A 115343-nucleotide genomic window follows, 5' to 3' on the forward strand; every position below is an offset into this window, starting at 1 on the left:
GTGAGGCCTCGTCGCGTGTGCGCGACCTGCTGCGTGAGCAGTGGTAGGCAAAACGTAGCGGGTGCCACCCGCCGAACGAACTCAGCACTCGACAACAACAATCACGAGGAGGCTGTAGATGCATGACATGACACGCCCCCATGACCTGCTCTGGGGCATGACCCCAGCGCAGTTGCCCGCAGATGCGCCCGATTGGGCGCGTCAGGTGGTCGATGCCGGCCAGCCGGTCGTGGTCCGCCGGGCCGTGGTGGCAAGCGGTCAGATCGCGGTGGGCCTACGCGGCAGCCGCCGTGAAGAGCGCTACGCCTCGGTGATGGTGGCGAGCGCGGTGCTGAGGCGCGTGCGTCCGGAGCAGCTTGTCGAGCGGCTGCCCATTGCCGAACTACCGGCGCTGTGTGCGCTGGCTGAGCTGAAGCCAGCGCTGGATGTGCTCGGTCTGTGCTGGGGTGTCACGGGTTCGGTCGGTTACCAACTGGCGACCGGGCTGCCGACGGCCCATGCCGACAGCGATCTCGATCTCTTGCTGCGCACGCCCCTGGCGCTCTCGCGCCCCAGAGCGCGGGGACTCCAGCGCTTGTTAGACGAGGCGCCTTGCCGCGTCGATATGCAGCTGGAAACCCCCGCCGGTGCGATTGCCTTGCGCGAATGGGCCGGCCACTCGCCCCGAGTGTTGGTCAAGTGCGCTACCGGCGCGCGGCTTGTCCGCGATCCGTGGGCCCCTGAGGAGCTGGCCGCATGAGCAGCCTGTTCGTCTTTCCCGGCCAGGGTGCGCAGAAGCCTGGCATGTTGCATCGCCTACCGCAGGAGCCGGAGGTACTGGACTGTCTGCAGCAGGCCAGCGATGTGATTGGCGAAGATGCGCTGACGCTGGACAGCGAAGCGGCTCTGGCTTCGACCCGTTCCGTGCAGCTGTGCCTGCTGATCGCCGGTGTTGCCGGTGCTCGATTATTGATGCGGGGCGGCCAGGCGCCCGACTACGTCGCAGGTCTGTCGATCGGCGCCTACGCCGCGGCCGTGGTAGCCGGCTCGCTGGACTATCGGGACGCCGTTCGGCTGGTCGCCCTGCGCGGTGAGCTGATGCAGCAGGCCTACCCGCAAGGCTACGGCATGACGGCCATCCTCGGCCTGTCACTGACTGCAGTTGAAGGCCTGCTGGCCGAGGCCGAGGAACCTGCGTACCTAGCCAATATCAATGCCGACAACCAGCTCGTGATTGCCGGCAGCGATGCGGCCATGGCCGGGTTGGCCGTGCGCGCAAAGGCTCTCGGTGCTTCCTGCGCGCGGCGCCTGGCGATGAGCGTGCCCTCGCATTGCGCGCTCCTGGCAGAGCCGGCGCGGCAGCTTGCCGAAGCCTTTGCTGCGGTCGAGCTGCGTGCCCCGCAGATTCGCTATCTGAGCGGCTCGTCAGCACGCCCGGTGTTCGATGCTGAGCGTCTGCGTGACGACCTGGCCTTCAACATGTGCCGCGTTGTCGACTGGCACGGCACCCTGCGCACCGCCTACGAACGCGGCGTGCGTTTGCATATCGAATTGCCCCCCGGCTCGGTACTGACCGGCCTGGCGCGGCGGGTTTTTGAACAAGGTACGCTGATCGCCTTTGACGGCGCCCGGTTGGACACACTGGACGCCTTGCTGCGTCAGGAGGGCAGCCAGAGCCGATAGATCGCGTGCATTTCAGAGCGAGCGAGCCGTACTCGCCACTGTTCGATGGATAAAAACAACGACCTCGACAACACACGCGCATCGGAGCCGGTAGCACCGGGCCTGAGCGCAACCCAAAAGGACAATAACAATGATTATCTTCGGTGTGGCCTTCCTGGCCTTGTGCACCCTGACAGGCATCTTCGTCGGTGAACTGTTGGGCAAACTGATTGGCGTCCCGGCCAACGTCGGCGGCGTCGGTATCGCCATGGTGCTACTGATTCTGCTTGGCAGCTATCTCAAGTCGCGTGGCCTGTTCACGATGGATTCGGAGCAGGGCGTCAAGTTCTGGAGCGCCGTCTACATCCCGATCGTGGTCGCCATGTCGGCGCAGCAGAACGTGTATGGCGCCCTCAGCGGTGGCCCGATGGCCATCCTCGCCGGCGTCGCCGCGGTGGCCATCGCCTTTGCCCTGGTACCGGTGCTCGACCGGATCGGCCGAAAAAAGCTTGAAGCCGATGAAGCCAAACCACTGACCAACGAGGGCTAAGCCATGTACGAATCTCTACTCAAGGTCGTCTCCGGCTACGGTCTGATCAGCGGCTTCGCCATCATCGGCGCCACCATGTGGTTCTCCTACTGGCTGTCGGACAAACTCACCAAGGGTCGTCTGCACGGCTCGGCGGTGGCCATCCTCATCGGTCTATTGCTGTCCTATATCGGCGGCGTGATGACCGGGGGGCAGAAAGGCCTGGTTGATATCGCGCTGTTCTCCGGCATTGGCTTGCTGGGCGGCTCGATGCTGCGGGACTTCGCCATTGTCGCCACTGGCTTCGGTGTCAGCGTCGAGGAACTCAAGCGCGCCGGGATGGTGGGCGTGCTGGCATTGTTCGTCGGCGTGTTCTCGTCGTTTATTGCAGGCGTCTCGGTGGCCATGGCGTTCGGTTACACCGATGCGGTCAGTCTGACCACCATCGGCACCGGCGCAGTGACGTACATCGTCGGCCCGGTAACCGGCGCAGCGATCGGCGCCAGCTCGGAGGTGATGGCGCTGTCCATCGCGGCGGGCCTGGTCAAGGCGATTCTGGTGATGATCGCGACGCCGTTCTTCGCACCGATGATCGGCTTGAACAACCCGCGCGCGGCGGTGATCTTCGGCGGCCTGATCGGCACGTCCAGTGGCGTTGCCGGTGGTCTGGCGGCGACCGACGCCAAGCTGGTGCCCTACGGTTGCCTCACCGCAGCGTTCTATACCGCACTCGGTTGCCTGCTTGGCCCGTCGCTGCTGTTCTTTATCATGCGCGGACTGCTCGGTTGATTTGCGTCGAGGTGGACAAGGCGTTGCCATTGTCCACCCTGCGGTGCGTCAACTCGGATTCTTAAGGCTGTACATGCGGCATTCGGCCAGGAGCGCGAGCAGGTTGGGATCGCGCTCCTTGGCTTTCAGAAACACCACGCCGATGTGCTGTTGCAGGTGATACCGCGCCTGCAACGGCACCAGCTTGACCCGCGCCTCGTAGACCATCCCCACCCGACCGGGCAGTAAGGCATAGCCCACCCCCGAATTGACCATGCTCATCAAGGTGAAGATGTCATTAACCTGCATCGCCACCTTCGGCTCGAAGCCTGCCTGCTGGAATACCCGATTGCCGTCCTGATGGGTGGCGAAGCCTTGTGAAAGCGTAATAAAGGTGGCGTCGCGCAGATCGCTTAAGTCGACTTCCGCCTGTTGCGCGAACGGCGAATCAGCCGGCGCGGCGAGGAAGATGTCGTCGGCAAACAGCGGCAGCTGTGCACAGTCCGGGTCGTGGCTGACGCTGTCGTTGAGCGACACAAGGATCGCGTCCAGCTCCATGTTCTTCAGTTTGTAGAAAAGGTCCACGTTGGAGCCGAGGATCAGGTCGATGTTGAGCTCGCTACGGCGCAGCTTCAGCCCCATGATCAGCTGCGGCACGGTTTTCACCGTCAGCGAATACAGTGCCCCGAGCTTGAACCGCTCGGCCGAGAACCCTGCGGCCTCGCGCGTTTGGCGAACGGTCTCAAGCACATCCTGCACCAGCTTCTGCGCTTTCTCTTCCAGTACGTAAGCGCTTTCCAGCGGAATCAGGTTGCGCCCCTCGTGCTTGAACAGTGGGCAGCGCAGGGCGCTCTCCAATGAGTGGATGGCGCGATGCACGCTGACATTGCTGGTGTTCAGCTCGGCGGCCGCTTTGCTCAGATTGCCGCTGCGCATGAAGGCCAGAAACACCTCCAGCTTTTTCAGCGTGAGTTCTTCATCGATCTGCATGGCGTGTGCTCAAGGGCGGGCTACCAATTATGCCGAAAGGCCGGACCTGGTCGTGTACCGCTGGCGAAGACACGGGCCGTGGTCTGGTCATTATCCTGACTCCATTTTGTGATCTGCAGCACAGACGGGCAGACATGCACATCGCAAGGGTACAGATTGCAAATCGTGCATCTTGCAACAGTTGCTGGAACTCACTGGTTCCGTAAGTAATTGATATGAAAGCGTAAATTCGCTTTCCAATGTTGGCACGCAGGATGCTGCAGTTGCGTGTCGCCAACAGGCGTAGCAAAACAATTCGAACGCACGGCTGAGTGGGCGCGCAGCCTAGGATATGGAAAGCATGGATAACAGACTGAACGGCAAAACCGAAATATGGGCCGATGGCTATTCATTCATGGAAATGAGCGAGACATTGCTGGTCGCGTTAGGTATTCGCTCTGAAGAACCTAAGCCTTCGGATTTATCTTCCCGCCCTGCCGAGGCCGTCTCTTCGACGGCTGAAAAAGCCTGCCCTGATGTGGAGGTCGACCGGTAACGACACCGGTTCATTGCGGCAGCCAAACCTAATTACTCGCTACCTATGCTAGCGAGCCAGGGTGGTGTGGGTCCGTCGTTGCCGGACGACGCGCAACGACTTGAGCCCCTGCAGTTGCGGCACTGTGCTGTACGCTGCCGCTCAGTCAGAGCAGATGTTTGGATATGTGCTTCGATATCTCGACGATCGAGGTCTTGCCGGTGAACTCGAACTTCACCTTCCCAAGCGATGAGAAATAGACCTCCAGCTCCGAGTCCAGATCGAAAGTCCCGGACGTCTCCACCGAATAAGCAACGATGTTGTTGTAGGGCAGGGAAGTGAAATCCTTCTTGCTGCCGGTGATGCCCTGCACGTTGACCGCGATGATCCGCTTGTTGGTAAACACCACGCCGTCACGCATGGACTTGTAAGAGTCGATCACCTGCTCGTCTTCCAGCAGCAGCGACCTGACCCGCTCTGCGTATTCATCGTTCTGTTTCAGCTTGAAAAAACCTTTGTTGTCGAAATCGATCATCGCTGCGTTCCTCGTCATGAGCCGTTGACACCGCATGCTGCCCTAGCTGTACCCAGCTTTCCAGAAGGGCGTGCGGCCTTGACAGGTAGAGACAGCTTCCGATCAAATGTTACGGTATAACATTTAATCGGAAGCAGGCATGAACAGCAGTTGGGTTGCAGCAAGGGTATGGGGCATTGCCGCCATGGCAGGCTTAGGCAGCCTGTCGGCGTTGGCACAGGAATCGGACAGCGCTGTTCTCGAGGAAGTGGTTGTCACGGCTGATCGTGAGCAGGCCGAGGTCAAGGGCTATCAGGCCCGCCGTTCGGCGAGCGCGACCAAGACCGACACCCCGCTGGAGGAGGTTCCCCAGGCAGTCAGCGCCATTCCGGCCACCGTGCTAGAGGACCTGGACAGCCCGCGTATCGAAAAGGCCCTGGATTATGCCGGAGGCGTGGCCCGACAGAACGACTTCGGCGGCCTGACCATGTACGAATACAGTATCCGTGGCCTAACCACCTCGGAGTTCTACAAGGACGGCTTCAGCGTCAACCGCGGCTATATGAACCCGCAGGACCCTTCCAACGTCGAGCGTATCGACGTGCTCAAAGGGCCGGCCTCCAGCCTGTATGGTCGCGGCGACCCGGGCGGCACCATCAATATCGTCAGCAAGCGTCCGCAGAATGATCAGTTCGCGCGCCTGGACCTGAGCGCCGGCCGTTGGGATCGCTACCGCAGCAGCCTGGACGTCAACACGCCCCTGGATGACGAAGGCAAAATGCTCTACCGCATGAACCTCGCGGTGGAGGACAGCAACAGCTTCCGTGAATACCGCTCCGGCGAACGGCAGTTCTTCGCGCCGGCGTTCAGCTGGGAGCTGACACCGCAGACGCGGCTGCTGGTGCAGGCCGAGGTCATCCGGAACAGCCAGGTGTTTGACCGTGGTGTGGTGGCGCCGAATGATCATCTTGGAAGCGTCTCGCGTTCGGACTTTTTCGGTGAGCCCGGCGACGGCGATATCAAGAACAACAACGAGAGCCTGCAGGCCGAGATCGAGCATGATCTCAATGCCAGCTGGACGGTCAAATTGGCCAGCCACTACAAGCAGGGGCGCCTGAGCGGCGGCGCAACCGAGGCGAGCTTTCTGGCCGACGATGCGCGCACGCTCAACCGGGAATACCGCTATCGCGACTTCGACTGGCAGGACAGCATCACTCAGCTGGAACTTCGTGGCGTGGTCTACACCGGCGCTATCGAGCACAACCTGCTGATCGGCACCGAATACGAGCGCTATGCCAAGAACGAGCGATTGATGCGCACCAGTCCGATCTCGCAGATCGACATCTACGAGCCGGTGTACGGGCAACCGCGTCCTCCATTCAGCGTTGGCCTTGGCGGGCGCAGCACTCATCGTCACGAGCTGGTCCACTCCCGCTCGCTGAATCTGCAGGACCAGCTTCGCTTCACCGAAAAGCTGTTCGGCGTCATCGGTGCGCGTTACGACCATTACGAACATCGCCTGGACAACGAAGTAGCCGGCACGCGCGTGGAGCAGACCCATGAAAAGGTCACGCCGCGCATCGGGGCGCTGTATCAGCTGACGCCTGAGGTCGGCGTGTTCGCCAATGCCTCGCAGTCGTTCAAGCCCAATAGCGGCGCTGATGTGTCAGGCACGGCATTCGATCCGGAGGAAGGCGTCGGCTACGAAGCCGGCTTCAAGTTCGATCTGCTCGACAGCCGTCTGGGCATGACCATCGCTGCGTTTCACCTGACCAAGGAAAACGTGCTCACCGCGGACTCCGCGGATTCGGCCTATCAGATCGCCGCTGGCGAGGTGCGCAGCCGCGGTATCGATCTGCAGCTGACCGGACAGTTGACCGACGAAATCCGTGTGATCGGCGCCTACGCCTATGTCGATGCCGAAGTGACCGAGGACAACACCCTGGCGCGCGGCAGCCGCCTGCTCAACGTGCCCGAGCACAGCGGTAGCCTGCTGGGCGTGTATGAGTTCCTCGATGGCGGTCTGCAAGGCCTGGAGCTCGGCGGTGGCGTCAATTATGTCGGCGATCGTTCCGGCAACGTCGCGGACAGCGGTTTCGAACTGCCGGGGTACACGACCGTGGATCTGCTGGCGCGCTACAAGGCGACGCAGGACCTGACCCTCGGTGTGAACCTCAACAACGCCTTCGACCGCACCTACTACGAACGCTCCTACAGCAATGTTTGGGTCATGCCAGGCGAACCGCGCAACCTGAGCGTGAGCCTGTCGCTAGATCTGTAACGCAGCACCCGCTCAACCCGAGCCGGCCCGCCACTCGATGTATCCATAAGGAAAGAACATGAACAAGCACCACACGAAATACGCCATGGCTTTGATCGCTGCACTAATGGCAGGGCAGGCCTGTGCCCACGGCATGTGGACGGAAGAGCGTCGCGGCAACATCGAGGTGATCTACGGTCATGGCGCCGAGGACAATGCCTATAACCCGAAGAAGATTTCCGGAGCCTGGGCAAGCGATCAGCGGGGCGGCCGTATCCCGGTTACCGTCGAGCAGCTCGAGGATCATGCGCGACTAAAGCCGCTTGAATCGGCCGCGGTGCTCAGCGTCGCGCTGGACAACGGCTACTGGACGCAGTCGCCGGACAAGAAATGGCTCAATGTCGGCGAAACAAAGGTACCCGGCGCGCTGGATTCCGGGCGCTACTACAAGTACAGCCTGGCGGTGCTGCATGAGGGTGCGGAACTGCCGGCGCTGGACAAGCTGAAACTGGCCATCGTCCCGCAACGTGATCCCTTGTCGGTTGACGTAGGAGAGGAGCTGGAGGTTCAGGTCCTGGTCGACGGCAAACCGGCTTCCAACGTCGAGCTGATCGCCGATTACGTGAACACCCCGGATGAAGTGGCAGCAACCACCGACAAGCAGGGCAAGGCAAAAATCATCGTGCGCAACCACGGGCTCAACGTCATCGCCGCGTCCACCACCGTCCCGAGCGAAGACCCGGACGCACGCGTGCGCGGCATGTTCTCTTCGCTGAGTTTCGTCAGCGCCAAGCACGAGCACTGATATACCCATCGCAGGTGACGGGCCCAAATCCTCTTCGTTGCATCGCTTCAACGCCTGTGAGACCGGCAAGCGTCGTCTCTTTCACAGGCGTTTCCCTAGGGTGCGAAGCACAGGTGCCTTGCCGGTCTAGGTGGGCTCGGCACCGTGCTGACACAGCAGCTTCAAGATCTCAGCATGGTGCAGTCTAAAATCTAGATATTGACATTTATCGATATGGTGACCAGCATAGCCAGTTCAGTGGTCGCCACTGCCCACGTTTGAAGCTCGACGCTGGGGTGGAGACGGCGCACTTCTCGGTAAGGCAGCCCATGTCTTTTAATATCTATAAATCACGATATCTAAATCTAACGTTATGAATCACAAATCACTCTTCACCCAGACTTCGCTTGGCCCCTTCGTTTTGCGCAACCGCATTGTCCTGCCTCCTCTCACGCGCTCACGGAGTTCGCAACCGGGCAATGTCCCTAACTCACTGATGGCGACCTATTACCGGCAACGAGCCGGTGCAGGTTTCATGGTGACCGAAGGCACCCAGATCGAGGCACGAGGCCAGGGCTACGCCTGGACCCCCGGCATCCATAGCCAGGAACAGGTCGAAGGCTGGAAGGCCATCACTCAAGCGGTGCATGCCGAAGGCGGCGTGATTTTCGCGCAGTTGTGGCATGTCGGGCGCGTGTCCCACACATCGCTCCAGCCTGACGGGGCTGATCCGGTGGGGCCCTCTGCAATCCCCGCACGCAACGTCAAGGTCTTCATCGAGACCGGGCCCGGCGAAGGGATGCTGGCTGATCCGTCGACCCCAAGAGCGCTATCAACCGGGGAGGTCAAAGAACTGGTGCAACTCTATGTCCAGGCTGCGCGAAACGCTTTGGAGGCAGGGTTCGACGGCATCGAGGTGCACTGCGCCAATGGCTATCTAGTGAATCAGTTCATCTCGGCTCACACCAACACCCGAACCGACGAATACGGTGGTTCGCTGCAGAACCGCCTGCGCTTTTTGCGCGAGATCGCGCAGGCAATTTCCGATGCGATAGGTGCGGATCGGGTCGGGATACGCTTTGCGCCGCTCTTTGCTAGCACCGATGAGGCGCGCGTCTACCTGGGGCTGGTCGAGGACGATCCCCACGAGACGTACGTAGAAGCCGTGAAAATTCTGGAAGAGATCGGCGTAGCGTATGTGTCACTGGCTGAAGCCGATTGGGACAGCGCGCCGGAACTGCCCAACAGCTTCAGGCAGGCTGTACGTAAGGCGTTCAGCGGCAAAATCATCTACGCGGGTAAATACACGCCAGAGCGAGCTGCCGCGGCAATCGAAGCCGGCTGGGCCGACCTTGTCGCATTCGGACGCGCGTTCATTGCCAATCCTGATCTGCCGTCTCGGATTGCCCATGGGTCGCCCATGAACACGCTTGATCCGAGCAGCATGTATGGCGGAACGGAGCAGGGCTATACCGACTATCCGGCCCACTCGGAATAAGCCGCCGCTGCGTGTCCTCCGTCGCAGGGCACTCAGCGATTCGAGACGAAGTATCGTAAGATCGCGAAAACCCACTACCCGACGCAGATATGAGCATAGACGTCAGTGAAGCGCTGAAGGCGTTGGACAACCCGACCCGCCTGGCCATCCTTACCCTGCTGAAGGACCCGAAGACGAACTTCCCCGAGCAGGAAGCCGATCCCGAGCAGCTGGGTGTATGCGTCAGCATCATCCAGGAGCGCGTCGGGCTGTCCCAATCGACCGTCTCGAACTACCTCGCCGCGCTCCAGCGCGCGCAGCTGGTGACCTCGCAACGCATCGGCCCCTGGACCTACTACAAGCGAAACGAACAGAAGATCGCCATGCTGCTCGAAGCGCTCGGAAAAGCCATTTGAGACAATGGTGGGCTAGGCAGAGCCCAGCCGACCCCCGATGGGTCGTTGATGAAGTATCGCTGCTACCCGTGCGAGAGAGATGGCAGAACCTATTCGGTCCGCCAGACGCGGCGGATCACCTACGCATTTGCTAAGCCCAACCGAATCACAACGAACACGGTCGTTTAGTTGCGCCCGGCGGTCACACCGCCATCGACCGGCAGTATGGCGCCAGTAATCCAGGAGGCCTCGGTCGAAGCCAGAAACAGGATGGCCGCAGCTACGTCACCGGGTTGTCCGTTACGCCCCAACGGGTGGAACGCATTGAAGGTCGGAAGCACTTCCTTGACCTGCTCAGCATCCATGAAGGTGTTGTATACCGGCGTCTCGACCACTGCTGGTGCCACGGTGTTGATGCGGATGTTTAACCCAGCCAGCTCGATTGCCAAGTTACGCGTCAAGGCATGCACGCCGGCATTCGCTGCGGAGTAGGCAGCGGAAGGCGTCGCGCCGATTGCCTGAATAGCCCACAGCGAGCCGGTTTGTACGATAACGCCGCCGCCGCGCTGGAGCATCGCTTTAGCAGCAGCCTGGGCCATGAAGAACTTGCCCTTGAGGATGGTATCGAGGAACCAGTCGTACTCATCAGGATTGACCTCAAGGAACGGCTTCGGATTAAAGACACCCGCGTTGTTGATCAGAACGTCCACTCCGCCGAACTCGCGCACCGCTAAGTCAGCCAATGCCTGAGCAGTGGCGGGTTGGGCGATATCGCCAGCGAGTGAACGTACCTGACGACCACTGGCATCTATATCCTGGGCTGCCCGGGTCAGCTTGTCCGCATCGCGACCGCCAATAACCACCGAGGCGCCAGCTTCGACCAGACGCTTGGCGACTTCCTTACCAATTCCTGAACTACCGCCGGTAACGATGGCTACCTTGTTAGAAAAACTATGCATGTTTTGATCTCCGCAGTGTTGCTGAGCGTAAGGTTGTTGATCGCCAACAACCTTCAGGTGGCGCAGAGGTTCCCCATCTGCGGGACATTTACTGTCGTCCTGATGCAATTGTTGTTTCGCTCAGGCACTGCCAACAACGCATAAAATCTTGCCTACCGAGATAGGAAATCTATCGATGACTGCCCCTGCCAACCTCAACGCCTTGCGCGCATTCGAAGCCGCAGCGCGGCACCGTAGTTTTTCTGCAGCCGCAACTGAGTTGAACGTCACGCCGGCGGCCGTAGGGCATCAGGTCCGCAACCTGGAGTCGTGGCTTGGAATCGCTTTATTTACCCGCGCCACAAGTGGTTCGGCACGCCTTGAATTGACGGACGCGGCGCGCTCGGCACTGCCTGACATTCGCGAAGGCTTCGAAAAATTGCGGTTGGGCTTGTCACGGCTTAGGGACGCGGGCGCGAATGCCGAGCTCACCGTTACTGTGAGCCCGGCCTTTGCTGCGAAATGGTTGCTGCTGCGCATCGAGCGATTTCAGCAGGCTTATCCGGATCTGGATGTGCTGCTGGACACCAGTTCGCGTTCGGCGGATTTTCAGGCTGAGCGTATCGATGTCGGTGTCCGCTACGGTTCCGGCAGCTGGCCTGGTCTAACCGCCGTTCGGCTGATGGACGAGGTTATATTTCCAGTCTGCTCGCCAAGCTATCCGCTATTGGAGCGCGGGCGGCTGCCAACAGAACGCTTGCCGCGCGCTACGTTGATCCACGACCTGTCGATGGCGACCGATGCGGACTACCCAACCTGGCGAATGTGGTTGGACGCCTCGGGTTTCAATCAAATAAACACCAGTCACGGCCTGCGTATTAACAACTCGGCCGCTGTACTGCAGGCAGCGATGAACGGGCAGGGGATCGCACTGGCGCGCAGTGTGATGGTGAAGGACGACCTGGATGCCGGTCGGCTGATCCGTCCCCTGGCCGACAGCGGCTTGGATTGCCCGCTAACCCAGGCGTACTACGTGGTTTATCGGGCCGAAAGCGGCGACCTGCCCAAGGTGCAAGCCTTTCGCGATTGGTTGCTGGCCGAGGCTGGCAAGGCTGCGTCTGAAGTTTAGGGGTGGCGCGGCATGGCACAGAACTGGCAAAGCCCAAAGCAAAAAAAGGCCCCACGTTTTCACGTGAGGCCTTTTCTGTATGGCGCACCAGGCGGGATTCGAACCCACGACCCCTGCCTTCGGAGGGCAGTACTCTATCCAGCTGAGCTACTGGTGCGTTGCGGGTCGCAATCATACGCATGTCGTCCGCGGTCGTCCATGGCGCTTCGGCGGCTGCGTGGCTGACGGGTAAGGGCTTGGCGCGACGATTCGGTTGGTCATCAGGCTCAGCTATGGTGCGTTAATTTTTCCGAACATGATGTTGTCTGTTCAGTGGCGTAGGCCTAGGATCCGTTCGAGATTTCAAACGCTCTGCCATGCAGCAGGAACCTCGAGGCCACACCTCGTTCTGACCTAGGTCGGGCGGTTCCACTGCCAACTGCCCCGTACGGCCTCAAGGCCTTGATTCATTGTCCGGCGCCGCGCCGGCTCGTAGGAGACTGCCATGCAACTCAAAGACACATCGCTGTTCCGCCAGCAGGCTTATATAGACGGGGCCTGGCAGGATGCGGATGGCGGCCAGACCATCAAGGTCAACAACCCGGCCAGCAACGAGATTCTCGGCACCGTGCCGAAAATGGGCGCTGCCGAGACGCGTCGGGCCATCGAGGCTGCCGAGCGCGCGTTGCCGGCCTGGCGTGATCTGACTGCCAAGGAGCGTTCGCAGAAGTTGCGCCGCTGGTTCGAGCTGATGATGGAAAACCAGGACGATCTGGGTCGCCTGATGACGCTGGAGCAGGGCAAGCCGCTGGCCGAGTCGAAGGGCGAAATCGCCTATGCCGCCTCCTTTATCGAGTGGTTCGCCGAGGAAGCCAAGCGCATCTATGGCGATACCATTCCTGGGCATCAGAAAGACAAGCGCATCATCGTCATCAAGCAGCCGATTGGCGTGACCGCGGCCATCACACCGTGGAATTTCCCGGCAGCGATGATCACCCGCAAGGCGGGCCCGGCGCTCGCGGCGGGCTGCACCATGGTGCTCAAACCCGCCAGCCAGACGCCATTCTCCGCGCTGGCCCTGGCTGAGCTGGCTGAACGTGCCGGCATTCCAAAGGGCGTGTTCAGCGTCGTCACCGGTTCGGCCGGCGATATCGGTGACGAGCTGACCGCCAACCCGACCGTGCGCAAACTTAGCTTCACCGGTTCCACCGAAGTCGGCGCCAAGCTGATGGCCCAGTGCGCGCCGGGCATCAAGAAGCTGTCGCTGGAGCTGGGTGGCAACGCGCCGTTCCTGGTGTTCGATGACGCCGACCTCGACGAGGCGGTAAAAGGCGCCATGCAGTCCAAGTATCGCAACGCGGGCCAAACCTGTGTGTGCGTCAACCGCATCTATGTGCAGAACGGCGTGTACGACGAGTTCGCCAAGAAATTCCAGGCCGCGGTAGAGAAACTGAAGGTTGGCAACGGCCTGGACGAGGGCGTCGACATCGGGCCTTTGATCGATGACCGTGCCGCGACCAAGGTGCGTGAACACATCGAGGATGCCGTCGCTAATGGCGCCCAGGTGCTCACCGGCGGTAAGGCGCATCAGATGGGTGGCAGCTATTTCGAGCCGACGCTGATGGTCAATGTGCCGCATAACGCCAAGGTGGCCAAGGAAGAAACCTTCGGCCCGCTGGCGCCGCTGTTCCGCTTCGAGGACGAGGCCGAGGGTATCGCCCTAGCGAATGACACCGAGTTCGGTCTGGCCGCGTACTTCTATGCGCGTGATTTGGGCCGCGTGTTCCGCGTCGCCGAGGCCATCGAGTCGGGAATGATCGGCATCAATACCGGCATGATCTCCACCGAGGTGGCGCCGTTCGGTGGCGTGAAGTCCTCCGGCTTGGGTCGCGAAGGTTCGAAGTACGGAATCGAGGATTACCTCGAGATCAAATACCTCTGCCTCGGGCTGTAAATGCGCTGAACTACGAGGAGCCGGTTCCCCTGGGGGCCGGCTCCTTTTTTTTGCCTGGTGTTTTGGTCATTCGATAAGTGACCAGTCGGTACGCCCATGCCGGGTCCGCTGCCAGCCACCAAGGCGCTGCAGAGGGTCGATATAGCCCAGTCTCAGTTATGCCAGCAACGCTACATGACTTATGGCGCTTGCTAGGTTCATCGATTGTTGCCAGTCTCTCGACATGCGGAAATGACTCGACTATTCTGCTGTGCGAAACATGATTCCGTGAAATAACAACTCTAATCATCATTTCACAAGCGGAGGCCTGCCATGACGGATGCCGTAAGGCTCGAAATTCAGGGCGCGATCGCTCTGATCACGGTCAACAATCCACCGGTCAACGCCCTTGGCCAGGCGGTACGTGAGGGTCTATTGAAGGCCTTTCAGGGTGCCGAAGCGGACCAGCAGGTCCGCGCCGTCGCGCTGGTGTGCGAGGGCAACACCTTTATCGCCGGCGCTGACATCAAGGAGTTCGGCAAGCCCCCGCAAGCGCCGAGCCTGCCAGAGGTTATCGAATTCATCGAAAGCTGCAGCAAGCCGAGCGTTGCAGTGATCCACGGCACCGCGTTGGGCGGCGGACTTGAAGTGGCGCTGGGCTGCCATTACCGCATCGCCCGGAAAGACGCCAAGGTCGGTCTGCCGGAAGTGAAGCTGGGCTTGCTGCCCGGCGCAGGCGGCACCCAGCGGCTGCCGCGGCTTGCCGGTGTCGCCAAGGCATTGGACATGATTGTCAGCGGCACGCCGATCAGTGCTGCTGAGGCGGTCGAGCACAATATCGTCGACGAGCTCTTTGATGGTGATCTGGTGGACGCCGGCCTCGCTTACGCCCGGCGTATGGTCGATGAAGGCCGCGCACCGCGGCGCACTGGCGAGCAAACCCAAGGTCTTGAGGGCGTCGACAACGAGGCCCTGATCCGTGCCAAGCACGCTGAAGTGGCTAAGCGCATGCCCGGGCTGTTCTCGCCGCTGCGTTGCATCGCTGCAGTCGAGGCGGCCACTCAATTGCCTTTGGCCGAAGGCCTCAAGCGGGAGCGTGAGCTGTTTGCCGAATGCCTGAACTCGCCACAGCGTGGTGCGTTGGTCCACTCGTTCTTTGCCGAGCGCCAGGCCGGCAAGATCAACGATCTGCCATCCGATGTGAAGCCGCGGCCGATCAAGACCGCAGCGGTGATCGGCGGCGGCACCATGGGTGTCGGTATCGCCCTGAGCTTCGCCAATGCCGGGGTGCCGGTGAAGCTGTTGGAAATCAGCGAAGACGCTCTGCAGCGTGGCTTGCAGCGCGCCCGCGACACCTACGCGGCGAGCGTCAAGCGCGGCAGCCTGACCGAGGAGGCAATGGAAAAGCGCCTCGCGCTGGTCGAAGGCGTTACCGAGTACGCTGCGCTGGCCGATGCCGATGTGGTTGTTGAAGCAGTATTCGAGGAAATGAGCGTCAAGCAGCAGGTGTTCGAGCAGCTGGATGCGGTATGCAAGCCCGGCGCGATTCTCGCCTCCAACACCTCGTCACTCGATTTGAATGCCATCGCGGCCTTTACTAAGCGCCCTGAAGACGTAGTCGGGCTGCATTTCTTCAGCCCGGCCAATGTCATGCGCCTGCTGGAAGTCGTCCGTGGCGAGAAGACCAGCAATGAAGTGCTCGCCACGGCCATGGCCATCGGCAAGCAGCTGAAGAAGGTCTCGGTGGTGGTCGGCGTCTGCGACGGCTTCGTTGGTAACCGCATGGTCTTCCAGTACGGCCGCGAGGCGGAATTCCTCTTGGAGGAGGGCGCCACGCCAGGACAGGTCGACGGTGCGCTGCGAAACTTCGGCATGGCCATGGGGCCGTTCGCCATGCGTGATCTGTCCGGTCTCGATATTGGCCAGGCGATCCGCAAGCGACAGCGCGCGACGTTGCCGGCGCATCTGGATTTCCCCACCGTGTCCGACAAGCTCTGCGCCGCCGGCATGCTGGGCCAGAAGACCGGCGCCGGCTACTACCGCTACGAGCCGGGTAACCGTACGCCGCTGGAGAACCCTGAACTCACGCCTATGCTGGAAGCTGCATCACAGGAGAAAGGCATCGAGCGAAAGGCGCTGGACGAGCAGTACATTGTCGAGCGCTGCATCTTTGCGCTGGTCAACGAGGGCGCCAAGATTCTCGAAGAGGGTATCGCCCAGCGCTCCAGTGATATCGACGTTATCTACCTCAATGGCTATGGCTTCCCGGCCTTCCGCGGCGGGCCGATGTTCTATGCCGACAGCGTTGGGCTGGACACCGTGCTGGCGCGGGTCAAGGAACTGCACGCACGTTGCGGCGACTGGTGGAAACCGGCGCCACTGCTGGAAAAACTGGCCGCCGAAGGCCGCACCTTCACCGAATGGCAGGCCGGGCAATGAGCACCGCCCGCCTGCACTCTGCCGATCGGATATCGAGGATTCATCCATGAACGTCAACTACACGGCCGAAGAGCTCGCCTTCCGCGATGAAGTGCGCGCCTTCCTGACAAACGAGCTGCCTGCGGACATCGCCGCCAAGGTCAAGCTCGGCAAGCACATGTCCAAACAGGACCACGAGCGCTGGCAGCAGATTCTGGTCAAGCGCGGCTGGTACGCGCCGGGCTGGCCGGTGGAGATGGGCGGCACCACCTGGGGCCCGGTGGAAAAGCACATCTTCGACGAAGAATGCGCCCAGTTCGGCGCACCGCGTACCGTGCCCTTCGGCGTCAACATGGTCGCCCCGGTAATCATCAAGTTCGGCAGCCAGCAGCAGAAGGACCATTACCTGCCGCGCATCCTCTCCGGCGAAGACTGGTGGTGCCAGGGCTATTCGGAGCCGGGTGCCGGTTCCGACCTGGCCAGTCTCAAGACCCGCGCCGTGCGCGATGGCGACCATTACGTGGTCAACGGCCAGAAGACCTGGACCACCCTCGGCCAGCACGCCAACATGATCTTCTGCCTGGTGCGCACAGACCCGGAAGCCCAGCAGCAGCGCGGCATCAGCTTCCTGTTGATAGACATGAAAAGCACCGGCATCAGCGTGCGGCCAATCATCACCCTGGACGGCGACCATGAGGTCAACGAAGTCTTCTTCGACAACGTCCGCGTGCCGGTGGAAAACCTCGTCGGCGAGGAAAACCAGGGCTGGACCTGCGCCAAGTACCTGCTGACTCACGAGCGCACGGGCCTCGCCGGCATCGGCGCCTCCAAGGCCGCGCTGGCGCATCTGAAGCGCATCGCCTTGAAGGAAGTCTGCGACGGCAAGCCGATGCTCGAAGACCCGCTGTTCCGCGCTCAGGTGGCGGAAGTTGAGATGCAGCTGATGGCCATCGAAATGAGCACCCTGCGCATCCTTGCGGCGGCTAAGGAGGGCGGCGTGCCGGGCGCGGAGTCCTCGATCCTCAAGGTCAAGGGCACCGAGATCCGCCAGGCCATCACCAGCCTGCTGCGCAAGGTCATCGGCCCTTATGCGTTGCCATTCCTTGAAGAGGAAATGCAGCTGGATTACGACGGCGATCTCTTGCACGCCGACTACAGCGCGTCGCTGGCCGGTGATTACTTCAACATGCGCAAGCTGTCGATCTTCGGCGGCTCCAACGAAATCCAGAAGAACATCGTCTCGAAGATGATTCTCGAGCTGTAAGGGGGCACCGCAATGGACTTCAAACTGACTGAAGAGCAGCAAATGCTGCAAGACACCGCTGCACGTCTGGTGCGCGACGCCTACCCGTTCGAACAGCGCGAGAAATTCAGCGAGTCGGAATTGGGCTTTTCCTCCGAGTTCTGGGGTCAGCTGGGTGATCTGGGCCTGACCGCCGTACCCTTTGCCGAAGAGATCGGCGGCTTTGGCGGTGGTGGTGTGGAAACCATGCTGGTGATGACCGAGCTGGGCCGGGGCCTGACACTGGAGCCCTACCTGCAATCGGTGATCTTCGGCGGCGGCCTGCTCAACCAGCTGGGCAGCGACGCGCAGAAAGAAGATCTGCTCCCGCAGGTCGCAGCCGGTTCGCTGCAACTGGCGGTGGCCTTCGACGAGCCGCAGAGCCACTACAACCTGCACGATGTACAGACCAAAGCTGAAGCGGTCGACGGCGGTTATCGCCTGTCCGGACGAAAGGCTGTGGTGATCGGTGGGCACAGCGCCGGACAGATCATCGTGTCCGCGCGCAGCTCAGGCGACAGCCGTGACGAAAGCGGCATCAGCCTGTTCCTTGTCGATCCGAACGGCCAAGGCGTCAGCCGCCGCGTCTACCCAACCATCGACGGACGCAAGGGCTGCGAACTGTTCTTGGACAACGTGCAGGTGGGTTCCGATGCCGTGCTCGGCGAAATCGGCAACGCGCTCCCGGCGATGCGTTACCAGCAGGGCCGCGCCATTGCCGCGCAGTGCGCCGATGCGCTGGGCAGCATGGATGAAGCCTGCAAACTGACCCTCGACTACCTGAAGACGCGCAAGCAGTTCGGCGTGCCGATCGGCAAGTTTCAGGTGCTGCAGCACCGCATGGTGGACATGCAGACCGAGCTGGAACAGGCCACCAGCATGGCAATCCTCGCCGCGACCTTTGCCGATGGCGAAGACAACGACGACCGCCGCCGCATCATCGCCGCCGCCAAATACATCTGCGCCCGCGCTGCACGCAAGGTCGCCGAAGAAGCGATCCAGCTGCACGGCGGCATCGGCATGACCTGGGAATACAACCTCGCCCACCATGCCAAGCGCCTAGTGATGATCGCCCACCAGTTCGGCGACGATGACCATCACCTGAAGGCTTATGCGCAGCTGATGCAGGTGGCGTAACGCGCCAATCGCAACAACACGACCGGGCCTTATGGCCCGGTTTTGCTTTAGCAGGCGTGCTTTAGCAGGCTGACCGGGCGGCGCTTCGCTTCAGCCCACCACCCTCGTGGCGCGGGTGGTGGGCTGAAGCCCACCCTACGGCTCTTTACTCAGCTCGGTAGGGTGGATGTCGCCTTTTACATCCACGCGGGTGGCTTGGCGCCGCATTGTGGTGGGTCGGTGAAGCGTGATCCAGCCTACGATCGCAGGCGTATATTGCGGCTCACCTAGATGATGTCGTCGGTGGCGATGAGGCTACGTCGCCGTTGCCAGCGCACTAGTCTGGCCCTGGTGGCTCTGTTCCAATTCCGGCAACAAATAATCCGTCCAGAGCGTAGGCGCGAAGGCTCGACGGAAGAAGCCGAAGTGGCCGATGCGATCGGCACCGACTTCGCCCGGGGCGATGCGGCGCATCTGTTTCGGTGCGGCGGTGTAGAAGCCGTGCAAGGACTCGGTATTGCGCGCCGACATCATCTCGTCGTCGGTAAATGACAGGGACGTCAGCGGCGTCTGCACCTCGGCGAACGCGCGCCGCATGGGGTCGCCCTCGATGCCAACCAAGTACTCGGGATGCAGGCACCAGCGACGCCACTGGCGGATCACGCCGGCCGGCAGATCACCGACTGCCCCGATACGCCCACCGGGAAAGTAGCCGAACAACGGCGTAAGCAGCGGCGCCAATCCATGCCAAAGCAACCATGCCTGGCGGCGAATCTGTGGGCTGTTCTCGCGCCAGTAACCGCTGCCTGCAGCGATGGTCACGATGCGGGTGAGCCGCTCATGGCCTTGCACCAGCGGCAGGATTTGCGCGCCGACACTGTGGCCGATCCAATAGATCGGTAGCTCCCCGGCCGCTTCCACAACGTTGGCCAACACGGCACTGCAGTCGTGACGGGCCCAGTCGAGAATATCCACCTCAAGCTGGCGTAAAGGGACATGGCAGGACTGGCCCATGCCGAGGTAGTCGAAGGTCACCGCCAGAAATCCCTGATTTGCGAGCCAACTGGCGAAATGGGCATAGAAGTCTTGTTTCACCGCCATTGCTGGAGCGATCAGCACGGCGCCGCGTGGTATGCCCTCAGGGTGGTACCAGCAGCTCGCCAATTGATGGCCGTTACCGTTGTCGATCGAGCGTGCTTCCGCCTGTATCGTCGCCATGCCTGTTCTCCGGTCTTTTTGTAATGCCTGGATCGGTGCAGTATAGGAGCAGTAGAAATTAATTCTAGAACATTATTCTAGTCGGAGATCGGATGGCCCGAAGTAGTCGCAAGCAAGAAATTCTTCAGGCCGCGCTCGCCTGCTTTACCGAGTTCGGGGTGGAGGCGACCACCATCGAAATGATCCGAGACCGTTCCGGCGCCAGCATCGGCAGCCTTTACCACCATTTCGGTAACCGCGAGCGGATCATCGCTGTGCTTTATCTGGAGGGCATCGGTGAATACGCCGCGCGATTGGAGGCCGGACTGATCGATACGCTGGATGCCGAGGCGTGCGTCAAATTGTTCGTCACCAGCTACATCGATTGGGTCGTGGAAAACCCGGACTGGGCACGCTTCGTTCTGCACAACCGTGGGCGGGTAGAGGCCGGTGAGATGGGGGAACGACTGCGCGAGGTCAATCAGGCCCATGGCGAGCGGGTGAGCGCAATCTTGCGTCGGCACCGTGATAGCGGTGCCTTTCGCCGGATGCCGGGCGATTGCTTTCTCGCTGTAGTGATCGGGCCCTGCCACGACCTGGCCCGTAACTGGCTGGCCGGACGCGCGCGTACCGCGTTGGCGGATTGCCGCGAACTGCTCGCAGACATCGCCTGGGCCAGCGTCCGGTCGCAGTGACGGCGGACTGATCGCCATCTTGCGGAGTCGATGAGCGAAAGGTCGGTGAAGCCTACGCTTCCCGCTTGACTGGGTGTCGCTTAGCCAATGATCAGACGCCCAGACTTTCGATATCGCGTGCGAGCATTTCCAGCTGGTGTGCCAGCGAGCCGCGTAGGGTTTCTTCGCTGAGCTGGAACGAGGGCGCGCCGCAGGTAAGCGCCATGATGCTGCCGTCGGCTAGATGCAGCGGTACGCCAGCGGCCATCACGTTGCGGTCCCAGTCGCCGAGCGACAAGCAGAAGCCGTGCTGGCGGAACTCGGCAAAGGAGCCGTCCAGCGATTGCTTCATGGCTGCCCAGCCGTCTCCGTACTTGGTTTCCAGCGCGGACATCAGATGCTCTCGCTCCTTGTCCGGGGTTGCGGCGAGGAAGGCGCGGCCTGCCGCGGTGGTGGCCAGCGGCAGGCGTACACCCGCGTCCATGCGTAGCGTCGAAACCTCGGCCGGACGGCAGTTCTCGATGTAGATCATCGACAGCCGGTCACGGCAGGTCAGCCCCACTGATGTGTTGGTACGGCGGGAAAACTCATCCATGTATGGTTTGGCCAGCTGGCGCACGCGCAGGTTGGACACGTAGGCATAACCCAGCGCCAGCACGCCGGAATCGAGCTGGTACTTTTCCAGCTGCGGCGAGTAGCTGAGGTAACCGAGCTTGGTCAGGGTGTAGGTCATGCGCGACACCGTCGGTTTGGGCAATCCGGTGATACGCGCAATGTCCTGGTTGCCCATCACCACCGAACCGTGGGTGAAGGCACGCAGTACATCCAGCCCGCGCGATAGCGCTTCGACGAATTTGCGGTCCTTGGGAGTATCGGTGTCTTCGATGTCGCTCATGTGGTGTCGGTCTGTCTAGTGGTGGGGCGGCGGGGCCGCACGATAGCAGATCGCCCCTTCGCTCGGCAGGGCGGCCTTTACAGAATGCTCGGGCCTTGCCGCGACGGCCGGCCATGGGCAGGTTGCTTGTCCAATTCAAGCATAATAGCTGAAAATATCGGTTTTGCATTCCGCAGAGTAAAACGTCAGTTCGCTGGCGCTGCTGATCACATGGTCGGATCTGATGAGTGCTGTATCGTTACGTGCGGTTGGATCGCATCGATATGAAGCAAGCCAATGCGCCCGTTAGGCCGGTTCGTTGCCGCGAGCGGTTCGGTCCATATATAAAGAGGAGAAGACCAAGGCGACGAACGGCATATTCCGGCAGACCGTGCCGGGCGCGGCCTAGGGAGGGATTGCGGCGATAGACGCCGATGCTTAAAAGTTACACCGCGCTTGTTGCCAGGGGGGCTTTCTGATATAAAGCAGCGCTCTTTTCTAGGGGCCCGGTTTCATCGCTTGCCGCGTAGCCGGTAAGACCCCAACGAAACGTGGCGCTGAGCGCCAAAAAGACATTTGAATTCAAGCGGCCAACCCATGCCGGGTTGGGCATGTGGTTTTAGAGGGCTGAGGCATGTCGAGAGTCTGTCAAGTTACCGGTAAGGGTCCGGTAACCGGGAACAACATTTCCCACGCGAACAACAAAACCCGTCGTCGTTTTCTGCCGAACCTGCAGCATCACCGCTTCTGGGTCGAGTCCGAGAACCGCTTCGTACGTCTGCGCCTGACTGCTAAAGGCATGCGCGTTATCGACAAGCGCGGCATCGACGCCGTTCTGGCTGAACTCCGCGCTCGCGGCGAAAAGGTTTAAGGAGAACTATCATGCGTGACCTGATCCGTTTGGTGTCCAGCGCCGGTACCGGCCACTTCTACACCACCGACAAGAACAAGCGCACCACTCCCGACAAGATCGAAATCAAGAAGTACGATCCTGTCGTGCGTAAGCACGTGATGTACAAGGAAGCCAAGATCAAGTAATTGATCGGCCCTTGAAGAAAAACCCGCCAATCGGCGGGGNAGCTTTGGCAGCGGTGTTCCAGTAGGGCGCCTGCGCTGCCCGATGCGGACCCGGTGGGCAGCGCGTGGCGGCAAATCGCTCGTCCGGCTTTGGGCGGTTCACCGACGTGGTCGCCCCTGCAGCCACCGCTCTGTCAGGCTGCCTTGCGGATGGCGTCGGCCAGGCGCTCGATCATCGCGTCGATATGCTCACGCTCGACGATCAGCGCTGGTGACAAGGCAATGGTGTCGCCGCTGGCGCGCGCCAGCAGACCGTCCTCGAAGCACTGACGGAACACCTCGTAGCCACGCTTGCCGACGCCGTCCGCATGGGCCGCGAACTGGATGCCGGCCACCAGCCCAACCGTTCGGATATCGGTCACGTTCGGCAGCCCCTGGAGGTTGAACAGGGCATCCTGCCAGTAATCTTCGATCTCGATGGCTTTCTGGAAGAGGTTCTCTCGCTGGTAGATTTCCTGGGTCGCGAGGGCAGCTGCGCAGGCCACGGGGTGGCCGGAGTAGGTGTAGCCGTGGAAGAACTCGATGGTGCTTTCCGGACCTTGCATGAAAGCGTCGTGAATCTGCTCGTCGACCAGCACCGCGCCCATGGGGATTGCACCGTTGGTCAAACCCTTGGCACAGGTGAGAATGTCCGGCGTGACGCCCCAGCGCTGGGCGGCGAAGGCCTCGCCGACCCGACCGAAGCCGGTAATCACTTCATCGAATATCAGCAAGATGCCGTGCTTGCGGGTGATCTCGCGCAAGCGCTGCAGATAACCCTTCGGCGGCAGGATCACCCCAGCGGAGCCGGACATTGGCTCGACGATCACGGCGGCAATGTTTTCCGCCCCATGCAAGGTAACCAGTCGTTCCAGCTCGTCGGCTCTCTCCACGCCGTGCTCCGGCAGGCCGCGGCTGAACGCGTTGCGTTGCAAGTCGAGCGTGTGCGGCAGGTGGTCGACCCCTGGTAATAGCGCGCCAAAGGCCTTGCGGTTGTTGGCCATGCCGCCGACCGAAATGCCGCCAAAGCCGACGCCGTGATAGGCCAGTTCGCGGCCGATCAGGCGGGTGCGACTGCCTTGGCCGATCGCGCGCTGATAGGCCAGGGCGATCTTCAATGCGGTGTCGGCCGACTCCGAACCCGAGTTGGTGAAGAACACTCGGTTCAGCCCGGCCGGGCTGATCTGTGCCAGCCGCTCGGCCAGCTCGAAGGGCAGCGGGTGCCCCATCTGGAAGGTCGGTGCGAAATCCAGCTGGGCGATCTGTCGGCTCACCGCCTCGGTGATCTCGCGGCGGCCGTGGCCGGCGTTACAGCACCAGAGCCCGGCGGTGCCATCAATCACCTGACGGCCATCGGTGTCTGTGTAATACATGCCCTCGGCGCGCTCCAGCAGGCGCGGGCTGCCCTTGAACTGACGGTTGGCGGTGAAGGGCATCCAGAAATGTTCGGCAGATGTGGCGCGATCATGGGCCATGACTAGCTCCGGCAGGGCGACGGGTTCGACGGCTATGCTGTAGCGCGACATCACCCGAGCGCCCAGCGGTTTTGGCGAGTCTATGTTTAATAAAACGAACATAACAAGGCAGAAAATGGCTGCTGCGTAAAAAATATTGATAGGCCTGGTGCCGCTGGTTTAGGGTGCCTTTCTGATTATTCGACAGACTACCGAGGACGCCCCATGACCACCCTGACTCTTGCCGATTGGCAACAGCGTGCCCGCGACCTGCGCATCGAAGGCCGCGCCTTCATCCAGGGCGAATACACCGAGCCCACCGGCGGCGCCCGCTTCGACTGCATCAGCCCGGTCGATGGGCGGGTGTTGGCGGAGGTGGCGAGCTGTGACGAGGCCGATGCGGATCGCGCCGTAATCAGTGCCCGTATGGCTTTCGAATCTGGCGTCTGGTCCCGCCTGGCGCCAGCCAAGCGCAAGGCGACCATGATTCGCTTCGCCAACCTCATCCAGGCCAACGCCGAAGAGTTGGCCTTGTTGGAAACCTTGGACATGGGCAAGCCGATCAGCGATTCGTTGAATGTCGACATGCCCGGCTCAGCCAATGCGCTGCGCTGGTCGGGCGAGGCGATCGACAAGATTTACGACGAAGTGGCCGCGACGCCGCACGATCAGCTGGGCCTAGTGACCCGCGAGCCGGTAGGTGTGGTAGCGGCCATCGTGCCTTGGAATTTCCCCCTGATGATGGCCTGCTGGAAGCTTGGCCCAGCGCTGGCCACAGGTAACTCGGTGGTCCTCAAGCCGTCTGAGAAATCCCCGCTCACCGCCATCCGCGTGGCGCAACTGGCGATTGAGGCGGGCATTCCACCGGGCGTGCTCAATGTGCTGCCGGGCTACGGCCACACCGTGGGCAAGGCGCTGGCTTTGCACATGGACGTCGACACGCTGGTATTCACCGGCTCCACACGGGTTGCCAAGCAGCTGATGATCTACGCTGGCGAGTCGAACATGAAGCGCGTCTGGCTGGAAGCGGGCGGCAAGAGCCCGAACATCGTCTTTGCTGACGCCCCGGACCTGGAGTCCGCAGCGAAGTCTGCGGCGGGCGCCATCGCCTTCAACCAGGGCGAGGTTTGCACCGCTGGCTCGCGGCTGTTGGTCGAAAGCTCGATCAAGGAGCGCTTCCTGCCGATGGTGGTCGAGGCGCTCAAGGGCTGGAAGCCCGGTAACCCCTTGGATCCGGCCACCAATGTCGGCGCGCTGGTCGATACCCAGCAGCTCGACACCGTGCTCGGCTACATCGAAGCCGGTCGCAACGACGGTGCGAAGGTGCTGATCGGCGGCCAACGGACGATGCAGGACACTGGCGGGCTGTACGTCGAGCCGACTATTTTCGACGGCGTCAGCAATGCCATGAAGATCGCCCGCGAAGAAATCTTCGGACCGGTGCTGTCGGTGATCACCTTCGACACCGCCGCCGAGGCGGTGAGCATCGCCAACGACACGCCGTACGGCCTCGCCGCCGCCGTGTGGACGGCTGATCTGTCCAAGGCGCACCTGACCGCCAAGGCGTTACGGGCTGGCAGTGTCTGGGTCAACCAGTACGACGGCGGTGACATGACTGCGCCGTTCGGCGGCTTCAAGCAGTCCGGCAACGGTCGCGACAAGTCACTGCATGCCTTCGACAAGTACACCGAGCTGAAGGCCACCTGGATCAAGCTCTAACGACATCCGTGGGGTGGATGTCGCTTTTCCATCCACCTGGTTGCACAGCCATGGTGGATTGATGAAGCGTGATCCACCCTACGGTTTCTCAGCGTTCAGCTAACTTTGCCCCCACCGCCCACTGCGGCGCATCGCACCCCAGTGATGCTTGCGACGCGAGAACCACTGCCACAGTCCGCGGCAGCGCCAGAGCGTGTTCAGCTGGCGATAGCCGAAGTTCTCCAGCACGGCCATGAGAAACAGCCGCAGCATGTCGCGGCGACGTTCGTAGACGCGAAACGACATGGTTTCCAGCAGCAGGCCGTTGACCGACAGCAGGATCCCCATGCCGATGGCGACCAGCAGGAAGGCCGCTAGCGCCGCATACGACACTACGCCCATCACGAATCCGCCAATCATGAAGCCGTAGCCGACCAGCTCGATTAGCGGTCCGATCCATTCGAACAACGCCATGAACGGCCAGGCCAGCCAGCCCGGTGTGCCGCCGCGCAGGCTGAAGGCGAGGCGTGCGTGGCGGCTCAGGCTCTCTGCCAGCCCGCGTTGCCAGCGGCTGCGCTGGCGGCCGAGGGTGCCGAGATCTTCCGGGCATTCGGTCCAGCAGATCGGGTCGGGCAGGTAGCGGATGCGGTAGGGAATGCGCTTTTCCCGGTGATAGCGATGCAGCCGCACCACCAGTTCCATGTCCTCGCCCACCGTGTCGGTGCGGTAGCCGCCGACGGCCATGACCCGCTCCTTGTCGAATAGCCCGAAGGCACCGGAGATGATCAGCACGGCGTTCATCGGTGACCAGCCGAGGCGGCCGAACAGAAAGGCTCGCAGGTATTCAACGATCTGAAAGCGTGCCAGCCAGTTGCTCGGCAGTCCGGCACGGATCAGAAAACCACCGCGCACCTCCGAGCCGTTGGCGATACGGACCGTGCCGCCAGCGGCGACCGTGCGTTCGTCTTCGAGGAAAGGTTGGACAACCCGCAGCAGACTGTCGCGCTGGAGGATCGAGTCGGCATCTACTCCGCAGAACAAACCGTGTCGCGCGGCATTGATACCGGCATTCAGTGCGTCAGCCTTGCCGCCGTTGGCTTTGTCGATGACCCGCAGATTGGCGTAGCGTCGTGAGCGGTAGATCGCCTGCACCGGCTGATGGGCAACGGCCTGGCGCAGCGGCTCGGGATGCGGCACCAGTTCAAACTCCTCGATCAGCACGGCGAGGGTGCTGTCCTTCGAACCGTCGTTGATCACCACCACTTCGAACTCGGGGTACTGCAGTTGCAGCATCGAGCGCACCGAGGTGCGAATCGTCGCTTCTTCGTTGAATGCCGGCATCAGCACCGAAACCGGAGGCTCGACGCCGAGATAGGGGGCGATCTCACCAATTTCGGCGCGCTGTCGGATATAACTCGTCAGGCTGGCCATCGACAGCACGTTGAGCAACAGGTACATGCCGTTGAGCAGCAGAAAATAGAGGATGAAACCCAGCTGCAGCCACCTGAGCCAATCGAAGGTCACCGTTTGATCTCCGCCATGGCGCGGCGCAGAGCGTCTTGTCCGTAACGATCGTGCACTTGCCGGAACAGCGTCTGTAGCCCTTCTGGGGTGGCGCCCGGCAGCGTTGCCAAGCTATCGGCGGCGGCTTGGCGGACCCACCAGCTGGGATCGCCAAGCAACGGCATGAACAGCGCGCTGTCGTCGCTGCGTGCCTGTTTATGCAGGGCTTGCAGCGCGGCCAGACGCACATCGGCATGGCTGTGTTGCAGGGCACGCAGCAGACGGCCGCGGTCACGCGGGTCGCCCAATTCGCAGAGGCAACGCAGCGCGACCTGCAACTGCTCCGGCGCAGCGTTCTCTTCGAGCCGCGCGCGCGCCCATGGCGCCGCGTGACGGGGGTCGCCATGCACCAACAGGGGCACCAGTCGCTCGCGGCGCGGGTCTTCGGAGCCGCTGAGGGCAATCAGCAATGGCAAGGTCACAGCCTGTTCGCCGGCTTGCTGACAGAGGCTCGCCAGGCGTGGCAACGCCCAGTCCGGACGGCTCACGGCGGCCGGCAGGATCAGCTGCATGGCACGGGTCGCATCCATGGCAATCAACGTCTGCGCTGAGGCCAGTGAGACGGTCACGTTGCGATTCACGAGCAGCGGTTGCACGTCATTCCAATACGCGGGGTCCGCAAGGTGGCGTAGGCAGGTCAGCCCGATCAGCTTGCTGCGGACCCGACCGCGTAGCAGCACCAGAGCTTGTTGATCCATGCCCAGCGCGACCAAGGCGCGATTCATCCGCTCACGGGCTGCCCCACGCAGTTGCAGCTGGGTGCGGTTCCATTGCAGGAGAAACCACAGCTGCTGTCCGCGTGGCAGGGTCGGCGCTGGCGCCGGCAGCTCATCGCCAAGGCTGCACAAGGCAAAGAACGGCCGCCACTGCTCGTTGAACTGCTGGCGGCGACTGGCGCGCCGGCGGGCGAGCTCGCCGAGCAACATGACCTGCAACATCACCAGCAGAGTCAGGGCGCCAAGCCCCAGCGCGCAGTACAGCGCGAGCTGCAGCATGGCGTCTTCTGGCCAGATCGACAGCCAGACCTGGCGTGGCGTCTCGCACAGCCAGGCTGGACAGGCGGGCAGCCGTTCAGAAAGCATGCCGCAGGCCGAGCTGCAGCCAGCGGCGCGTGTAGTAATCGCCCTGGCGGTGATGACCGACTTCCCAGGTCAGCGCCCAGCGGCTGTCCAGCCAATGGCGACCCTGCAGGCTGAGCGCGCGTACGTCGCTGGTGATCAGCTGTTGTTCTTCGACGGCTTCTTCTTCACCGACGGTCAGGCGCAGACCGGCATAGCTGAGGCCGGCGTAGTAGTAGTCCAGCGCCAGGTCATGGCCGACCGGCGTGCCGGCATTGGCCACATCGGTGATGTTCAGGGTGTAGCCCGAACGCCAGGAGTCCCAATAGCGTTCGGCGCTGAGGGCTAACCGCTCGACGCGGGTGGTTTCGTATTCGGTGCGGCGAATGCTGGCAGCGCCGAGGAAGCCCGCCGGCAGTCGGCGCTGCAGGCGTAGGTCGGCGTGCCATTCGGGCAGAAAGTAAGGTGACGGCTGATAGCCAACTTCGGGTTGCAGCGTCCAGTTTTCATCCAATGCGATCACCGCCCCCGCCTCGGCGCCCTGATCCCATTCGCCAAAGCGCTGCTCGCGCAGCAGTGCACCGTACCAGCCGAGCCCTTCCGGTTGCGTCGAAGCGTAGTCGAGGCGCTGACTGCGCCAGTTGTCGAAGCCGCTGTCCAGCCAGTCTTGGCGGGCCGACAATTCGAGCTCGTGGCGGCGCTGCGCCGGCGCTGTGGCGACCGCTGTGGTGGCAGTCACCGGGGAGGTCATCGCGGCGCGCGCCTGCTGAATCACCTGCTGGATATCGGCATAGTCCGGGGCGATCTGCGCAGCCCGTTCGAGCGAGTCCAGCGCGGCCTGCGGGCGACCGGCCCAGAGCAGCGCCTGGCCCTGCCCGAGCAGGTAGTCGGCGTTGTTCGGTTCGCGTTGCAGCAGCTGATCGTAGAGGGGCAGGGCCTGCTCGGGTTGGCCACGCCAGGCGCGCACGCGAGCCAGCAGGAATCGAGCTTCGCTGTCGTTGGGCTGGCGTGTCAGATGCTCCAGCAGGGTCGCCTCGGCAGCATCGAGTTGCTGCGCTTCGATCTGTCGTTGGGCGCTGGCGACATCAGCCAGCGCCAGCGCTGGCAATAGTGCAATCGGAAGCGCCAGCGCCATGCCTAGAACCAGGCGAGTCATCGCGGCCTCCGCAACAGGCGGCGAATGCGCGCCAACAGTTCCTCCGGCTGGAAGGGCTTGGTCACGTAGTCGTCGGCGCCCAGCTCAAGCGCCCGGACAATATCCACCTCACGTGCCTTGGCGGTCAGCATCAGCACCGGCACGCTTTCCCAGCCAGGTTGTGCGCGCAGCCGCTCGATCAGCTCCAACCCGTCGTGGTAGGGCAGCATGATGTCCATCAGGGTCAGATCAGGTGGGCCCGATGAGGTGATCTTTTCGATGGCCTGACGGCCGTCTGCCGCGTGATCCACGGTAAATCCGTGCCGTTCGAGCATGAAGCGAATGAGGAACGCGATGTCCTCCTCGTCCTCAACCATCAAAATGCGCTGGCTAGTGGAGTCGCTCATGGGTTGACCTCTTCGGAAACCGGGGTATGGCCGGGCGGCCATTGCTGGAGCAGCTGCTGGATCAGCGCAGCGAGTTCGTCGCCGTCATGGCGCGACTTGACCAACTGGCGCAGGGCCAGGCGGCTGTCGTGCACCGGTGAATCCAGCGCGGAGAATATGATTACGGGAGGGGGCGGCGTGCTTTGGGCCAACTGGTCGAACAGCTCGCTGCCGTCCCCGTCGGGCAGCATCAAGTCGATGATCGCCAGGTCAAAGCGGTGCTCGTCGATCAGTTGACGCGCCTCGCTCAGGGTGGGCGCACCAAGGAGATCGATCTCCAATGGCTCGACCAGCCTGGCGAGCAGGGTGCGCAGATCCTCATCGTCTTCAACGTGAAGGATGCGCGGGCGGACTCCGTTGTTCCTGAGGCATGCGCGCACCACATCCATGACCCGCGACGGGTCAACCGGCTTGTGCAACCAGTCGATTACGCCGACCGCGCCGCCGCGCAGGGCCCCGTCGTCATTGTCGCGGCGTTGTGGCTGGAGGCTGACGATCAGCACCGGCAGATGACGGTAAGCGGTCTGGCTGCGCAGGTTCTGTAGAAACGCAATGCTGTCCTCGTCGCTCAGCGCAGGGCTCAGAGTGAGCGCCTGAATGCTGAACTCGGCCAGCATCTCGCGCGCTTTGGCTGCCGTTTCGGCAATCAGCGTGGCGTAGCCGTGTTGCTGCAGCGCGGCGGCGAGCTGTTCTGCGGCAGGCGCGTCGGGCTCGAGTACGAGAATGCGCTCCGCCGGCCGACTGGTGCCCGCTGTCGGCAGCGCTTGCGCGGCGGTTGGTGGATTGATGGGCTGTGTAGATGCGACCGGCAGGCGCAGCCAGAAGCGCGTGCCCTGGCCTTCCTGAGAGTCGAAACCGATCCGCCCGTGCATCTGCTGGACCAACGAACGGGTGATCGCCAGCCCCAGTCCAGTGCCGCCACGCTTACGCGCATCGGATGAGTCAGCCTGGGCGAAGCGTTCGAATATCCGTGAGCGAAAGTCCGCCGGAATACCCTGGCCCTGGTCCTGAACGCCGATCTCCAGGCTGCCGCCGTGGAGGCGCAGGTCGACGCTGACCACGCCACCAGCCGGCGAATGTTTGATCGCGTTGGACAGCAGATTGGCCATCACCTGGGTAAACCGATCCGGGTCGAGATTGCCCTCGGCCTGGAGGGGGCCGTCGGGCAGCGTAAGCGTCAGGCGGACGCCGTATTCATCGCCGTATGGCTTGAGGTCGGCCAATGCCTGTTCGGTCAGCGCCTGGACATCGCAGCGGCTGAAGTGAAACGGCAAGCGCCCGGCTTCGAGCTTCTCGATGTCGAGGATGTCGTTGATCAGGCGCACCAGCCGCTCGCTGTTCTTGTGCGCGATATCCAGAAGTGGTCGGGCACCCTCGTCGATGTGGCCTGCGACGCCCCCGACCAGCATGCCCAGCGCGCCACGGATGGCGGTCAGCGGGGTTCGCAGTTCATGGCTGACGGTGGAGATGAACTCGGTCTTCATCTGCTCCATGCGTCGTCTGAGCGACATATCGACCGCAACGGTCACGACATAACAGGCGCCGCTGGGCATGGTCATGGGGCGCTTGACCACCTGCAGCCAGCGCTCCTGACCGTATGTATCGGTAAGACCGATCTCGGTAATGCGCAGTTCGCCACTGCCACACAGGAGGTCGCCTTCGCCCTGCAACAAAGGCAATAGCCGTTCCGCCCCGGCGATTTCCTCGGCCCGACGGCCTTCGATGGCTTCGGGCCGAGCGTCGAGCAGTGCGGTGAAGGCACTGTTGCACAACAGAAAGCGGCCCAGCTCGTCGCGCACGAAGATCAGGTTCTCATCGGTATCGACGACCCGCCGCAGAAAGACTTTCTGGTCCTCGAGCGTGTCCCGGCTCCGTTGCAGCTCGGTCACGTCACGGGCAATCGCCAAGTGATCACCGAGGCCGGTAGGCACCAGACGAACCTCGAAGGTCCGCTGCCGGCTCACCTCGCACCAGGTGGTCTGGCGCAGTTGTAACGAGTTATCGGCATGGGGAAGCAGCCCCAGCAGCAGCGGCTCGATGGCTTCGGGCGCCGGAGCCTGAACCGCGCTTCCTTGGGACAGCGCGGTGATCCGACGCTGGCCATCAATGGCGTACAGGTTGTCGGGAATCGCCTGCAGCAGGGCGCCCAGACGAGCTTCGCCAGCTTGCGCCTTGATCGCCAGGGCCTGGCGAATCTGCAGGTTGCGGCGGATGGCCCAAAACGCGGCTAAAGACAACGCTGCCACCAGCAGGCTTCCGATCAGTGCCAGTCTGCGGCTTTGCGCAATGGTGTCGGCCACGGCCTGATTGGCTGCCGCGAGCTGCTTGCGCTCCTGTCGCTCGACCGCATCCAGCAAGGCCCGCAGCCGATCCATGATCAGCTTGCCGCCGGCCTGGTGCAGGCGTTCGGCTGCCGCTTGCAAGCCGACAACTCGGCGTGCCTGGATGTTGTCGGCGGCAATCATCAGGCGCTCGGCAATATTGCGGTCGAGCTGCTCGAACCAACCCTGGTCGGGAAACGCCCGGTCCTCCAGCAGCCGTTGCAGCCCGCGACGGTGCGCTTCGATTTGTCGTAGGCCGAGTTCGTAGGATTCGAGGTAGCTGGGATCACCGGTCAAAACGAAACCGCGGGCACCGGTTTCGATATCTTGCAGTGAAGTCAGCATGTATTGGCTGGCGGTGATGATTTCCAGGCTATGGCTGACCGACAGGACCTGTTGCTGGGTTTGCTTGCCTTGCCAGCCCAGTGCGACTAGCAGGATGAAGGCGATCAGGAATGCGAGCCAATGCCAGCTGATCAGGGTTCTTGCGGGCAAACCGGAACTCCTTTCGCCGGTTGAACGAATAGGGACGGCCCCGAACGCTGGAGCCAGCCCAGGCGTGCCGCCGCATGCCAGCGCCTACGAACCGGTCGCGACTGCTATGCAGTGTAGTTGGAGTCCTCAATTGCGTGACGGTTCGCTTGTTTTTCCGCGAGCCGGGCTGTCCGTCAGGCGGTCTGCACCTGGTTGCGACCGTTATGCTTGGCGGCATAAAGCGCCTGGTCGGCCAGTTCGAGCATGGCGCCCGCGCCGAAGTGGCCGTTGGTTTCGCTGATCCCGGCGCTGAGCGACACGCTGAAGGTGCGCGCGCCGGCGTGGAAGCTCAAGGCGGCGAAACGCAGGCGGATCTCGTCGAAAATCCGCTTGGCCTGTTCCGCCGGGCAGTCCGGCAGTACCGCGACAAACTCCTCGCCACCGTAGCGGCCGATGCTGTCGATGCGGCGCAGCCGTTGGCGCATCAGGTTGGCCAGTGAGCGGATGACGTTGTCCCCTGCAGCATGCCCATACTGGTCGTTGACCTGCTTGAAGTGATCGAGGTCGAGCATCACCACGCTGGTGGGTTTGCCGCTGCGTTGCGCGCGTTCCACTTCCAGCGCGACCTGTTCCTTGATATCGGCGTGCTTGAGTAGACCGGTGAGGCTGTCACGCGACAATGCCATGCTCAGCGCGCGCGCACGCTGCACGCGGGAGAACACGGCGGCGGTCAGCGCGTTGTCACTGATGGGTTTGGTGATGAAATCATCGCCGGCCTTGAGCAGGGCGGCCATCTGCCGGTTGATATCGGTTTCAGCCGACAGGTAGATGATGGGCACCCGCAGCCACTCGTCATTCAGGCGAATCATCTGCGCTAGCTCGATTCCGGTGAAGTCCGGCATGTTCATGTCGAGCAGGACCATTTCCGGATCGAATTCGCGCATCACCTCGAACAGCTGACTGGGGTCGCTCAAGGTCCGCACAAGCATCTGCGAGTTACGCAGCACCAAGCTGTAACGCGCTGAGAGGTCGTCATCGTCATCGATAATCAGCACCCGATATGGCTCGTTCAGCTGCAGGTTGAGGATATTTTCCAGGCTGTTCTCCAGCTGGGTGATATCCACTGGCCGGACGAAAAAGCCTTTAGCCCCGGCTCGCACAGCCGCCAGCTGACTGCCGAAATCAGCTCGGTGACCAATGACCTGCAGCGGCAACGGCACCTCCAGGCTCTGCTGCAGTGCACTGACGGCAGCCAGTTCGCCATCGTGCTGGCTAACGATCAGGGCGTCGGGCAGCTGGCCCTGGACAGCGCTTTGCAACAGCGAGATTTCAGGAAACAGCAGCACTTCGTAACCGAAGTTACCCAGGGTCTGGCACATGTTCTGGCCGGCCTCGAAGTCGCTTTCGAGGAGATAGATCCGGCACCCGGCTGGTAGCGCGTCTGACGTGCTGCTATGCAGCTCGGGATGCGGGCCGGCCCCCCCGGCGCGCCCGGTGGCGGCCATTTGCTGGACCGCTCGGACAAATGCAGAAAGCGCCTGCCCGCTGGGCTTGGCGGCCTCCAGCCAGCGCTCTGCGCGCCGTTCGAGCAACCGCGACTGCTCGCCCAGCGTGGTGAAACCAAAGGTGCCCGCTGTACCTGCCAGACGGTGCAGCCTTTCAAGCAAGGCGAGCATCAGCTGGCGCCGCTGTTCTTGCTCGCGAACGGACTGCAGCTGCTCGGCGTATTGCTCGAGCGCTTCCAGTTCCTCGCTCAAGCGTTCAGCAAACTTTTCGTTGAGTGCCTGCAGTTGGCGTTGCAGCGCTTCGTTAGCGCCCTCATTCATGCTCGGCATTCCATATTTCGTTCAGTCGTGTTGCCAGTTGAAGTGGGTCGAAGGGTTTATGCAGCACTTTACGCACGCCCAGACGCTGGAGTTCTTCGGGGTCCGCCGGGTCGTCCGGCTGGCCGGTCAGGAGCACCACGGGGGTTTGCTGCAGGTCGATCAGTGACGCGAGTTGCCGCAACAACTCGATGCCGCTGATCTGCGGCAGCATCACGTCGAGCAAGATCATGTCCGGCTTGAATACGGGCGCCTGCTGCAGCGCTTCCTGTGCGGAGGCGCAGCTGAGCACTTCGAAACCACCCAGTTTCTCCAGCGCGATGCGGGTCACCACTTGAATGGAGGGGACGTCCTCGACATGCAAAATACGCAGCAAGGGCTTCAAGGGGCGGCCCCTTTCAGCGTATGGCAGGGCAACTCGAACCAAAAGCAGGCCCCGGCGCCGGGCGTCGAGTCGAAGCCGATCTCACCATCCATGTGCTCGATCAGGTCCTTGCTGATAGCCAGGCCCAGTCCGGTACCGCCTTGCTGCCGCGTATCGGACGAATCGGCCTGGGCGAATTTGTTGAAAATTCGTTCACGAAAGGCTTCGGTGATGCCGGGCCCCTTGTCGCAGATGCTCACTCGGACCCGTCGCGGGGCGATCAGGCTGGCGCTCATGGCGACGGTTTCACCGGACGGGGAATACTTCGCGGCGTTGGACAGCAGGTTGCTCAGCACCTGTTCTAGGCGCATCGCATCGACAGTGATCGACACGGCAGGGCAATCACCCAGCGCGATGCTCACCGCATGGCTTTCTGCATAACCCTGATTGCTGCGCAATGCCTGCTCAAGCAAGGGTTGCAAGGGCTGCGTCCGTAACTCGAAACGCATCTTGCCGGCATACAGCTTGTCGATGTCCAACAGGTCATCGATCAGTGTGCTCAACCGTTTGCTGTTCTGGTGAGCGATGTCCAGAAGCTCCTGCAAATGTTCGGGCACCGCGCCCATGACCTGGCCACAAATCAGTCCTAGCGAGGCCGTAATGGAGGTCAGCGGTGTGCGCAACTCATGGCTGACGGTCGAGACGAAGTCCCGCTGCAGGATCTCGATCTGCTTGCGCTCGGTGATGTCGTGCAGCACGACCACCGCACCGTTCTGCTGACCGTTAGAGGCGTACATCGGATCGGCGTTGGCCAGCACGTAGCGGGGGATGCCCTCCAGCACGATGGTCATCTCTAAGTTGCGGATATGCTCGCCGCGTAAGGCGCGCATCAGCGGAACTTCCTCAGGCTTCATTTGCGTGACGCCGTCGGCATGATAGAGGTGATAGACGTCCGGCCATTGTTCCGGCGCCATTTGCTGAGCATCGAGCCCGTGCCAGCGGCGGGCAGTGTGGTTGAACAAGGTGAGGTTGCAGTCCGCATCGCAGGCCACCACTGCTTCGGATAATGCCTCGAGCAGACGCCGATTCATTTCCTGTTGCTTGTCCAGCTCCAGCTGCTCGGCCTTGCGCTCGGTGATATCCGTCACCAGCCCGTGCCAAAGCACCGAACCGTCCGGTTGACGCATGGGCGTGGCGCGGGCTTCCACCCAGATCAGGCCCTTGCGAGGGTGGTCGATCCGGTGTTCGAAGTGCCACGGCGTGAGGGTCGAGGCGGCATGTCGGATGCTCGCCAGCACATGCTCGCGGTCGTCAGGGTGCACGCGGGCATAGACCGGTCCGATACTGGGCTCCATCTCGGCAGCGCTCAGGCCGTAGATGTCCTCGACGCCCTCACTGAGGTAGGGGAACGAACTGTTGCCGTCGGGTCGCCAGCAGAACTGGAACAGCATGCCGGGCACTTGCGCCGCGATCTGCTGCAGGCGCAGCTGCAGGTGCTCCTGGTGGGCCAGGTCATAGGCGCTGACGATGTAGCCGCGCAACAGCTCGCGCTCATCGTGGATCGCCGAGACATTCAAGAGCACCGGAACGCCGCTGCCGTTGCGATGCTGCAGACGCCACTCGCGCATTTCGCGTCGGCCTTCGAGCAGCGGTGCAGTGAGCACGGCGAATCCCGGCTCGATGGGTTCGCCAAGCTCATTGCCGAGAATGGCTGCGCGGCGCTGCAGCGCTTCCTGCGGAAACAGTGCTGAAGTCAGCGGATGTCCGATCAGCATCTGCTCGGAATAGCCGAACAGACGCTCGGCGGTGGGGTTGACACCCGATATGCGTCCGTCGGCTGTCGTCACCAGCATCGCGCTTGCGGCGCTATTGAGCAAAGCCTGCTGCAGCGCGGCTTGCTCGGCATAGCGGTGAGCCTGAAGGCGCTCTTCGAACAGTCGCATGATCTGCCGACTGAGCCTTACCAGTGCGCCGCGTTGCGCTTCGTCAAGCTGTCGCGGCTGCCGGTCGATGACGCAGAGAGTGCCGAGGTTGTAGCCGTCCGGCGAGGTCAGCGGCGCCCCGGCATAGAAGCGGATGTTCGGGTTGCCGGTGACCAGCGGGTTATCACAAAAACGCGTGTCTCGCTGTGCATCCTCGACTTCGAAGAGGCCCTGGCCTTCGATGGTATAGGTGCAGAACGACAGCTCTCGCGGGGTTTCGCTGACATCGAGGCCGAGGCGGCTCTTGAACCACTGGCGATGGTCGTCGACCAGCGAGATCAACGCGATGGGGGTGCCGCAGATATAGGCAGCCAGTTGGGTAATATCGTCGAAGGCAGACTCGTCAGGCGTGTCGAGAATCTCGTAGCGCAGCAACGCGGCGAGTCTGGACAGCTCGCGGGGCGGGGAGGGTGCCGGTATCGATTTCGATGACTCCATCTGGCTGAGCTCTCTCGGATTCAGGGGCAACGGCTTATTTGCCGCTGGCATCCCAGATCGCCTGGATCTGGCTGGCCAGGCGCATCGGATCGAAAGGTTTGACGATGACATCGCGCGCGCCGAGCTTGCGCAGGTGCTCAATCTCGCTTGGCTGGACCTTGGCAGTCATGAACACCACCGGAACCTGAGCCAGATCGATCCGCTCGCTAAGCCTGGTGAGGGTCTCGGGGCCACCCATCCCAGGCATCATCACATCCAAGAGGACGAACTGCGGGGCGAAGGCTTCCACCTCTTCGAGCGCCTGGTGGCCGGACGAGCAGGACTGCACCTGATAGCCGCCGATCGCCTCCAACGAGACCTTGACGACAGCCTGGATGGACGGATCGTCCTCGACATGCAGAATCCGTTTCAGCTCGCTCATGCGGGATCTCCAACAAAGCGTGCCTGGCGCGCTCGGAAATGAACAGTTTGCCAGCTTGCTCGTCGGCTGACTCGGCACACTAGAAAAATAGTCGGCTAACCGGGTTCTTGCACAGGCAGTTCGAACCAGAAGCACGCCCCCTGTTCCAGCTCCGAATCGAAACCGATGCAACCATTCATGCGCTCGATCAACTCTTTGCTGATGGCCAGGCCGAGGCCGGTACCGCCTTTCTGGCGTGTATCGGAAGAGTCCGCCTGGGAAAACTTCTGGAAAATCCGCTGCCGAAAGCCCAGTGGAACGCCGGGGCCGACGTCGTCAACGCTTACGCGGATGTTATCGCCGCGCCGCTGGCTGCTTAAGGTTACGACTGCACCAGCTGGGGAGAATTTCGCCGCATTGGAGAGCAGGTTCGCCAGGACCTGCTGCAGACGGTGCGCGTCCACTGTCACGGTTGCCACGGCTTGCTCGCCCAGCTCGATACGGACGCCGAGCTGTTCGGCATAGGCCTGGTTCGAGCGCAGTGCGTCTTCCAACAGGGGAGCCAGAGGCTGCGGCTGCAGTTGGAAAGTCATGTGCCCAGCTATCAGCTTCTCCATATCCAACAGGTCGCCGATGAGTAATCCGAGACGCTGGCTGTTCTGTTGGGCGATGTCGAGCATCTGTCTCATGGCCGGCGGAACCTCGCCAACTGCGCCACCGAGTAGCAGGCCCAGTGCGCCGGAAATCGAAGTCAGCGGTGTGCGCAGTTCATGGCTGACAATAGAGACGAACTCGCTCTTCATCCGATCGACTCGCTTGCGTTCTGTGATGTCGCGCACCAGACCGATGAACTTGCGTTCCCCGCGGTGACTGATTTCCGAAACACGCAGTTCGATGGTGAACAGTTCGCCATTGCGGCGCACCGCCTGCAATTCGCGATTCTGCTCCAGGCTGCGGCCTTCCCCGCGTCTTTCGTAGTCCTGTAGATAACCATCATGGGCGGCGCGATGGGGCTCGGGCATGAGAACCGACAGGTTGCGCCCGAGCACTTCCTCCTCGCTGTAGCCGAAGGTGCGTTCGGCGGCGTGGTTGAAGGTCTCGATCAAGCCGCGCTGGTTGATGATGATGATCGCGTCGATGACGTTGGCGATCAGCAGGCGCACGTAGCTCTCGCGCTCATGGGCTTCGCGCTCGGCCAATGCGCGGGCGGTAACGTCGCCGATGAAGCCGTCGTACCACTGCAACCGTCCTTCATCGTCGTGCAGCGAACGGCGGTTCTCTTGAACCCAGAGTGTTTCGCCGCGGGCGTTGATCAGTCGGTAGGTGCGCTCGAACGGGTCCGCGCCGTCGTCCTCAAGGCCCGCGCGGTCATCGGGGTGGATCAGGCTGCTGTACTGGCGTGTGCCTGGCGCCAGGAAGTCGCTCGCGGGGTAGCCTGTCAGACGCTCGATGCCGTCACTCAGATAGCTGAACGTGCGTTCGGTATCGACGCCGCGGCGGTAGACCACGCCCGGCAGATTACTGACCATGCTGCGGAAGCGGCTTTCACTCTCACGCAGCGCGAGGGTCGCACTCATCAGCGGGGTGATGTCGGCAATGAAGCCGTGCCAGAGGACGGACCCGTCACGCAGGCGCTCGGCGTTTGCGCGCACTTCGACCCAGATCAGTCCTTTGTTCGGGTTGTTGATGCGATAGCGGGTAGCACCGCTGCCTAAAGTGGCTACCGAGCGTTCAATCGCGGCTCTAAGATTGGGGCGGTCAGGGTCGTGCACGGCGGCAAAGGCAATGTCTGCGTTATCAACCAGCTGTTCCGGGCTGATCCCGTACAGCTCGCGGGAACCTTCACTGGCATAGAGAAAACTGTAGCTCCCGTCCTCGGAGCGCTTCAGCTGGTAAACCATACCCGGCAGCAGACTGGTGATTTTCTGGCCACGTTCGAGCAGGCGCCGGCGGGCACGTTCCTGCTGTGTCGAACGAATCTGATGAAGACGTTGCACGATGCCGCGCCGGTGCAGCATAAAAACCAGCATGAGCAGCAAGGCCTCGGCAATAAGCCACGCCAGGCCCCATTTCAATAGCAGACGGCGTTCGGCCTGCTGCTGCTCACGAAGCGCCAGAGTGACGTCGCGCCAGACGAGCGCAACCGCCATGGGCAGGCGACCGGGACTGTATTCAGCCCTGACGTCATGCAGCGGTATCTGATTGAGCAAAAAGCTGCGGCCGTTCGACTCAAGCATGCGCAGGGCTTGTCCCGCTTCGGGTGCCGGGAGTGATTGCTGTTGGGCCCATTGCAGGATCTGCGGCGCCGAATAGGTATCCAGCAACCAACCACCGAGCCCCTTGAGCTGGATACCGACCGGGCGTGTCCAGAGCACTGCCTCCAGCTCGGCGCGGTTGACCAGCAGACCCAGCCCGGCATTCAGCTGATCGCCGAGTTCGGTTAGATCCGGAAGAATCTCGAACCCCACCTCCAGGGCGCCGATTACTTCGCTTTCGAGGCTGCTGCTGGCGCGTATCGGTACGATCGCGCGGTTGCCGGCGCTGTGTTGGCCAATGTCCAGGCCAGAGACGGTCTGGCCCTGGGAAAGCGCTTTGTAGAGCAACGGCCTGCGGTCGGCCACCGCGTCACCAAAGGCGTCCAGATCCTGCATGCGCAACAGGGCGATCCCGGCGTCGCCCCAGAAGATCTGTAACTGACGGGCACCGTGGCCCTGCATCGCCGTCCAGGTTGGCATCAACGACTGGGTCAGTTGCTGGCGTATGCGCGTCATGCGCGGGCCATGCCACTGAGCTCCTGCTTTGATGGCCCGGTCCGCTTGGCGTACCAGGCGCAAGGTTTCGGGGCTGGCGCTGAGCGTCCGGGCTATCAACCGGGCCTGTTTTTCCAGACCCTGCCGGGCGCTGCGCAAGGCCATGGCCTGCAGCTCGCCCTGTTGCTCGGTCTGCAACGACCAGACGGTATCCCTAGCCTGAAAGCCGTTGAAGGCCAGGCCGCCGAACAGCAAGGCCAGCAGCAGGCTGCCGACGCCGAGTAACCATCGAGGACTGGTGGGATGGGGAAGGGGGCTCATGGCTCTGTTCGGGGCAATCATCGGCACCGCCTCGCGCGGCTCTGCGTAGGGCAGAACGTCCGAGGCGGACGAAAGAAAAGTGATAGCTATATGCTATCTCGAAAGCGCCGTCCTTTGCTCCCCTGTATATCGGCCGTGAAGGCTGTTCTGTTAGACCCTGAAACGAAAAAGACGCGCCGAACGACAGGCGGCGGCTCAGCCAGCCAGGCAGGGTGGATAATGCAATCAGGTCCGCGGCTGCGGATCGGCTTTTTACACCGCGAGGCAGCGACACTATGTGGTACACCGGTTTTCTTGATCTTTCCGCCTGGCAGGTGGTTGCAGCCATCTTGCTGCTGACCCATGTCACCATCGTTGCGGTCACCGTCTATCTACACCGTTATTCCGCGCACCGCTCGCTCGAGCTGAACGTTGTGCTCAAGCATTTCTTCCGCTTCTGGCTGTGGCTGACCACGGCAATGAATACCCGTGAATGGACTGCCATCCATCGCAAGCACCACGCCAAGTGCGAAACGCCCGATGATCCGCACAGCCCCGTGCAAAAGGGTCTGAGCACCGTGTTGCGCCGTGGTGCCGAGCTGTACAAGGAAGAATCCAAGAACGAAGAAACCTTGCGCATCTATGGCAAGAACTGCCCGGACGACTGGATCGAGCGCAACCTGTATTCACGCTTTCCCAACCTCGGCATCATCTTGATGCTCGGCATCGATCTGGCGCTGTTCGGTGTGATCGGCCTGACCGTCTGGGCGGTGCAGATGATCTGGATACCGGTGTGGGCCGCCGGCGTGGTCAACGGACTGGGCCATGCGGTGGGTTACCGCAACTTCGAATGCCGGGATGCCGCCACCAACCTGGTGCCCTGGGGCATCCTCATCGGCGGCGAGGAGCTACATAACAATCATCACACCTACCCGAACTCGGCCAAACTCTCGGTGCGCAAGTGGGAGTTCGACATGGGCTGGGCCTGGATCAAGCTGTTCAGCCTGTTTGGCCTGGCCAAGGTGAACCGCACCGCGCCCATCGCCCACCGCGTCAACGCCAAGCAACAGCTGGACATGGACAGCGCCATGGCCATTCTCAACAACCGTTTCCAGATCATGGCGCAGTACCGCAAGCTGGTGATCAAGCCGCTGGTCCAGCTGGAACTGCAGTGCGCCGATGCCTCTGTGCGCCATCAATTCCGCCGCGCCAAGCGGTTGCTGTCGCGCGAGCCGAGCCTGCTGCAGCACGATCAGCAGGCGCAAATCGAGGTGATCCTGGAGCAGAGCCAGTCGTTGCAGGTGGTCTACGAACAGCGCCTGGCGCTGCAGCAGATATGGACCCGCACCAGTGCCAACGGGCACGACATGCTGGCCGCGATGAAGCAGTGGGTGCAGGAAGCAGAGGCCAGCGGGATTCAGTCATTGCGTGAGTTTGCCGAGCACTTGCGAACCTATTCGCTGAGACCGGCTGTCGCCCATGCCTGACCTCTGATCGGCGCGACCTGCGGCACGCCCGGCGCCCGGAACTTTGCTTGCTCGCCACTCTCTGAACTGCATTCTGGTGCTCTTGCGACAGTTATCCAGCGGGTCTCCGTCGGTGCCTGACGCCATGTTTTGGAAGCAGGTATGAATCTGGTGAAGCAGCGAAGCGAAACGGGTGTCGGGATTCTTCCGCCGACCGAGGCGCAAACCCTTTTGGCATTGATGCATGCGCGTGCCGAAGTCGAGCGCCTGAGTGAGCGCGAGCATTTGTTCAGCACGCTGATGGGGGCTGTCAATGCGGTGCTTTGGGCATTCGATTGGCAGGCCCAGCAGATGATCTACGTCAGCCCGGCCTACGAGCAGATTTTTGGCCGCTCCGCCGCCTTGCTGCTGTCCGACTTTGGCGAATGGCGCAACAGCATCTACCCGGACGATCTGGAATACGCCCAGCAGAGCATGCTCGATGTGCTCGAGAAAGGCGCAGTCGAAGAACGTGAGTACCGCATCATTCGTACCGATGGGCAGCTGCGCTGGCTCAGCGACAAATGCTTCATCGCGCGCAGTGCGGACAGTTTGCACGGGCCGATCATCGTCGGGATCGCAGAAGACATCACCGAAAAGAAGCAGCTTGAGGGTGAGCTGCAGCGTCTGGCCACGATCGATGTCCTGACCCAGAGCAGCAACCGGCGGTACTTTTTCGAATGTGCCCAGCGCGAGTTCGATCTCGCCCGGCAATACGCCACGCCGATGGCCTTCCAGCTGCTGGACATCGATGACTTCAAGCGCATCAACGACACCCACGGGCACCAGATGGGCGATCAAGTGCTGCAGCGCGTGGCTCAGTGCGGATCGTCGGTACTGCGTCGTGGTGATCTGTTCGGCCGAATCGGCGGCGAAGAATTCGCCTTGCTACTGCCGGGGTGCCAGCCCGATCTCGCTGAGCAGATTGCCGAGCGCTTGCAGCGCGAGATCCAGCGGCTGGTGTTCACCAGCCCGGACGGGCAGCGCTTTGGCGTCACCATCAGCCTGGGCGTGACCTATCTGACAGCCAGCGATCCGGACCTCAGCGCCATGTTCGCCCGTGCCGATGCCGCCATGTATACCGCCAAGCGTCTGGGCAAGAATCAGGTGATCGTCGCCTGAGGCCAGTCGTGACACAAAAAACCGCTGCTAGCCCTAGGCTACGCAGCGGTTTTTTTGTTGCCCCCGGACCTCAGCCTTTATGCGTCAACGTCGCGATCGGCTGTTGCTGGGTAATGCAGTGGATATTTCCGCCGCCCAACAGAATTTCCCGGCCGGGCACCATGACCACCTGATGCTGCGGGAACAGTCGGGTCAGGATCGCTTCGGCCTCGGCGTCCAGCGGATCGTCAAAGGAGGGCGCGATGATTCCGCCGTTGACGATCAGGAAGTTCACGTAGCTGCCGGCCAGGCGAATCGATGGATCGCGCGGCTGGCTGCCAACCAGCGGGACCACGCCTGCACACTCCTCCTCGGTGGCATGCAGGGGCCCCGGTATTGGCATCTTGTGCACGATCAGCTGACGGTCCCAGGCGTCCGTCGCCGCCTCCAGCACCTGCATCGCGGCTTGGCAGCGTTCGTAGTTGGGGTTGTTGCGGTCGTCCGTCCAGGCCAGTAGCACCTCGCCTGGGCGGACGAAGCAGCAGAAGTTATCCACGTGTCCGTCGGTTTCATCGTTGAACAGGCCGTGCGGCAGCCAGATGACCTTGTCGATCGCCAGATAGTCGGCAAGCACCGCTGCGATGTCTTCGCGTGATAGGTGCGGGTTGCGGTTGCGATTGAGCAGGCACTCTTCGGTGGTGATTAGCGTGCCTTCGCCATCGACATGGATCGAGCCCCCTTCCAACACAAAACCTTCGGTGCGGTAGCGATCGCAGCGTTCGATTTCGAGGATCTTCTGCGCCACCTCATCGTCGCGCTGCCATTCGCTGTACAGCCCGCCGTCGAAGCCGCCCCAGGCGTTGAAGGTCCAGTCGACGCCGCGTAGTCCACCTTTGCCATTGATCAGAAAGGTCGGCCCGGTGTCGCGCACCCAGGCGTCGTCCGTGCTCATCTCCACCACCCGGATGCGCGGGTCGTCCAGCTGCGCACGGGCGGTGAGGAAATGTTCGGCTGTGACGCAGACGGTGACTGGCTCGAAGCGGGCGATGGCTTTGGCGACTGCTTTGAATGCTGCCTGAGCCGGCGTGGCCTGGCTGCGCCAATTGTCCGGGCGCTGCGGCCAAACCATCCAAGTCTGGCTGTGCGGCGCCCACTCGGCAGGCATGTGGAAATCGTCGGCACGCGGTGTGGTGGTCAGGGTGGTCATCGTTTTACCTGTGAAAGGACAACAATCTGCGATGCGTTCGGCTTTTATCAGTTAGCGGACATCTGACCACGTGAAGCACGATTCAGCCGCAACAAAAGGAGTGCGGCTGAGCCGATTGCCGATAAAAGGCGGTCAGGACTCCAGCGAACCGTCCAGCGTCTTGATCGGGCTGTACAGGTTCGGCCGGCGATCACGGAACACGCCCCAGGCGCTGCGAATGTGTTCAAGCTGATCGAGGTCGAACTCATGCACCAGCACGCCTTCGCTGGTCTCGTCCATTTCTTCGACCTTCGCGCCGAACTGATCGGCAATGAACGAGGAGCCATAGAAGGTGATGTCGTAGCCGTCCTGCTCTTCGCGGCCGATGCGGTTGCTGGCAATCAGGGGCATCAGGTTGGCACCGGCGTGGCCCTGTTGTACGCGCTGCCAGTGGTCGCGCGAGGTGATGTTCGAATCGTGCGGCTCGCTGCCGATGGCTGTTGGGTAGAACAGCAGTTCGGCACCCATCAGCGCCATGCTGCGCGCGGTTTCGGGAAACCACTGGTCCCAGCAGATGGCCACGCCGATCTTGGCGTAGCGGGTGTTCCAAACTTTGAAACCGGTATCGCCCGGGTTGAAGTAGTACTTCTCGTGGTAGCCGGGGCCGTCCGGGATATGACTCTTGCGGTAGACGCCGAGCACCTTGCCGTCAGCATCGATGATGGCGATCGAGTTGAAGCGCGCCCGTCCGGACAGCTCGAAGAAGCTCACCGGCAGCACCACCTGCAATTCAGCGGCTACTTTCTGGAAATGCTGTACGGCTGGGTTGTCTTCCACCGAAGTGGCCAGTTGCAGATACTCGGGGTTCGGCTTCTGGCAGAAATACGGAGTCTCGAAGAGCTCCTGAATCAGGATGACTTGTGCGCCCTTGGCGGCTGCCTCACGGACCAGCTTCTCGGCGTTGGCGATGTTCGCCTGGCGATCCCAGGAACAGGCCATCTGGGTGGCGGCGACGGAAACGATACGGGACATGGAAAACCTCGCGGATGCTGGCGTAAGGGCGGCCCTGTGGGGCGCTGCGAAATCTATTCGATAATTATCTGGATTGAAAGCGCATTCTGTCAGCTTCTGCCCTAGAGGCTTGAATAAAAACCGATATCTATCGGCTAGATCTGGGCGCGCTTTGGCAAATAGGGCGGCAGATAGAGTGCCAGGTAGGCATCGAATACGCGCATACCTTCTTCTGCCATGCGCGGCGTGATGCTGCCGTGCAAATGCACCGATCGCGCGTAGACCCGGTCTCCCAGCTCCAGTGCCAAGGCAAACACATCGACATCTCGGGGCAATATCGGGAGTTCGAAATGCCTTTCAAAAAGGACCTGCATCAACCCAGCGAGTTCGATGTCGTGCTGGTGGTCGGCTTGGGTCACTTCGCTTAGCCCGTGCTGCGCCAGAATCAGCTGCCGGGCGGCTGCGTCGTGCTGATAGATGGCCAGCATGCGCTGTTCGACAAGCCGGGACAGGTCGCGCCAACAGCCCAGGCGGTCGTGATCCACCGGCTCGGCGAGGCTTGCCCGGAAGGCGGCATGCACATCAGCGGTCAAGGCATTGAGCAGCGCCGGCACGCTGGCGAAAAAGTGATAGACGGAGGAAGGCGGGATTCTGGCGTGTTCCGCCACGCTGTAGATGGAAAGGCCGGCCACGCCCTGTCCGGCCAGCAGTTCGCGTGCGGCGGCGAGAATCTGGGCGATGCGCGCCTGGCTGCTGGCGCGTGGTCGCCGTCCGGAGACAGGCTTTTGATCATCGGGCTTGGTCATGGACGGCATTGGAAGCCATGACGCGGTATGAAGCAATCGTCAGTTTCGCTTCGTCGTCTGGCCCGATGCGGGGGCTGTTCCTTCAATGAGCTAGCCTCGAGCGATCTCGGTCCGACGGCCTGTTGCTACGTCGGGCGGTTTTTTTGAGCGAATGCCGCCGATGCATGTCTCAGCTTTCTGAACGGGTCTCTGTTGGGCCTGGCCCTCAGCAGCTGCAGGAGAAGTTTCGCATTGACGACCCAGTTCCATCTGTCCGTCGCCCCGGTTGATTGTGCCCAGGAGCCCATCCACATTCCCGGGACCATACAACCACACGGCCTGCTACTAGGCTGCACCCTGCCGGATTGGACCATCGCGCACGTTTCGGCGAACACCTCGAGCTTTTTAGCCGACGTCGACCCGCAGTCGCTGTTGGGCCGGCCGCTTGATTCCGTCTTTCCGATCGAAACGGTCCACTCCGTACGCAATCAATTGCAGACGGCGATGCTGTCTGGCTCTGCCGAGCGGCTGGACTGCCTCGCGCTTGATGACAGCGCGCATCGCTACGACATGACGGTGCATATGGTCGACGGCCTGGCCGTGATCGAAGCGGCGCCGAGCGTGATGGGGGCAGGCGCAAACGGCGTGACGCTATTGCGAGGGCTGGCCGGTCGGTTGCGTCGGGCGCCCACTGTGCAGCGTCTGTTGACGCTCGCGGCGCAGCAAGTGCGCGCCGTTACCGGTTACGACCGGGTGATGATCTATCGTTTTCTGCCAGACGAGTCGGGTGAGGTGGTGGCCGAGGCGGTGCGGTACGGCAGCGATTCCTATCTGGGACTTCGCTATCCGGCGACCGATATTCCTGCACAGGCGCGCGAACTGTATCGGCGTCAGCCACTCAGGCTGATCCCGGACGTCAACTATCAACCGGTGCCGGTTCTGCCGGGCCGCAGTCCGGAAGGACTACCCTTGGACCTGGGATTGGCGGCGCTGCGCAGCGTGTCGCCTGTGCATGTTCAGTACCTGCGCAATATGAATGTGCGCGCCACGCTCACGGTCAGCCTGATGCGCGGTGACCAACTGTGGGGGCTGATCGCCTGCCATCACAGTGAGCCGCACTACCTGAGCGGGGCGCTCTGCTCGGCAGCCGAGCTGTTCGGCCAGATGCTTTCGCTGCAGATCGATGTGCGCGAGCAACAGCAGGAACAGCAGCGGGTGACCGACGCGCAGCATGCGCACGATCAGCTATTGGAGGCGATGTCCCCTCGCGATACCGTATTCGAAGACCTGAACCGCTACGCGGGCATGCTGCACAGCATGATTGCGTGCGATGGCGTGGCGGTCTGGTCTAACGGTCGCCTCAACGGCGAGGGCGTGCTGCCACCGGACGAAGCGGTAGGGGAACTGATCGCCTTTCTCGGGCAGAAACCTGTGGATCGCATCTACGCAACCTCATCGCTCGCGGAGCACTTCGCGCCCGCCGCCCGCTTCGCTGATCTCGCCAGTGGTGTGCTCGCCATCCCCATTTCGCGGGTCGCGCAGGATTATCTGTTGTTCTTCCGCCGCGAAGTTATCCAGACCGTCACCTGGGGCGGCAACCCTGACAAAGCCGTGCAGCGGGATCCTGTTCGCGGAACGCTCAATCCGCGCAGCAGCTTCGAGGCCTGGCGAGAGACCGTGCGTGGCCATGCGCGTCCTTGGACCGCCAGTGAGCTGCGAGTCGCCGAAACGCTTCGGGTGGCCTTGCTGGAAGTCATTCTTCGTCGCACTGAATTGATCGCTTCGGAACGTCAACAGGCGCAAGACAGCCAGTCTCTGCTGATTGCCGAACTCAATCATCGGGTCAAGAACGTCCTCAGCCTGGTGCTCGCTACCACGCGTCAGAGTGCGCAACAGGCGACCTCGGTGGAGGAGTTCACCCAGGAGGTAGAGCGACGCATCCAGGCACTCGCCAGCGCGCACGATCAGATCAACGCACCTGCTGGCGCCTCGACGCAACTGCGTGCGTTGCTCGAATCCGAAGCCCGAGCTTGGAACGGCCGCGACGAACTGGACGAGCGCATCCACTTCGCCGGTCGCGCGGTAACGCTGGATGTGCGGGGCTATCAAACCCTGGCACTGGTGCTTCACGAGCTGATGACCAACGCCGCAAAATACGGCGCGCTGAGCGTGCCCGAGGGCCAGCTGACTGTAAGTTGGCAGCTTGTGGAGGGCCGGGGGCTGGAGCTGGAGTGGAATGAAAGCGGCGGGCCAGAGGTGAAGCCACCGACTCGACGCGGCTTCGGAAGCATCGTCACCGAGCGCACCGTTCCTTTCGAACTGCAAGGGGACGCGCGGGTGGAGTTCCGACCGGAAGGGCTGTTCGCCAGATTCCGCATTCCACCTCAGCATGTATCGCTGGGCACCGAGCAACCTCAGACGGACCTGGTCAAGGCACGCCCGGCAAGCCCCATCGCCGGTCTCAGGTTGTTGCTGGTCGAAGACAGCATGATGATTGCTCTCGACGCGCAGACCATGCTCGAAGACGCAGGCGTCAAGGTGGAGATCGCCGGCTCGCTGGTCGATGCGCGGCGCGCTTTGCGGCTCGATCCGTTCGATCTGGTAGTCCTGGACGTCAATCTGGCCGGGGAAACCAGCCTTGGTATTGCCGCCGAGCTTGAAGCCGAGCAGCACCCTTTCCTGTTCGCCACCGGTTATGGCGCCCGTACCGCAATCCCGGAGCGCTTCGATCAGATTCCGGTCGTGACCAAACCCTACAACCTCAGCGCCTTAGGCTACGCCATCGGGCAACTGCCAGGACTCGGGCGCCCCCGTGAGCGATCTCCGTTGACCGAACATCGTGGCGCGTGACCTTGCGTTAGGTTGAGCCGGTTAGGTTTTCTATTGATGGCGGTGCAGATGGCAGCGAGGTTTTCCGATCACCGCAGCGCTTCCATGAGCGGCTGAGAGCCCCGCACGCGGTGATGCGGGGCGTGGTATTCAGACGGTGTGCAGATACCAGTTGTATTCGAGGTCGGAGATCGAGTGTTCGAATTCTTCCAGCTCGCTTTCCTTGCACGCGACAAAAATGTCGATGTACGTGGAGTCGATGTACCGCGCCATGATCTCGCTGTCATCGAGCTCGCGCAGGGCATCACGCAGGTTAGAGGGCAGGCTCGGCTCGACCTGCTCGTAGGAATTGCCCTCGATCGGCTCGTCCGGCGCGATCTTGTTGGTCAGACCGTGGTGAATGCCTGCTAGCACGCTGGCCAGCAGCAGATAGGGGTTGGCGTCTGCGCCGGCAACCCGGTGCTCGATGCGCACGGCATCGGGGCTGTCGGTTGGCACGCGCAGCGCCACGGTGCGGTTGTCCAGGCCCCAGCAGGGTGCGTTCGGTACATAGAACTGGGCACCGAAGCGGCGATAGGAGTTCACGTTGGGGCAGAGGAAAGCCATCGAGGCGGCCATGGTCTGCTGAATGCCGCCGATGGCGTGGCGCAGCGTTTCGCTTTCCAGCGGATTGCTGGTGGCGAAAATATTGTTGCCGTTCTTGTCCAGCAGCGAGATATGCACGTGTAGCCCGTTGCCGGCCTGGCCCGGGTAGGGCTTGGCCATGAAGGTCGTATCCATTTCATGGTCGTAAGCGATGTTCTTGATCAACCGCTTGAGCAACACGGCGTAGTCGCAAGCCTTGATCGGGTCGGCGACGTGATGAAGGTTGACCTCGAACTGCGCCGGTGCGCTTTCCTTGACGATGGCATCGGCGGGTATGCCCTGTTCCTTGGCGCCTTCGAGCACGTCCTGCAGACAGTCGACGTACTCGTCCAGATCGTCGATCAGGTAGACCTGGGTGGAGTGGGGGCGTTTGCCAGAGATAGGCGAGCGCGGCGGTTGCGGACGACCGTTCACGTTTTCCTGGTCTATCAGGTAGAACTCCAGCTCGAACGCGGCGCAGATGGTCAGGCCCAGTTCATCGAACTTGCTCACTACCTGACGCAGCACTTCTCGTGGATCGGCGAAGAATGGCGAGCCGTCACGCTCGTGCATGGTCATCAACAGCTGGGCGGTGGGGCGTTTCTGCCAAGGCTCGTTGCTGAGCGTGTTGGGAATGGGGAAACAGGTCCTGTCGGAGTCACCAATGTCCATTCCGAGGCCGGAGCTCTCCACGGTGATGCCATTGATGTCGAGGGCGAACAGCGAGGCCGGCAGGTTGATGCCTTTTTCATACACTTTGTGCAGGCTGGCGCGCTCGATGCGCTTGCCCCGGACGACACCGTTCATGTCTGCGATCAGCAGGTCGACGTACTGGACCTCCGGGTGTTCCTTTAGAAATGCGTTCGCTTCGTTGAGCTGAACGGCACGCGGCGGCGGAAGCATGATGAAGCACCTTAATTGTTAAAAATTTCAATCATCAAACAGCTTGTCTTGGAGTCAATCGAAAAGCCCTGCTGCTGTCAATAGTGCCCCGAAATGACTCTTCGAGGCCCACAGTGGGCGTTTTCGGGGCAGTCCGGAGAACGATCCCTAAACGCTGACATGGCTTTGCGAAGCGGTAACCCTCGGCTATTGTCTATAAAAACGAACAAGACTACTCTCCGAAGAGCCCCATCTGGAAAGACGAGTATCCCATGCCTCGCGTGCCATTGATCGGCGTTTCCGCCTGTACCAGGCAGATCGGCCACCACAGTTTCCATATCGCCGGCGACAAGTACCTGCGCGCGGCGGCTGTAGCCGGCATGCCGCTGGTCATCCCGGCACTCGGCGATCTGATCGACCCAGCTGCATTACTGGATAGCGTAGACGGCCTGCTCTTTACCGGCTCACCGTCCAACGTCGAACCGCACCATTATGGCGGCCCGGCCAGCACCGAGGGCACCGCCCATGACCCATCACGTGATCAACTGACGCTGCCGCTTATTCGCGCGGCGGTGGATGCGGGTGTTCCAGTATTCGGCGTCTGCCGCGGGTTTCAGGAAATGAACGTCGCTTTTGGCGGCAGCCTGCATCAGAAGGTTCACGAGGCCGGGCCTTATGCCGATCACCGTGAGCGCGCCGAGGATCCAGTCGAGGTGCAGTACGGTCTAAGTCATCCGTTGCACGTCCAACCGGGCGGATTGCTACAGCGCCTCGGGTTACCCGCGCAGATTGATGTCAATTCGGTGCATGGACAGGGCGTCGAGCGGCTCGGCAAGGGCTTGCGCATCGAGGCGCTGGCACCCGATGGGCTGATCGAGGCGTTTTCCGTCGAGGGTGCGCGAAGCTTTGCCCTCGGCGTGCAGTGGCATCCGGAATGGAAGGTGCATGAGCATCCTTATTACCTGGCGTTGTTCGAGGGCTTTGCCCGCGCCTGCCGGGAACGCGCAGGACGGCGCTGAGCGCGGGCCGGCCCGGCACTCGTTTCATTAATTTCTGAGGTCGATATGTCCAGCAAGCTCGACCAGCTCACCGGCTGGCTGAAAGAACGCAAGATCACCGAGGTGGAGTGCCTGATCAGCGACCTGACGGGCATCGCCCGCGGCAAGATCTCACCCACCAACAAGTTCCTCGACGAAAAAGGCATGCGCCTGCCGGAAAGCGTACTGCTGCAGACCGTGACTGGCGATTATGTTGAGGACGATATCTATTACGAGCTGCTCGATCCCGCCGATATCGACATGTTCTGCCGGCCCGATCCGGACGCGGTGTTCTTGGTGCCTTGGGCCATCGAGCCCACCGCCCAGGTGATCCACGACACCTACGACAAGATGGGCAATCCCATCGAAATCTCGCCGCGCAATATCTTGAAGCGTGTGCTGAAGATGTACGCCGATAAAGGCTGGCAGCCCATCGTCGCACCGGAGATGGAGTTCTACCTGACCAAGCGCTGCGAAGACCCGGACCTGCCGTTCCAGCCGCCGATCGGCCGCTCGGGTCGGCAGGAGACGGGCCGGCAGTCGTTCTCCATCGATGCGGCCAACGAGTTCGACCCGCTGTTCGAGGACATGTACGACTGGTGCGAGGCCCAGGGGCTGGATCTGGATACCCTGATCCACGAGGAAGGCACCGCACAGATGGAAATCAACTTCCGTCATGGCGAGGCGCTGCACCTGGCCGATCAGATTCTGGTGTTCAAACGCACCATGCGCGAGGCCGCGCTCAAGCACAACGTCGCCGCCACCTTTATGGCCAAGCCCATGACGGGCGAGCCGGGCAGTGCCATGCACCTGCACCAGAGCGTCGTGGACCTCGAAACCGGGCGCAACATCTTCTCCAACAGCGACGGCACCATGAGCCAGCTGTTCCTGTACCACGTCGGTGGCCTGCAGAAATACATTCCCGAACTGCTGCCGCTGTTCGCGCCGAACGTCAATTCGTTCCGCCGCTTCCTGCCCGACACCTCGGCACCGGTCAACGTCGAATGGGGCGAGGAGAACCGTACCGTCGGCCTGCGAGTGCCGGATTCCGATCCGCAGAACCGTCGCGTCGAGAACCGCCTGCCGGGTGCCGATGCCAACCCTTATCTGGCCATCGCCGCCAGCCTGCTGTGCGGTTACATCGGCATGGTCGAGGAGCTGCCGCCAAGCCAGCCCGTCAAGGGTCGCGGCTATGAGCGCCGCAATCTGCGTCTGCCGCTGACGCTGGAAGCGGCACTGGAACGAATGGAGAACTGCCGACCGCTGGAGAAGTACCTGAGCCCCAAGTTCATCACCGGCTACATCGCGGTCAAGCGCGCCGAGCAGGAAAACTACCACCGCGTCATCAGTTCCTGGGAGCGGGAATTCCTGATGCTGTCGGTGTAACGAACAGCCGTAGGGTGGATGACGCTCTGTTCATCCACCGGACCAAGCAACCATTATCAAGAGGTGATTGATGAGCGATTCGCAAACCCTGCAATGGCAAGCCCTGAGCCGCGACCATCACCTGCCGCCGTTCACCGACTTCAAAGCGCTCAATGCCAAGGGCACGCGCATCATTACGCGGGGGGAGGGCGTCTACCTTTGGGACAGCGAAGGCCACAAGATCCTTGATGCCATGGCCGGGCTCTGGTGCGTCAACCTCGGCTACGGCCGCGAAGAACTGGTCGAAGCGGCCACTCGGCAGATGCGTGAGCTGCCGTACTACAACCTCTTTTTCCAGACTGCCCACCCGCCGGCGCTGGCCTTGGCCAAAGCCATCTCCGAGATCGCGCCGGAAGGCATGAACCATGTGTTCTTCACCGGCTCCGGCTCGGAAGCCAACGACACCGTGCTGCGCATGGTGCGCCACTATTGGGCGATCAAGGGGCAGCCGCAGAAGAAAGTGGTGATCGGCCGCTGGAACGGCTACCACGGCTCAACCATTGCCGGCGCCAGCCTCGGCGGCATGAAGGCCATGCACGAGCAGGGCGATGGTCCGATCCCTGGCATCGAGCATATCGACCAGCCCTACTGGTATGGCGAAGGCGGCGACCTCGATCCGGAAGAATTCGGCGTTCGCATGGCTGAGCAACTGGAACAGAAGATCCTCGAAGTTGGCGAAGACAAGGTGGCCGCCTTTATCGCCGAACCGATCCAGGGCGCCGGCGGGGTGATCATTCCGCCGGACAGCTACTGGCCGAAAATCCGCGAGATCCTCGCCCGCTACGAGATTCTGTTCATTGCCGACGAAGTCATCTGCGGCTTCGGGCGAACCGGCGAGTGGTTCGGCAGCGACTACTACGGCAATGCGCCGGACCTGATGCCAATCGCCAAGGGCCTGACATCCGGCTATCTGCCCATGGGTGGCGTGGTGGTACGCGACGAAGTGGTGCACACCCTCAACGAAGGGGGCGAGTTCTATCACGGCTTCACCTATTCGGGACACCCGGTAGCGGCTGCGGTAGCGCTGGAGAACATCCGTATTCTGCGCGAGGAGAAGATCGTCGAGCGGGTCAAGAACAAGACGGCACCTTATTTGCAGTCTCGCTGGCATGAGTTGGTCGAGCACCCGTTGGTTGGTGAGGCCCGTGGTGTCGGCATGCTTGGCGCGCTGGAGCTGGTGAAAAACAAGAAGACCCGTGAGCGCTTCGCTGACCCTGGCGTGGGCATGCTCTGTCGGGAGCATTGCTTCCGCAACGGTCTGGTGATGCGCGCAGTCGGTGACACCATGATCATTTCGCCACCGCTGGTGATCAACGAAGAGCAGATTGACGAGCTGATCGGCAAAGTTCGGCTGTGCCTGGACGCAACGCTGAAAGATGCGCGGGGTTGAGTGTGCAGGGCGCCGGCAGGATGCTACCGGCACCAAGGATCGACTGGAAAAGTATGCAAGCGAAGCGCACGCAAGCGGTTGAAAAACAGCCATTGACCTTGCCAGACTGCGCGCGTGCTTTGGCCTGACTTACCGAGGGTGTGTCGATGCCGGCACAGCCATTAGCTGCACCAGGCACAACGGGGTAGGCGTCGCCGCCGCCCTGTGTGACCTGTCCACAGCCCAACATATGACTACAACAGGAGCTGCACGGATGAAACCCTTTGCCAAGACCCTACTTGCGATGACGCTGGCTGGCGCGGTTGCCGGCGCTGCGCAGGCCGAAGACAAGGTGCTGCACGTCTATAACTGGTCCGACTATATCGCCGAAGACACCTTGGAGAACTTCACCAAGGAAACCGGGATCAAGGTCGTCTACGACGTGTTCGACAGCAACGAAGTCCTGGAGGCCAAGCTGCTGGCGGGCAGCTCCGGCTATGACGTAGTCGTACCGTCCAACCCCTTCCTGGCCAAGCAGATCAAGGCGGGCGTGTTCCAGAAGCTCGACAAGAGCAAGCTGCCGAACTGGGAAAACCTCGACAAGGACCTGCTCAAGGCGTTGCAGCCGAGCGATCCAGGCAACCAGTACGCAGTGCCGTACATGTGGGGCACCATCGGCATCGGCTACAACCCGGAGAAGGTCAAGGCCGCGTTAGGTGAAGACGCACCGGTTGATTCCTGGGATCTGGTGTTCAAGCCGGAAAACATGGAAAAGCTGAAATCCTGCGGCGTCTCGTTTCTCGATTCACCCACCGAAATCCTCCCTGCAGCACTGCATTACCTGGGCTACAAGCCAGACACCACCAAATCTGACGAGCTGAAGAAGGCTGAAGAGCTGTTCATGCAGATCCGTCCGGACGTGGCCTATTTCCATTCCTCGAAGTACATCTCGGACTTGGCCAACGGCAACGTCTGCGTCGCCATCGGCTATTCCGGCGACATCTACCAGGCCAAAGCGCGTGCCGAAGAAGCCGGCAATACGGTCAAGGTCAACTACAACATTCCCAAGGAAGGCGCAGGCACTTTCTTCGACATGCTCGCGATCCCGGCTGATGCGAACAACGTCGACAACGCCCATGTCTTCCTCAATTATCTGATGAAGCCTGAGGTGATGGCCTCCATCACCAACTATGTGCAGTTCCCCAACGGCAACGCGGCGGCCACCCCGCTGGTGGATGAAGCAATTCGTACCGACCCGGGCGTTTACCCGAGCCAGGCCGTGCTGCAAAAGCTCTACACCTTCCCGGACCTTGATCCGAAGACCCAGCGCACCATGACCCGCAGCTGGACCAAGATCAAATCCGGTCGTTGATCCAGCCGCCTCGCCAGGTCTGCTTGCGGGCCTGCGCGAGGCACTCATCAGTGCCTCGAAAGGGGCAGTTCAGATTTGTAATTCTGGCTTGCGGTCTGGCTGTAGCGCACCCTTTGAGCCTGATCGTCTCGCCATTACAACGCGCCAGTTGATTTTTAGAGGTTTTTCCAATAAATAGCCCGCCTTTCGCCCACTGATCGCGCGGTCTGCACTAAGAGGACACTCTCATGCGCTCGACATTGAAGTCGCTTCTTATAGCCGCTGCGGTCAGCGGTGCTGCATCCGCTCAGGCTGCCACGGTGCATATCTACAACTGGTCCGATTACATCGGCGAAACAACGCTGGAAGAATTCGAAGAGAAGACCGGTATCAAGCCGGTCTATGACGTCTTCGATTCAAACGAAACCCTCGAAGGCAAACTGCTCGCTGGTCGTACCGGCTATGACGTGGTGGTGCCTTCCAACCATTTCCTCGGCAAACAGATTCGCGCTGGCGCTTTCCAGAAACTGGACAAGAGCAAGCTGCCCAACTGGGAACAGCTGGATCCCGCACTGCTTAAGCAGCTCGAGAAGAACGATCCGGGCAATGCCTACGCCGCGCCCTATCTCTGGGGCACCAATGGCATCGGTTACAACGTTGAACAGGTCACCGCTGCGCTAGGCATCGAGAAGGTAGATTCCTGGGCCGTTCTGTTCGAGCCGGAGAACGCCAAGAAGCTTGCCGGCTGCGGCATTGCCCTTCTCGACTCGCCTGATGAAATGATCCCGGCGATGCTCAACTACCTGGGCCTGGATCCCAACAGCACCGATCCGGACGACTACGCCAAAGCTGAGGCGAAGTTGCTCGAAATTCGCCCGTACGTCCGTTATTTCCATTCATCCAAGTACATATCGGACTTGGCCAACGGCAACATCTGCATCGCCGCCGGCTTTTCCGGGGACATTTTCCAGGCGTCGGCGCGCGCCGACGAAGCCGGTAAAGGCATCGACATTGCCTACGCCATCCCCAAAGAAGGCGGCAATCTCTGGTTCGACATGCTGGCCATTCCCTCCGACGCACAGAATGTCGACGAAGCCCATGCCTTCATCAATTACCTGCTCGACCCTCAGGTGATCGCGTCGGTCAGTGATTATGTTGGCTATGCCAACCCCAACATCAAGGCAGGGGAACTGATGGACCAGGAGGTCCGTAACGATCCGTCGGTCTATCCGCCGCAAGCTGTGCTGGATCGCCTGTACGTCTCCGCAGAGCTGCCGCAGAAGATCAACCGCCTGATGACCCGCACCTGGACCAAGGTGAAGTCCGGCCAATAGCAACACCGGGCAAGGCGGGAGCCATTGCTGGTCTTCCGTCTTGCCTTACAGCGTGTCATTTCCCGGCGCCGTCCGGGTCCATTATTCCAATCGGGAGTTTGCGCATGGCCGTTGCCTCCAGCGCCTACAAAAAGGCCCTCACCGGTGAGAGCCAGAACAAGCAGGTGCTGCTGAAGATCGACCGCGTCACCAAGAAGTTCGACGAAACGGTGGCGGTCGATGATGTCTCATTGAGCATTCACCAAGGCGAAATCTTTGCCCTGCTTGGAGGATCGGGCTCGGGCAAGTCCACTTTGCTGCGCATGCTGGCAGGCTTCGAGCGGCCCACTGAAGGACGGATCTTCCTCGACGGCCAGGACATCACCGATATGCCGCCCTACGAGCGGCCCATCAACATGATGTTCCAGTCCTACGCATTGTTCCCGCACATGAGTGTCGAGCAGAACATCGCCTTCGGCCTGAAGCAGGATGGCCTGTCGAAAGATGAGGTAAAGACGCGCGTCGATGAAATGCTCAGTCTGGTGCAGATGAGCCAGTACGCCAAGCGCAAGCCGCATCAGCTCTCTGGCGGCCAGCGCCAGCGTGTTGCCTTGGCCCGATCCCTGGCCAAGCGACCCAAGCTGTTGCTGCTGGATGAACCGATGGGCGCGCTGGACAAGAAACTGCGCTCGCAGATGCAGCTGGAGCTGGTGCAGATCATCGAGCGCGTCGGCGTAACCTGCGTGATGGTCACCCACGACCAGGAAGAGGCCATGACCATGGCCGAGCGCATCGCCATCATGCACCTCGGCTGGATCGCTCAGGTCGGCAGCCCGATGGACATCTACGAGACCCCGGCGAGCCGCTTGGTCTGCGAGTTCATCGGCAACGTCAACCTCTTCGACGGCGAGTTGGTCGAGGACATGGAAGACCATGCCGTTATCGCCTGCCCTGGCCTGGAAAACCCGATCTACGTCGGTCACGGCATCAGCACTCGCGCCCAGGACAAGCAGATCACCTATGCAATTCGCCCCGAAAAGCTGCTGATCGGCACCGAACTCCCTGAGCTGCAACGGCCTGGCTATAACTGGTCCAAGGGTGTGGTCTATGACATCGCCTACCTGGGCGGTCATTCGGTCTATTACATCCAGATGCCATCCGGCGGCATCCTGCAGGCATTCATGGCCAACGCCGAACGACACGTGAAGCTGCCGACCTGGGAGGAGGAAGTGTTTGTCTACTGGTGGGACGACAGCGGCGTGGTGTTGCAGGCATGAGCCGCTCGCGTCTGAACCCGGGGCGTCGACTGGTCATCGGCGTACCCTTCGTATGGCTGGTGCTGTTCTTCCTTCTGCCGTTCGTGATCGTACTGAAGATCAGCTTCGCCGAAGCCGATGTGGCGATTCCTCCCTATACCGAGGTTTTCGCCTACGCCGAACAGCAGCTGCAGGTCATCATCAACCTGAGCAACTACATCTTCCTCAGTGAAGACGACCTCTATTGGGCTGCTTACGCCGGCTCGTTGAAGATTGCCTTTTTCAGCACGCTGATCTGCCTGCTGGTCGGCTATCCCATGGCCTACGCCATCGCCCGGGCGCGCAAGGATCTACAGACCGTACTGCTGCTGCTAATCATGATGCCGACTTGGACTGCGATCCTGATTCGCGTCTACGCCTGGATGGGCATTCTCAGCAGCAACGGCATTCTCAATGGCCTGCTGCAGGGACTGGGCCTGATCGACGAGCCGCTGCGCATCTTGAACACCGATCTCGCCGTCTATATCGGCGTGGTGTATTCCTACCTGCCATTCATGATCCTGCCGCTCTACGCCAACCTGGTGAAGCATGACCTCAGCTTGCTGGAGGCTGCCTCTGACCTCGGTGCGCGCAATCTGACCAGCTTCTGGAAGATCACCGTGCCGCTGTCCAAGAACGGCATCATCGCCGGCTGCATGCTGGTATTCATTCCGGTGGTGGGCGAATTCGTGATTCCCGAACTGCTCGGCGGGCCGGAGACGCTGATGATCGGCAAGGTGCTGTGGCAGGAGTTCTTCAATAACCGCGACTGGCCGGTAGCGTCTGCATTGGCGGTGGTGATGTTGGCGATCCTTTTGGTACCGATCATTCTGTTCAACCGCAACCAAACCAAGGAACTGGAGGGCAAGCTATGAAGCGTTACAGCTTTTCCAACCTGATCCTGGTCCTCGGATTGTTGTTCATCTACCTGCCCATGGTGTTGCTGGTCATCTACTCCTTCAATGCCTCGCGGCTGGTAACGGTGTGGGGCGGCTGGTCGCTGAAGTGGTACGCGGGTTTGCTGGACAATAGCCAGTTGATGGGCGCGGTCATGCGGTCGCTGGAGATCGCTTTCTACACCGCCATTGCCGCGGTTGCGCTGGGCACCATGGCCGCCTTCGTGCTGACGCGGATACCCAACTTTCGTGGGCGCGCCGTGTTTGGCGGTCTGGTCACGGCGCCGCTGGTGATGCCGGAAGTAATCACCGGTCTGTCGTTGCTGCTCTTGTTCGTGGCCATGGCGCAGCTGATCGGCTGGCCCGCCCAGCGCGGCATCGTCACCATCTGGATCGCCCATACCACCTTCTGCTCGGCTTATGTCGCCGTAGTCGTAATGGCGAGGTTGCGTGAACTTGACCAGTCCATCGAGGAAGCAGCAATGGACCTCGGGGCACGGCCCTGGAAGGTGTTTTTCCTGATCACCATGCCGATGATCGCGCCGTCACTGGCGGCCGGTGGCATGCTCTCGTTCGCCCTGTCGCTGGATGATCTGGTCCTGGCCAGCTTCGTCTCCGGTCCAGGCGCAACGACGCTGCCAATGGAGATTTTCTCGGCGGTGCGCCTCGGTGTGAAGCCTGAGATCAACGCAGTTGCCAGCTTGATCCTGCTGGTGGTGTCGCTGGCGACCTTCATTGCTTGGTACATCGGCCGTCGCGCCGAGAAGCGCCGTGTACGTGCGATGCGCCAGGCAATGGATGACACCAACGCCAACCCGACCTGGCGTCAGGTGATCGACAGTCGCAAGGTAACGACGCCACCCTCGGCGCACAGCTGACCGGCGCTGCTGGCGGTCAGCGGCTATCCGCTGACCGCTGGTTCGCTGAGGACTCAGCGACCGGCGGAGGTGCCCAGTCACAGAAACAACCCACCGCGAGCGAGTGCGTCGCCTTGACCGGACGGCCAGCCAGCACCGCCTCGAGGATGGGCTCGATAAAGCTGTTGTCGGAGCTGCACACGGCCCCTTCGCTATAGGGCCCGATGTACACCAGTCGTCCATCGGTATCCCATATCCCAACCGCCGGACTGGCAGGCAGGCTGCTTGCCCCCGGCAGATCAGCGAGCGGCTGCAGACCGGCCAGCTGTTCCGGCAAGCGGCCCTGGCTGCCCGGCTTTTGCAGCGCATAAAAGCTGACGCCCCGCCCACCGAAGCGTTGCATTAGTTCGGCCAGGTGCTGCTGGTTGCCTGCATTGCAGGGGCAGGCCGGATCCCAGAAGTGCACCACACGAACCGGCCCGGCGCCGCTCAGCGACTCGGGCAATGCCAGCTGATCGCCGGAGAACAGCTCGGCCCGCTCGTTCTCGAACGGTCGCAGGTAGCGCGCCTCGAACCACCAGAAGGCAGCCAGCATGGCGCCACCCCAGAGTAGGGCAACGAGCGCTGCGATCAGATACTTGTTGCGTACGGACATGATGGGACTCTTGGATGGATGCGCCAGCTTGCCACGTCGCGCTGCAGAGCTGAATATCTCGCTTACTCCTAGCAAGAAAACCGCTCATGCCTTCGCGAATCGATCCCGACGCACTCCGCGCGCAATTAAGCCCACTTCGCCACGCGGCTGAGCTTACCGCCGATGCACGCTTCTATCAGGCCTACTATGGGTTGGATCTGCCTCACCACGGCGGTATCCAGCGGCGCCTTGGCCGGTTTCAGGTACACGGTTATGAGGTGGTGGCACAAGCGTGGTGCCCCGATCAGCCGGTCGCGACACTGCTGGTCCTGCACGGCTACTACGACCATATGGGCCTGTACCGGCACGTAGTGGATTGGGGGTTGCGCATGGGCTTCGCCGTGCTCGCCTGCGACCTGCCGGGGCATGGACTTTCCAGCGGGCCTCGCGCCAGCATCAATGAATTCGATGAATACCAGGCCGTGCTGCAGGGCTTGCTGCAAGAAGCCGCTGCGATGAATCTGCCGCATCCTTGGCATTTGCTGGGGCAGAGCACTGGCGCCGCCATCGTGCTGGATTACCTGCTCTGCCAGCCGGTGCACCCAGCGCTGGGGCAGAGCATTCTGCTGGCGCCCTTGGTGCGGCCACGGGCCTGGGGATGGTCACGCTTCAGTTATGAAGTGATGCGACGCTTCGTCCAGCAGATTCCCCGGCGCTTCAGTGAAAACTCAGGCGATCCGGCGTTTCTCCAGTTCATCCAGAGTCACGATCCGCTGCAGCCCGATATCCTACCGACCGCCTGGGTGGGCGCGCTGTCGCGCTGGATCCAGCGTATCGAAGGCGCGCCTGCCAGCCTGTACAGCCCGCTGATTGTTCAGGGAGAGGCCGACATGACGGTCGACTGGCAACACAACCTGCCGGTCCTGCAAGACAAGTTCGCTGCCCCTGAGATTCTTCGGCTACCCGCAGCGAGGCATCACCTGGTCAATGAGCAGGAAGCCCTCCGCCGTGAATATTTCGAGTTTCTCAGCGAGCGCTTGAAGTAGCTCAGCGCGTTGGCTGAGAGCTCGCTTACGCCTGAGTCTCGTTGCCGCTCAATCCGACCGCAAGCCCGGCACGAAGGGCTTGCAGCGCTGCGCTGTAATAGCGCTGACCGGCCTCCGACTGGGCGAACTGGACAAATTCCTCCAGTTCGGCATCGGAGAGGTCGCGATAGATATACAGCAGCGTGTTGTCCAGGTCGCTCTCGACCTGTTGCTGCAAACGCTCGCGTTGGCTGTCGAGCAGGCCCTGCGCCTGGCCGCCGCCGAGCAAGCCCGGAATCATCTGGCTGAGGCTGTCGGCTGCGACACCGGCCAACGCCAGGCTGACCTCAGCACCGGCTTCGGCAGCCGGCAGCGCCTGGGCCAGATGACGGATCAACAGCTGCCGGTTGCTGCCGGCCTCCATTCGCGGAATGCCGTTTTCGTATCTGGCCAGCTGCTCGCGGCGTCCGGCCAACGTCTCGGCCGCGACCACCTTGTGGCCGAGCGGAGATTGGAAAAACTCCAGCGCTGGTTGCGGATTGGCGAGGCTCTCCCGCAGCGCCTGCTTGGCCCGCTGATCGATGGCGTTAACCGCGAAACGGCGATTGCTGTTGGTAACCAGCGCCTGGTAAACGGCGGGTGGCAGGGTGTTCTTGTAGCGCTGTTGAGCGGCGGTCAGGGCATCGCTGAAATTGGCGCGTTGTTCGGTCCAGCCAGCGGTCTCGTACAGCTCGTCGTAGGTATCGGCGAGGGTGTTCAAGCTGAAGGCAAGTAATACACAAGCGATTAAAGCGCGCATGGAAGCTCCTGTCTGGCGGGCAGTTTATTTTCAGCGCCCTGACGGCTGCTGTCGAGGCGCGAAAGCGCTGCTGCTAGACTCCACGCAGTCCTTTCGGAGTCTCTTCCTTGCAGTTCGATCCCATCATTGACGACCTCGCCGAGCATGGCTGGTCGCTACGTCATTCGTTCCTGTCAGATGATCTGACCCTCGGTTTGGCAGCGGAGTGCCGCAAGCGTGAGGCACAAGGTGCCCTGGCCCCGGCCGGTATCGGCCGCGGCGATGCGCTGACCATTCGCGAAGGAATACGTGGCGATCAGATTCAATGGCTCGAACCAGGCCAGTCTCCGTTGTGTGACTGCTATCTGGAGCTGATGGATGGGCTTCGATTACGCATGAACCAGACGCTGTTCCTCGGTCTGGAAGAGTTCGAATGCCATTTCGCCCTGTACCCGCCGGGTGCTTTCTATCAGACGCATCTGGATCGCTTCCGTGACGATGACAGCCGCTGCGTCACCGCGGTGGTCTACCTCAACCCGGGCTGGCAACCCGCTGATGGAGGAGAGTTGCGCATGCATTTCGCTGACGGCTCGCAGCGCGACATTCCCCCGCTTGCGGGTGATCTCCTGGTTTTCCTGTCTGGCGAGTTCCCTCACGAAGTGCTGGTCACCCATACCGACCGCCTCTCCCTGACGGGCTGGTTTCGCCGGCGTCCTGCAGATGTGCTTGCGCTGTAGCGCGGGCAAAAAAAGCCCGGCATAAGCCGGGCCAATAGGGAAGCGGTGCTACAAACGGCGTTACATGCCTAACAGATTCGGCAGCGCCAGCGAGATCGACGGCACGTAGGTGATGAGGACGAGGAAGGCCAGCATCATCGCCAGCCACGGCATGACCGCACGGATTACCTGAGTGACCGGCATGCCGGTCACGGCCGAGGCGACGAACAGGTTCAGGCCCACCGGAGGCGTGATCAGGCCGATTTCCATGTTCACCACCATGATGATGCCCAAGTGGATCGGGTCGATGCCCAGTTCCATCGCAATCGGGAACAGGATCGGTGCCAGGATCAGGATGATGGCCGACGGTTCCATGAATGCACCGGCGACCAGCAGGACGATGTTCACGACCAGCAGGAACATCCAGGGCTGCAGACCGGCCTCGAGCACCATGGCAGTGATCTGCTGCGGGATCTGTTCAGTCGTCAGCACATGCGCGAAGAGCATGGCGTTGGCGATGATGAACATCAGCATGATCGACAGCTTGCCCGACTCCAGCAGTACCGTCGGGCAATCACGTATCGTGATGTCCTTGTAGACGAACAGCGCGATGAAAGCTGAGTACACAGCCGCCACTGCAGCCGCTTCCGTGGGGGTGAACATGCCGGAGTAGATACCGCCGAGGATGATCACCATCAGCAGCAGACCCCAGACCGCCTTGCGTGCGGCAGAGAGCCACTCGCGGAAGGTGGCTCGCGGCAGCGCCGGCAGGTTCTTTTTCACCGCGATGATGTAGATGGCGGCCATCAGCGCGATACCCAGCAGCAGGCCCGGCACGACGCCGGCCATGAACAGCTTACCGACCGAGGTTTCAGTCGCGGCGGCGTAGACCACCATGACGATCGACGGTGGGATCAGGATGCCCAGCGTGCCGGCGTTACAGACGATGCCGGCGCCGAAAGCCTGGGGGTAGCCGGAACGAACCATACCGGCGATGGCGATTGAGCCGACCGCCGCTACCGTTGCTGGCGACGACCCGGACAGCGCGGCGAACAGCATGCAAGCCAGTACCGCCGCGATGGCCAGGCCACCGCGGATGTGGCCAACGCTGGCGTTGGCGAAATCGATGAGTCGCTTGGCGACGCCACCGGTGGTCATGAATGCGCCAGCCAGCAAGAAGAACGGGATGGCCAGCAGCGTGTAGTGTTCGGACGTCTCGAACAGCTTGATCGCCAGCGAGGTGACCGAATCCGGGCTGAACAGCAGGATGGTCAGCGAACCGGCCAGACCGAGGGAAACGGCCACCGGCACGCCGATAAACATCAGCGCGAAGAGCGCGACAAAGAGGAACAGGATGGTCATTTACTTCGGCTCCTCTGCGCCCAGTTTCGCGGCTTCGGCGGCTTCGTCTGCCAGGCCCAGGCCGGTTTGCTCGTTACGCAGGATGCGTACGAAGATTTCGGCGAAACGGAGGAAGACCATGGCGAAGCCAATCGGCACGATCATGCCGATGTGCCACTGCTTGATCCCGAAATGACCGAGGTCTTCCGCGCCGATGTCGGCGGTGAACAGCGCCGAAATCCAATTGAAGCTGGCGAAGGCCAGCATGCCTGCATAACCGAGGCAGAACAGGCAGGCAACGAAGCCGATGTAGCGCTGGATGTGGCGCGGCGCGAGTTTGACCAGTGCGTCGATGCCGATATGGCCGGCGGTGCGCACACCGTATGCCAGGCCGGAAAAGATCAGCCAGGCGAATAGTGCCTTGGTCAGTGCCGTGCTCCAGGTCATCTCTTGCGCCAGGCCGATGGTGAAGTCACCCATGGCGAAGAACAGATCGCTGGCACCCTCGTAGCGATCGCCGAGGCTGTAGAACACGGTGTAGAGGTTGTTCAAGACCACGTATACGAAGGTCACCAAGGTCATGGCGGCCAGAAGGAAGGCGATAAACGCTTCTTCGAAGTGGTCCCAGACGCGCCAGAGGGCGTTCATGGATGACATCTCCTGATGGATTGCATTGTTTCGGTGGGCGTACAGAACGTGCGCCATGGGCCGGTGGGGTAACCGGGTGACAGAGCAATGAAAAACTCTTGTTGTACAGGCAGCTGGCTCGGGATCACCGCGCCGTAGGTGCTGCCTGGCTGGGTTGTCTTTTCACTGGTCTGTCGATGTCGCTGGTATTGCTCTAGTCGGAACGCGGAGGGCAGCTTGTGGCTGCCCTCCGGCAAGGCCTTACTGGGCCTTGTTGGCTTCTTCGGCGGCCTTGATCAGGTCGGCACCGATGTCATTCTCGAACTTGCTCCAAACGGGCTTCATGGCTTCGCGCCACTTGGCACGCTCTTCCGGAGTCAGGACGAGGATTTCGGTGGTGCCAGCAGCCAGGATGTCCTGCTTGGCTTTCTGGTTCAGGTCATCGGCCTGCTTGTTCACCTCAACGGTGACTTCGTCGATGATCTGGTCCAGCTCGGTGCGAACGTCTTCCGGCAGACCGTCCCAGAACTTGGTGTTGGTGATCAGCATGTAGTCGAGCAGACCGTGGTCGGACTCGGTGATGTGCTTCTGCACTTCATGCATCTTCTGGGAGTAGATGTTCGAGTAAGGGTTCTCGGCACCGTTGACCACGCCAGTCTGCAGGCCCTGATAGACCTCGGCGAAGCTCATCTTGCGCGGATTGGCGCGCAGGGCCTTGAACTGCTCATCCAGCACGGCGGAGGCCTGTACGCGGAACTTCAGACCACGGGCGTCTTTCGGCTCACGCAGTTCCTTGTTGGCGGACAGCTGCTTCATGCCGTTGTGCCAGTAGGCCAGGCCGGTGATGTTCTTGTCTTCCATCGAGCTCAGCAGCTTCTGGCCGGCATCGCTCTGCTGGAAGCGGTCAACCGCCTGGATGTCGTCGAACAGGAACGGCAGGTCGAACACCTGAACGCCCTTAGAGTAATGCTCGAACTTGGCCAGCGACGGAGCGATCAGCTGTACGTCGCCCAGCAGCAGCGCTTCCATTTCCTTGCCGTCGCCGAACAGGGAAGAGTTCGGGTAAACCTGGACTTCCACCTTGCCGGGCAGACGCTCTTCAACGAGCTTCTTGAACATGACGGCACCCTGGCCTTTCGGGGTGTTTTCGGCAACTACGTGGGAGAACTTGATCAGGATCGGGTCGGCGGCCTGGGCCAGGCTTGCGATACCGAGGGACAGAGCACAGGCGAGCGCTGTGGCAGTCAGTTTGAACATTGTTGTGTTTCCTCTTGTTGTGGATGAGCCGCTGCAATCAGGCAGGAGCTCGGCTGTAACCAGCAAGACAAGTCTAGGCGCCATTGAATAAATCGCCGCGCCGGATTGCGGCTGGACTTGCCGGTTCATGGAGTTTGCGGGAGCAAGTGCTGTGCCAGATGCGTGCAACTGGCGCCCGTGAGGCGGCAGTTTACTCGCATGATGGCTAAATACTGACGAATGTTTCTCAGCCTAATGCGTCTAGCTCGCAGGTTTCGTCAGGTTGCAATACCAGGGCAAGACGCCGCCATTCAGCCAGATAAAAATGTCCAAACTATGTCGGCTTGGCCATGGAAGCTATGATTTGATTGCAGTGAACGAAGCCTTGGCGGAAATCCGCCAGCTATTCGTTATCCTCGGGCGGGGTTCCGCCAGCATCATTGAACACCAGGCCGTGCTTGCGCAGTTTGTCGTGTAGCGTCTTGCGCGGCAGACCCAGGGCCTCAGCAACGCTGCGCAGCGAGCCATGGGGCCGCGCGAGTTCGGCTGCGATCAGGGCGCGCTCGAACGCGTCTACCTGCTCGCCAAGCCCGTGGGCTGAGTCGGTACCGCTGGCTTCAGCAGCACGAGTGGGATCATCGAGACCCAGTTCAAGCCCCAACGCGAAGCGTTCGGCGGTGTTCTGCAATTCACGCACATTGCCCGGCCAGGCATGCCGAAGCAGCTGTGCACGCTGCTCCGGACGCAGCTCACGGATCGGCAGGGCGTGGCGGTTGGCGGCGGTCTCGGCAAAATGCTGGAACAGGAACAGCAGGTCCTCGCTGCGTTCGCGCAGCGGCGGGATGCGCAGGGGGGCGACATTCAGGCGGTAATAGAGATCGGCGCGGAAGCGGCCCTGGTCGGCGGCGTGGCGCAGATCCTCCTTGGTCGCGGCGATCACCCGGATGTCCAGCGGGATCGACTGGTTACCGCCGAGTCGCTCGACGACCCGCTCCTGCAGCATGCGCAGCAGCTTTACCTGGACATCCAGGCTCATGCTCTCGATCTCGTCTAGGAACAGGGTGCCACCGTTGGCGAACTCGAACTTGCCGATACGGCGTTTTTGCGCGCCGGTAAAGGCTCCGGCTTCGTGCCCGAACAGCTCGCTTTCGACCACCGACTCGGCCAGCGCCCCGGCATTGATCGCCACGAACGGCCCGTTGCGGCGACTTGAAAGGTCGTGCAGCGCACGGGCTACCACCTCTTTTCCCGCGCCGGTTTCGCCAAGGATGAGTACGTCGGCCTGGGTCCCGGCAAGCGCGCCGATCTGCTCACGAAGGCGCTGCATGGCAGGTGATTGGCCTAGAAGCCGGGTCGACAACTGCTGACGGTCGGCCAGGGCCAGGCGTAGGCTGCGGTTGTCGAGCACCAACTGGCGTAGGGCGAGGGCGCGACGGACGCTGTCGAGCAGTGCCTCGCTGGGGAAGGGTTTCTCAAGAAAGTCATAGGCACCGGCGCGCATGGCTTGAACCGCCAGCTGGATATCACCATGGCCGGTAATCAGCAGCACCGGTAGCTCGCGGTCGATCGCATGTAGTTGTTGCTGCAGCTCCAGGCCGTCTATGCCGGGCATGCGGATGTCGCTGACCACTACGCCGCCCCACTCCACTGGCAGCATGCCTGGAAGGCCGCGTGCATCGCTCAGGCTCAGCACCTTTAGCCCGGCGAGGTCGAGGGTCTGGCTCAGTGCCTTACGCAGATGGGGATCGTCATCGACCAGGATGACCTGAGTCTGCGGGTCGATCGGGTGGGTCATGCTAGTCCTCGCTTGGAAAGGCGACACCGGGGTCGGCGCAATGCAGGTAAAGACTGATCTGCGCGCCGCCCTCTGGATGGTTGGCCAGGATCAGTTCACCGTCCAGGGCTCGGGCCAGGGTATCGCAGATGGCCAGCCCCAGCCCCAACCCCTGAGCGCTGGTCTTGGTGGTGAAGAAGGGCTCGCGGGCCCGTTGCATCGCCTCGTCGGAAAAGCCCGGTCCGTTATCGCGCAAGGTCAGCAGCACACCCTCGCCCTGCCGCTCGGCGCGCAGCCAGATGCGACGCACCGGCGGGCGCTCGACCAGCGCGTCCAAGGCGTTGCTCAACAGGTTGGAGATAATCTGCCGTAGCCGCGTCTCGCCGGCCTGAACCCAGAGTGTGGCGTCCGGTAGGTCACGAATCAGTTCTACGCCCATGGCCTGACGCCGCTTGGCCAGTAACGCCAGCGCATCGTCCAGCGCCGGCTGCAGCGCAACCCGCTCCGGGGCATGGCGGTCGCGGCGGGCGAAGGCCCGCAGATGAGCGATGATCGAAGCCATGCGCGCGGTCAGTTCGCTGATCAACCGAAGGTTGTCGCGCGCCTCGTCGTTTCGCTGCTGGTCGAGCAGGACGCCGGCGTTGTCGGCGTAGCTGCGAATCGCTCCAAGCGGCTGGTTGAGTTCATGGCTGATGCTCGCCGACATGGTGCCGAGCGCCGATAGCTTGCCGGCCTGCAGCAACTCGTCCTGAGCGCGGACCAGCTCCTGCTGAGCTTGCTCGCGTTCCAGCACCTCTTCCTTGAGTCGGCTGTTCAGGGCTTCCAGGTCGTAGGTCCGTTCTTGCACGCGGCGCTCGAGTTGTTGCCGCGCTTTGGCATCGAGGGCGATACGCTCGAGGTAATGGCGACGCCGCTGCATCAGCAGGCCAAGCAACAGCAAGAGCGCTGCGAGGGTGGCCGCGCCGATCGCGACGACCGTCTGCACGGGTCGTTCGACCAGGCTGATCGGCGCCAGGATGCGCACCGTCCAACCGGTTTCCTTGAGTTCACGGCTCTGAATCAGCCAGGTATCGATATCGAGCGTCAGGTCACGGGGTTCGAGCGTTGGATAGGGACGTTCAGAGGCGATCTGCTCGCGCTCCTCGATATCCAGTGCACGGCTGGCGCGAAACCGCCATTCCGGTTTCGAGGTGAGGATCACCACGCCGAAACTGTCGGTCACCATCAGTTGCTCGGGCGTGCTGCCCCATAGCGTCTCGGTATGGTCCAGGTCCACCTTGACCACCAGCACGCCTAGGATCTCGTCGCCGTCGCGGACAGCGGCGCCGAAGTAGTAGCCGCGTTTGCCCGAGGTGGTGCCGAGGCCGAAGAAGCGGCCCAGTTGGCCGGCCATGGCTTCGCGGAAGTAGGGCCTGAAGGCGAAGTTCCGACTGATGAAGCTGTCTTCCTCGTTCCAGTTCGATGCGGCCAGCGTGTCGCCGTCCGGCGCCATCAGATAGATCACATCGGCGCCGGTTTCCTTGCGCAGCTGATCCAACAGGCGGTTGGCCTGATCCTTGGCGGCTGGGTTGTCGGGCTGACGCAGCGCCGTGCGCAGGGTCGGCAGATCACCGAGGATGCGCGGCAGCACTTCGTAGCGGCGCAGCGAGCCGAGCAGGTTGGCGACGTAGAGATCGAGCGTCTGGCGGTTCTGCTCGATCAGCTCGTTGCTGTAATAACGGTTGGCCAGTTGCTGCAGCGGCCACAGCAGCGGCGCCAACAACAATGCAACCACGGCCAGGTTGCGCCAGCGAGGGCGGCGGGGAGAATCGGGTGAAGTCATGCAGATGCGCCTGTGGTTCGGGCGCCATTATGCACGTCCGACCCGCTTTGGTGCTTGCGGCTGGGTGAGCGGCACAGTCGCCCGGGGCGGCGTCGGTACTATCAGACGCTTTGTGCAGTCAGACGCTTTGTGCAGTCGGTGCGCTGTGATCCGCTTGAGCATGGGGCATAGTGCCAAGGCACTGCTGCAGGGCGGTTTCCCAGTCTGGCAAGGTGATCTGCCAATCGCGCTGCAGGCGCGCGCAGCTGAGGCGGGAATTGAGCGGCCGCTGAGCCGCCGTGGGGTAGTTGGCAGACAGGATCGGCTCGATCCTTGCGCGCAGCAGGCCCTGGCTCTGCAGGTGTTGAGCGATGTGGCAGGCGAAGCCGTACCAAGACGTCTCCCCTCTGGCGGTCAGATGATAGAGCCCGCTGGGCCCACCTACACCGCTGCGCCGTTTGCGTACCATCTCGGCGGTGACCGCTGCGATGGTGCCGGCCCAGGTTGGCGCGCCGATCTCATCGTCGACCACCGACAGCGAGTCGCGTTCCTGGAGCAGGCGTCGCATGGTCAGCAGAAAGTTGCGCCCGTGCAACGAGTAGACCCAGCTGGTGCGCAGGATCAGATGGTCGCCGCCGACGGCCTGAATTGCTTGTTCACCGGCCAGTTTGCTCGCTCCGTATACGCTCAGCGGGGCCGGCACATCTTCTTCACTGTAGGGCCCGTTCTTGCGGCCGTCGAAGACGTAGTCGGTGGAATAGTGGATCAGCGGTACACCCAGGGCTGCCGCTTCCTCTGCGAGCACACCAGGGCCGATAGCGTTCACTGCAAAGGCTCGCTCACGGTCGTCTTGCGCGGGGTCAACCGCGGTGTAGGCGGCCGCGTTGATGATCAGGTCGGGACGCAAAAGGCGAACCTGTCGACGAATCTGCGCCGGCTCGGCCAGGTCCAGCAGCTTGTGACCCAGCGCGAGCACTTTTCCTTCACCGGCAAGCGCCAGTTGCAGCTCCCGAGACAGTTGCCCCGAACTACCGGTGACGAGGATTTTCATGCAAACAGCTCCGCTTCGCTGAGTACTTTGCCGTCGATATCTTTCTTCGAAAGCTGGGGTGGCTCGGTGAAGGGCCAGTCGATGCCGATTTGCGGGTCATTCCAGAGCAACGAGCGCTCATGGGCTGGCGCGTAGTAGTCGGTGGTCTTGTAGAGGAATTCGGCGCTCTCGCTGAGCACCACAAAACCATGAGCAAAGCCTTCCGGGACCCACAGCTGGCGCTGGTTATCGGCACTCAGGCGGGTGCCGACCCAGCGACCGAACGTCGGCGAGCTGCGGCGCAGGTCCACCGCGACATCGAATACTTCGCCGGCTACGACCCGCACCAATTTTCCCTGGGGCTGCTGAATTTGATAGTGCAGGCCCCGCAGCACGCCGCGCTGGGACTTGGAATGATTGTCCTGGACGAACTGGCGCTTGAGCCCCGTGGCCGCTTCGAAAGCGGCCGCGTTGAAGCTCTCGTAGAAGAAACCGCGTTCGTCGCCGAAGACCTTGGGCTCGATAATCAGCACATCGGGAATGTCGGTTTCGATGACCTTCATGCGTCTTCACCCGCCAGCTTGAACAGATACTGGCCGTAGCCGGTCTTGCCCAGGGCATCGGCGCGCTGCAACAGCTGTTCGCGGTCGATCCACTTGTGCTGATAGGCGATCTCTTCCAGGCACGCGACCTTCAGACCTTGACGGTGCTCGATGGTCTGCACGTACTGCGAGGCTTCCAGCAGGCTGTCGTGGGTGCCGGTGTCGAGCCAGGCGAAGCCGCGGCCGAAGCGCTCGACATTCAGGTCGCCGCGCTTGAGATAGGCATTGTTGACGTCAGTGATTTCCAGCTCCCCGCGCGGCGAGGGCTTGATCGACTTGGCGATCTCGATCACATCGTTGTCGTAGAAATACAGACCGGTCACGGCATAGCTGGACTTCGGCTTCGCCGGCTTTTCTTCGATGGACAGGGCTTTGCCGGTTTCGTCGAAATCGATCACGCCGAAGCGCTCCGGATCCTTGACCCAATAGCCGAATACCGTGGCGCCTTTCTTCTGTGCCGAAGCACGCTGCAGCTTCTCGGTGAAGTGCTGACCATGGAAGATATTGTCGCCGAGGATCAGGCACACCGAGTCGTCGCCAATGAACTCTTCGCCGATCAAGAAGGCCTGGGCCAGACCGTCCGGCGACGGCTGCTCGGCGTAGCTGATGTTCACGCCGAACTGGCTGCCATCACTCAGCAGGTTCTTGTACTGCGGCAGGTCCTGCGGCGTTGAAATCAGCAGGATGTCGCGAATCCCGGCGAGCATCAGCACCGATATTGGGTAATAGGCCATCGGCTTGTCGTAGATCGGCAGTAGCTGCTTGGATACGCCCAGGGTGATGGGGTGCAGACGGGTGCCGGAGCCTCCGGCGAGGATGATTCCTTTCATGCGCTTTGCTCCAAGGCGCCGAGGCGCTCACGTTGATAGCTGCCGTCCTGGACGCGACGGCACCATTCGAGGTTGTTCAAATACCACTGCACGGTCTTGCGCAGGCCGGTCTCGAAAGTCTCTTGCGGGACCCAACCGAGCTCGCGCTCGATCTTGCTGGCGTCAATGGCGTAGCGCAGGTCGTGACCGGGGCGGTCCTTGACGAAGGTGATCAGATCCTCGAAACGCTCAAGGCCTTCGGGCTTCTGCGGCGCCAGCTCTTCGAGCAAGGCGCAGATGCCGCGCACCACGTCGATGTTCTTTTGCTCGTTGTGACCGCCGATGTTGTAGGTCTCGCCGACCTGGCCTTCGCTGACCACCTTGAACAGGGCGCGGGCATGATCCTCGACGAACAACCAGTCACGTACCTGGGTGCCGTTGCCGTAGACCGGCAGCGGCTTGCCATCCAGCGCGTTCAAGATCACCAGCGGGATCAGCTTCTCGGGGAAGTGATACGGCCCGTAGTTGTTCGAGCAATTGGTGATCAGTACCGGCAGCCCATAGGTGCGCTGCCAGGCCCGGACCAGATGATCCGACGAGGCCTTGCTGGCCGAATAGGGCGAGCTGGGCGCGTAGGGTGTGGTTTCGGTGAACAGGTCATCGACGCCATGCAGGTCGCCGTACACCTCGTCGGTGGAGATGTGGTGGAAGCGGAAGGCTTCGCGGCGCTCGGCTGGCAGCGACTGCCAATAGGCACGTGTTGCCTCGAGCAGCTGATACGTGCCAACGATGTTGGTCTGGATGAACTCTGCCGGGCCGTCAATTGAGCGATCAACGTGGGATTCGGCGGCCAGGTGCATGATGGCGTCCGGCTGGAATTCCAGCAGCGCTTCACTGACGCGCTCGCGATCGGCAATGTCGGCTTGAAGGAATTGGTAGCGGTCGCTGCTGTGGACTTCGGCCAGCGACTCGAGATTGCCGGCGTAGGTCAGCTTGTCTAGGTTAAGGACGCTGTGCCCGGTGTCTTTGATCAGATGGCGGATCAGAGCAGAGCCGATGAATCCGGCTCCGCCGGTTACGAGAATGCGCATGATTGAGTGGCTTCCTTGGCGCGCTACAGAGCTACAGGCTCTTGGCATGTCGGCAGGATAGACCCGCCGAAAATACAAAAATTCCCGCCCATGGCGCTGAGCTTCGAACGGGTATGAAGGTGACTGACTGCATTGTTCCGGCAAACCGCTGGCCAGAGCCCTGCCAAGCCTGGTAGGTCGATTCGCCTGTTTTGCTCATGAGTTGCCGTGCATGATGCGAACGCGTCTGGGCTCAACCCTGACGTTAGGGTTATTCAACCAAAGCGGCGATGCAGGCAAGTGGCGAAAATGCAGTAACATCATGCTGATATCAACTCTTAGGTGGCAATGGAATGCACACTTGTAACGAGCAACTCGCCGAGTTTCTGAGCATGACAGCGCGCAGCCTGTCGCAACTGAGCGAGGCCGTGACCACCTTCTCGTTCGAGATGATGGCCAGCGAAGACCCTGCCGTGCGCATTGCTAGCCGCCGCATGGTGTCGCGGGTCTCGCAGATCCAGTCGACCTTTGAGCACCAGCTACGGCTCGTCGGTGCGCTGTCCGGCGTCGAGCACGCGGCGTGCGGTTCAGTATTTGAGGTCGAACTGCAGCCGTCGCCCGAGGTTGACCCGTCTACCGGCTACGACCGCTAACGCAACGACTGCCGCAGCCGCGACAACGCGCCAAGGAAGAAAACCGCGCCGATCGCCAGCAGCGCCAGCAGTTGTGGCCAGATCACCGAGACGCCAGCGCCGCGGAAGAGAATGGCCTGCGCCAGTTCGACGAAATGGGTGGTCGGTGCCGCCAGCATGATGTGCTGGATCAGCGCAGGCATGCTCTCGCGCGGGGTCACGCCACCGGAGAGGATCTGCAGTGGGATCAACGTGAGGATTACCAGCAGACCCAGTTGCGGCATCGAGCGCGCCACCGTGCCGAAGAAGATGCCCATGGACGTCGCGGCAAACAGGTGCAGCGCGGCGCCACTGGCAAACAGCAGCAGCGAGCCCTGAATCGGAATGTCGAGCCAACCCTCGACCACGAAGCGCAGCGCGAACGCCGCGGCGGCCAACACCACCAATCCCATCGCCCAGACCTTACCGACCATGATCTCGAACGGCGTCACCGGCATCACCAGCAGATGCTCGATGGTGCCGTGTTCGCGCTCGCGGATCAGGGCGGCGCCGGTGAGGATGATCGCCAGCATGGTGATCTGGTTAATCACCTCGTTCACGGCGCCGAACCAGGCCCGATTCAGGTTGGGGTTGAAGGCCGTGCGCACGACGGCCTCGACCGGCAGGGCATCAACGCTGCGGTAGCGGCGGACGAAGTCGGCCGTCTCGCTGGCGATGATCTGCTGGATCTGGCCGGCCCCGGTGAACGCCTGGCTGACCTGGGTGGCGTCGACATTGAGCTGGATTGTCGGCTGGCGACCGGCCAGTAAATCTGCCTGGAAGTTCGGCGGAATGTTCAGGGTGAAGGTGTAGAGGCCGGCATCCATGCCGCTGTCCATCTGCTGCAGGGTGATGGCCTTGGGCTCAATGAAGTAGGGCAACTGGAAGGCGTTGACGATGCGCAGCGAGGCCTGCGAACGATCCTCGTCGACCACGGCGATGCTGGCGCGGTGCGGCGCCTCGGGCACGGCGGTGGCGCCTTCGTAGATGGCCAGGGTGAACGAATAGATGATCAGCACCAACATTGCCGGATCGCGGTAGAGGCTGCGCAGCTCTTTGAGGCCGAGCTGGATGATGTTGCTGAGCTTGCGCCGGACGTTGGCCATGCTATTTCTCCTGCTTGCGCAGGCCGGCGACGCTGAGCAGGGTCAGCAGCGGAATCGCCAGGAGCATCGGGATGAAATACGGGTACAGGTCGGCCAGGCCCAGCGCCTTGGAAAACACTCCGCGGCTGATGATCAGAAAATGGCTGGTGGGGTAGAGTTTGCCGATAAAGGCGCCGAACCCTTCCATTGCCGAGGTCGGGTGGATCAGCCCGGAAAATTGGATCGCCGGCAGCAGGGTGACGATGGTGGTGCCGAAAATGGCCGCGATCTGGCTGTTGAGGATCGACGACATCAACAGGCCCAGCCCGGTGGCGCAGGTCACGTAGAGCAGGGCGCCAAGGCAGAGGGTCAGGATGCTGCCCTTGATCGGAATGCCAAAGACAAACACCGCCAGCAACGCCAGGGTGGCGAAGTTGAACATGCCCAGGGCGATGTAGGGCAGCTGCTTGCCGAGCAGGAACTCCAGGCGGGTGGTCGGGGTGACGTAGAAATTGGTGATCGAGCCCAACTCCTTCTCGCGCACGACACCCAAGGCGGTGAGCATCGCCGGAATCATCATCAAGAGCAGCGGAATCATCGCAGGTGCCATGGCTGGAAGGCTCTGCACGTCTGGGTTGTAGCGGTAGCGGATGGCGACGTCGGCCGGCGCCAGCTGCCCGTCCACGCCGGCTTCGCGGGCCAGCTGCTGCAGGTAGGTCAGATGGATGCCCTGCACGTAGCCTTTGATGGTGTCGGCCCGCATAGGCATGGCGCCATCGATCCAGAACGCGACCTGAGGCACGGCCCCGCGTTTGAGATCGCGGCCGAAGTTGGGTGGGATTTCCACCGCCAGGCTGATGTCGCCGCTGCGCAGGCGTGCGTCCAGTTCGGCATGGCTGGCCAGCGCCGGCTTTTCCAAGAAGTAGCGCGAGCCGGCGATGTTCTGCAGGTAATGCTGGCTGGTGGTGGTCTGGTCCCCGTCGAGCACGGCATAGGTCAGGTTTTCCACATCGAAACTGACCCCGTAACCCATGATGAACATCAGCAGCACGCTGCCGAGCATCGCCAGCGTTGCGCGGATCGGGTCGCGGCGCAGTTCCATGGCCTCGCGGCGGGTGTAGCTGAGCAGCCGCCGCAGGCTGAAACGAGCCTGGCGGCCACTGTTGCTGGTCGCTTCGATCGGGCCGTGCGTAACGGTTGAGGTGGCTGCCGGCTGTTCGCCGGCATGCGCCGCGGCGGCTTCCTCCAAGTAGGCGATGAAGGTCGCTTCGAGCGTCGGCAGCCCGCGCTTGGTCATCAGCGCCTGCGGCGTGTCGCTGTCGAGTACCCGGCCGGCGTGCATCAACGAAATGCGGTCGCAGCGCAGTGCCTCGTTCATGAAATGGGTCGAGATGAAAATGGTCACGCCGTCTTCACGTGACAGCTGCACCAGCAGTTCCCAAAATCCGTCGCGGGCGACCGGATCGACGCCGGAAGTGGGCTCGTCGAGAATCAGGATTTCCGGATTGTGGATCACTGCCACCGCCAGCGACAGGCGCTGACGCACGCCTAGAGGCAAGCGACTGGGCAGGCTGTCGGCGTCGCCGGTGAGATCGAAGCGCGTGAGCATCTCCTGCACGCGCGGCCCGCGCCGTTCGGCCGGCAGGTGGAACAGCCGGGCGTGCAGGTCGAGGTTCTGCCGCACGGTCAGCTCGCTGTACAGCGAGAACGCCTGGGACATGTAGCCGACGCGTTGGCGGGTCTGCATGTCGTGCGGGTCCACCGGCTTGCCGAACAGCAGCGCCTCGCCCTCGCTGGCCGGCAGCAGGCCGGTGAGCATTTTCATGGTGGTGGTCTTGCCGCAGCCGTTGGAGCCGAGGAAACCGAAGATTTCGCCACGGGCGATGCGGAAATTGACCTGATCCACCGCGACGAAATCGCCGAAGCGCATGGTCAGACCGTGGGCCTCGATCGCAATGCTGTCGCTATGCGGCTGCGGCGGGATGACCAGTTCTCGATGCTGATTGCGTTTGGCGTCCGGCAGCAGGCGGATGAAGGCCTGCTCCAGCGAGTCGCTGGCGGTGCGCGCCAGCAACTCGGCTGGCGTGCCGGTGGCCAGCACGCGACCGGCGTCCATCGCCACCAGATGGTCGAAGCGCTGCGCCTCATCCATATAGGCGGTGGCCACCAGTACGCTCATCTGTGGGCGCTCGCGGCGGATGCGCTCGATCAGCTCCCAGAACTGTGCACGTGACAGCGGATCGACGCCGGTAGTGGGCTCGTCGAGGATCAACAGATCGGGGTCGTGGATCAGCGCGCAGCAGAGGCCGAGCTTCTGTTTCATGCCGCCGGAGAGTTTGCCCGCCGGCCGTTCGAGAAAGGACGCGAGGCCCGTGCTGCGGGTCAGTTCAGCAATGCGCCAGTGGCGCTCCTCGCCCGCCTGGCCGAACAAGCGGCCGAAGAATTCGAGATTCTCGAAAACGGTGAGTGTTGGATACAGATTCTTGCCCAGCCCCTGAGGCATGTAGGCGATACGCGGGCAGACCCTGCGTCGGTGGCCGGGATCGGCGATGTCGCCGTCGAGTACGCCTATCGTGCCCTGCTGCAGCTTTCGCGCCCCGGAGATCAACGCCAGCAGGCTGGACTTGCCCACCCCATCGGGGCCGATCAGACCGACCATGCATCGCGCGGGCAAGGTCAGCGTCAGCTCATCCAGAGCACGCGTCTTGCCGTATTGCAGGCTGACCCCGGCAACCTGCACCACCGAATCGAGCGGCTCGCTCATGGCGTTACATTGATCTGCAGATCGGCGGGCCACTCGCTTTCAGCGTCGAGCTTCAGATAGGCCATGCCCGGCAGGCCGGTCTTGACCTGCTCCATGTGGCGCTTGAGCAGTTCCGGATCGATGCGTGCCTTGACCCGGAACATCAGCTTTTCGCGCTCGCTTTCGGTTTCCACGGTCTTGGGTGTGAATTGCGCCACGCTGGCCACATAACTGACCTTGGCCGGAATCACGTACTGCGGGGCGGCGTCGATCACCAGCCGTACCTCGGCACCGATCGCCACGCGTCCGGCCTGACGTTCGGGCAGGAAGAAGGTCATGTAGACGTCGGCCAGATCGACCAGATTGAGCAGCTTGCCCCCCGCGCCGAGGACTTCGCCGGGCTGCGCCACGCGGTATTGCACGCGAGCCACCCGGTCGCTCTTCAGTTCGCTGTCGCGAATGTCCGCTTGCAGTCGCTCAACGCCGGCTTGTGCCGCCTCGACAGCCGAGCGCGCCTCGATCACCTGGGATTTCGCTGCGGCAATGCCGGCGTCGGCAGACACCACTTGTGAGCGTGCGGCCGCGAGCGCCGCCTGGGCGCTTTGCATCGCGGCCAGGTCATCGTCGAGCTGCTGTCGCGCCATGGCATTGCGCGCCACCAGGGTTTCGGTCCGTTGGTGGCGCTTCTGGGCGGCGGTCAGTTCGGCTCGGCGCTGGGTGACGACGGCTTCGGCGGTGGCGCGCTCGCTTTCCCGCTGAGCGACCATGGCCTCTGCGGTGAGGATGGCATTCTCGCCCTGGCGGACCTGCGCACGCGCCTGGTTCAATTGCGCCTGGAGCACATCGGTATCCATACGCGCCAGTACCTGGCCCGGCTGGACGAAATCACCCTCGTCGACAAGAATTTCAATCACCCGGCCCGGGCTCTTGGTGGCGACATCAATCTCGGTCGCTTCGATGCGACCATTACCGCTGGCGAACCCTTCGCCGAGACCGCTGGGGCGCAATTCGCTCCACAGCAGCGCACCGATGACGGCAATCACGGCGGCGGCTGCGAGAACCTTGAGTGCGGCTCGGGTGCGTGGCTGACTCATGACTCTGCTCCGGCTATTAAACGTCCGGAGTCATCTTAGGCGCTCTAATACGCTACTTGTGTGTATCTGGATCAATTCCGAGGCGATTAACGCCTACCGTACGGCAGTTGCTCAGGGCAGTTGTCGGGCATGGCTCAGCGTCCATTCGAGAATATCGGCACTGAGCCTGTCGCTGGCCTGGCCGAAGGCGTCGACCACACGTTCCACGCTGGGGTCGGCGCTTGGCTGACGGACCTCGAAGCGGCGGTTGGCCAGGGTGCGCTGGTCGTTGCGATTGACCAGCCGCGCATCAAGGGTGATCACCACCACCGGCTTGCCGTCGATGTAGACGGTCTGGAAGGCGCGCAGATCGCTGTGCAGGCTGAGGTCTGCATAGAGATTGACGTCTTCGTTGCTTACTGAAGGCATGCGTCCGTCGCGCTGGAAGGCTTCGATCAAGCGGTCGCGCAGCAGCACCGGCGCAGCGTCGCTCCAGCGTGCGCCGCCGTAGGCGCTGATTTCGTTGCCCTGCGGCACGACGGCGATGCGCTGGCCGGAGAGAATGCGGCTGGCCTGCGGTGTGTTGATGCGCAGCGCTTGCTGGATGGTCGGCTCGCTGGCTTGCTGCGGCGTCGGTGTGGTCGGCAGCAAAAAGATCCGCAGGGTCTCGGACTCCGGCAGCACCGAACAGGCGGCGAGGGCCGAGAGCAGCCCGAGCAGCGCAAAGCGGGACAGGGATTGGCGAAGGCTCATGGGTTGAACTCCTGCAGTTTGTCGCGGCCGAGGAGGAAACCACTCGGGTTGTCTTCCAGGCGCTGGGTGACCCGGCGCAGCGCACCGAGGGTGCTGCGCAGTTCGTTGATCGCCGGGCCGAGTTCGTTGAAGCCCTGCATGCCATTGTTCAGCGCGCCCTGATTTTCTTCGAGCAAGGTATCCAGACGCGAGGTGGTGCGGTCCAGCGCGCTCATCGATTGCGCTGCGCTGTTCAATACGCTGCGGCCCTGATCATCGAGCAGGTCGTTGGCGTTGCGTGTCAGGCTCGACAGCTCACCCATCACGGTATTGGCCTGTTGGCTCAGTTGGTTGAATTGCTGGAGTGTCTGGGACAGATCGCCGCGTTGCTCCGAGAGCACGCTGGTGGCCTGTTCCAGGTGTTCCAGCGTGCGGCTCAGGCGCGTGGTGTTCTCCTCGGAGAAGATCTGGTTGGCGCTGAGCAGCAGGTTGTTGATGTTGCTCATCAGGTCTTCGCCGTTTTCCAGCAGTGCGCTGAGTGAGGACGGGTCGGCGATGATCAGCGGTGGGTCTTCGCGGTCGCCTTCGAGCCGCGGGGCATCCGGGGTGCCGCCGTGCAGCTGGATGACCATGCTGCCAGTGATATTGGCCAGCGCCAGGCGCGCCTGGGTATCGGTTTTGATGGGCGTGCCGGCGTAGACGCGGATCCGCGCTCGAACCTTGCGCGGGTCGTCTGGCTGCAGCCACAGCTCGGTGACATCGCCGACTTTGATGCCGCTGTATTCCACCGAGCTGCCACTCGACAGCCCGCTGACGGCCTGGCTGAAGCCGATAACGTAATAGCTGTACTCCCGGTCCATGCTGGATTTGCCCAGCCACAGGGCGAAGAGCAGGGCGCAGCCGACGGCTGCCACGGTAAACAGTCCGATCAATACATGATGGGCGCGAGTTTCCATTATGGTTTCTCCAACCGTTGCGCGGCTTCGTGCGCGGCGCGGCCACGAGGGCCGTGAAAATATTCGCGAATCCATTCGTCGTCAGTGGCGGCGACCTTTTCCAGCGTGTCGACCACCAGTACGCGTTTTTGCGCCAGCACGGCAATGCGGTCGCAGATGGTGTACAGCGTGTCTAAGTCGTGGGTGACCAGAAATACGCTGAAGCCCAACGCATCGCGCAGGGTCAGGATCAACTGGTCGAAGGCCGCTGCGCCGATCGGGTCGAGGCCCGCAGTGGGTTCATCGAGAAACAGCACCTCCGGATCCAGCGCCAGCGCGCGAGCCAGGGCGGCGCGCTTGACCATACCGCCGGACAACTCGTCGGGATACTTGCAGGCGGCTTCCGGCGGCAGACCAGCCAGCGCCAGCTTCTGCCGTGCCAGATGTTCGGCATCGGCGCGTTTGAGGCCGATGTGCTCGATCAGCGGCAAGGCAACGTTTTCCTGGAGGTTAAGCGAGGTGAACAGGGCGCCGCGCTGGAACAGCACGCCGAAGCGCCGCTCGACTTCCGAGCGGCGCTGGGTTGAGAGCTTCAGCAGGTTCTCACCGAACACCTTCACGCTACCGGCATTGGGCCGGCGCAGGCCGACGATGCTGCGCAGCAGCACCGACTTGCCAGTGCCGGAACCGCCGACCACGCCAAGAATCTCGCCGCGACGGATATCCAGGTCGAGATTGACGTGCACCGCCTGTTTGCCAAAGCGATTGACCAGGCCCTGGACCTGGATCACGGGTTCGTCTGCTCTCACCAGCCCATCTCCATGAAGAACAGGGCGGCGACCGCATCGAGCAGGATCACCATGAAGATCGATTGCACCACGCTGGAGGTGGTGTGTTCGCCCACCGACTGCGCGCTGCCGCTGGCCTTGAAGCCCTCCAGACAGCCGATCACTGCGATCAGGAAGGCGAACACTGGCGCCTTGGCCATGCCGACCAGAAAGTGGTTGAGTGGAATGTCGCGCTGCAAGATGGTGAAGAACATGGCGGGCGAGATGTCCAGCGCCAAGGAGCAGACCACCAGCCCGCCGACGATGCCGCTGAGAATGCCGATAAAGGTCAGGATCGGCAGCGTGATCAGCATCGCCAGCACCCGTGGCAGTACCAGCAGCTCGATCGGGCTCAAGCCAAGGGTGCGGATGGCGTCGATTTCCTCGTTGGATTTCATCGCCCCGATCTGTGCGGCAAAGGCGCTCGCGGTGCGCCCAGCTAGCAGGATCGCTGCCAGCAACACGCCAAATTCCCGTAGAAACGAGAAGGCAACAAGGTTGACCGTATAAATGGTCGCGCCGAAGTCGGCCAGCACCGTGGCGCCTAGAAAGGCCACCACCGCACCGACCAGAAAGGTCAGCAGGGCGACGATCGGGATCGCGTCCAGGCCGGTTTGCTCGATGTGCGCCACCAGCGCAGTGACCCGCCAGCGCCGCGGGTTGGGGAGCACGGTGAACAGGGTCTGTAGGGTCAGGCCAATGAAGCCGAGCAGGGTGCGCTGCTGATTCCAGACACCCGACACGGTACGTCCAACATGGGCCAGCACATCGGCAAAGCCATTGGTTGCCGGCGCCTGCTCGGCTTCTGGCTGGTCCAGCGCGGCGGCGACGGTTTTCAACAGGGCTTGGCGTTCCGCCGGCAGCTGCGGCGCCCAGTCGCTCAGGCGGGCCACCCGTGCGGGGCCGATCAGTTCGATCAGTAGCCCGGCGCCCGCGGTATCCAGCTCGCCAAGCGAATCGAGTTCGACCCGATCGGTATCTGTGACCTGGCGGCGCGTGCGCTCTATCTCCCGCCGCAGCGTCGCGTAATGCTGCAGGGTCCAGTCGCCGCCAATGGTAAGTGTGGCGTGGGCGTCCTGTGTCGGCTGCCGCTGCAGACTGCCTGGCAGCGAAGTGGGGTGCGTCAAAGTGGTATCCCGTAGTGCTGGTAGCGGGGCGGCATACGCCGTACCCCGTAGCATTGCCCAGATCCTAACAGTTCGGACCTCGATCACGAGGTTACGTTTAGGTCTCTGAGGCGTCGAATATGGGCAGTTGGTCGACAGCGGCGCAATTTGTTACAGGCCGGCACGAACTATCGACCGCTTCCGACCTCCATAGCGTGCACGCCGACGACCATGCTCGGTACGCGCTGCGTCGAGGGGCTGCTATCTTACGCCGCCTTTGTTGACGTCTTCATCACGCCCGCGATTCGGGCCCTGCCAACTTCACTTTCCGATCTCAGCAAGAGCTACCGATTGCCTATGAATTACTTGCGCGTCCTGCCGTTCCTCGCGGTGCTAGCGGTCATCCTCTTCAGCGGATTGCGGCCGGAACCGGTTCCCCAGGTGTTCGACCAGCAGGACAAGCTGCATCACATGCTTGGCTTCGCCGCCCTGATGTTCTCGCTGCGCCTGGCCTTTCCGCAGTGGAGTGTGTTCTGGGCCGTGGCGGCAAGCCTGGCGGCGGCCACGCTGATCGAAGTCGGGCAGAGCCTGCTGCCCAATCGACAGGCGTCGCTGGGCGACATGCTCGCCAATACCCTTGGCGTTCTGCTTGGCTGGGGTTGCGCATACGTGGCTCATCAGTGGTACCTGCGCCGGATCGGCGTGACCACAGATCCCGAGCCATCCGACTCGCCCGAGCGGCTTGGAGACACCGCCCGTCCGTGAGACCGGCGACAGTCGTCATCCAGCCGAGTCGCCATGCCGGCGCCGTGTTCGGCTGACGATTCCGGTAATGATCATGGCGATCAGCGCGCCGCCGGCTGCCAGGGCGATGTCCTTCTGTGGGTCCCAGCGATCATTCTGAGTGGCGAGAAAGGTGCGTCCAAGGCCGCCGTCTAAGACTTCCGCGCCTGCCCATTCGATCAGCTCGTAGATCGCCGAGGTCGACAGCACGATGTCTATCGGCAGTACCAGGCTCCAGAATCCAGGGCGCAGGCCCATGCGAACAAGCAGTTCACGCATCGGATAGGCCAGCAGCAGCCCATAGCTGAAGTGTGCCAGGCGGTCGAACTGATTGCGCTCCCAACCCAGCTGTTCATTCAAGCCTTCGCCCGTCAGCGCCTGCCACCAATCGTTGTAAGGCACGTTGGCGTAGGTGTAATGAGCGCCGAGTTGATGGATACAGAGATAAAGGAAGATCAGCGTCGCAGCACTTCGGGAGGGCAGGTAGTGCTTGTGCCCCAGCAACAAGGCCGCTGCCAACCCCACCACCAAGAGGTTCTCCAACAGCCAGTCATGGCGGTTGAACGGATCGATCGCCAGCGCACCCCAGATCAGCAGGAACAGGCCGACCAAAGTCAAAAGGTAGCGTCGGTGTCGTCTGTCTGTGGCCATGCGTTCTCCAGAGTCGATGTCCTTGTTTTTAGGACAAGCGCAACGACTTAAGGGTCCACCGCCCACGAATTCGACCGGTTATCCAACTTTTCCCGCCTGAGGAGTGTCACAAAACGTGACCCACAGCGAGGCGGACCATGCGGCTGACCCTAACAAACGACCTCATCACAGCCTGCCTTCAGCCGCGTCGCGTCTGCCTGTTGCTGTTGAGTGCGGTGCTGGTGGGGTGCGACGGACAGCAGTCGGCGCTGAACCCCGCTGGTGCCGGCGCACAGAGCATTGCCACGTTGTTCTGGTGGATGGCGGGCGGTGCGCTGGTCATCTGGCTGGTGGTGATGGGCATCGCCCTGTATGCCACCCAGGCACACCCGGAAGCTCACGGTATCCGCAGTGCCCGTTGGCTGATCATCGGTGGCGGGATCATTTTCCCCGTCGTGGTTCTGACCGGCCTGCTGATCTACGGGCTGATGCTGATGCCGCAGCTGCGCTCTTCCGAAAATGTCGCCCTGCGTGTCGATGTGTCGGGTGAGCAGTGGTGGTGGCGGGTGCGCTACCGGACCGATGCGGGGGAGGCCGTCGAGCTGGCGAATGAAATAAGACTGCCGGTGGGTGAGCGGGTGGCCTTCAGCCTGACCAGCCCGGACGTGATCCACTCGTTCTGGATCCCATCGCTGGGCGGCAAGGTCGACATGATTCCCGGTCGGGTCAACGAGCTGGTGCTGGAGCCGACCGAGACCGGCACCTTCCGTGGCGCCTGCGCCGAATACTGCGGCACCTCCCATGCGCTGATGAATTTCGCCGTAGTAGTGATGACCCGTGATGCCTTCGATCAATGGCTAGCCGAACAGGCCAAGCCCGCGCAGCAACCGGAAAAAGAACTGCAGCAGGCGGGTCAGCAGGCCTTTCTCTCCAATGGCTGCGGTGCCTGTCATCAGGTGCGCGGCACTGCCGCCGACGGGACGGTCGGGCCCGACCTGACCCACGTCGGCAGCCGCCTGACCCTGGCAGCCGGCACGCTGCCGGCCGATGTCGACGCCTTCCGGCGCTGGATTGGCCACAGCAGCGCGATCAAGCCAGACGTGAAAATGCCCGCCTTCGGCATGCTGCCTGAGGCACAGCTGAGCGCCATGGCGCATTACCTGAAGGGCCTTGAATGAGCGAGCCGATTGCATACCGCGACCCGCAGGACGAAGCCCGCGCCAAAGGGCAGGCCGAACGCCTGGCCGCAGCCTGGAAGACACCCACCGGCTGGCGTTACTGGTCTGCGGTAAACAATACCGAGGTGGGCCTCTGGTACACCGGCGTGTCGTTCCTGTTCTTCCTCTTTGCCGGCGTGCTGGCGATGCTGATTCGCGCTCAGCTGGCGGTGCCGGATAACGATTTCCTGTCGGCCGAAACCTATAACCAGGTGTTCACTCTGCACGGCTCGGTGATGATGTTTCTCTTCGGCGTGCCGATTTTCGAAGCTTTTTCGATACTGATTCTGCCGCAGATGCTCGGCGCACGAGACTTGCCGTTCCCGCGCCTGTCGGCCTATGGCTTCTGGTGTTTCATCATTGGTGGCGTGTTCGTCTGTGGCTCGATCTTTTTCGGCGTCGCGCCGCAGGGTGGCTGGTTCATGTACCCGCCGCTCACCACCACCTATCAGGACGGCCTCGGCGCGGATATCTGGCTGCTCGGGCTGTCATTCATCGAAGTGTCTTCGATCGCGGCGGCGGTAGAGCTGATCGTCGGCGTGCTGAAAACACGGCCGCCGGGCATGCGCATCAACCTGATCCCGCTGTATTCCTGGTACATCCTGGTGGTCGCGGGAATGATCCTGTTCGCGTTTCCACCGCTGATCGCGGGCGACCTCTTGTTCGAGCTGGAGCGCGCATTTGACTGGCCGTTCTTCGATGCCAGCCGTGGCGGCGACCCGCTGCTCTGGCAGCACCTGTTCTGGATCTTCGGCCACCCCGAGGTCTACATCATCTTCCTGCCCGCCGTGGCGTTGGTGGCGACCATCGTGCCCACCGCAGCCGGGCGGCCCATCGTTGGCTACAGCTTCATCGTGCTGGCAGCGGTCGGCACCGGGTTCATCAGTTTCGGACTGTGGGTCCACCACATGTTCACTACCGGGATGCCGGGCATCTCGCTGGCCTTCTTCTCGGCAGCGTCCGAAGCGGTGGCGATCCCCACCGGGGTGCAGATCTTCTGTTTCCTCGCGACTGCATTGGCGGGACGCTTCGTCAAATCGGTGCCGATGCTGTTCGTCGCCGGTGCGCTGGCGATCTTCGTGCTGGGCGGCCTGACCGGTGTGATGGTGGCGCTGGCGCCGTTCGACTTCCAGGCGCACGACACCTATTTCATCGTCGCGCACCTGCACTACGTGCTGATCGGCGGCATGCTGTTCCCGGTCGTCGCCGGCCTCTACTACTTCTTCCCGCTGGCGCGCAGCAAGACGCTGTCCGACCGTCTCGGGCGGATCGCCTTCTGGCTGATGTTCATCGGCTTCAACATCGCCTTCCTGCCCATGCACTTCACCGGTCTGCTCGGGATGCCGCGGCGCGTCTACACCTATGCGCCGGGTATGGGCTTCGACGTGCTCAACATGGTGTCCACGGTGGGCGCCTTCATCCTCGCCGCCGGCGTCGCGGTGCTGGTCTGGGATGTGTTGCGGCCCAAGGGAAAACAGCCCTACAGCAAGCGCAATCCGTGGAACGCCGGGACCCTCGAGTGGCTTGCAGAAATGCCCGGCAGGGCCTGGGGCGCGCGTTCGATCCCGATCATCAAGAGCCGCTATCCGCTGTGGGACCAGCCAGACCTGATGCGCGACGTCGATGCTGGTCGCTTCTACCTGCCCGACGCCGAGGAGGGCAAACGCGAGACCCTGATCAGCAGCATCATCGATGCCGAGCCGATCCAGTGCCTGCGGGTGCCGGGTCCGACTTTCCTGAGCATGTGGGCGGCGATCTTCACTGGCGGCCTGTTCATCTTCGCGACCTACAGCTGGTACGTCGCGGCGCTGGTCAGCGGTGGCCTCGCGTTGATCACTATCCTCATCTGGTTGTGGACCGGCACGGCGGTAATTCCGGAGAAGCCGAAAAAGGACATTGGCTTGGACGTGACGGTGCCGCTCTATGCCTCCGGCGCAAAGTCGGTGGGCTGGTGGGCTACCTTCATCACCATGATCGGCGACATGAGCGCCTTCGGCAGTCTGGTGTTCGGCTACTTCTTCTTCTGGACCGTGCACGAGAATTTCCCGCCCGCCGATGCCGCCGGCCCCGGCGTGTTCTGGCCGGTACTGGGACTGGGATTGATCGCCGCCTCCTGGGCGCTGACGCTGCTGGCGCGGCACTGCAACTTTCGCGATCAGGCGGCGGGCTTCTACGGCTCGCTGGGGCTGGCGGCGATCTGCACCCTGGCGGGGGCCTACTCCATGTGGGCCGGGCCGCATTTCAGTGGCCTCGATCCCACCAGCAATGTCTATCCCGCCACGGTGTGGGTGCTGGTGCTCTGGTGCCTGATACACCTGTCCATCGGCTTGATCATGCAACTCTATTGCTTGGCGCGACGTGCGGCCGGCCGGATGACGGCGGTGCATGACATCGATATCCGCAATATCGCGTTGTACTGGCATTTCATGCTCATCACCGTTGGCGTGACCGTCGCGGTCATCGCCGGCTTTCCGGAGGTGCTATGAGTGAAAACCTGAGCGAACAGCAACGGAATGGCGATCAGCAAGCCCCTGAAGCTCCGCCGCAAGAGCGTGACACCCTCTGGCTGATCACCTTCAGCCCGACCATCTGGGCGGCGCATTTTCTACTGTCCTACCTGGCTGTGTCTGTGTGGTGCGCGAAAGTGGCGGGCCGCAGCGGCGAGCTGGGCGACATTCGCCTCGCCATCGGCGTGCTGACACTGATCGCGCTGGTCGGCATTGGATTGACCGGCTGGAAAGGCTGGCGCCACCACTCCTTTGGGCATGCAACGGCGCCGCATGATTTCGACACCCCCGGCGATCGCCATCGCTTCCTTGGCTTCTCGACGCTGCTGTTGAGCGGCCTGAGCTTCGTTGCGACGATCTTCGTGGCGCTGTGCGTGGTCTTCATCAGGAGCTGCGCATGATCTGGCGGCGCCTGTCGTTCATGCTTGGCCTGACCACGCTGGGGGCAGTCTGGCTCGGGCCCTTGCCAGACATGGCCGATCGGCTGTTCGTCGGCCATATGTTGATGCATGTGATGGTGGTAGCGGTGGCGGCGCCACTGCTGGCGATCGGCCTTGCCGGCGGCCGGTTTGATTTCTCCAATCGCATCCCGTTTCTGTTCTCGCCGATCCTGGCTTCGGTGATCGAGTTGTTCGTGGTCTGGGCCTGGCACATGCCGGCGCTGCACCATGCGGCGCGCACCTCGCAATCGGCGGAGTTATTGGAACAGGGCAGCTACCTGCTCGTTGGGCTGTTGGTCTGGCTCGCGGCATTTGGCGGCGTGCGTCATCAGCGCGCGCTGGCCGGCATTGCCGGCCTGCTGCTGACCTCGATGCACATGACGCTGCTCGGCGTGCTGCTCGCGATGTCGAGCCGACCGCTGTTCGAGCACACCGGCTCGGCACTCTCAGGCATGAGCCCGCTCGAGGATCAACAGATGGGCGGCGTGATCATGTTGGCCTTTGGCGGCAGCGCCTATCTCATCGGCGGGTTGTATCTGCTTTTCGGGCTTTTACAGGACAAGCGCAATGCCTTTTCGGTCAGCTAAACCCATGGTCCGGCGATGCTTGGCACCGCTGCGGCGCTGGCTGTGCTGGCTGACCGGTGGCTCGTGGAAGCGCGTTGTGGGGGCCATCGCGTTGATGGCAGCGCTGGCGGGGACGGGTGCGTTCGTGCTGGTTTCGCTGGGACTGGTCTCGATCAGTGCCAGCTCGGGTCACTGGAAGGCGACCGGATGGATGCTGCACTACGCCATGCGTCGTGCGGTGAGCACGCAGTCGATGGGCATCAAGGTGCCGTCGCTGGACGACCCGGCGTTGGTGCTCAAGGGGGCTGGCCACTATCACACGGGCTGCCTGGCCTGCCATGGCGGCCCAGGCCAGGAACGCTCGCTGATCGTCCAGCAGATGACACCCGAGCCGCCTTACTTGCCGCCGCGGATCGAACGCTGGGAGCCGCAGGAGCTGTTCTGGATTGTGAAGAATGGCGTGAAATTCACCGCCATGCCGGCCTGGCCCGCGCAGAAAAGGGACGATGAGGTCTGGGCCATGGTGGCATTCCTCCAGGCGATGCCGAGCATGTCGCCCGAGCGCTATAAGCAGCTTGCGCTGGGCGGGCGCAGCGAAGAGACGGGCAAACCCGTCACGCCCGATCATCTGCCGCCGCTGAAGGATCCGCTCGGTCCGGTGTTGGCCAACTGCAACCGCTGTCATGCCGAAGACGGCGGCGGCCGGGGCGAGGGTGCGTTCCCCCGATTGGCCGGGCAGAGCGAGGCATATTTGCTCGGTGCGCTGCAGGCCTACGCAAGGGGCGAGCGGCATAGCGGAATCATGCAGCCGATCGCCGCAGGGCTGAAGCCGGCGGTGCTCGAAGCACTGGCGCAGCATTACGCCGAACTGCCGCCAGTCAGTCGCGCAGACGCCCCAGAGCCGACGCCGGACATCCTGGCCCAGGGCCTGTCGCTGGCGGAGCGCGGTGTGCGTGAACGCGGCATCCCGTCTTGCGTCCACTGCCACGGGCCCAAGGACGGTCCTCGCAATCCGATGTATCCAAACATCGCCGGGCAGTACGCTCGCTACCTGAACTTGCAGCTGGAGCTGTTCACGGCGGGTAAGCGTGGCGGTACGGAGTACGCCCATATCATGCACAGCGCCGCGCAGCGGCTCACGCCGGAGCAGATGCAGGCACTGGCCGATTACTACGCGTCGTTGCCGGCAAAGGTGGCCGGGGCGCTCGATAAGCCCGCCCCAACCCTCACCGAGCCGTCCGCGCAGACCCCTTTACCGCAAAAGCAGAGGTAACCGATGTTCGACAAAATCGTGGAAATCGTTTCGGCATTGGGCTACGTCGGGGTTTTCCTGCTGATGTTGCTGGAGAACATCTTCCCGCCCATCCCGTCGGAGCTGATCATGCCACTGGCGGGCTTCGTCGCGGCACGGGGTGATCTCAACTTCATCGCGGTGATTCTGGTCGGCACTGCTGGCTCAGTGGTCGGTGCGCTGCCCTGGTACTACGCCGGCGCCAAACTCGGCCAGAAGCGGATGAAGCATTTTGCCGAACGCTGGGGCCACTGGTTGACCCTGTCGCCGGAGGACGTCGATAAGGCCAGCGAATGGTTCGATCGCCACGGCAAGGGCGCGGTGTTCTTTGGCCGCCTGATTCCGGCGGTGCGCACCCTGATTTCGGTGCCAGCGGGTATCGCCGGCATGTCGATGACCAAATTCCTGATCTATTCGACGCTGGGCTCGCTGATCTGGACGGCGCTGCTGGCCCTGGCCGGTTACCTGCTTGAGTCGCAGTACCAGAAGGTCTCTGAGTACCTCAATCCGGTTTCCACCGCGATTGTAGTGTTGATGGTGCTCTACTACCTGTACCGGCTGATTCGTCAGCGCTTCGCCAGCAAAAAACAGTAGACCGTGACGCCCGTTCGCGGCGCCACGGTGGTCACTCAGGCCGCGCCAGCGGTGTGGTGCTGCGTCTGGTGTGTACGCTGACACTGATCGATCACGGTGAAGACCTGCTGCCACATCTGCTCGGATTGTTGCTTGAGCTGAGCGGTACGGGTCTGGATCAACGCCTGGATCGGCGCGGCATCATCCGTCACCAGGTCGATCTTGCGCTTGATTTCCGTCTCGTCAGTGGTGACCTGCACCAGGCCTTCAGGGAAACCGTAGTCTTCGAACAGCATCTGGTACTTGTGGCTCCAGCCCGTGGCCAAGGCTGGCACGCCTTGGGATAGCGCGCTGACCAACCCGTGGAAACGGCTGCCCAGGGTGCCGCTGCAGGCGCCGAGGATGCCTTTGATTTCCAGCGCGCCGCTTTCCTTGACGATCGGAATGCCGCCTACCGCCGCCGACAGTTCGTCAGCCAGGCGCTGATCATCCTTGCCTTCATGCGCCAGCACGAAAGGCTTAGCGCCCTTTTCCAGCAGGTAGCGCGTGCAGCTGATCAGGAACGGCAGGTAGGCATCGCGCGTCTTCTGGTCGGTCTTGTCCAGCATTCGGCAGTTGGGGACGATGCAGAAACGGTTCTGCTCGGTATCGAAGCCCTGCGGTAGCACACCGGTGATGAGGTTGGTGAAGTCCGGTGATTGCTTGATCTTCGCCTGCTCACCCACCAGCTCGGTGAGATGCTCGTAGGACACGCGCTCGCGCGGGAAAATCAGGTCGACGTTATCGACCACCGTTTTCATTGCCGCCCGGTTTTTCTCCGATTTGAACGGCCCAAGCGCTTGCGGCATCAGGATCACCCGGGTGCCGTTCTTGTGCCAGCGCTTGGTTGACTGTGCCAGCTCCGCACAAGGATCCTCGCCCCACTGATCGCTATAGGCGAAGCCCGCCGCGTCGATGACCACGTCGACTTCCTTATCCAGCACCACGCCGTACATCTCGCGCAGCGGACGCGGGGCGAAGTTGGCCAGCGTGCCCCACTGGATGCCGTAGCGCCACAGCCAAGCCTTGGGATAGAAACCCAGCTGGACCAGCTTGCGGAACGGCTGCTCGGCTTTTTTCGGGGTCGGAGCCATCACGAAGGTAGCGTCCGGATACCGGGTCCTCAGTTTCTGCAACGCCGCGTGCAACATCAGCTCAGCGCCTTTATTGACGAAGCCTGCCTTTCTGATCTCGATAATCATCGCTTACCTCAGTTGAATACAATCAAGTCGTCTGCGGTCTTCTTGTCCGAATACGGAATCCCTCCCGTTGGATCGGCATAGCCCACCGCGAGGAGCATCACGGTACGCTCCTGGTAGGCCAAACCCAGTATTTTCGCCAGTTGACGTTCTCTTTCTTCGACGTCAGGCCAGTTGATCGAGCAGCTCGACAAGCCCAGGCTTTCCAGTGCCAGCATCAGCTGCATGGCAGCCAGTGAGCCGTCGATATAGACCACGTGGCGGTCACGTGCCTCTGGATAGCAGCCCAGGTCGCCGACTACTGCGATCACGCAGGGCAAATTGTCGTGGAAACCTGCCGTGCCGCCGGCGCACTTGGCGACCTCGGCGGCCTTTTCCTTGCCGTTGCTGACATAGAAGCGAAACGGCTGGCGGTTGCAGGCCGACGGCGCTAGAGCCGCGGCGCTTACCGCCTGTTCGATCAGCTCATTGCTGACCGGCTTGTCCTGATACCAGCGAACCGAGCGGCGACGGCGGAACAGCACCATCAGCTCGTCATAGCTGACCGGGCAGTCCGGCAGTTGGCTGTGGGGGTAGGGCACGCAGCGGTTGGTTTCGTCGGGGTTCTCGGTGCTGGTGAAGGCGCGCTTGGCCGAGTCGATGCGCGGCGTGCTGCCAACGGCTGAGAAATAGTCAGTAAGTACATCGTTGGCCCAGCGCTGTTGGCCGTTGACGACACCGGCCCGGGTCGCATCGGCATAGCAGCGAACCGTCGGGCCGATGTAATCCTCGGCAAAGGTGCTGCGTCGCGGACGCATGATCAAGCCCTTCTCCAGGCGATGCACGTTGCGCCGCAGGAAGGCATCGTTCTCGCCCTTGCCGCGCATCCGCTGAGCGAAATGCAGTCGGCCCAGCAGCACCGCACGGTGTTCCCGGTCGAACTCACGGCTGATCAGGCAGTAATAGACAGAAGACAGGAAGCCGCTGGAGGAAAACAGGCGGACCAGGGCCAGGCCAGTGTTGTCCCGGGTTGCCTTGATGGCGTTCTTGACGGGATCAGGCAAGGCTCTGGCGAGCGACATGAGGCTCATCGGGTGGCTCCTACAGCGTTGAATGCGTAACGGACCGGGCTGAACATTGACTTGGTCATCATGTAGAACACCGGGCGGGTCTTCTTGTGCACCAGCAGTGCAGCGTACGAAGCAACCGCATAAGAAATGAGCGTGGCCATGGCGGCGCCTTCACCGCCGTACCGAGGGATCAGCAGCAGGTTGAGGCCGATATTGGCCAGCGCCCCGAGGCCCTGAGTGATCAGTGAAAACATCAGTGCGCCCTCAATCAGGATCCAGCGGCTGAACGCCGCGCGCATGAAGATGAACACGCCGGCCCAGATATGGATGGTGAGGATCGAGGCGGAGTTCTGGTACTCGTCGCCGAACAGCAGGGCGATCACAGGTTCGGCGACGAGCGACACCAGCACCGCCACGGCAATGGCGAGAATGAACAGGACGTCGAAGAGCTGCTGGAAGCGCTTGTTGAACAGCGCCAGGTCGGCCGCATGCAGCTTGATCAGCTTGGGGAAGAACGACGCGACGATGGCGATCGGCAGGAAGTACCAGGCCTCGGAGAGCTGTGCGGCCACGGCATAAACGCCCACCTCCTCGGCACCCACCATCCACTTGAGCATGACCTGATCAATCTTCATGTAGATCACTGCGAAGATCGAACCGAGGTAGAGAATCCAGCCCTGGCTGAGCAGCTCCTTGGCCTTGGCGAAGCTGGCCTTCCAGCTCATCAGCGAGACCGTGGTGGTGCCTTTGTAGAGCAGTGCGAGGATCACCGCGGCGATGATGAACTGCGCGGTATGCGCGAAGGCGAAGGCTATGACGCCGGCGCCGCTGACGACCATCAACAGCTTGAGGCCTGCCGAGAGCAGTATTGCGCTGGACTTGGCGATGGCCGGATAGCGGGCCTGCACCTGGGACTGAAACCAGTATTCCACCACGTCAAACGTCTGGAAGAAGATCGCCGAGGCGACGATCAGCAGCATCCAGAACTCGGTGCCGCCAACTTCTTCGAACATCCACGCGTAAACGAAGACCAGAATGAAACCGAGGGTCATGCCGGTCAGCTTAAGCATGAAGGTGGTGCCCAACGTCTCCGGAACCTTGTCCGGCTGCTTTACCACCTCGCGCACCACCAGGCCTGCCAGTCCCATGTGACCGGCCGAGGCGAAGATCGCGGTCATGGAAATGGCGTAAGCGAGAATCCCGAACTGTTCCGGTCCCAGATAGCGGGCCAGCACAATCGCCATGAGAAAGCCCACGCCGATGTTCAGCAGCCGCTCCGCCATCATCCATGAAGCATTGAACAGGTACAGCTTGAGTTTGTGGAAGAGGGTGGTGATAGCGCTCATCGAGTGGCTCGGCTCCTCAAGGCTGGCTCCGTGGTGGCAAGCATTGCCTTCAGTTGCGCTGGAGTGGCGACGCACAGCAGACCGCGTTTTGTCTGGCATGTTCCGGACGCAGACATTTGGAAATGGATCGCGGTGCAATCCGCTGAAAGGCTGGCCAAGGGCCTCTAGAGCGAATCGGGTGCTGGCAAATGTCGGACTGATTAACAGGTGAGATGACTAGGCGAAAACCTGCCTCGCTGAACACAGCCTGTCGGGGCTGATGGCCAATCGAAAGCACCGATTCGGCTCGCTGTAATTAATCTGATGGCCTTTTCATTCTAAAAGTGGAACTTTTGCCATCACTGCCCCTCTTAACCCTGCTGCCGCTGCTAGCCGCTCCCTGACCCATTTCGATGTGCCATGGAACGCCTAGCTCGGCGACCAGCGAAGTGACTTTAGCTGGTGCATGGCTGCCGCGAAGGATCTCGCGAAGCGTCAGGACTGACGCAAGGAATCGCTGCTCGGAGCGGCCGAAGGGACAGGACTCAGCCCAAACAGAAGAGCCCCGCATCGTTTGATGCGGGGCTTTTTTGTTTCTGGCTTACCGGTGCGGGAGATACGTGCGGCTAAATTGCATGGCCGGTTGCTGTGTGCAGGCCGCTGGCGCTGGGCATTCGAACTCACCTCGCTCCTGTGGTTACTCAGCCCTAGTACGCCCAGCTAGGCCGGGCACCGACAGAATGGTTCTAACGAGCCGACTCAGGCTGCTTTCGCTTGGCGCGTCGGGACAGTATGTTCAGCACCTCTATACCGGCCGAGAATGCCATTGCTGCATACACATAGCCCTTCGGTACATGCGCGCCGAAGCCTTCGGCAATGAGCGTCATGCCGATCATGATCAGAAAGCCCAGGGCGAGCATCACAACCGTAGGGTTATCGTTGATGAACTTGGCCAACGGATTAGCGGCAACGAGCATCACGGTCACTGCGACGACGACAGCGATCACCATGATCGAGACATGTTCGGTCATACCCACCGCAGTAATGATGCTGTCGATGGAAAACACGAGATCAAGTAGCAGTATCTGCGCGATGGCTGCACTGAAACCCATCGTGACCGCGTTCTCGAGCGGCTTGCCCTCAAACATGTCGCCGCCAGGGGTTGGGTCCATGGTGTGGTGAATTTCTTTCGTGGCCTTCCACAACAGAAACAAACCACCCGCAATCAGAATCATGTCCTTCCAGGACAAGGCGTTTCCGAACAGTTCGATTACCGGCTCGGTCAACTGAACAATCCAGGCTACGGTACCTAGCAGGCCCAGCCGCAGCACCAACGCCAAGCCGATACCGATGCGTCTGGCACGCTCGCGCTGATGCTCGGGAAGCTTGTTGGTCAGGATGGAGATGAAGATTAGGTTATCGATACCAAGTACCACCTCCATGGCAATCAACGTGGCCAGGGCCACCCAGGTGGTAGGTTCGGAAAAAAGCTGAATAAGCGATTCCATCAAGACTCTCAAGAAGGTTTGCGATCAGAACCCACGCCGGAATCGGATGGGGAGCAAAATCATAGCCACAAACCATCCTGGCGAGGCCCGAGCACTCGGCCCGATTTGTATCAAGTCATTTGGTCGGCTGTTGTGTCGATAAGTGTTCGCGCCGACGCAAGAAGCGGCAGTGACGTTAAGCCCTCAAAACCATACACACTTCAGTCGCTACTCGACCTAGATCTAATGGATTGCCGGACGGAGCAGGTATTGCATAGTGGGGCGGCAGTATTGGCGCACCTTCTCCACCATTCCTCGAGTTTTCGAAATGAACGCCTTTCAGATAGCGTTGTGTGCACTCCTCAGCCTCGGTGTACTGGGTACGGGCGCCTTGCTCGATTACCGGAATGCTGATCGAGACAGGGCGGCCAGAACCACCGATTACTCAAACCCCAGTACTCTCCTAACAGGACGCACAAAGCAGAAAGAAGACGAGGCGAAGGACAAGCCCACCGCCTGAACTTTTGTTTAGCTTCTGGACCGATCTACCGGCTCGGCCTCTACAGAGGTCGAGCGCGGGAAATTGAATATCGATCGGCGTTACCGGGCTGGTTCTTACCGACTAACGGTCCCTGCTTTTCCCGTCGACCCTGCCAAGCGGCTGAACATGGCAGCTGCCTTCACGCCTAGGTTTATCAGACTGCCTGCGGCGCCGGCGCCTTAGCCTCACCCTTGTTGGCAACGCTAAAGCTCGCTCGTCCCTTACCGGCGCCTTTGGCGCGGTATAGCGCTTCGTCAGCTGACCGAAGTGCGTCGGTAAAGTCACCGCCTGACCAGAGCGCGCCGCCGACACTGCAACCGATGTTGATAGATTCGCCCGCCAGCGATACCGGCTCGGCAAGCCTGGCGATCATGCGATCGGCCGCGCGCTGCACATTGCGCACGGATTCGCCTTTGCGCAGGCGCAGAAGCAGGACGAACTCATCTCCGCCGTGCCGCACCGCGATGTCTCCGTCGCGGATCGAAGCCGAAAGCCGCAGCCCGACCTCATGCAGGAGCGCATCGCCTACGGCATGGCCAAAGAGGTCATTGACCGGCTTGAAACCGTCGAGGTCCAGGCACAGAACGCCGAAGCTCGATTGCCGTTCTTCTTCGGTCCGTACAGCTTCTACGTATTTCTGCAGCGCTGCCCGGTTCGGCAGTCCGGTCACGGTATCGCGATAGGCAATCCCTTCGACCAACGCCAGCTGACTTCTTTTTCGGGTCAGGCTGTCCACCAGATGCCGTATCGCAACGCTGAGGGCTTCAACTTCCTGCGTGCTTTTCAGTAGCGGTATCCGGACTGCGGCCCCTTCCGAAATGCGGGCCGCTGCGTCAACGATCTCTCGTAGCGGCTGTGTAATCATGCCCGCGACAAACCAGCCGATGACGGCGAAGGCCAAGGACAGCATGGCGCCCCAGATGAAAATCTCATCGCGTAACTGGCGTGCTTCGGCAAACGCGATCTTTGCGGGCTGGCGAGCAATGACGGTCCAACCCAATCCGGGGTAGTCCTCGAAGCCGACACTTTCGGCGAATCCCGTCAGATATTCTGTGCCGTCTGGCCAATGCAAAACGGACCAATTCTGCACGGGACGGTCCCCGAGCTTGATTCCGATAGGCTTACCGATCATTTCTCTCGGGCCGAGCAGCACCGTCCTGTCTTTGCTAACGACAAGAAACTCCAACCCAGGCAAACGCTTTTGCAGTGGTTCAAACAATGACCTGCCAACCTCATCTGCCCATTCCCAGGAGAGATGAGTGGCTAGCACCCCTGCCAGGGCCCCCGAGTCATCGCGTACCGGCATGCTGATGTCGACAAACTTCATCGCCTCGCCCGACGGGTTCGGCAGCAGTTTGGCCAGTAACACCGCCTCGTGTACGTCACCGATAAAGGTGTTTTCCACCCCGTTGAGGAATACGGGTCTGGCCGAGATGTCCACGCCCTCCAACAGGCTATCGGTGGAGGCAACCACCTTGCCGCTGGCGTTTGTGAGGCCGATCCAGGAGTAGCTGGGAAAGTGATCGCTCAGATGATTGAGAAGCGTGCGGGCTTCACCAACATTTTCTGGGTTGCGAAGCGCTTGGAGCTCACTCAGTACGGTCAACTCTTTGGAGCGACCGTTCATGTCGCGGTCAAGGCGATCAACCATCGAGAAAGCCGCTTCTCCGAGCTGTTGCCCCGTCCATTCCTTCAATCGCGAAATGGAAGACTCACCGATGGCGGTGCCGAAAATGCAGCTGAGCACGAATACGACCAGGGCGACGACGATGGCGAAACGCGCTCGCAAGCTGCGTAAAGGTGTGAGAAACATCAAGCGAAACCATAAGGGAGATATCAAAGCGCCAGACAGGCTGGCGTCATACGCCGCTATGTCGGCCGCAGGGCTGGATTCTCCAGCCCGATTCATCACAACGAGGTATCTGGGCCTCTCACAAGGCGGTGCTGCATCGCCGACGTGTTTCCGGCACCGGGAGCGCCGAACAGAAACAAAAAAGGCCCACCATGCGGTGAGCCTTTTCAGTGTTTCGTATGGTGCCGGCACCAAGAGTCGAACTCGGGACCTACTGATTACAAGTCAGTTGCTCTACCAGCTGAGCTATACCGGCTAAAAGATGGGCGCCATTATAGCCATTGCTCGCGGCGAGTAAACTGTTTGTTGCCAGTTGTTTGCATGAGTTTATTCAAGTGCTTGCGAATCGCGCCTCAAGCTCGGCAATCAGCATCAGATTGCGCGGTGTCAGCTCGGCAGGGCAGAACGTTCCCAGGCGTACCGCATAGCCGTTTTCGGCCAGTAGCAGCGCGCGGTCGAGCAGCAGCCAGAGTTCCACCGGCCGTCGGAACAGACCGCGCAGCAGTTCCAGATTGCGTACTTCGGCCAGGCGCTGCCAGCCGCGCCGTTCGAGCGCGTCCCAGTTCTGCTCCGGCGGTTCGGGTAGTTGCTTTAGCGCCGCCAGGTCACGGCAGTACTGTGCGAAGCGCTTTTTCAGCCAGCTACTGGGAAGAGAGGGTGTGGGCAAATAATCGTTCTTGCCGCGCAGCTCACGTTGGAGCAGATCGAAACCCAGGCGCCAGGCCATCGACTGGTCGCGCTGGCGGCGTTCGCGCGCGCCGGCAGTGATGGTTTCGCTGAGCGGCAGGCCGAGGTCGTCACGGGAGAGCTCGAGGCTTGATTGCCGCCCAAGCGTCGACAAGGGCCGGTAACGATCTGTCTGGGTCCGGTTGTAGCAGCAGGGTGCGATTGCCAGTTGCTGGCAGCGTTGCGCGATGCTCAGGTTGATCATACGAACGTGCAGATCGCCACAGGCATGTAACGCTATTGGCGTTGTGGTGGGGTTGAGCTGTGCAGCCACGTCGTCGGCCATCACGTCCTGCTGTCGGTGGTTTGCATCGATGCTCAGCTTCTGGCTGAGGTGGGCGCCGGCTGTAACCAAAGCCTGATCCCACTCAAGGCACGTCAGCCCGCCCCCGCGCCTGACCAGCTGGCGCCCCAGATGACCTTTGCCTGCGCACCAGTCGACCCAGTGGTGCGGGACTTCACTGAACGTCAGGGCCGCGTCGAATGCCTGGATCTGCAGCCACTTGCGTCCGGGCACGTCGGCCAGCTGGCGCGCGTCAGTGTTTCGGATGGGTGAGGAGGGCAACTCGTCCATGCAGCTCAGGGCGATTGCCTGTGCAGCCAGCTGTGGAAACGGGGCGGGTGCGAGCAGCTGTGCGGGCTGGTTGTGCGCGGCTTCAGCGTCTTCCAGCGAGCGGTCCCGCAACCAAAGCGCCAGCGCAGGGTGTTCGGATTCCCAGCCGAGACGCATGTACGTGAAGGGACGCGGGCGCCACAACAGTTGGTGCTGAAACAGAAACTCGTCGAGCTGCTGAAAGCGTTCGGCCAGTTGTGCGTAGCTGAATGAGGCGGTGGGCATGGGGGCTCGGCGATGGCGGCTTCATGGTTATGATCGCGCCGAAAGCGGCTGCCGAAAAGCCAGACGCCCGTCGAAACGGGCGTCTGCGGGGACTATTTGCCGTAAATCTGCTCGGGTAGCCAGGTGACCAGCCCAGGGAACTGGTAGGCAATCACCAATAGCAGCAGCTGAATCAGGATGAACGGCACCACGCCTTTGTAGATCGTGCTGGTGGGCACTGATTTCGGTGTCACGCCGCGCAGGTAGAACAGCGCGAAGCCGAAAGGTGGCGTGAGGAACGAGGTCTGCAGGTTCAGCGCAATCATTACGCCGAGCCACACCGGATCGAGCCCCATGGCCAGCAACACCGGGCCGACGATCGGGACGACCACAAAGGTGATCTCGATGAAGTCGAGGATGAAGCCCAGCAGGAAGATCACCAGCATGACCACGAAGAAGGCGCCGAGCACGCCGCCAGGTAGCTGAGCGAAGACATCCTCGATCAGCACTTCGCCACCGAAGCCGCGGAACACCAGCGAGAACAGCGAGGCGCCAATCAGGATCAGAAACACCATGGCGCTGATTTCGGTGGTGCCATAGGCCACTTCGCGCAGCTGGCCGAAGTTCAGTTTGCCCTTGTAGAGGGCCAGGACCATCGCACCGAGCGCACCCAGCGCCGCGGCCTCAGTTGGCGTTGCGTAGCCAGCGAGGATCGAGCCGAGCACCGCGCTGATCAGCAGCAGCGGCGGCACCAGCGCATTGATCAACTTGCCCCACTCAATCGGGCCGAGCTCTTCCTGCGGCAGGGCCGGCAGTTTCTTCGGTTGGAGGATGGCCACGCCGATGATGTAAAGGATATACATGCCGACCAGCAGCAGGCCGGGCAGCAAGGCGCCAACGAACAGGTCCCCGACCGATACGGTCTTCGGCGAGAAGACACCCATCTTCAGCTGCGCCTGCTGGTAGGCGCTGGACATGACATCGCCCAGCAAGACCAGCACGATCGACGGCGGAATGATCTGGCCCAAGGTGCCCGTGGCGGCGAGGGTGCCGGTCGAAATCGCCGGATCATAGCCGCGGCGAAGCATGGTTGGCAGCGCCAGCAGGCCCATGGTCACCACGGTGGCGCCAACAATGCCGGTGCTGGCCGCGAGCAGCGCGCCCACCACACAGACGGAAATCGCCAGCCCGCCACGCAGGGTGCCGAACAGCCGCGACATGGATTCGAGCAGGTCTTCGGCAACCCGGCTCTTTTCCAGCATCACGCCCATGAACACGAATAGCGGCACCGCGAGCATCGTCTGGTTGTTCATGATGCCGAACAAACGGTTCGGCAAGGCGCTCAGGTAACCGCCATCGAAGGTGCCGGTAACGATGCCGAGCCCGGCGAACAGGAGTGAAACACCGCCCAAGGTAAACGCGACCGGGTAGCCGGCCATCAAGGCCGCGCAGATGCTGACGAACAGCAGTATTGCCATCAACTCAGCCATGCTTCACCTCCTGCTCTGGCAGGCGGCCGGCCATGGTGTAGGCGGCTTTGATGATTTCGGAAATGCCCTGCAGGATGAGACAAACCACCAGGACGAGGATGATGCTTTTCTGCAGGTAAACGAACTTGAGACCGCCCGATTCGCTGGAGCCTTCCAGCGTCGCCCAGGAGTTGGCGACATAGTCCCAGCTTGCCCAGCCGAGAAACAGGCAGACAGGCAAGAGAAACAGCAGGGTGCCGAGCACTTCGACCAATGCCTGGTAGCGTGGGGTGAAACGCTGATAGAAGATGTCGACGCGGACATGGCCGTTGCGTTGCAGAACCCAGGCGGCGGCACCCATGAACACCAGCGCGTGTGCGTAGAGGACGGCTTCCTGCAACGCAGTTGCGCCGATGCCGAACCCGTAGCGCAGCACCACGACGATGGCGGTTCCGATGACCAGAAACAGGGTCAGCCAGGCGCAGGCCTGTCCGAAGCGAGCGTTCACGGCGTCGATCACTCTGGCGAGACCGAGCAGTGGAGGGGCATGTTTCGACATGGCAGATCCTTTATTGTTATGGCCAGGCGGCCGGCGATTCTAGGCGGCTGTGCGAAGGTGTCGCAACCGGCAGTACTACGTACGTAGTGCCTGTACGTAGTCACGGCGCTTGAGTGAGAGATAGCCATATGATAGCTAGAACTACCTGATTTCGGGGTTCCGACATTCAGCATTACAACAACAAGGAGTGACTCATGAAACGTCGTCAAATTCTGGCCGCCGCTGGCGTTGGTCTGGCCGCAACCGCACTGGCCGGTTGCAATAAGGAAGCCGAAACCGCTGCCAAGCCCGAAGGCACCGCAAGCACCGAGAAATTCAACTGGAAGATGGTCACCTCCTGGCCGAAGAACTTCCCGGGTGTAGGCGTTGGCGCAGAAAACTTCGCCAAGTTGGTCAACGAAATGAGCGATGGCCGGCTCACGGTCAAGGTGTATGCCGCTGGAGAATTGGTCCCGGCACTGGAAGTGTTCGATGCGGTGTCCCGTGGTACGGCCGAGATGGGTCATGGTGCGCCCTATTATTGGAAAGGCAAGGTCCCGGCCGCTCAGTTCTTCTGCGCTTTGCCATTTGGCCCCAATGCTCAGGAAATGAACGCCTGGCTGCATCACGGCGGCGGCATGAAGCTATGGGAAGAGGTCTACAAACCATTCGGCGTACTGCCCATGGCCTGCGGTGCGACGGGCGTGCAGACGGCGGGCTGGTTCAACAAGGAAATCAACTCGGTTGATGACTTCCAAGGCCTGAAGATGCGTACCCCCGGCCTGGGCGGCGAAGTGCTGACCAAGATGGGCGGGACGGTGGTCAACATGCCGGCCGGTGAAATCTTCACGGCGCTGCAGACCGGTGCCATCGATGCCACCGAGTGGATTGGCCCGTACAACGATCTGGCGCTGGGGCTGCATAAGGCTGCCAAGTACTACTACACACCAGGCTGGCAGGAGCCGAACGTCACCTTCGAACTGGACGTCAACCTGAAGGCTTGGGAAACCCTGCCGGACGATCTCAAGACCATCGTTCGTGCCGCGGCCCGTGCCGTCAACGGAGACATGCTCGACGACTACAACGCGAAGAACATGGAGGCTATGGAGCAGCTGCGCGCGCAGGGCGTTGAAGTTCGCCGCCTGCCGGACGAAGTATTGGCCCGTCTGAGGGAAGTGGCTGCCGAGGTGGTCGATGCTTCCGCCGCTGCCGATCCCGTCGCCAGCAAAGTCTGGGAACAGCAGAGTGCCTATCTCAATCGCTTGTACGAATACGCCGAGCTGAACGAGAAGGACATCTACAACATCCGCGGCTGATCCACCAACCGCATGAACGAAAACGCCGCCCGATGAGGCAGCGTTTTCGTTTGCGTGGAATTAGTTTTCCAAGGTCGCGTCCAGACTGATCTGTGCATTGAGCACGCGCGATACCGGGCAGCCTTCCTTCGCCTGGTTGGCGATCTGTTGGAACTGCTCGTTATCGGTGCCCGGCACCTTGGCTTTGAGCGTCAGGGCGATTGCGGTAATGGAGAAGCCTTTGTCGTCCTTGTCCAGGGTGACTTCTGCGGTGGTGTTGATGCGCTCGGCAGTCAGTCCGGCTTGACCGAGCATCATCGACAGCGCCATAGAGAAACAACCGGCGTGTGCTGCGCCAATCAATTCTTCCGGGTTGGTGCCAGGAGCGCCTTCGAAACGGGTGTTGAAGCCGTAGGGGTTGTCTTTCAGCGCGCCACTTTCGGTGCTGATGGTGCCTTTGCCGCTTTTCAAGTCACCTTGCCAGACGGCGGATGCGGTTTTCTTCATGGGATTCTCCGAATGCTGCGGGTGGACGAATGGCGACGCGGTCTGCCGCTTGGCTGCATGCGGAGCGACATCACCGTCCGGCTGGCCGGCGTTGCGTCACCTAGTGTTGTTCGGCTGCGAGGATCGCGCTCGCCAGCTGCATGTCGCTGGCCTGTAGTTGCGGTTGCTCGCTGCGCAGTTTCACCAGCATCGCTTCGAGATAGGGGCCACGGATGGCGCCATCGCTGGCCACGAAACTGCTTGCGTCTTCCCGTGCCGCGGCGACCAGCTTGTCGTCGCGGAACGTCATGTAAGTGGAAGCGGTGGTCGCGCCCGACGATAGAATCTGCCGGACAAACCCGTCGTCCGCCGTCGCCGCACCAAAAGGGATACAGCTCAGGGTCACGGCTGCCAGGAGTGTTTTGCGCATGATGGATGCCTCTGCTTGATCCTCCATTAGAGAGTGCAGAGCGATCAGCAGAGTTCCTTGGACGCTATCCGCTGCGTTCAATCAGTTGGCGAACCTTGGCGCCGAGCATGTCGATGCTGAAGGGTTTGGCCAGCATATCCATTCCGGGGCCGAGGAACTCGCCGCGTACCTGTGCGTTCGGCGCATAACCGGTGATGAACAGCACGTGCAGGTCCGGTCGGTGCTGGCGCGCGATTTCTGCCAGCTGACGCCCGCTGATTCCGGGCAGTCCGATATCGCTGACCAGCAAGTCGATACGTTGTGTACCCGTCAGATGCGGCAGTGCGCTGTTACCGTCCACTGCTTCGAGGACCTGGTAGCCAAGCTCTTGCAGGACCTCGACCACCAGCATGCGCACCGCGGCTTCATCCTCGACCACCAGTACGGTTTCGTCGGCCTGCGCGCCGCTGACGGCCACCGGTTTGCTAGCTTGCTCTTCGATGTGCGCAGGCTGTGTCCGGTTGCGCGGCAGGAACAAGGTGATCAGCGTGCCTTGCCCGGGTGTACTGTCGATGCGTACATGGCCGCCAGTCTGCTTGACGAAGCCATAGACCATCGAAAGCCCGAGGCCGGTGCCCTGGCCGATCGGTTTGGTGGTGAAGAACGGGTCGAATGCCTTGGCAACCACTTCGGCTGGCATGCCCGAACCATTGTCGGCCACGCTGAGCGTGACGTATTCGCCGGGTTCGGGGCCGTCTGGCTGCGGTGTATTGATCTGTACCGAGCCGGTTTGAATGATCAGCCTGCCGCCTTCGCTCATGGCGTCGCGCGCGTTGATCACCAGGTTGAGCAGGGCGTTCTCGAGCTGGTGCGCATCGGTGTAGGCCAGCCAGGGGCTGTCCTGCAGGCGGGTATCGAACTCGATGTGCTCGGCCATGGTGCGGCGCAGCATGTCCTCCATCGACTCGACCAACAGGTTGACGTTCACCGGTTGCGGATCCAGCGACTGGCGCCGGGCGAAGGCCAGCAGGCGATGGGTCAATGCCGCGGCGCGATTGGCCGAACTGGCCGCAGCATCAACGTAGCGACCAAGCTCGTTGGCCTGACCGTTGGCGACCCGGCGCTGGATCAGGTCGAGGGCGCCCAGCACCCCGGTCAGCATGTTGTTGAAGTCGTGGGCGAGGCCGCCTGTCAGCTGGCCGATGGCTTCCATCTTCTGTGCATGGCGCAGGGTGTCCTCGGCGCGCTCGCGTTCGCCCATTTCCAGATGTAGCAGATGGTTGATCTCGGCCAGCTCGCGCGTGCGCTCAGCGACGCGCCGTTCCAGATTGTCGTTCAGCTCGCGCAGCGCTTCTTCGGCGGTTACCTGTGCCGTGATGTCGGTGTTGGTGCCGAACCAGCGGGTCACCTGACCGAAGTCGTCGCGAATAGGTACAGCGCGCGCCAGGAACCAGCGGTACTGGCCGCTTTTGCCGCGTAGCGGGAAGGTTTCTTCCCAGATCGAGCCGATCGCCACGGCGCGTTTCATTGAAGCACTGACCCGCTCGTGATGGTCGGGATGATGGACCGAGCGCCAGCCCAGGGCTCGCATGGCCTCCAGTGTGGTTCCGGTGTAGTCGTACCAGCGCTTGTTGTACCAGTAGATGTGGCCCGCCGGATCGGCCATCCAGGCGAACTGACTCATGTTGTCGGCGAGGGTGCGGAATTGCTCCTCGCTGGCGCGCAATGCAGTTTCGGCGCGCATGCGCTCGTCGGCCGTCCAGGCGCGGTCAGCGACTTCCCGAATAAAGGAAATGTCGTCTTCGGCCCATTGCCGCGGTCGATCCTGCAGCAGGATCAAGGCGGCGCTGAGGGCGCCCTGCTCGTGCAGCGGCACGCAGATCAGGCTTTGAACGCGCCTCAGGCGCAGGCTTGCTGCCTGTGCAGCGGTGCGCGGGTCATGCAGCACGTCTTCGACCACCACCAGCTCGTCGTGCTGCAGGTCGTAGATGAAGTCACCATAGTCGGCAAAGCACATGCGCTCGCTGTAGTCACCCAGAGCGCCGTCGCTCCAGTAGCGCTCGACGGTGGCGTATTGTCCGCCTGGGTCGATGGACAGAAAGGCCGCGCGGGTCACCTGCAGGGTAGTGCCCAGCGCACGCACGGCAGCCGTGACGATGGTGATGCTGTCAGGTTGTCCGCGCAGCAGATCGCCCAGCTCCATGAGCACCGATTGACGCTGTTCGGCGATCTGGCGTTCCTGTATCTGCTCTTCGAGCAGCGCGTTCATGCGCAGCAGCTTCAACGCAGCGTTGCGCTCAGCGGTGATGTCCCGGGCGGTGCCCAGCAGGCGAACCTTTCCACCGCCGTCTACCAGCCGGCGACCGCGATTGGTCTGCCAGCGGAACTGGTCGTTGCGCTCGTCATACACCCTGTACTCGAGATTCAGCTCGCCGCCACCGACGCCGTCGAGCGCGTTACGGAAGGCGTGCAGAAGTGCGTGGCGGTCGTCTGCGTGCACCCGCGCGAGGAATTGATCCACCGTCAGGGCCGGTTCGTTCGGTGCGATGCCCGCGAGTGCCTTGAGCTGGGCATCCCAGTGCAGGCAGTTGCCTTCAAAATCGTATTCCCAGACGCCAATCGCCGCGATCTCGTTGGCCAGGCTGACGCGCTGTTCGGCTTCCAGCAACGCCTCGCGCGCGCGCGCTCGGTCAGCGGCCGCGCGGATGCGTTCGGCCACTTCGCGCACCAGTGAAATATCCGCCTGGCTCCAGCGGCGTGGCTGTCGGCTGCCGAACAGCAGAAAGGCGCAGTTAGCGGATTGCTCCAGCAAGGGCGCTAGCAACAGGCTGCGGTAACCAAGGTGTTCATGCAGGCCGCCGCAGTTGCCATGACAATCGGCTTCGTCGAGGAGGTCTTCGAACGGCACGATAAGGCCTTGCGATAAGCGCAGGCGTAACGTCCGTGCACAGCTTCCAAGCGTGTAGGAGGCGGACCGAGAGTTGCCGGGGCCCGGTGGCCAGTGCTGATCGATGATCAGGCCGTCGCGCTCGTCCACATGCCCTTGATAGATGCATTCCGCCCCCATCAGCTGGGCAAGCCGATCGGCCATCATGTCGGCCAGCTCGATACGACTACCACTGTCCTGCAGGCGGTCGCTCAACTCGAGCAGGTAGGATTGCTGGGCCTCGCCGCGGGTCCGCTCGCTGATGTCGGTGAAGGTGCAGATCGCCCCATGCAGCACCCTGTCCCGGTATAACGGCGCGACCCGGTATTCCACCGGCAGGCTGGTACCGTCCGCGCGATAGAACAGCTCGTACTCGACGTGTGCCGGCTCGCCGGTCGTGGCGGTGCGCAGAATCGGGCATTCCTCCAGCGGATAGGGTGAGCCGTCCGGATGACTATGGTGAATAAGCGGATGCAGCTGCCGGCCAAGCACGTCTTCTTTGCTGGAAAATCCGAGTAGCCCGACGAATGCCTCGTTGCACAGGGTGACCAACCCCTTGGTGTCGATGGAATAAAAGCCTTCGCTTGCCGCGTCCAGCAAGCTACGGGTGAATGCCTCGCTTTCCAGCCGTTTGATCTCGGCCAGGCGTCGCTCATGAATGTTCTGCGCGACCAATACCCAGTGCAGCAGCCGGCAGTCGCAGTCGTACACGGGCGCGCCGCTGCCCTGGAACCAGCGTTGGCTGCCGTCGGCTGCCAGCAGCGGGACTTCGAAGCTGCCGGCCTGGCCGGATTTCAGAGCGCCTCGCCATTGCTTCAGTACGGCGTCGCGGTGACCCGGCGCCACCGCTGAAAGCCAGCCCATGCCAGCCGAGGCTTCGGCGCTCAGGCCGGTAAAGTCACACCAGTAGCTGTTGCAAAAGATTAACTGCCCGTCAGCATCGCACTGCCAGATGACCTGAGGGCTCAGGTCGACCAGGGCCCGGTAGCGCTCTTCAGCTTGGCGAATGGCTGCCTGTTCATGCAGGCGTTCGGTCAGGTCGCGCAAGATATGGACGAAACCCAGGTGCCGACCGTGATCATCCTTGAGCGGCATTTGCGCCCCGCTGGCCCAGAAGCGGCTGCCATCCTTTCGCACATGCCAGCGTTCGTTCATCGCCGAACCATCGCGCGCCGCGGTTGCCATTTCCTTGTCAAGCACGCCGCTGGCCACGTCTTCTTCCACGTGGAATCGCGAGGCGTGGCTGCCGATCGCGGCGTGCGGTTGCCAGCCGAGGATGCGTTCGGCGCCCTGGTTCCAGCTGGTGATGAGGCCCTGGGCGTCGGTGGTGAGAATTGCGTAGTCGACTGCGCTGTCGATGATCTGCCGGTTGCGCTCGTTGGCTTCACGGCTGCGACGCAGCTCCAGCAGGGCCATGACTTGACGGCCCAATGCCTCCAGATGGGCGCGCTGGCGCTCCGACAGCTGCCGCGGCTGGCTGTCCAGAACACATAGTGTGCCGAGCGGCAGACCATCAGCAGTGCGCAATACCGCTGCGGCATAGAAGCCCGTCATGCCGTTGGCCAGCGGCTCTTTGGTCAGGTCCTCGATCACCAGCGGTTCGCTGCCGCCGATGGCGCGGGCGCAGAGCGCCTCGTCTCGAGGGCGGTTGCCACCTTCGATGTTGACCGAGGCCTTTACCCATTGGCGGTCCTTGTCGACGAACACGATGGCGGCGCTGGGGGTGGTGCACAGCTCGGCGGCAAGCAGCACCAGATCATCGAAAGCCGCCTCGGCGGGGGTGTCGAGAATGCGGTATCGGGCCAGGGCTGCCAGTCGGTCAGCTTCGTTCCATGTATTGCTTGTGTTTTTCTTCTTCAAAACGTTTGCTCGGCTATCCGTGGCGGCAACGATCTTGGTGTCCATGCTGCGGCGACCGAGCGCTTGCAATGGCTAGGCGGCGGCGCAGATGCAGGCGGTTGTGGCTATGCAAGATACCTGTACAGGTCCTAATGCCAAGTAGACCTCGGTCTACGGGCAATCTGCCAGAGCCGCCGGTCTGGTCTTGAGCGGTAGCTCCCAAGTTGTCGTGGCTGGACGGCGTCAGTGCGGGTTGATCGCGGGCGGCACGAGGCCTCGGTCGGCCGCTTGCAATGCCGCCAGCAGCTTTTGGTCACGGCGGTAGACATCGGGACGATAACGCGGCAGCCCGTTGCTGTCGGCTTCGGCTGTCCAGTAGGCCAGGAGTATCGGTGTAGGTTCTGTCGGGCGGTATTCGTAGGTCAGCCCAGTATCAAGCAATTGGGCAACGCGCTCGCGTTCGGCCTCGCTCAGCAACAAATCAACCAGTTGCATCACCGATTCTACCCTGACACAGCCCGAGCTGAACGCCCGCTGCGAACGTGCGAACAGGCCCTGGCTCGGCGTGTCGTGCAGGTAGATGGAATAGGGGTTGGCGAAACGGATGACCACCCGGCCGAGCGGGTTGTCGGGTCCGGCGGCCTGGCGCAGCAGAATCCGCCCCGGATTGCTCCAGTCGATCGTGGCCGGATCGAGTACACGGCCTTCGTAATCGAGCACCTGCATGTTGTGTTGCGCGAGGTAGCTCGGGTTTTCGCGGATCTGCGGCAGCTTGTCCTCACGCAGGATGGTCGGCGGTACGGTCCAGGTCGGGTTGAGCGTGATTCGCGTGACGATCGATTTGATCGACGGGGTCTGCCGAGTATCGCGGCCCACCTGGATACGTGCTTCCCATTGCGGGCTGCTGTCACGGAAGTAGATCACTCGCCCGCCAGCGATATCGACCAGCAGCGAGCGGGGCTCGATGTCAGCGGATAGCCAGCGGAACCGTTCCAGGTTTACCCGCAGCTGATTCAGCCGGTTGGCTGGCGTGGCGTTCAGTTCGGTCAGTGTGTCGGCGCCGAGGATGCCGTCGTCCTGCAGGGCATGGCGGCGCTGAAAGGCCTTGAGCGCGTCCACCAGCTGGTCGCTGTAGCGATCGTCGGCGCCCGGAGCACCGGCCGTTGCGAGCAGGTAGCCGTCTGCGCTTAAACGCTGCCGTAGCAGTGGCACACGTGGATCTGACATGCCTGGTCGCAAGGTCTGGCCGGTAGGAATCGGCTGCCATTCTGGCTCCGGTTGATCGCGCAGCCGCGCATAGGCCTTGCGCAAGTTGTTGTACTGCTCCAGCGACGGACGCGCCTTATTGAATGTGTGCTCCAAGTGCTCCAGTCCTTCGCTGGCGATGGACATCAGGTGCGCCTCGGCCTTCGGCGTCGCGGCTGCATCAGGCCTGTGCCAGACGGGCTCGATGCGGTCCTGAGGCAGGCGTCCTTGGGCCAGGTGACCTAGGGCCGACAGGTAGGCATGGCTGGCTAATACATCGCTGCACTCGCGGTGCAGCGGATCACGTGTGGCGGTTAGCATCGCCCGACGAATGGCTTCGGGATGGTAAGCCGCAGGTTCCAGCCCGTCATCGACCAGCGCTTCGATCTGCACCAACAGCGCGTCAATCTGCGTATAGGAGGTCCACAACATATCGAATTGCTTGCGTCGATAGAACTCAGAAAGCCGTTCCAGAGCGGTTGTATCGACATCTGCCAGGGGCTGGCCGCACGCACTTGGAAGGTTCTGCAGGACACCCTGAATTGAGCCGGCGGGCTCAGGTACCGGTTCCGCCACCGCCAGCCATGGCGCCAAAAGCAATGTGAAAAGCAGACCTGATGTATGTTTTTTGTACAACGCTTCACTCCTGGTGGTCCCGCTGACTGCTAGACTCCGCCGCTGAACAAGCCACGGTGTCTGGAAAACAAGGCCCGTTCAGGCTACTAGAACTTGTTGTATCAGACGACGTGGGAGCACTGCAGGTCCCGTCTGATTTAATTTCGCTACTTCAATTCGTGTTTGGGCCTGGTAGCGAGCAGTGGGGCGTCGGTCGGCAGGGAAGATCGGCATTGGCGCCCGAGGAGGTTACTTTACAAATGATGGTTTCGCTTCGCCGCCTCTGTTTGGCCGTCGGCTTGCTCATGTCTATGCCGCTGCTGGCCGCCTCACCTGCTTATCAGCCGCTGGTGGACGATCTTGCCCGCGTGGCTCCGACCCTCGATCCGGTTGTGTTGACTCATGCTGTCGCGGCCATGCAGTGCGCCGTGAACCATGGCGCGACGCCGGCTAAACGGTTGGCCGTCATCGATTTTTCGCTGCCTTCTTCAGAGCGCCGGCTGTGGATTTTCGACCTGCAGCGCGGGCGGCTCTTGCTCAAGGATTTCGTCGCGCATGGCAACGGGTCGGGTGAAAATCTGGCTACGCGTTTCTCCAATGTCGAAGGTAGCCACCAGTCGAGCATCGGTCTGTTCCGCACGGCAGAAAGCTACAGCGGCAAGCACGGCTACTCGCTGCGCATGGACGGGCTAGAGCCCGGTGTGAACGACCTGGCGCGCGAGCGGGCGATCGTCATCCATCCGGCCGATTACGTGAATCCGGCCTGGATTGCGACGCAGGGGCGTATCGGTCGTAGCCAGGGCTGCCCAGCGGTTCGCCCGGAAGTGGCGCGCATGGTGGTCGACAGCCTCAAAGGCGGCCAATTCATGTTCTCCTGGTACCCGGATCAGCAGTGGCTGCAGTCATCGGCTTACCTGAACTGTGAATCGGGCCAGGCGGCCACCTTGATTGCATCAAGAACTGACAATTAAAAAAGCCGCTCTACTTTTAGAGAGTGAGGTGGATGTGAGAAGCGACATTCACCTCGCCGGTTTCCTTTCAGCTATTTCTGTTCGCTTTGCGGCGTAACCCTGAGCACTTCTTCCAAGGTCGAGAGCCCTGCAGCAATCTTCTGCGCGCCAGATAGGCGCAGGCTGTGCATGCCGTCTTTGAACGCCTGACGGCGCAGGGCGATGAGATCGGTGTCGGCGGTGATCAGTGGTTTGATCGCATCGTTGAGCAGCATGATCTCGTAGACCCCGGCGCGGCCGCGATAGCCGGTGTCGCGGCATTCGATGCAGCCCACCGCCTGATGGGCGTTACCCGGCAGTGGGGCATTCCAGGGTTTGGTCAGGGCCTGCCAGTCATCGGCGTCGAGCTTTATGGGCGTCTTGCAGTGTGGACAAAGTGTGCGCACGAGACGCTGGGCCATCACCCCGAGCAGTGTTGCGCGGAGCAGGTAATGCGGAACGCCAAGCTCCAACAAGCGTGTGATGGCGCTTGGCGCGTCGTTGGTATGCAGCGTCGAGAGCACCAAGTGGCCGGTGAGTGCCGCCTGGATCGCCATTTCCGCCGTTTCCAGGTCGCGAATCTCGCCGACCATGATGATATCCGGGTCCTGACGCATTAGCGCGCGCACGCCGCTGGCGAAGGTCAGGTCGATGTTGTGCTGCACCTGCATCTGGTTGAAGGCGCCCTCGATCATCTCGATTGGGTCTTCAATGGTGCAGACGTTGACCTCGGGCGTCGCCAGCTGCTTGAGGGTGGTGTAGAGCGTGGTGGTCTTGCCCGAGCCGGTAGGGCCGGTGACGAGGATGATGCCGTTGGGTTGGCCGGTCATGCTCTGCCAGCGGCGCAGATCTTCGGCGGAAAAGCCCAGCTGATCAAAGCCCTTGAGCAGCACTTCCGGATCGAAGATCCGCATCACCATCTTTTCGCCAAACGCCGTCGGTAGGGTGGAGAGGCGCAACTCGACTTCACCGCCATCCGGCGTCTTGGTCTTGACTCGCCCGTCCTGCGGTTTGCGCTTCTCGGCGACATTCATTCGCCCTAGCGACTTGAGACGGCTGACCACTGCCATCGCTACCTGCGGCGGGAACTGATAGACGTTGTGCAGGACGCCGTCGATGCGAAAGCGCACTGTGCCCTGTTCGCGCCGCGGTTCGATGTGGATGTCGCTGGCACGCTGGTCGAAGGCGTACTGGAACAGCCAGTCGACAATGTTCACCACGTGCGCGTCGTTGGCATCCGGCTCCTGATCGCTGGCGCCGAGGTTGAGCAGCTGCTCGAAGTTGCCGGTGCCGCTGATCTTCTGGTCGGTCGCGGTGGCGCCGCTGACTGACTTGGCCAGCCGATAGAACTCGACGGTGAAGCGCTGCAGGTCGACGGGGTTGGCCACCACACGCTTGATGGGCCTCTGGAGCACATGGGTGAGGTTGGCTTCCCAACTCTTTACGAAGGGTTGGCTGCTGGCGATGGTCACCGCCGAGCTGTCGACCGCCACCGCGAGGATCTTGTGCCGCTGGGCGAAGGCATAGGACATCAGTGGGGTGACCGCCGCGACGTTGATCTTTAACGGGTCGATGCGCAGGTACGGCTGCCCGGCCTGTTCGGCGAGCCAGACGGTAAGGCTTTCCAGATCGAGTTTCTTGCCGGGACGCGCCAGGTCGTCCAACTGCTGCGCGCCGAGGAACTCCAGAGGGTGCTGCTGGCTGTTCGCCGAACTGCGCCGCAGGGTCATGCATTGCTCAGCAGTTTCCTGCAGTAACCGTCCTTGGGCGACCAGATCTCGCAGCAGATCATTGAGGTCGAGGAAACGGTCCTGGGTGGGCGAATTCAACACGGACATGGGGCCCTTCGGTCATGGTGGAGACGAGGGCCAAGCTTGCCGATAAATCAGCGCGCTGTCTGCCTGAGCGGTTCAACTTTGCGGGACCGTCCGTAACTGTCGAAGGGTGGCGGCACGCCCGCCGTTACAGCCGCTTGATCGCCAGCTTCGGTAGCGTGGGCTTCAGCCCACAAGACTCGGGGACGGGCACAGGTCAGGCGCTACTAGTAAGGGGCTTTGCGATAGCGGTGGGCTAAAGCGGAGCGCCGCCCGGCCCACCCTACGCTTAGTACGAGCCTCGAGCCTCGAGCCTCGAGCCTATTTTTTTGTCAGCAGCTTCCAGGGCTTGAGCGTCCAGACCGTGCGCGCCTGATCTATCCGTGCATCGAGCAGCTCGTCGTTTAACGGCTGTCCGGCCAGCTCATAGAGTTTGGCCAGTTCGCCATAGAGACGGTCGGCTTCCGGCAGCTCCAGCGTGGCCCGAGCCAGGTGCAGCCAGACCAGCAGCCGCTCGATGCGCGGGCGCTGTTCCGCGAGGTCTTCAGGCTGTTGCTGATAGCGCAGCAACTGCAGTGCCTGGGCTTCTTCCCCGAGCAGGCGTGGCAGCCAGTTGCCCAGCTCGGCGGCGCCCTGGCGGTTGCCACGATTGTTGCGCCCGGCGGTCCAGCCGCGCTGCAGCAGCCAGAGCGAGGCTTTCAGCGAGAACAATCCCCAGCGCGGCTGCGCCAGCTCGGCGGCAAAGGCGTCGGGTGCGCTTTTGCGTGCGCTTTCGTCGTCCTGTCCGGCTTCGACCCTCGGGCGCCATTCCTGGATCAGCGCGTCGAGTTGTTCACGCAGTTCGCGGCTGGTCGCACGCGGGGCTGCCTGGCCGAGACTGCCCAGCAGGGCGCGCAGCTCGACCAGTTGCTGCAGCCAGTCGCCGAGCAGTTTCCAGTGGCCGTTGAAGCGGTACTGTTCGGCCAACCGCTGGCTATTGCCCAGCAGCTGCCAGGCCAGCGCGGCAAAGGCGTCGTCCAGCGGCATGCTCGCCTCTAGCTGCGGTGCTGGCACGTTCAGCGAGTAGCTGTCGGCGTCATACAGACGATAGCCGCGCTCGGCTTTGCTGATGTCACACGGCATCAGCGCAAGGTCGGCGGCCAGTTCTGCGGCCAGCTCCAGCAGCGCTTCGGGCTCGCCTTGGCGCAGCTCAAGTTCCAGCTCGCAGATCTCTTCGCTCTGCTTGCCTACGACCACCTTGCCCAGGTCGAGGGCCGCTTCGATGACCACTTTGGCCTTGCCACGGCCCCAAGCGATCTCGGCCTTTTCGCGGACGAAATCGGTGGTGAAGATCGGCTTCAGGGTCTTCTTGTCCAGCTCGGCCAGGCTGGCCGGCCAGCAATCATCCGCGAGCTTTTTTACGTCCAGCTTGGCCTTGTCCAGATACCAGTCCCACTCGTTGCGCTCGGACAGCCCAGCCACGCTCTGGCCGCGGCTTTTCAGCGTCTGGATGAACTGCTCGCCGTCGCGACGCAGGCGCAGCGCGACCTTTGCCTGAGCCAGATCGCGCGCGGGCGTGTCGAAGTACTGGTTGAGCAATTCGTGCCGCTGCCAGCCGCTCTTGTTGCGTTTCTTCAGCAGTGGATGCTCGCGCAGGGCTGCCAGGGTTTCGCGACTGACGCGCAGTTTGATTTCGGTTTCTTTCTGCATGGTGCCGAGATGATGCCTATGTTTGAGTGTGACCTACGTCACTTGGTAGCGGCCCTTTGAGGTCATCCGTATACTTGCCGCCTTCTGAAGCCGGGGTGTTCCCTATGCCAATCAATCCTTTCGTCAGCCTGTTCGGACGCTCGCCTATCGGGCCGATGCAACAGCACATGGCCAAGTCCCACGAATGTGCCGCCAATCTGGTGCCGCTGTTTCAGGCGATCACGGCCGAAGA

96 protein-coding genes and 2 tRNA genes (2 of these 98 running past the window's edge) are annotated in these 115343 nt (G+C 61.9%); 43 read left to right on the forward strand and 55 right to left on the reverse strand.

Annotated features, from left to right (window positions below; translation table 11 throughout):
* The 5 genes from mdcE to madM form a co-directional block, all read left to right on the forward strand.
* A protein-coding gene (mdcE, locus tag RT21_RS14790; protein ID WP_046163304.1) for a biotin-independent malonate decarboxylase subunit gamma crosses the window boundary here: on the forward strand, positions 1-47 show its end. It extends 739 nt beyond the left edge of the window; the window shows 47 of its 786 coding nt (coding positions 740-786); its start codon lies off the left edge, out of view; it ends in the stop codon at positions 45-47.
* 71 nt (positions 48-118) lie between these two features.
* Positions 119-739, forward strand: coding sequence for a malonate decarboxylase holo-ACP synthase (locus tag RT21_RS14795; protein WP_046163305.1), 621 nt, complete (start codon positions 119-121; stop codon positions 737-739).
* Complete coding sequence (mdcH, locus tag RT21_RS14800) at positions 736-1662, forward strand: malonate decarboxylase subunit epsilon (protein WP_046163306.1); 927 nt, start codon at positions 736-738, stop codon at positions 1660-1662. The genes RT21_RS14795 and mdcH overlap by 4 nt, the downstream gene beginning before the upstream one ends.
* Positions 1663-1792: 130 nt before the next feature.
* A complete protein-coding gene (gene madL / locus RT21_RS14805; protein ID WP_046163307.1) occupies positions 1793-2191 on the forward strand; it encodes a malonate transporter subunit MadL in 399 nt (132 codons plus the stop codon).
* Positions 2192-2194: 3 nt separating this feature from the next.
* Positions 2195-2959: a malonate transporter subunit MadM gene (gene madM / locus RT21_RS14810; RefSeq protein WP_045423116.1), complete on the forward strand. Its 765-nt coding sequence runs from the start codon at positions 2195-2197 to the stop codon at positions 2957-2959.
* A 48-nt stretch (positions 2960-3007) separates the two neighbouring features.
* On the opposite strand, the gene RT21_RS14815 is transcribed toward madM, so the two are convergent.
* Positions 3008-3928 carry a LysR family transcriptional regulator gene (locus RT21_RS14815; protein WP_046163308.1) on the reverse strand — a complete coding sequence of 307 codons (921 nt, stop codon included), beginning with the start codon at positions 3926-3928 and terminating at the stop codon, positions 3008-3010.
* A gap of 340 nt (positions 3929-4268) precedes the next feature.
* On the opposite strand from RT21_RS14815, the gene RT21_RS14820 reads away from it, so the two are divergent.
* Positions 4269-4463, forward strand: a complete 195-nt coding sequence (locus tag RT21_RS14820; protein WP_045423119.1) for a hypothetical protein — start codon at positions 4269-4271, stop codon at positions 4461-4463.
* Between the two features lie 145 nt (positions 4464-4608).
* Here RT21_RS14820 and RT21_RS14825 read toward each other — a convergent pair whose 3' ends face one another.
* Positions 4609-4977, reverse strand: coding sequence for a PH domain-containing protein (locus tag RT21_RS14825; protein WP_046163310.1), 369 nt, complete (start codon positions 4975-4977; stop codon positions 4609-4611).
* Between the two features lie 184 nt (positions 4978-5161).
* On the opposite strand from RT21_RS14825, the gene RT21_RS14830 reads away from it, so the two are divergent.
* The 4 genes from RT21_RS14830 to RT21_RS14845 all read left to right on the forward strand — a co-directional run bounded on the left by RT21_RS14830 (position 5162) and on the right by RT21_RS14845 (position 9893).
* Entirely contained in the window at positions 5162-7237 is a 2076-nt protein-coding gene (locus tag RT21_RS14830; RefSeq protein WP_046163397.1) for a TonB-dependent siderophore receptor, read from the forward strand.
* A 58-nt stretch (positions 7238-7295) separates the two neighbouring features.
* A complete protein-coding gene (locus tag RT21_RS14835) occupies positions 7296-8021 on the forward strand; it encodes a DUF4198 domain-containing protein (protein ID WP_046163311.1) in 726 nt (241 codons plus the stop codon).
* A 352-nt stretch (positions 8022-8373) separates the two neighbouring features.
* Positions 8374-9498, forward strand: coding sequence for an alkene reductase (locus tag RT21_RS14840; RefSeq protein ID WP_046163312.1), 1125 nt, complete (start codon positions 8374-8376; stop codon positions 9496-9498).
* A gap of 89 nt (positions 9499-9587) precedes the next feature.
* The gene (locus tag RT21_RS14845) at positions 9588-9893 is read left to right on the forward strand and encodes an ArsR/SmtB family transcription factor (protein ID WP_045423126.1); all 306 of its coding nucleotides are present in this window, start codon (positions 9588-9590) and stop codon (positions 9891-9893) included.
* A gap of 164 nt (positions 9894-10057) precedes the next feature.
* Here the strand turns inward: RT21_RS14845 and RT21_RS14850 are convergent, their stop codons facing one another.
* Positions 10058-10831: an SDR family NAD(P)-dependent oxidoreductase gene (locus RT21_RS14850; RefSeq protein WP_046163313.1), complete on the reverse strand. Its 774-nt coding sequence runs from the start codon at positions 10829-10831 to the stop codon at positions 10058-10060.
* Between the two features lie 175 nt (positions 10832-11006).
* Between RT21_RS14850 and gcvA the strand changes: the two genes are divergently transcribed.
* Positions 11007-11939, forward strand: coding sequence for a transcriptional regulator GcvA (gcvA, locus tag RT21_RS14855; RefSeq protein ID WP_046163314.1), 933 nt, complete (start codon positions 11007-11009; stop codon positions 11937-11939).
* Between the two features lie 80 nt (positions 11940-12019).
* Here the strand turns inward: gcvA and RT21_RS14860 are convergent.
* Positions 12020-12096, reverse strand: a tRNA-Arg gene (locus tag RT21_RS14860).
* A gap of 327 nt (positions 12097-12423) precedes the next feature.
* Here RT21_RS14860 and gabD point away from each other — a divergent pair.
* The 4 genes from gabD (at position 12424) to RT21_RS14880 (ending at position 18688) form a co-directional block, all read left to right on the forward strand.
* Positions 12424-13872, forward strand: a complete 1449-nt coding sequence (gene gabD / locus RT21_RS14865) for an NADP-dependent succinate-semialdehyde dehydrogenase (protein WP_046163315.1) — start codon at positions 12424-12426, stop codon at positions 13870-13872.
* Between the two features lie 312 nt (positions 13873-14184).
* Positions 14185-16290 carry a 3-hydroxyacyl-CoA dehydrogenase NAD-binding domain-containing protein gene (locus RT21_RS14870; RefSeq protein WP_046163316.1) on the forward strand — a complete coding sequence of 702 codons (2106 nt, stop codon included), beginning with the start codon at positions 14185-14187 and terminating at the stop codon, positions 16288-16290.
* A 46-nt stretch (positions 16291-16336) separates the two neighbouring features.
* Complete coding sequence (locus RT21_RS14875) at positions 16337-17533, forward strand: acyl-CoA dehydrogenase family protein (protein WP_046163317.1); 1197 nt, start codon at positions 16337-16339, stop codon at positions 17531-17533.
* A gap of 12 nt (positions 17534-17545) precedes the next feature.
* On the forward strand, positions 17546-18688 hold the full coding sequence (locus RT21_RS14880; protein ID WP_046163318.1) for an acyl-CoA dehydrogenase family protein: 1143 nt from the start codon (positions 17546-17548) through the stop codon (positions 18686-18688).
* A gap of 294 nt (positions 18689-18982) precedes the next feature.
* On the opposite strand, the gene RT21_RS14885 is transcribed toward RT21_RS14880, so the two are convergent.
* Positions 18983-19885, reverse strand: coding sequence for an alpha/beta hydrolase family protein (locus tag RT21_RS14885; protein ID WP_046163319.1), 903 nt, complete (start codon positions 19883-19885; stop codon positions 18983-18985).
* A 92-nt stretch (positions 19886-19977) separates the two neighbouring features.
* Between RT21_RS14885 and RT21_RS14890 the strand changes: the two genes are divergently transcribed.
* On the forward strand, positions 19978-20559 hold the full coding sequence (locus RT21_RS14890; protein WP_046163320.1) for a TetR/AcrR family transcriptional regulator: 582 nt from the start codon (positions 19978-19980) through the stop codon (positions 20557-20559).
* Between the two features lie 91 nt (positions 20560-20650).
* On the opposite strand, the gene RT21_RS14895 is transcribed toward RT21_RS14890, so the two are convergent.
* Complete coding sequence (locus tag RT21_RS14895; protein WP_046163321.1) at positions 20651-21433, reverse strand: IclR family transcriptional regulator; 783 nt, start codon at positions 21431-21433, stop codon at positions 20651-20653.
* Positions 21434-22046: 613 nt separating this feature from the next.
* Between RT21_RS14895 and rpmB the strand changes: the two genes are divergently transcribed.
* Positions 22047-22283: a 50S ribosomal protein L28 gene (gene rpmB / locus RT21_RS14900; protein ID WP_019339373.1), complete on the forward strand. Its 237-nt coding sequence runs from the start codon at positions 22047-22049 to the stop codon at positions 22281-22283.
* A gap of 11 nt (positions 22284-22294) precedes the next feature.
* The gene (gene rpmG / locus RT21_RS14905; protein ID WP_045423166.1) at positions 22295-22450 is read left to right on the forward strand and encodes a 50S ribosomal protein L33; all 156 of its coding nucleotides are present in this window, start codon (positions 22295-22297) and stop codon (positions 22448-22450) included.
* A 173-nt stretch (positions 22451-22623) separates the two neighbouring features.
* On the opposite strand, the gene RT21_RS14910 is transcribed toward rpmG, so the two are convergent.
* Positions 22624-23943 carry an omega-aminotransferase AptA gene (locus RT21_RS14910; protein WP_046163322.1) on the reverse strand — a complete coding sequence of 440 codons (1320 nt, stop codon included), beginning with the start codon at positions 23941-23943 and terminating at the stop codon, positions 22624-22626.
* Between the two features lie 204 nt (positions 23944-24147).
* Between RT21_RS14910 and RT21_RS14915 the strand changes: the two genes are divergently transcribed.
* Positions 24148-25641 carry an aldehyde dehydrogenase gene (locus tag RT21_RS14915; RefSeq protein WP_046163323.1) on the forward strand — a complete coding sequence of 498 codons (1494 nt, stop codon included), beginning with the start codon at positions 24148-24150 and terminating at the stop codon, positions 25639-25641.
* Between the two features lie 99 nt (positions 25642-25740).
* Here the strand turns inward: RT21_RS14915 and RT21_RS14920 are convergent, their stop codons facing one another.
* The 10 genes from RT21_RS14920 to RT21_RS14965 all read right to left on the reverse strand — a co-directional run bounded on the left by RT21_RS14920 (position 25741) and on the right by RT21_RS14965 (position 40695).
* Entirely contained in the window at positions 25741-27144 is a 1404-nt protein-coding gene (locus RT21_RS14920; RefSeq protein ID WP_046163324.1) for a glycosyltransferase family 2 protein, read from the reverse strand.
* A complete protein-coding gene (locus RT21_RS14925; RefSeq protein ID WP_046163325.1) occupies positions 27141-28265 on the reverse strand; it encodes a HEAT repeat domain-containing protein in 1125 nt (374 codons plus the stop codon). Before RT21_RS14925 ends, RT21_RS14920 begins: the two co-directional genes overlap by 4 nt.
* Complete coding sequence (locus tag RT21_RS14930) at positions 28255-29397, reverse strand: YaiO family outer membrane beta-barrel protein (RefSeq protein WP_046163326.1); 1143 nt, start codon at positions 29395-29397, stop codon at positions 28255-28257. The genes RT21_RS14925 and RT21_RS14930 overlap by 11 nt, the downstream gene beginning before the upstream one ends.
* On the reverse strand, positions 29394-29783 hold the full coding sequence (locus tag RT21_RS14935) for a response regulator transcription factor (RefSeq protein ID WP_046163327.1): 390 nt from the start codon (positions 29781-29783) through the stop codon (positions 29394-29396). The genes RT21_RS14930 and RT21_RS14935 overlap by 4 nt, the downstream gene beginning before the upstream one ends.
* On the reverse strand, positions 29780-32638 hold the full coding sequence (locus RT21_RS14940; RefSeq protein ID WP_046163328.1) for an ATP-binding protein: 2859 nt from the start codon (positions 32636-32638) through the stop codon (positions 29780-29782). Before RT21_RS14940 ends, RT21_RS14935 begins: the two co-directional genes overlap by 4 nt.
* Positions 32639-32811: 173 nt before the next feature.
* On the reverse strand, positions 32812-34443 hold the full coding sequence (locus RT21_RS14945; RefSeq protein ID WP_046163329.1) for a diguanylate cyclase: 1632 nt from the start codon (positions 34441-34443) through the stop codon (positions 32812-32814).
* Positions 34436-34825 (reverse strand): response regulator, encoded by a 390-nt coding sequence (locus RT21_RS14950; protein ID WP_046163330.1) that lies wholly within the window; start codon positions 34823-34825, stop codon positions 34436-34438. Before RT21_RS14950 ends, RT21_RS14945 begins: the two co-directional genes overlap by 8 nt.
* A complete protein-coding gene (locus tag RT21_RS14955) occupies positions 34822-37224 on the reverse strand; it encodes a PAS domain S-box protein (RefSeq protein ID WP_046163398.1) in 2403 nt (800 codons plus the stop codon). Before RT21_RS14955 ends, RT21_RS14950 begins: the two co-directional genes overlap by 4 nt.
* A 34-nt stretch (positions 37225-37258) precedes the next feature.
* The gene (locus tag RT21_RS14960; RefSeq protein WP_045423187.1) at positions 37259-37645 is read right to left on the reverse strand and encodes a response regulator; all 387 of its coding nucleotides are present in this window, start codon (positions 37643-37645) and stop codon (positions 37259-37261) included.
* A 95-nt stretch (positions 37646-37740) separates the two neighbouring features.
* Complete coding sequence (locus RT21_RS14965; protein ID WP_082082165.1) at positions 37741-40695, reverse strand: PAS domain S-box protein; 2955 nt, start codon at positions 40693-40695, stop codon at positions 37741-37743.
* A 275-nt stretch (positions 40696-40970) separates the two neighbouring features.
* On the opposite strand from RT21_RS14965, the gene desA reads away from it, so the two are divergent.
* Together desA and RT21_RS14975 are read left to right on the forward strand one after the other, a co-directional pair.
* Positions 40971-42161 (forward strand): delta-9 fatty acid desaturase DesA, encoded by a 1191-nt coding sequence (gene desA, locus RT21_RS14970; RefSeq protein WP_046163332.1) that lies wholly within the window; start codon positions 40971-40973, stop codon positions 42159-42161.
* Between the two features lie 141 nt (positions 42162-42302).
* Positions 42303-43301: a GGDEF domain-containing protein gene (locus RT21_RS14975; protein ID WP_046163333.1), complete on the forward strand. Its 999-nt coding sequence runs from the start codon at positions 42303-42305 to the stop codon at positions 43299-43301.
* A gap of 70 nt (positions 43302-43371) precedes the next feature.
* Here the strand turns inward: RT21_RS14975 and aguA are convergent, their stop codons facing one another.
* The 3 genes from aguA to RT21_RS14990 all read right to left on the reverse strand — a co-directional run bounded on the left by aguA (position 43372) and on the right by RT21_RS14990 (position 46283).
* Positions 43372-44487, reverse strand: coding sequence for an agmatine deiminase (gene aguA, locus RT21_RS14980; protein ID WP_046163334.1), 1116 nt, complete (start codon positions 44485-44487; stop codon positions 43372-43374).
* Positions 44488-44619: 132 nt separating this feature from the next.
* Positions 44620-45498, reverse strand: a complete 879-nt coding sequence (gene aguB, locus RT21_RS14985; protein ID WP_046163335.1) for an N-carbamoylputrescine amidase — start codon at positions 45496-45498, stop codon at positions 44620-44622.
* A 134-nt stretch (positions 45499-45632) separates the two neighbouring features.
* Entirely contained in the window at positions 45633-46283 is a 651-nt protein-coding gene (locus tag RT21_RS14990) for a TetR/AcrR family transcriptional regulator (RefSeq protein WP_046163399.1), read from the reverse strand.
* A 231-nt stretch (positions 46284-46514) separates the two neighbouring features.
* Here RT21_RS14990 and RT21_RS14995 point away from each other — a divergent pair, with 231 nt between their 5' ends.
* Entirely contained in the window at positions 46515-49112 is a 2598-nt protein-coding gene (locus RT21_RS14995; RefSeq protein WP_046163336.1) for an HWE histidine kinase domain-containing protein, read from the forward strand.
* A gap of 129 nt (positions 49113-49241) precedes the next feature.
* Here RT21_RS14995 and RT21_RS15000 read toward each other — a convergent pair whose 3' ends face one another.
* Positions 49242-50618, reverse strand: coding sequence for a glutamine synthetase family protein (locus RT21_RS15000; protein WP_046163337.1), 1377 nt, complete (start codon positions 50616-50618; stop codon positions 49242-49244).
* Between the two features lie 251 nt (positions 50619-50869).
* On the opposite strand from RT21_RS15000, the gene RT21_RS15005 reads away from it, so the two are divergent.
* The 8 genes from RT21_RS15005 (at position 50870) to RT21_RS15040 (ending at position 60161) form a co-directional block, all read left to right on the forward strand.
* Entirely contained in the window at positions 50870-51616 is a 747-nt protein-coding gene (locus RT21_RS15005) for a gamma-glutamyl-gamma-aminobutyrate hydrolase family protein (RefSeq protein WP_046163338.1), read from the forward strand.
* 45 nt (positions 51617-51661) lie between these two features.
* Positions 51662-53020 carry a glutamine synthetase family protein gene (locus tag RT21_RS15010; protein WP_045423208.1) on the forward strand — a complete coding sequence of 453 codons (1359 nt, stop codon included), beginning with the start codon at positions 51662-51664 and terminating at the stop codon, positions 53018-53020.
* A 70-nt stretch (positions 53021-53090) separates the two neighbouring features.
* On the forward strand, positions 53091-54449 hold the full coding sequence (locus tag RT21_RS15015; RefSeq protein ID WP_046163339.1) for an aspartate aminotransferase family protein: 1359 nt from the start codon (positions 53091-53093) through the stop codon (positions 54447-54449).
* Positions 54450-54702: 253 nt separating this feature from the next.
* The gene (locus tag RT21_RS15020) at positions 54703-55800 is read left to right on the forward strand and encodes a polyamine ABC transporter substrate-binding protein (protein ID WP_046163340.1); all 1098 of its coding nucleotides are present in this window, start codon (positions 54703-54705) and stop codon (positions 55798-55800) included.
* Between the two features lie 227 nt (positions 55801-56027).
* Complete coding sequence (locus RT21_RS15025; protein WP_046163341.1) at positions 56028-57113, forward strand: polyamine ABC transporter substrate-binding protein; 1086 nt, start codon at positions 56028-56030, stop codon at positions 57111-57113.
* Positions 57114-57217: 104 nt separating this feature from the next.
* Entirely contained in the window at positions 57218-58369 is a 1152-nt protein-coding gene (potA, locus tag RT21_RS15030) for a polyamine ABC transporter ATP-binding protein (protein ID WP_046163342.1), read from the forward strand.
* A complete protein-coding gene (locus RT21_RS15035) occupies positions 58366-59262 on the forward strand; it encodes an ABC transporter permease subunit (protein WP_046163343.1) in 897 nt (298 codons plus the stop codon). Before potA ends, RT21_RS15035 begins: the two co-directional genes overlap by 4 nt.
* A complete protein-coding gene (locus tag RT21_RS15040; protein WP_046163344.1) occupies positions 59259-60161 on the forward strand; it encodes an ABC transporter permease subunit in 903 nt (300 codons plus the stop codon). Before RT21_RS15035 ends, RT21_RS15040 begins: the two co-directional genes overlap by 4 nt.
* 16 nt (positions 60162-60177) lie before the next feature.
* On the opposite strand, the gene RT21_RS15045 is transcribed toward RT21_RS15040, so the two are convergent.
* Positions 60178-60795: a DUF6436 domain-containing protein gene (locus RT21_RS15045; protein ID WP_046163345.1), complete on the reverse strand. Its 618-nt coding sequence runs from the start codon at positions 60793-60795 to the stop codon at positions 60178-60180.
* Positions 60796-60881: 86 nt separating this feature from the next.
* Here RT21_RS15045 and RT21_RS15050 point away from each other — a divergent pair, with 86 nt between their 5' ends.
* The gene (locus RT21_RS15050; RefSeq protein WP_046163346.1) at positions 60882-61820 is read left to right on the forward strand and encodes a phospholipase BipL; all 939 of its coding nucleotides are present in this window, start codon (positions 60882-60884) and stop codon (positions 61818-61820) included.
* A 25-nt stretch (positions 61821-61845) separates the two neighbouring features.
* Here the strand turns inward: RT21_RS15050 and RT21_RS15055 are convergent, their stop codons facing one another.
* Positions 61846-62598, reverse strand: a complete 753-nt coding sequence (locus RT21_RS15055) for a hypothetical protein (protein WP_045423230.1) — start codon at positions 62596-62598, stop codon at positions 61846-61848.
* Between the two features lie 107 nt (positions 62599-62705).
* On the opposite strand from RT21_RS15055, the gene RT21_RS15060 reads away from it, so the two are divergent.
* On the forward strand, positions 62706-63314 hold the full coding sequence (locus RT21_RS15060) for a 2OG-Fe(II) oxygenase (RefSeq protein WP_046163347.1): 609 nt from the start codon (positions 62706-62708) through the stop codon (positions 63312-63314).
* 60 nt (positions 63315-63374) lie between these two features.
* Here the strand turns inward: RT21_RS15060 and dctM are convergent, their stop codons facing one another.
* The 9 genes from dctM to rfbB all read right to left on the reverse strand — a co-directional run bounded on the left by dctM (position 63375) and on the right by rfbB (position 73604).
* The gene (gene dctM, locus RT21_RS15065; RefSeq protein WP_046163348.1) at positions 63375-64655 is read right to left on the reverse strand and encodes a C4-dicarboxylate TRAP transporter large permease protein DctM; all 1281 of its coding nucleotides are present in this window, start codon (positions 64653-64655) and stop codon (positions 63375-63377) included.
* On the reverse strand, positions 64656-65282 hold the full coding sequence (locus RT21_RS15070) for a TRAP transporter small permease (protein WP_046163349.1): 627 nt from the start codon (positions 65280-65282) through the stop codon (positions 64656-64658). It abuts the gene before it with no gap.
* 240 nt (positions 65283-65522) lie between these two features.
* A complete protein-coding gene (gene dctP / locus RT21_RS15075) occupies positions 65523-66518 on the reverse strand; it encodes a C4-dicarboxylate TRAP substrate-binding protein DctP (RefSeq protein ID WP_046163350.1) in 996 nt (331 codons plus the stop codon).
* A 382-nt stretch (positions 66519-66900) separates the two neighbouring features.
* Entirely contained in the window at positions 66901-68292 is a 1392-nt protein-coding gene (locus RT21_RS15080; RefSeq protein WP_046163351.1) for a sigma-54-dependent transcriptional regulator, read from the reverse strand.
* A 1-nt stretch (position 68293) separates the two neighbouring features.
* Positions 68294-70093, reverse strand: coding sequence for a sensor histidine kinase (locus RT21_RS15085; protein ID WP_045423244.1), 1800 nt, complete (start codon positions 70091-70093; stop codon positions 68294-68296).
* Between the two features lie 118 nt (positions 70094-70211).
* Entirely contained in the window at positions 70212-71123 is a 912-nt protein-coding gene (rfbD, locus tag RT21_RS15090) for a dTDP-4-dehydrorhamnose reductase (RefSeq protein ID WP_046163352.1), read from the reverse strand.
* Entirely contained in the window at positions 71120-71665 is a 546-nt protein-coding gene (gene rfbC / locus RT21_RS15095) for a dTDP-4-dehydrorhamnose 3,5-epimerase (protein ID WP_045423249.1), read from the reverse strand. Before rfbC ends, rfbD begins: the two co-directional genes overlap by 4 nt.
* Positions 71662-72534, reverse strand: coding sequence for a glucose-1-phosphate thymidylyltransferase RfbA (gene rfbA / locus RT21_RS15100; RefSeq protein WP_046163353.1), 873 nt, complete (start codon positions 72532-72534; stop codon positions 71662-71664). Before rfbA ends, rfbC begins: the two co-directional genes overlap by 4 nt.
* On the reverse strand, positions 72531-73604 hold the full coding sequence (rfbB, locus tag RT21_RS15105) for a dTDP-glucose 4,6-dehydratase (RefSeq protein ID WP_046163354.1): 1074 nt from the start codon (positions 73602-73604) through the stop codon (positions 72531-72533). The genes rfbA and rfbB overlap by 4 nt, the downstream gene beginning before the upstream one ends.
* A 332-nt stretch (positions 73605-73936) precedes the next feature.
* Here rfbB and RT21_RS15110 point away from each other — a divergent pair, with 332 nt between their 5' ends.
* A complete protein-coding gene (locus tag RT21_RS15110) occupies positions 73937-74236 on the forward strand; it encodes a hypothetical protein (RefSeq protein ID WP_046163355.1) in 300 nt (99 codons plus the stop codon).
* Here the strand turns inward: RT21_RS15110 and RT21_RS15115 are convergent.
* The 7 genes from RT21_RS15115 to RT21_RS15145 form a co-directional block, all read right to left on the reverse strand.
* Positions 74233-75360, reverse strand: coding sequence for an ABC transporter permease (locus RT21_RS15115; RefSeq protein ID WP_045423256.1), 1128 nt, complete (start codon positions 75358-75360; stop codon positions 74233-74235). The two genes, RT21_RS15110 and RT21_RS15115, sit on opposite strands and share 4 nt — an antisense overlap.
* A gap of 1 nt (position 75361) precedes the next feature.
* Positions 75362-78103: a ribosome-associated ATPase/putative transporter RbbA gene (gene rbbA / locus RT21_RS15120; protein WP_046163356.1), complete on the reverse strand. Its 2742-nt coding sequence runs from the start codon at positions 78101-78103 to the stop codon at positions 75362-75364.
* A complete protein-coding gene (locus RT21_RS15125) occupies positions 78100-79176 on the reverse strand; it encodes an HlyD family secretion protein (RefSeq protein ID WP_045423260.1) in 1077 nt (358 codons plus the stop codon). Before RT21_RS15125 ends, rbbA begins: the two co-directional genes overlap by 4 nt.
* 111 nt (positions 79177-79287) lie before the next feature.
* The gene (locus RT21_RS15130; protein ID WP_046163357.1) at positions 79288-79908 is read right to left on the reverse strand and encodes an ABC-type transport auxiliary lipoprotein family protein; all 621 of its coding nucleotides are present in this window, start codon (positions 79906-79908) and stop codon (positions 79288-79290) included.
* Complete coding sequence (locus RT21_RS15135) at positions 79905-80843, reverse strand: MlaD family protein (RefSeq protein ID WP_046163358.1); 939 nt, start codon at positions 80841-80843, stop codon at positions 79905-79907. Before RT21_RS15135 ends, RT21_RS15130 begins: the two co-directional genes overlap by 4 nt.
* Positions 80843-81631: an ABC transporter ATP-binding protein gene (locus tag RT21_RS15140; RefSeq protein WP_046163359.1), complete on the reverse strand. Its 789-nt coding sequence runs from the start codon at positions 81629-81631 to the stop codon at positions 80843-80845. Before RT21_RS15140 ends, RT21_RS15135 begins: the two co-directional genes overlap by 1 nt.
* Positions 81628-82758 (reverse strand): MlaE family ABC transporter permease, encoded by a 1131-nt coding sequence (locus tag RT21_RS15145; RefSeq protein WP_253910934.1) that lies wholly within the window; start codon positions 82756-82758, stop codon positions 81628-81630. The genes RT21_RS15140 and RT21_RS15145 overlap by 4 nt, the downstream gene beginning before the upstream one ends.
* Positions 82759-83112: 354 nt before the next feature.
* On the opposite strand from RT21_RS15145, the gene RT21_RS15150 reads away from it, so the two are divergent.
* A complete protein-coding gene (locus RT21_RS15150; RefSeq protein WP_046163400.1) occupies positions 83113-83520 on the forward strand; it encodes a VanZ family protein in 408 nt (135 codons plus the stop codon).
* Positions 83521-83535: 15 nt separating this feature from the next.
* Here RT21_RS15150 and RT21_RS15155 read toward each other — a convergent pair whose 3' ends face one another.
* Entirely contained in the window at positions 83536-84189 is a 654-nt protein-coding gene (locus tag RT21_RS15155) for a DUF2238 domain-containing protein (protein WP_046163361.1), read from the reverse strand.
* Positions 84190-84326: 137 nt separating this feature from the next.
* Here RT21_RS15155 and coxB point away from each other — a divergent pair, with 137 nt between their 5' ends.
* Genes coxB through RT21_RS15185 form a run of 6 tightly spaced genes read left to right on the forward strand, consistent with a single transcriptional unit; the run spans position 84327 to position 90783 of the window.
* Complete coding sequence (gene coxB / locus RT21_RS15160) at positions 84327-85346, forward strand: cytochrome c oxidase subunit II (RefSeq protein ID WP_052724754.1); 1020 nt, start codon at positions 84327-84329, stop codon at positions 85344-85346.
* On the forward strand, positions 85343-87871 hold the full coding sequence (gene ctaD, locus RT21_RS15165) for a cytochrome c oxidase subunit I (protein ID WP_046163362.1): 2529 nt from the start codon (positions 85343-85345) through the stop codon (positions 87869-87871). The genes coxB and ctaD overlap by 4 nt, the downstream gene beginning before the upstream one ends.
* Positions 87868-88293, forward strand: a complete 426-nt coding sequence (locus RT21_RS15170) for a hypothetical protein (RefSeq protein ID WP_046163363.1) — start codon at positions 87868-87870, stop codon at positions 88291-88293. The genes ctaD and RT21_RS15170 overlap by 4 nt, the downstream gene beginning before the upstream one ends.
* A gap of 20 nt (positions 88294-88313) precedes the next feature.
* A complete protein-coding gene (locus RT21_RS15175) occupies positions 88314-88919 on the forward strand; it encodes a cytochrome c oxidase assembly protein (protein WP_256203894.1) in 606 nt (201 codons plus the stop codon).
* A complete protein-coding gene (locus tag RT21_RS15180) occupies positions 88900-90171 on the forward strand; it encodes a c-type cytochrome (protein ID WP_200598792.1) in 1272 nt (423 codons plus the stop codon). Before RT21_RS15175 ends, RT21_RS15180 begins: the two co-directional genes overlap by 20 nt.
* Before the next feature lie 3 nt (positions 90172-90174).
* The gene (locus RT21_RS15185) at positions 90175-90783 is read left to right on the forward strand and encodes a DedA family protein (RefSeq protein WP_046163366.1); all 609 of its coding nucleotides are present in this window, start codon (positions 90175-90177) and stop codon (positions 90781-90783) included.
* Positions 90784-90818: 35 nt separating this feature from the next.
* On the opposite strand, the gene RT21_RS15190 is transcribed toward RT21_RS15185, so the two are convergent.
* From RT21_RS15190 to RT21_RS15235, 9 genes are all read right to left on the reverse strand, one after another.
* A complete protein-coding gene (locus RT21_RS15190) occupies positions 90819-92003 on the reverse strand; it encodes a polysaccharide pyruvyl transferase family protein (protein ID WP_046163367.1) in 1185 nt (394 codons plus the stop codon).
* 8 nt (positions 92004-92011) lie between these two features.
* Positions 92012-93070, reverse strand: a complete 1059-nt coding sequence (locus RT21_RS15195; protein ID WP_046163368.1) for a nitroreductase family protein — start codon at positions 93068-93070, stop codon at positions 92012-92014.
* Positions 93067-94395, reverse strand: coding sequence for a flippase (locus tag RT21_RS15200; RefSeq protein WP_046163369.1), 1329 nt, complete (start codon positions 94393-94395; stop codon positions 93067-93069). Before RT21_RS15200 ends, RT21_RS15195 begins: the two co-directional genes overlap by 4 nt.
* Before the next feature lie 725 nt (positions 94396-95120).
* Positions 95121-95882, reverse strand: coding sequence for a TerC family protein (locus RT21_RS15205; protein WP_045423292.1), 762 nt, complete (start codon positions 95880-95882; stop codon positions 95121-95123).
* A 674-nt stretch (positions 95883-96556) separates the two neighbouring features.
* Positions 96557-98215, reverse strand: coding sequence for a diguanylate cyclase domain-containing protein (locus tag RT21_RS15215; RefSeq protein ID WP_046163370.1), 1659 nt, complete (start codon positions 98213-98215; stop codon positions 96557-96559).
* 219 nt (positions 98216-98434) lie between these two features.
* Positions 98435-98510: transfer RNA gene (locus tag RT21_RS15220), tRNA-Thr, on the reverse strand.
* A gap of 75 nt (positions 98511-98585) precedes the next feature.
* Positions 98586-99818 carry a methyltransferase gene (locus tag RT21_RS15225; protein WP_046163371.1) on the reverse strand — a complete coding sequence of 411 codons (1233 nt, stop codon included), beginning with the start codon at positions 99816-99818 and terminating at the stop codon, positions 98586-98588.
* A gap of 92 nt (positions 99819-99910) precedes the next feature.
* Positions 99911-101287 carry a TRAP transporter large permease gene (locus RT21_RS15230; RefSeq protein ID WP_046163372.1) on the reverse strand — a complete coding sequence of 459 codons (1377 nt, stop codon included), beginning with the start codon at positions 101285-101287 and terminating at the stop codon, positions 99911-99913.
* A complete protein-coding gene (locus tag RT21_RS15235; protein ID WP_046163373.1) occupies positions 101280-101825 on the reverse strand; it encodes a TRAP transporter small permease subunit in 546 nt (181 codons plus the stop codon). The genes RT21_RS15230 and RT21_RS15235 overlap by 8 nt, the downstream gene beginning before the upstream one ends.
* Before the next feature lie 194 nt (positions 101826-102019).
* Between RT21_RS15235 and RT21_RS15240 the strand changes: the two genes are divergently transcribed.
* Positions 102020-103120, forward strand: a complete 1101-nt coding sequence (locus RT21_RS15240; RefSeq protein WP_046163374.1) for a TRAP transporter substrate-binding protein — start codon at positions 102020-102022, stop codon at positions 103118-103120.
* Positions 103121-103180: 60 nt separating this feature from the next.
* Here RT21_RS15240 and RT21_RS15245 read toward each other — a convergent pair whose 3' ends face one another.
* From RT21_RS15245 to RT21_RS15260, 4 genes are all read right to left on the reverse strand, one after another.
* On the reverse strand, positions 103181-103606 hold the full coding sequence (locus RT21_RS15245; protein WP_045423316.1) for an OsmC family protein: 426 nt from the start codon (positions 103604-103606) through the stop codon (positions 103181-103183).
* A 100-nt stretch (positions 103607-103706) separates the two neighbouring features.
* Complete coding sequence (locus RT21_RS15250; protein ID WP_045431483.1) at positions 103707-104015, reverse strand: DUF2388 domain-containing protein; 309 nt, start codon at positions 104013-104015, stop codon at positions 103707-103709.
* Positions 104016-104079: 64 nt separating this feature from the next.
* Entirely contained in the window at positions 104080-108825 is a 4746-nt protein-coding gene (locus tag RT21_RS15255; protein ID WP_082082166.1) for a PAS domain S-box protein, read from the reverse strand.
* A 177-nt stretch (positions 108826-109002) separates the two neighbouring features.
* Entirely contained in the window at positions 109003-110640 is a 1638-nt protein-coding gene (locus RT21_RS15260; RefSeq protein WP_046163375.1) for a L,D-transpeptidase family protein, read from the reverse strand.
* Positions 110641-110879: 239 nt separating this feature from the next.
* Between RT21_RS15260 and RT21_RS15265 the strand changes: the two genes are divergently transcribed.
* The gene (locus tag RT21_RS15265) at positions 110880-111590 is read left to right on the forward strand and encodes a murein L,D-transpeptidase catalytic domain family protein (protein ID WP_046163376.1); all 711 of its coding nucleotides are present in this window, start codon (positions 110880-110882) and stop codon (positions 111588-111590) included.
* Between the two features lie 71 nt (positions 111591-111661).
* Here RT21_RS15265 and RT21_RS15270 read toward each other — a convergent pair whose 3' ends face one another.
* Both RT21_RS15270 and RT21_RS15275 read right to left on the reverse strand, forming a co-directional pair.
* Positions 111662-113446, reverse strand: a complete 1785-nt coding sequence (locus tag RT21_RS15270; RefSeq protein WP_046163377.1) for a type IV pilus assembly ATPase TfpB — start codon at positions 113444-113446, stop codon at positions 111662-111664.
* A gap of 297 nt (positions 113447-113743) precedes the next feature.
* Positions 113744-115111, reverse strand: a complete 1368-nt coding sequence (locus RT21_RS15275; RefSeq protein WP_046163378.1) for a CYTH domain-containing protein — start codon at positions 115109-115111, stop codon at positions 113744-113746.
* A gap of 104 nt (positions 115112-115215) precedes the next feature.
* On the opposite strand from RT21_RS15275, the gene RT21_RS15280 reads away from it, so the two are divergent.
* Positions 115216-115343, forward strand: the 5' end (the start) of a protein-coding gene (locus tag RT21_RS15280; protein WP_045164191.1) for a TIGR00153 family protein. 550 nt of this gene lie beyond the right edge of the window; 128 of the gene's 678 nt are visible here — the first part of the coding sequence; the start codon lies at positions 115216-115218; its stop codon lies off the right edge, out of view.

This window comes from Pseudomonas sp. 10B238 (assembly GCF_000970615.1).
Classification (GTDB): Bacteria; Pseudomonadota; Gammaproteobacteria; order Pseudomonadales; family Pseudomonadaceae; genus Stutzerimonas.

Coding starts and splice junctions, on each gene's coding strand:
- RT21_RS14895 (WP_046163321.1), bottom strand. CDS start 21,433: ATGAGCGACATCGAAGACACCGATACTCCCAAGGACCGCAAATTCGTC.
- RT21_RS14930 (WP_046163326.1), bottom strand. CDS start 29,397: ATGACTCGCCTGGTTCTAGGCATGGCGCTGGCGCTTCCGATTGCACTA.
- RT21_RS15275 (WP_046163378.1), bottom strand. CDS start 115,111: ATGCAGAAAGAAACCGAAATCAAACTGCGCGTCAGTCGCGAAACCCTG.
- RT21_RS15150 (WP_046163400.1), top strand. CDS start 83,113: ATGAATTACTTGCGCGTCCTGCCGTTCCTCGCGGTGCTAGCGGTCATC.
- madL (WP_046163307.1), top strand. CDS start 1,793: ATGATTATCTTCGGTGTGGCCTTCCTGGCCTTGTGCACCCTGACAGGC.
- RT21_RS15070 (WP_046163349.1), bottom strand. CDS start 65,282: ATGAACGCCCTCTGGCGCGTCTGGGACCACTTCGAAGAAGCGTTTATC.
- RT21_RS15125 (WP_045423260.1), bottom strand. CDS start 79,176: ATGAGTCAGCCACGCACCCGAGCCGCACTCAAGGTTCTCGCAGCCGCC.
- RT21_RS14815 (WP_046163308.1), bottom strand. CDS start 3,928: ATGCAGATCGATGAAGAACTCACGCTGAAAAAGCTGGAGGTGTTTCTG.
- RT21_RS15170 (WP_046163363.1), top strand. CDS start 87,868: ATGAGTGAAAACCTGAGCGAACAGCAACGGAATGGCGATCAGCAAGCC.
- dctP (WP_046163350.1), bottom strand. CDS start 66,518: ATGTTCAAACTGACTGCCACAGCGCTCGCCTGTGCTCTGTCCCTCGGT.
- RT21_RS15230 (WP_046163372.1), bottom strand. CDS start 101,287: ATGGCTGAGTTGATGGCAATACTGCTGTTCGTCAGCATCTGCGCGGCC.
- RT21_RS14795 (WP_046163305.1), top strand. CDS start 119: ATGCATGACATGACACGCCCCCATGACCTGCTCTGGGGCATGACCCCA.
- RT21_RS14945 (WP_046163329.1), bottom strand. CDS start 34,443: ATGAATGAGGGCGCTAACGAAGCGCTGCAACGCCAACTGCAGGCACTC.
- desA (WP_046163332.1), top strand. CDS start 40,971: ATGTGGTACACCGGTTTTCTTGATCTTTCCGCCTGGCAGGTGGTTGCA.
- rfbA (WP_046163353.1), bottom strand. CDS start 72,534: ATGAAAGGAATCATCCTCGCCGGAGGCTCCGGCACCCGTCTGCACCCC.
- RT21_RS15005 (WP_046163338.1), top strand. CDS start 50,870: ATGCCTCGCGTGCCATTGATCGGCGTTTCCGCCTGTACCAGGCAGATC.
- rpmB (WP_019339373.1), top strand. CDS start 22,047: ATGTCGAGAGTCTGTCAAGTTACCGGTAAGGGTCCGGTAACCGGGAAC.
- RT21_RS15265 (WP_046163376.1), top strand. CDS start 110,880: ATGATGGTTTCGCTTCGCCGCCTCTGTTTGGCCGTCGGCTTGCTCATG.
- RT21_RS14820 (WP_045423119.1), top strand. CDS start 4,269: ATGGATAACAGACTGAACGGCAAAACCGAAATATGGGCCGATGGCTAT.
- aguA (WP_046163334.1), bottom strand. CDS start 44,487: ATGACCACCCTGACCACCACACCGCGTGCCGACGATTTCCACATGCCT.
- RT21_RS15000 (WP_046163337.1), bottom strand. CDS start 50,618: ATGCTTCCGCCGCCGCGTGCCGTTCAGCTCAACGAAGCGAACGCATTT.
- rfbB (WP_046163354.1), bottom strand. CDS start 73,604: ATGCGCATTCTCGTAACCGGCGGAGCCGGATTCATCGGCTCTGCTCTG.
- RT21_RS15235 (WP_046163373.1), bottom strand. CDS start 101,825: ATGTCGAAACATGCCCCTCCACTGCTCGGTCTCGCCAGAGTGATCGAC.
- RT21_RS15050 (WP_046163346.1), top strand. CDS start 60,882: ATGCCTTCGCGAATCGATCCCGACGCACTCCGCGCGCAATTAAGCCCA.
- RT21_RS14910 (WP_046163322.1), bottom strand. CDS start 23,943: ATGGCCCATGATCGCGCCACATCTGCCGAACATTTCTGGATGCCCTTC.
- RT21_RS14965 (WP_082082165.1), bottom strand. CDS start 40,695: ATGAGCCCCCTTCCCCATCCCACCAGTCCTCGATGGTTACTCGGCGTC.
- RT21_RS14890 (WP_046163320.1), top strand. CDS start 19,978: ATGGCCCGAAGTAGTCGCAAGCAAGAAATTCTTCAGGCCGCGCTCGCC.
- RT21_RS15055 (WP_045423230.1), bottom strand. CDS start 62,598: ATGCGCGCTTTAATCGCTTGTGTATTACTTGCCTTCAGCTTGAACACC.
- RT21_RS15025 (WP_046163341.1), top strand. CDS start 56,028: ATGCGCTCGACATTGAAGTCGCTTCTTATAGCCGCTGCGGTCAGCGGT.
- RT21_RS15255 (WP_082082166.1), bottom strand. CDS start 108,825: ATGGACACCAAGATCGTTGCCGCCACGGATAGCCGAGCAAACGTTTTG.
- mdcH (WP_046163306.1), top strand. CDS start 736: ATGAGCAGCCTGTTCGTCTTTCCCGGCCAGGGTGCGCAGAAGCCTGGC.
- RT21_RS15205 (WP_045423292.1), bottom strand. CDS start 95,882: ATGGAATCGCTTATTCAGCTTTTTTCCGAACCTACCACCTGGGTGGCC.
- RT21_RS14990 (WP_046163399.1), bottom strand. CDS start 46,283: ATGACCAAGCCCGATGATCAAAAGCCTGTCTCCGGACGGCGACCACGC.
- aguB (WP_046163335.1), bottom strand. CDS start 45,498: ATGTCCCGTATCGTTTCCGTCGCCGCCACCCAGATGGCCTGTTCCTGG.
- rfbC (WP_045423249.1), bottom strand. CDS start 71,665: ATGAAGGTCATCGAAACCGACATTCCCGATGTGCTGATTATCGAGCCC.
- RT21_RS15250 (WP_045431483.1), bottom strand. CDS start 104,015: ATGCGCAAAACACTCCTGGCAGCCGTGACCCTGAGCTGTATCCCTTTT.
- rbbA (WP_046163356.1), bottom strand. CDS start 78,103: ATGAGCGAGCCGCTCGATTCGGTGGTGCAGGTTGCCGGGGTCAGCCTG.
- RT21_RS14870 (WP_046163316.1), top strand. CDS start 14,185: ATGACGGATGCCGTAAGGCTCGAAATTCAGGGCGCGATCGCTCTGATC.
- gabD (WP_046163315.1), top strand. CDS start 12,424: ATGCAACTCAAAGACACATCGCTGTTCCGCCAGCAGGCTTATATAGAC.
- RT21_RS15085 (WP_045423244.1), bottom strand. CDS start 70,093: ATGACTTCACCCGATTCTCCCCGCCGCCCTCGCTGGCGCAACCTGGCC.
- RT21_RS15185 (WP_046163366.1), top strand. CDS start 90,175: ATGTTCGACAAAATCGTGGAAATCGTTTCGGCATTGGGCTACGTCGGG.
- dctM (WP_046163348.1), bottom strand. CDS start 64,655: ATGACCATCCTGTTCCTCTTTGTCGCGCTCTTCGCGCTGATGTTTATC.
- RT21_RS14840 (WP_046163312.1), top strand. CDS start 8,374: ATGAATCACAAATCACTCTTCACCCAGACTTCGCTTGGCCCCTTCGTT.
- RT21_RS14975 (WP_046163333.1), top strand. CDS start 42,303: ATGAATCTGGTGAAGCAGCGAAGCGAAACGGGTGTCGGGATTCTTCCG.
- gcvA (WP_046163314.1), top strand. CDS start 11,007: ATGACTGCCCCTGCCAACCTCAACGCCTTGCGCGCATTCGAAGCCGCA.
- RT21_RS14875 (WP_046163317.1), top strand. CDS start 16,337: ATGAACGTCAACTACACGGCCGAAGAGCTCGCCTTCCGCGATGAAGTG.
- RT21_RS15240 (WP_046163374.1), top strand. CDS start 102,020: ATGAAACGTCGTCAAATTCTGGCCGCCGCTGGCGTTGGTCTGGCCGCA.
- RT21_RS15115 (WP_045423256.1), bottom strand. CDS start 75,360: ATGGCCAACGTCCGGCGCAAGCTCAGCAACATCATCCAGCTCGGCCTC.
- RT21_RS14925 (WP_046163325.1), bottom strand. CDS start 28,265: ATGCTTTCTGAACGGCTGCCCGCCTGTCCAGCCTGGCTGTGCGAGACG.
- RT21_RS14885 (WP_046163319.1), bottom strand. CDS start 19,885: ATGGCGACGATACAGGCGGAAGCACGCTCGATCGACAACGGTAACGGC.
- rfbD (WP_046163352.1), bottom strand. CDS start 71,123: ATGAAAATCCTCGTCACCGGTAGTTCGGGGCAACTGTCTCGGGAGCTG.
- RT21_RS15175 (WP_256203894.1), top strand. CDS start 88,314: ATGCTTGGCCTGACCACGCTGGGGGCAGTCTGGCTCGGGCCCTTGCCA.
- RT21_RS15135 (WP_046163358.1), bottom strand. CDS start 80,843: ATGGAAACTCGCGCCCATCATGTATTGATCGGACTGTTTACCGTGGCA.
- RT21_RS15130 (WP_046163357.1), bottom strand. CDS start 79,908: ATGAGCCTTCGCCAATCCCTGTCCCGCTTTGCGCTGCTCGGGCTGCTC.
- RT21_RS15035 (WP_046163343.1), top strand. CDS start 58,366: ATGAGCCGCTCGCGTCTGAACCCGGGGCGTCGACTGGTCATCGGCGTA.
- RT21_RS15040 (WP_046163344.1), top strand. CDS start 59,259: ATGAAGCGTTACAGCTTTTCCAACCTGATCCTGGTCCTCGGATTGTTG.
- ctaD (WP_046163362.1), top strand. CDS start 85,343: ATGAGCGAGCCGATTGCATACCGCGACCCGCAGGACGAAGCCCGCGCC.
- RT21_RS14880 (WP_046163318.1), top strand. CDS start 17,546: ATGGACTTCAAACTGACTGAAGAGCAGCAAATGCTGCAAGACACCGCT.
- RT21_RS14835 (WP_046163311.1), top strand. CDS start 7,296: ATGAACAAGCACCACACGAAATACGCCATGGCTTTGATCGCTGCACTA.
- RT21_RS14960 (WP_045423187.1), bottom strand. CDS start 37,645: ATGAGCGAGCTGAAACGGATTCTGCATGTCGAGGACGATCCGTCCATC.
- RT21_RS15080 (WP_046163351.1), bottom strand. CDS start 68,292: ATGACCCACCCGATCGACCCGCAGACTCAGGTCATCCTGGTCGATGAC.
- RT21_RS15180 (WP_200598792.1), top strand. CDS start 88,900: ATGCCTTTTCGGTCAGCTAAACCCATGGTCCGGCGATGCTTGGCACCG.
- RT21_RS15190 (WP_046163367.1), bottom strand. CDS start 92,003: ATGATTATCGAGATCAGAAAGGCAGGCTTCGTCAATAAAGGCGCTGAG.
- RT21_RS15215 (WP_046163370.1), bottom strand. CDS start 98,215: ATGTTTCTCACACCTTTACGCAGCTTGCGAGCGCGTTTCGCCATCGTC.
- RT21_RS14915 (WP_046163323.1), top strand. CDS start 24,148: ATGACCACCCTGACTCTTGCCGATTGGCAACAGCGTGCCCGCGACCTG.
- RT21_RS15015 (WP_046163339.1), top strand. CDS start 53,091: ATGAGCGATTCGCAAACCCTGCAATGGCAAGCCCTGAGCCGCGACCAT.
- RT21_RS15045 (WP_046163345.1), bottom strand. CDS start 60,795: ATGTCCGTACGCAACAAGTATCTGATCGCAGCGCTCGTTGCCCTACTC.
- RT21_RS15245 (WP_045423316.1), bottom strand. CDS start 103,606: ATGAAGAAAACCGCATCCGCCGTCTGGCAAGGTGACTTGAAAAGCGGC.
- madM (WP_045423116.1), top strand. CDS start 2,195: ATGTACGAATCTCTACTCAAGGTCGTCTCCGGCTACGGTCTGATCAGC.
- RT21_RS15010 (WP_045423208.1), top strand. CDS start 51,662: ATGTCCAGCAAGCTCGACCAGCTCACCGGCTGGCTGAAAGAACGCAAG.
- coxB (WP_052724754.1), top strand. CDS start 84,327: ATGCGGCTGACCCTAACAAACGACCTCATCACAGCCTGCCTTCAGCCG.
- RT21_RS15225 (WP_046163371.1), bottom strand. CDS start 99,818: ATGCCCACCGCCTCATTCAGCTACGCACAACTGGCCGAACGCTTTCAG.
- RT21_RS14845 (WP_045423126.1), top strand. CDS start 9,588: ATGAGCATAGACGTCAGTGAAGCGCTGAAGGCGTTGGACAACCCGACC.
- RT21_RS14830 (WP_046163397.1), top strand. CDS start 5,162: ATGGCAGGCTTAGGCAGCCTGTCGGCGTTGGCACAGGAATCGGACAGC.
- RT21_RS15155 (WP_046163361.1), bottom strand. CDS start 84,189: ATGGCCACAGACAGACGACACCGACGCTACCTTTTGACTTTGGTCGGC.
- RT21_RS15195 (WP_046163368.1), bottom strand. CDS start 93,070: ATGAGCCTCATGTCGCTCGCCAGAGCCTTGCCTGATCCCGTCAAGAAC.
- RT21_RS15270 (WP_046163377.1), bottom strand. CDS start 113,446: ATGTCCGTGTTGAATTCGCCCACCCAGGACCGTTTCCTCGACCTCAAT.
- rpmG (WP_045423166.1), top strand. CDS start 22,295: ATGCGTGACCTGATCCGTTTGGTGTCCAGCGCCGGTACCGGCCACTTC.
- RT21_RS15020 (WP_046163340.1), top strand. CDS start 54,703: ATGAAACCCTTTGCCAAGACCCTACTTGCGATGACGCTGGCTGGCGCG.
- RT21_RS14850 (WP_046163313.1), bottom strand. CDS start 10,831: ATGCATAGTTTTTCTAACAAGGTAGCCATCGTTACCGGCGGTAGTTCA.
- RT21_RS14825 (WP_046163310.1), bottom strand. CDS start 4,977: ATGATCGATTTCGACAACAAAGGTTTTTTCAAGCTGAAACAGAACGAT.
- potA (WP_046163342.1), top strand. CDS start 57,218: ATGGCCGTTGCCTCCAGCGCCTACAAAAAGGCCCTCACCGGTGAGAGC.
- RT21_RS15110 (WP_046163355.1), top strand. CDS start 73,937: ATGCACACTTGTAACGAGCAACTCGCCGAGTTTCTGAGCATGACAGCG.
- RT21_RS15200 (WP_046163369.1), bottom strand. CDS start 94,395: ATGAGCGCTATCACCACCCTCTTCCACAAACTCAAGCTGTACCTGTTC.
- RT21_RS14955 (WP_046163398.1), bottom strand. CDS start 37,224: ATGGAGTCATCGAAATCGATACCGGCACCCTCCCCGCCCCGCGAGCTG.
- RT21_RS14935 (WP_046163327.1), bottom strand. CDS start 29,783: ATGAGCGACTCCACTAGCCAGCGCATTTTGATGGTTGAGGACGAGGAG.